Here is a 111,745-nt window from a genome sequence, read left to right as displayed (position 1 = left end):
GCGCTAGCCTTGGCCGCTGGTTTTCAGCTGTAGAGACCCATGGGTTTGTTCCGCATCACGCTTATCCCTCCCGTATTGATCGTCCTTGGTTGGACCAACCTGGCACAGGCAATGGACCTGAGCACCCAGAGCTCGGTCATCACCGCCTACGCTACTAGCCAGGTGACCTCCGCGCCCTTCGACCATAAACTTGTACTTGCCGCCCAGGATGACGCCGCTGCCTTCGTTGCAACGGACGGTCGACTGCTTGGTGCGCGCCTGGAGTCAGCGCTGAAATATCTGCGCCACGCCCCGGCAAAACTTCATGCCAGCGACCTTGAACTGGCGCAGGCAATTCTCGTCCAATAGCCACCCCTGTTATTCCGGAGTCGTTCCATGCGTAGCCCACTGATTGCCGCCACCCTCGGCCTGTTGTTGTTGGCCGACGTGGCCCAGGCACATACCCTGGTGGCCACCAGTAACATCATCGTTCGCGCCTTCGGCCGCACGATCGATTTCACCTCGGACACCACTACATCCATCCGTGACTCCAAGATCGTTCGCGAAGCCCACGACGACGCCGCCAGCTTCGTCGCCAGCAACGGCGATATCCGTGGTGCCCAGCTGGAGGCCGCCTTCGGCACCCTGCGCTCTCGCGTACCGGAAGCTCGTGACGCGAGCGACCAGGTGCTCGCCGAAGCCATCCTCGCCCTGTGAAACCACTCTTCGCCTGGATGCTCGCGACAGCCCTGGGGTTGTCCTGTGCCAGCGCCCAAGCCGAGTTGAAGCTGCGCCTGAAGACCGACGGCCTGAACCCGCAGCAACAACAAGCCAGCCAGGCGCTGCTGGATGAAGCGATGCAGGCTTTGCCGCCACGCTTCATCCAGCAACTGGACCGCACCATCGACGTCGGCTGGACCGACCGCATGCCGGACAACGCCTATGGCGAGGCCTCCCTGGTCGCGGAGCTGGACCTGAACCGCGCACTGCTACCCAGCCTCGCCGATGGTTCTGCCGCCACCCAGAAGACCCATCGCCCCCATGGCACCGTGCGCCGGGAAATGCTCGCCACCGTGCTCCATGAGCTGACCCATATCTATGATCGTGCGCGCCTCTGGCCCAGCGCCGAGCGCAGCCTGATCCAACGCTGCACCCGCAACAACGGCACCACAGGCCTGGTGGGCCTGCCAGACGCCTGTCGCGGCCAGAACGATCGCCGCTTCACCCTGAGCGACGACCCGCGCCTGCTGGACCTGGCCGGCTGGCCGCAGTACGTCGGCCGCCGCGGGGAGCGTGAGCAGCACAACCGCCAGGTTGCCCGCAGCCCCGACCTCTACGAGACGACCAATCCCAAAGAGTTCGTCGCGGTGAACATGGAGTACTTCCTCCTCGACCCGAGCTACGCCTGCCGGCGTCCGGCGCTATATCGCTACTACCAGGAGCACTTCGGTTGGGCACCAGCCGCCAAGGACACCTGCGCCAAGTCCTTTGCGTTCCTCAATGCCGGCAACGACTTTGCCAAGACGCCCCTGGGGAAGGTCGACCCGGAGCGGGTCTACGCGGTGGACTACCTGCTGGCCGAAGCCAACCAGAACTGGGTCAGTCGCTGGGGCCACAGCATGCTGCGCCTGGTGATCTGCGCGCCGGGCCGGCCTCGTGGGCCGGATTGCCGGCTGGACCTGGACCAGCACCTGGTTCTGTCCTATCGCGCTTTCGTCGGTGACGTGCAGCTCTCCAGCTGGGACGGCCTGGTGGGCAAGTACCCGTCACGCCTGTTCATCCTGCCGCTGTCCCAGGTGATCGACGAGTACACCAAGACCGAGCTGCGCAGCCTGGCCTCGGTGCCCCTGAACCTCTCGCGCAGCGAGATCGAGGAAGTGGTGGAGCACGCCGCCGAAATGCACTGGAGCTACGACGGCAACTATTACTTCCTGTCCAACAACTGCGCCGTGGAAAGCCTCAAGCTGCTGCGTAGCGGCAGCAACAACCAGCAACTGGTTGGCCTGGACAGCATCATGCCCAACGGTCTCCTGGAGGTGCTCAAGGGCAGGGGACTGGCCGATACCAGCGTGCTCGACGATCCTCGCGAGGCCCTGCGCCTGGGCTATCGCTTCGACTCCTTTCGCGATCGCTACCAGGCGATGTTCGAAGTCATCAAGAAGCACCTGCCGATCAAGGAAACCAGTGTCGAAGACTGGCTGTCCCTGAGCGCCGAACAGCGCCGCCAATGGTTCGACCAGGCGGACTTGCGCACCAGCGCTGCGTTGCTACTGCTGGAGCAAGCCAGTTTTCGCCGGCAGTTGCTGTTGGCCCAGGACGAGGTCAAGCAACGCTACCTGGGTGCCCGCGAGCTGAAGAACGGCGGCATGGAACAGGCCAACAAGACCTTGCAGGAAATTCTCGCCAACAGCGGCTTCCTCAGTCGCCCGGCGGAACTGCTGGGCAGCAGTGGCTATGGCCTGCCACAGCCCAGCGAATGGCAGCGCCTGGAGTCGGAAAGCAGCACGCGGCAAAAGCAACTGCAATCCTTGACCGGCGACCTGGACAAGGAAGTGCGAGCCTTGCTGGAACCGGCCCGGGCAGCCGAAATTGCCGCCAACGAAGCCAACCTCAAGCAGGTGGGTGAACACCTGCGGGCGCTGCACAAGGCCGCCGGCGGCCTGGAACTGCCATAACCGCAGCCGAACCCGCGAGGTTGCAAAAAGAACCGCAGGCCTTGCTTGGCGTTCTTGAGCGCCTCGCGACCGCGGCTACAGGGTTTCTTGCGGTTCTTGCGGCAGTTCTTCGTCAAGGTGCAGCCAGGGCAGGCGACTGTCGGTCCAGATATGCCGCTGCGCCGGGGCCTGCTCCGGGTGGTCCAGGGTGGCGATAGTGACGTCGATGCTGTCCGGGCTCAGCTGGGTGATGAGCGCCAGGTGCGCCCCGCAATCAGCGCAGAAATACCGGGCGCAACTGGCGGACGAGTCATAGCGGGCTGGGTTGGCCGCCAGCCACCTGAATGCCGAGGCGGGCAGGGTGATCCAGGTCGTGACCAAGCCGCCGCTGACCCGACGACAGATCGAACAATGGCAGTGGGCGATATCCTGCAACGGCCCACTGAATTGATAACGCACCCGGCCGCAATGGCAGCCCCCGCTGTGCAATGGGTCCATGTCCCTGCCTCCTTTGCCTTGAAGTCCTTCACTGTATGCCGCCTGTCGGGCATTGCCACAGCCGCGACTTCCTTTCTGCGGCGAAAGCTGGCTGAAAGCTTGCGCCATTAGGATCGCCTCCCACCACCGGCGACAGACCGGTTGGCCAGAGCGAGCGCACGCGCGCTCCCGGCCCTATTAACAACAACAATGGTGATTCTGATGTCCGCTCGTACCCGCCTGTTCGCTGTCCCCACTCCCGTACGCCTCGTGCTTGCCGTCCTGCGCTGATCCTTCCCGATCGCCATTCCCTAGCCGCGCTACGCCTGGAGTATTCCCATGCTGACTTTCCTTGGCTTCGCCATGGTCATCACGTTCATGTTCCTGATCATGACCAAGCGCCTGTCGGCGCTGATCGCCCTGATCATCGTGCCCATCCTGTTCGCCCTGTTCGGTGGCTTCGCGCCGAAGATCGGCCCGATGATGCTCGAAGGCATCACCAAGCTGGCCCCCACCGGCGTGATGCTGATGTTCGCCATCCTGTATTTCGCCCTGATGATCGACTCCGGCCTGTTCGACCCGGCCGTGCGCAAGATCCTCAAGCTGGTCAAGGGTGATCCGCTGAAAGTCTCGGTGGGCACTGCGGTGCTGGCCCTGGTGGTATCGCTGGACGGTGACGGTGCCACCACCTACATGATCTGCGTGGCCGCCATGCTGCCGCTGTACAGCCGCATCGGCATGAGCCCGCGGATCATGGCCGGCCTGATCATCCTCGCCGGCGGGGTGATGAACATGACCCCATGGGGCGGCCCCACCGCCCGCGCCGCCAGCGCGCTGCACGTGGACCCATCGGACATTTTCGTGCCCATGATCCCGGCGATGCTGGCCGGCGTGGTGGCGATCCTGGCCATCGCCTACCTGTACGGCAAGCGCGAGCGCGCCCGCCTGGGTGAACTGCACCTGGTTGGCGAAGAGATCGATCACAGCGAGATCAGCGTGTCGCAATACCCTGACGCTCGTCGTCCCAAGATGATCTGGTTCAACGGCGCCCTGACCTTCGCCCTGATGTGTGCCCTGATCGCCGGCCTGCTGCCGCTGCCCGTGCTGTTCATGGTGGCGTTCAGCATCGCCATGATCGTCAACTACCCCTGCCTGCAACAGCAGAAGGACCGGGTCGCGGCCCATGCTGGCAGTGTCCTGGCGGTGGTCGGGTTGATCTTCGCCGCCGGTATCTTCACCGGCATCCTGTCCGGCACCGGCATGGTCGACGCCATGTCCAAGAGCCTGCTGGCCGTGATCCCCGAAGCCCTGGGCCCTTACCTCGCGGTGATCACCGCCCTGGTGAGCATGCCGTTTACCTTCTTCATGTCCAACGATGCCTTCTACTACGGAGTCCTGCCGGTACTGGCCGAGGCTGCCAGCCACTACGGCATCACCGCGGTGGAGATGGCTCGCGCGTCGATCGTCGGCCAGCCCGTACACCTGCTCAGCCCGCTGGTACCCTCGACCTACCTGCTGGTGGCCCTGGCCGGTATCGAATTCGGCGACCACCAGCGCTTCACCCTCAAGTGGGCAGTGCTGGTCTGCCTGTGCATAATGTTCGCCGCCTTGCTGATGGGAATATTTCCCCTGTTCAGCACTCTCTAAGGCCATAGATTCTTCGCCCTGGCCGATCACCGGACAGGGCCATAACACTCGCTCAAAGGAATACACATGGAATGGCTGACCAACCCGGAGATCTGGGTTGCCTTCTTCACCTTGACCGCCCTGGAGATCGTCCTGGGCATCGACAACATCATCATGATCTCGATCCTGGTCAGCCGCATGCCCAAGCACATGCAGGCCCGTACCCGGATCTTCGGCCTGGCCCTGGCCATGATCACGCGGATCCTGCTGCTGCTGTCGATCACCTGGGTCATGCGCCTGACCGACGACCTGTTCACCGTGCTCGGCCAGGGCATCTCCGGGCGCGACCTGATCCTGTTCTTCGGTGGCCTGTTCCTGTTGTGGAAGAGCTCCCAGGAGATGTACCACGCGCTGGAAGGCGAGGATGAGACCAACGACGAGCCCAAGGGCAAGGGCGGCAAGTTCATCTACACCATCATCCAGATCGCGATCATCGACATCGTGTTCTCCCTGGACTCGGTGATCACCGCAGTGGGCATGGTTTCCCACGTACCGGTGATGGTCGCGGCGATCGTCGTCGCGGTGCTGGTGATGATGCTGGCCTCGGGCACCATCAGCGAGTTCATCGACAAGCACCCATCGCTGAAGATGCTCGCGCTGTCGTTCCTGCTGGTGGTCGGTACCGTGCTGATCGCCGAAGCCTTCGACGTGCATGTACCCAAGGGCTATGTGTACTTCGCCATGGCCTTCTCCCTGGCGGTGGAAGTCATCAACATCAAGCTGCGGACCAACCTGGCGAAGAAAAAACAGCAAGAGCCTGTGAAACTGCGCAAGGACATTCCCGGTCAATAACCCGAATGCGCTGAAATCGTCGAAATGAAAAAGGGGCTTTCGGGCCCCTTTTGCTTGCCTGGAACATGACGTTTTCATAACAGTTATGTTTCAGTCGCAAGATTAGCTGTGCGATGCTGGCGCCTAGCGCGTTAGCCGACTAAAGCTTACTGACATAACCAAGAACCGCGCGCAGCAACGTCCACTGGCCCCGCTTGGGGCTCTTCACCCCAGGGGGCCCTCTCATGCTGACCCTGCTCAATCTGCTTTCCGCCGTGGCCCTGCTGGTCTGGGGCACCCATATCGTGCGCACCGGAATCCTGCGGGTCTATGGCTCCAACCTGCGCCACGTGATCGGCCAGAACATGGCCCGCCGGCCGCTGGCCTTCATCGCCGGGATCCTGGTAACCGCCATGGTCCAGAGCAGCAACGCCACGGCCATGCTGGTGACGTCCTTCGTCGGCCAGGGGCTGATGGGCCTGACTCCGGCCCTGGCCACCATGCTCGGCGCCGATGTCGGTACCGCCTTGATGGCCCGGGTGCTGACGTTCGACCTGTCCTGGCTGTCGCCCCTGCTGATCTTCATCGGGGTGATGTTCTTCCTCTCGCGCAAGCAGACCCGCGCCGGCCAACTGGGCCGGGTCGGCATCGGCCTGGGCCTGATCATCCTGGCCCTGCAACTGATCGTGGAGGCCGCAGCGCCCATCACCCACGCCCAGGGCGTGAAGGTGCTGTTCGCCTCGCTGACCGGCGACATCCTGCTGGATGCACTGATGGGCGCAGTGTTCGCCATGGTTTCCTACTCCAGCCTGGCTGCCGTGCTACTCACCGCGACCCTGGCTGGTGCCGGGGTCATCGGCCTGCCGGTGGCCATCGGCCTGGTGATCGGCGCCAACATCGGCAGTGGCGTGCTGGCATTCCTCAGCACCAGCATGCAGAACGCCGCCGGGCGCCAGGTGGCCCTGGGCAGCTTGCTGTACAAGCTGATCGGCCTGCTGTTGATCATCCCGGTGCTCAGCCCGCTGGCACACTGGATGGACAGCCTGGACTTCAGCCCCCAGGAGGTGGTGATCGGCTTCCACTTGCTCTACAACACCGCCCGCTGCCTGTTGCTGCTGCCCAGCGTCGGTCCCATGGCCAGGCTCTGTTCCTGGCTCTTGCCCGAGCGTCCCCAGGAAAATGGCCGGGCACGGCCCCGCCACCTCGATCCGACCGCCCTGGATACACCCAGCCTGGCCCTGGCCAACGCTGCCCGGGAAACCCTGCGTATCGGCGACCTGGTGGAGAACATGCTCGAAGCCATGGGCGACGTACTGCGGGGCAAGCAGACCTCCATCACCCAGGAACTGCGGGCCCTGAGCGACGACGTCGAAGTGCTCTACAGCGCCATCAAGCTGTACCTGGCACAAATGCCTCGCGAAGACCTCAGCGAACAGGACAGCCGGCGCTGGGCCGAGATCATCGAGCTGGCGATCAACCTCAAGCTGGCCAGCGACCTGATCGAACGCATGTTGCGCAAGGTCCAGCAGCAAAAGACCTCCCAGCGCCGCTCCTTTTCCGAGGTCGGCCTGGAGGAGCTGGCCGGACTGCACGCCCAACTGCTGGCCAACCTGCGCCTGGGACTGTCGGTATTCCTCAGCGCCGATCCGGAAAGCGCCCGCCAGCTACTGCGGGAGAAGCGCCGCTTCCGCGCCCAGGAACGGCGCCTGGCCCACGCCCACGTCAGCCGCTTGCAGCGCAAGATCGTCCAGAGCATCGAGACCAGTTCGCTGCACCTGGAGCTGATCGCCGACATGAAGCGCCTCAACTCGCTGTTCTGCAGCAGCGCCTATGTGGTCCTGGAAACCTCCGACACCGGTGCCCTGGAGGTCGAGGACATGAGCGACATCACCCATTCACCCTGAACGTCCAGGATGATGTGCAGTCTCTACAACTTACGCACGTCGTAAGGAAGTTCTTGTTATGCGTTGTCTGTTACTCGCCTGCCTGCTGCTGGGCAGCGCACAAGCTTGGGCCCTGGATCGCTTCCAGGTCGAAGGCTATACCCTGCCCAATGGCTTGCAGTTGCTGCTCAAGCCCGGCAGCGAGCGCGGCCACGTGGCGATTCGCCTGGTGGTGGGCGTGGGCCTGGACGATTTCCCGTGCCACGAAAAGGAGTTGCCGCACCTGCTCGAACACCTGCTGTTCAGCGGTATCGACGCCAGCGGCGAGGGCGGCCTGGAAGAACGCATGCAGGCCCTGGGCGGCGAGTGGAATGCCTACACTAGCAATGCCGACACCACTTTCGTGATCGAGGCCCCGGCCAAGAACCAGCGCAAGGTCCTCGACCTGTTGCTCTCGCTGCTGACCCATACCCGCCTGGACGACAATGCAGTGGCCGCCGCCAAGCGGGTGGTGGAGCGTGAGGACGGCGGCCACTATTCGCACCTGCAGCGCTGGCTCGACCGCCAGGACCTTGGCCACAAGGCCAGCAACCAATTGGCCGTGGAACTGGGCCTCAAGTGTGCCGAGCGGGCCGAGGTCGACCATCTGACCCTGGCCCAGCTGGAACAGGTGCGCAAGGATTGGTACGCCCCCAACAACATGACCCTGATCGTGGTCGGCGAACTGGATCGCCTGCTGCCGGCCTACCTTGAGCGCACCTACGGCGCCCTCGAACCGGTGGAGCCAAGGGAACATCTGGAGCTGCCCCAGCTCGAAGGCCACGCGGCCCCCGTACGCGACCTGATCCGTGGCTGGGTGGGGCAGAGCGCCCAACTGCACTGGCTGTTCCCCGAGCCGGTACTGGAGCAGCAGCACAGCGAGACCTTCGACCTGCTCAAGGACTACCTGGACTGGGCGCTGTATCGCCAGCTACGCCTGACACATGAACTGTCCTACGGCCCCTGGAGCGATCGGGAGGTATTCGGCGGCGTCGGCTTCCTCAGCCTCAACGCGGACCTCGAGCGCGAGAACCTGCCCCAGGCCCGGCAAGTCGTCGAACAGCTGCGCAGCCACCTGCTCAAGGACGGGCTCGACCCCGCCACCTTCGCCCGCTTGAAACAGGCCGCCATCGACCGCCAGGCCTGGGCAGTGCAGGGCAACAGCGCCCTGGCGGACTACTACTGGAGCGCCCTGGGCGACTTCGACGATGGCCGGTTCAACGATCCGGCCAAGGCTTTGCGGGCCGTGACCCTGGACCAGGCCAACCAGGCCCTGCACCAACTGCTGCAGCAGCCAGGCTACCTGCGGATCGAAAAACCCCTGCTGGGCGACGAGCAATTGCTCTGGCTGATGGGTGGGCTGCTAGCCCTGGTGCTCCTCGGTGGCCTGGGCGTGGGCTTGTGGCGCCGTCAATCCCGATAAGCCATGACGAGCAAACCGGCAAGCCTCGAAGAGCACGACCAGCTCCCCGGGCCGGACACCCTGTACAGCATGTCCGGACAACAGCCTGCTCCCTCGCCAGGGACCGCCGCCGACGTTATCCTGTCGCGCTTTTTCCTGCCATGACCGTGACTTGCACCCAATGCCCGACTGGAACCGACACATAAAGCGCCTGCTGCAACTGATAGAGCGCTATCCGGGGGTCATTGCACTGGGTGGCTTCATCTCTGGGGTCTGCAGCTTCATCCTGGTGGACCGGCAACAGAGCCTGGCGTCATGGATCGCCATCATCATGCTGGTGAGCTGGGTCTGGTTGATGCTGGAGAACAGCCTGACCCAGCTGTTCGCCCAGGTCTTCAAGCGCGAGATCCCCCAGCCGCTGCTGCGCTATGCCACGCAGATGATCCATCAGGAAAGCCTGTTCTTCGTCCTGCCATTCTTCTTCGTCACCACCAGCTGGACCAGCGGCCAGCTGGTGTTCACCGGACTATTGGGCGCCGCGGCGCTGATCTCCATCACCGACCCGCTGTACTACAAGTGGCTGGCCCCGCGCCGCTGGTTGTTCCTCGCGCTGCATACCCTGACGCTGTTCGCCGCACTGCTCACGGCCTTGCCGCTGATCCTGCACCTGACCACCGCCCAGAGCTTCAAGCTGGCCCTGGGCACAGCGATGCTGCTGTCCTTTCCGAGCCTGGCCTCGATCCTGCCGATCCGCAGTGCGCGCAGTGGCGTGGCCGTTCTGTGCATCACCCTGGCCATCGGCGGCACCGGCTGGCTGATGCGTTCCTGGGTGCCGCCGGCCACCCTGTGGCTGACCGAGCAAACCATCAGCACCCAGCTCCAGGACCGTACTCCCGGGGCCAGCCTGGAACGCCTGGACACCACCCAGGTGCGCAGCAATGGGTTGTACGCCTATACCGCGATCAATGCACCGCGCGGCCTGGACGAGCGCATCTACCATGTCTGGCAGTTCAACGGCAGCGAAGTGGATCGCATCGCACTGGATATCCATGGCGGACGCAAGGAAGGCTATCGGGCCTGGTCCCACAAGCAGAACTTCCCGGCCAACCCCACAGGCGACTGGCAAGTGCGGGTGGTCACCGAAGACGATCAGGTGATCGGCGTGCTGCGTTTTCGGATCGACGATCCAGATCAAGGCTCCGCCAAGACGGGCAAGGCAAATTAATCCGGATCGTGCTATTACGTAGCACTGCGAAATCGCCACACAAGCACGGAGCTTATGACTACCAGCGTGACGCCCGGCACCGCTCAACTGGATCTTGCCCAATCCCCGGCGCAATTGCGCATCCGTGGCGACTGGACGCTGGCGCACTACAGCGAGCTCAAGCGCCTGAGCCAAGCGCTGGATGGCCGCTACGACAGCAGCACCCATATCGACCTCAATGGCTTGGGTGCCCTGGACACCGCCGGCGCCTCGCTGCTGGTGGAATTGCTCGGGGCCGAGCGCCTGGGCCACAGCGCCGAACACCCCGACTGCACCCTCTCAGCCGCCGACCGCGCCCTGTTGCAAACCGTCTACAGCTCGCTGAACGACTTCTGCGTACCGGTCAAGCAACCGGAGATTCCGGTCGGCATACAGCTGCTCTCGCGCATCGGCGGATCGGTCTACACCGTCTGGCAGGACACCCTGAAAGTCCTGGGCTTCATCGGCCTGATCCTCGAGACCCTGGCCCGCGGCCTGCTACATCCCAAACGCTGGCGCATCACCCCGGTGGTGGCGCATATCGAGCAGACCGGCCTGGACGCCGCGCCCATCGTGGCCCTGCTGACCTTCCTGGTGGGGGCGGTGGTGGCCTTCCTCGGGGCCACGGTGCTGGCCGGATTCGGCGCCAGCATCTTCACCGTGGACCTGGTAGCGTTTTCCTTTCTGCGTGAATTCGGCGTACTGCTCACCGCCATCCTCATGGCCGGACGCACCGCCAGCGCCTTTACCGCACAGATCGGCTCGATGAAGGCCAACGAGGAGATCGACGCGATCCGCACCCTGGGCCTGGACCCCATGGAATTGCTGGTCCTGCCCCGGGTCCTGGCCCTGCTGGTGGCACTGCCGATGCTGACCTTCCTGGCCATGCTCTCGGGCATCATCGGCGGCGGGGTAGTCTGTGCGCTGTCGCTGGATATTTCGCCGGCGATGTTCCTTTCACTGCTGCATTCGGACATCGGCGTGAAGCACTTCCTGCTGGGCCTGGTGAAGGCCCCGATATTCGCCTTCCTGATCGCCGCCATCGGCTGCCTGGAGGGCTTCAAGGTCAGCGGCAGTTCCGAATCGGTAGGGGCCCACACCACCTCCGCCGTCGTGCAGTCGATCTTCGTGGTGATCGTCATCGACGCCGTGGCCGCACTGTTCTTCATGGAGATGGGCTGGTGAGCCGCCCGCCGCGCGCGCCCGCCGAGGCTGTGATCGAGGTTCGCGGGCTGTGCAACCGCTTCGGCCCACAGAGCGTGCACGAGAACCTCGACCTGGACGTGTACAAGGGCGAGATCCTCGGCGTGGTCGGTGGCTCGGGCAGCGGCAAGTCGGTACTGCTGCGCAGCATCGTCGGCCTGCGCCAGCCCAGCGAGGGCTCGGTGCGGGTATTCGGCCAGGACCTGCCAAGCCTGCCGGAGCAGCAGCGCTCGCTGGTGGAACGACGTTTCGGCGTGTTGTTCCAGAAGGGCGCGCTGTTCACCTCGCTGACGGTGACCGAGAACGTCGCCCTGCCACTGATCGAACACGCCGGCCTGTCGCGCGCCGACGCCGAGCACCTGGCGGCGGTGAAGCTGGCCCTGGCCGGCCTGCCGCTGTCGGCGGCGGACAAGTACCCGGCGTCGCTGTCCGGCGGCATGATCAAGCGCGCGGCCCTGGCCCGAGCCCTGGCCCTGGACCCGGACATCCTGTTTCTCGACGAGCCCACCGCCGGCCTGGACCCGGTGGGCGCAGCCGCCTTCGACCAACTGATCCTGACCCTGCGCGACGCCCTGGGCCTGAGCGTGTTCCTGGTCACCCACGACCTGGATACCCTCTACACCATCACCGACCGGGTGGCGGTATTGGCCCAGAAGAAGGTGCTGGTGGCCGATGCCATCGACATCGTCGCCGAGACCCCGGACGCCTGGATCCACGAATACTTCCACGGCCCTCGCGGCCGCGCGGCGTACCAGGCCGCGACACCGACCAACGAGGGATGACATGGAAACCCGAGCCCATCACGTACTGATCGGCCTGTTCACGGTGATTCTGGTGGCCGGCGCCTTGCTGTTCGGCCTGTGGCTGGCCAAGTCCAGCGTCGACAGCGCCTTCCAGGACTACGAGATCGTCTTCAACGAGGCTGTCAGCGGCCTGTCCCGGGGCAGCTCGGTGCAGTACAGCGGGATCAAGGTCGGCGACGTGGTCAACCTGCGCCTGGACCCCAAGGACCCGCGCCGGGTACTGGCGCAGATTCGCCTGGGCGGCGACACGCCGATCAAGGAAGACACCCAGGCCAAGCTGGCCCTGACCGGCATCACCGGCACCTCGATCATCCAGCTCAGTGGCGGCACCCCGCAAAGCCAGCCCCTCAAGGGCAAGAACGGCCAGTTGCCGACCATCATCGCCTCGCCATCGCCCATCGCCCGCCTGCTGAACAACAGCGACGACCTGATGACCGGGGTCAACCTGCTGCTGCATAACGCCAACCGGCTGTTTTCCCCGGAGAACGTGGGCCGGGTCAGCAATACCCTGGATAACCTGCAGAAGACCACCGCCAGCATCGCCGAGCAACGTAACGACCTGCGCCAGCTGATGCAGCAACTGGGAACCATCACCAAGCAGACCAGCGCCATGCTGGAACAGACCACGGCACTGATGCGCAACGCCAACGGCCTGCTCAACGACCAGGGCCGGCAGATGTTCGGCAGCGCCGAGCAGGCCATGCGCTCGCTGGAGCAAAGCAGTGCCACCCTGAACACACTGTTGACCGACAACCAGGATTCGCTGAGCAACGGCATGCAGGGCCTCAATGGCCTGGCGCCGGCCGTGCGCGAACTGCGCGAGACCATGAGCTCGCTGCGGGCCATCACCCGCCGCCTGGAAGCCAACCCCGGCGGTTACCTGCTGGGTAACGAGAAGAACAAGGAGTTCACGCCATGATGCGTGCCTGTCGCCTGTTTGCCCCCCTGGCCCTGGGAGCCGCCCTGGTCCTGGGCGGCTGCTCGATCCTGCCCAAGAGCGAGCCGCTGGATATCTACCGCTTGCCGGTGAACCAACCCAGCACCCCGGGCAAGGCCTTGCCGTGGTCGCTGCAACTGCTCAAGCCCCAGGCCAGCGATGCCCTGAACAGTGCCAGGATCGCAGTGATCCCCCAGGGCGACTTGATCAGCAGCTACAAGGCTTCGCGCTGGACCGACCCGGCACCGATCCTGCTGCGCAACCGCCTGCTGGATGGATTCCAGCGCGACGGCCGGGTCCAGCTGCTGAGCACCGACGACAGCAACCTGCAGACCGACCTGGCCCTGGGCGGCGACCTGCAGGCCTTCCAGACCGAATACCAGGACAAGGCCGCCCAGGTGGTGATACGCCTGGATGCACGGCTGATTCGGGGTGCTGACCAGAAGATCCTCGCCAGCCGGCGCTTCGAGGTACGCCAGCCGCTGGCCGAGACCCGGGTGCCGGCGGTCGTGGCCGGGTTCGGCCAAGCCAGCGATGTGCTGGCCCGCCAGGTGGTGGACTGGGCCGTAGGGCAGGGCAACCAGGTGGGGCAACGCTGAGCTCCAGCGCGCCGGCAGGCCGGCGCAGGATCAGCCGAAGAACCAGTAGCAGACGGCGATCGCCGCGACCACGCCGGCAAACTCCGCCAACAGGGCGCAGCCCACGGCGTGCCGTACCCGCTGGATGCCCACCGCACCGAAATACACAGCCAGCACATAGAAGGTGGTTTCGGTGCTGCCCTGGATGGTCGCCGCCGCCAGCGCCGGGAAGCTGTCCACACCCTGGCTCTTCATGGTCTCGATCAACATCGCCCGGGCGGCACTGCCCGAGAACGGCTTGACCATGGCTGTGGGCAGGGCATCGACGAAGCGCGTATCCCATCCGGCCCAGGCCACCAGGTGGCGGATTGCGTCGAGGCCGAAATCCAGTGCCCCGGAAGCCCGCAGCACGCCGATGGCGCACAGCATGGCCACCAGGTACGGAAGCAGGTTCTTGGCGACGTCGAACCCTTCCTTGGCGCCCTCGACGAAAGCCTCGTAGACCTTGACCTTGCGCAGCGCGCCGATCACCAGGAACAGCATGATCAGGCCGAACAGCGTCAGGTTGCCGAGGATCGAGGAAAGTGACGCCAGGGCCGCCGCCGACAGGCTCGCCAGCAGCGCCATGAAAGCCCCCAGGGCCAGGGCACCGGGAATCAGGTAGGCCAGCACCACCGGGTCCCACAGCCGCAGGCGCTGCATCACCGCCACCGACAGCAGGCCTACCAGGGTCGAGGCGCTGGTGGCCAGCAGGATCGGCAGGAACACCAGGGTCGGGTCCGCCGCACCTTGCTGGGCGCGGTACATGAAGATGGTCACCGGCAACAGGGTCAGGGACGAAGCGTTGAGCACCAGGAACAGGATCTGCGCGTTGCTCGCGGTGGTGGCACTGGGGTTGAGCTCCTGCAGGGCGCGCATGGCCTTAAGGCCGATGGGCGTGGCGGCATTGTCCAGGCCCAGGCCGTTGGCGGCGAAGTTCAGGGTGATCAGGCCCAGGGCCGGATGGCCCGGTGGCACTTCCGGCATCAGGCGCTTGAACAGCGGGCCGAGGACCTTGGCCAGCCATTCGACGATGCCGGCCTTCTCGGCGATCCGCAGGAACCCCAGCCACAGGGTCAGGGTGCCGAACAGCAACACCATGACCTCCACCGACAGCTTGGCCATGGCGAAGATGCTTTCCACCATGGCGGCGAAGATCCCGGCGTTGCCTCCCACCAGCCACTGCGCCAGGGCGGAAACGGTTGCAACGATAAAGAAGCCAAGCCACAGGCCATTGAGCATCGGTCATATCCCTCGGAAGATGCGGCGAATGATAGCGGGGGTTGCAGAAACGACAAACCCCGGATCGACCGGGGTTTGTCTGTTGCGCGGGCCCGCCGGGGTGGCGGGCGGGCGTCAGGCGTCTCAGCCCTTGGAGATCTCGCCGGCTGGCAGCTTCTCCTTGCTGCGCCAGTGCGGCAGGGAGTTCCAGTAGCGCTGGCCCTTGGCTTCGTCGTACATGCCTTCCCAACGAGCGATCACCAGCACCGCCAGGGCGTTGCCGATCACGTTCAGGGCGGTACGCGCCATGTCCATCACGCGGTCGACACCGGCGATGAAGGCCAGGCCTTCCAGCGGGATGCCAACGCTGCCCAGGGTGGCCAGCAGGACCACGAAGGACACGCCCGGAACCCCGGCGATCCCCTTGGAAGTGACCATCAGGGTCAGGACCAGCAGCAGCTGCTGGCTGATGGACAGGTCGATGCCGTACAGCTGGGCGATGAAGATCGCCGCGATGCTCTGGTACAGGGTCGAACCGTCGAGGTTGAAGGAGTAGCCGGTAGGCACCACGAAGCTGCAGATCGCCTTCGGCGCGCCGTAGGCTTCCATCTTCTCGATCACTCGCGGCAGCACGGTTTCCGAGCTGGCGGTGGAGTAGGCGAGCACCAGCTCATCCTTGAAGATGCGCATCAGCTTGATCACCGAGAAACCGAACAGGCGTGCGATCAGGCCCAGGACCACAAAGGCGAAGAAAGCGATGGCCACGTAGACCAGGATCACCAGCTTGGCCAAAGGCAGCAGCGAAGCGAAACCGAAGTTGGCGACGGTCACCGCGATCAGGGCAAATACACCGATAGGGGCGTAGTTCATGATCATGTGGGTGACCTTGAACATGGTTTCCGAAACGCCCTGGAACATCTTCACCAGCGGCTCGCGCAGGTCGGCCTGCAGGCTCGACAGGCCCAGGCCGAACAGCACCGAGAAGAAAATGATCGGCAGCATCTCGCCACGGGCCATGGCCGCGAAGATGTTCGACGGAATCAGGTTGAGGATGGTCTCGATGAAGGCGTGTTCATGTTGCACTTCGGCCGCGGTGGCCTGGTACTTGGAGATGTCCACGGTGCCCAGGGTGCTCATGTCGATGCCTGCGCCCGGATGGAACAGGTTGGCCAGCAGCAGGCCGACGACGATGGCGATGGTGGTCACGATCTCGAAGTAGATGATGGTCTTGAGGCCGATGCGGCCCAGCTTCTTGGCGTCGCCAACACCGGCGATGCCGACCACCAGCGAGGAGATGACGATCGGGATCACGATCATCTTGATCAAGCGGATAAAGATATCGCCCGCAGGTTGCAGGACGTTGCTAATCCACCAGGCTTTTTCAGCGCTGAAATGATTGAGCAGTGCGCCGATCGCAATACCCAGGACCAGACCGATGAGGATCTGCCAGGCGAGGCTTAATTTGGCCTTCTTCATATCATTACCCTTACTTCAGTTGGACTCGGGCTGATGCGCGAACTGCAACGCTCAATGGCGGAAAAGTCTGTGCATCAGCCCCCGTATAAGGTCATCCCGAGCGAGCATTTACGGCTCTCTGCAGGCGAAAAAAGGCGCAACTATTCCGATGCAAGGGTGGCGCGTCTAATGCCGTAAACGCCTACCCTATGCCGAATCGGCATGAGTTTTTCGAAACAAAACGAGCGTCCCAACCGGTTCGAATACGACATTTCGGCAGGCCAGAATGCCGTGAAACGGCCATTTCAGGCGGCGTGCAGGCTTGTCGGAAGGGTCAGGAAAAGGTCTAAAAAACTTTAGGAATGTTCTGTTTCGGGTGCCCTGGAACCTTCCGGATTTTCCGGAAAGTTTCTCGATATACGGTCGCAGAGAAACACCAGGAAACGTTTGACCGGAGTCAAAGGAAGATTTTTCAGTTCAGACATCGGTGGCATCAGGCCAATGGCTCTAGAACGGGGATCTGACCGTTCACGCACGCCGCAAGCTCGTCGGGTCGACACCGACCCGGGAGCTTGCGCCGCCGCTTTTTCCTGACCCGGCCCTTGCGGAGGCACTCCCTGTACCCCTAGGTCACTCCGATCTCTGGCGGATCAGAACGTCCCGGCCCCCTGGTCATGCACGTGCCCTCCTCGGGTCGTGCAACAGCCGAAAGCGCACCAGGCCCTTTCGTCTATTCGACTGACCCGGACTCAATACCAGTTCGGGTCTTTTCTCAGCTGCTCTTTAAGCAATTCCTGCATACCGGGCTCGGGCTTGCCGAGAAACCGGTAGTTGGCATGCCGGGTCGGCGACTTGTCGGCGGGCAACCCCGCAGGCACTTCCACCAGCAATGCATAGGCATGCTTCTTGTCGAAAGCGAAGGCCACGATCAGCCGCTGGCTGCGGCAACTCTGGGCGGTCTCGCACAACGGTCCCACCAGGTACTTGTCGCCATCCTCCTCCACGGCATTCATTTGTTCGGCATCGCCCGACAGGTTCATGACCCACTCGGGCAATCGCTCTTCCTTTTGCACGACCTTCTGCCAGGTCTCGCGAAACTGCGGATCTGCATTGAGCAGTTGGCTGGCCCGTGCCTGGCCATCGTTGGCAGCCGACGCCAGGGCACTGGCGCTCGACAGCAATACGAAGGCCAGGGTCTTGAAGGAGATCCCCATGATCAACCCCGACCGCGACGGCCAAAGAAGAAGGAAGCGATGAACATCACCAGGAACACCACGAAAAGAATCTTGGCGATCCCGGTAGCGGTGCCAGCGATACCACCGAAGCCCAGGACGGCAGCGACGATGGCGATGATCAGGAATGTGATTGCCCAACTCAGCATGATGATTCTCCTTACTCTTCTCTATTAGGAAAGCTGCCGGCATGGTTGGCCCGCTACCGCCAAGGGCGGCCCCGGCCATGGTGCCTAGAACACCCAGCGCTCCTGGCGTGGCGACTCAAGCACGGGCTGCGCCTGGTCAACGGTCATCAGTTGTAGGGGTGCGGTGTCGGCGAACGAACTGCTCACCGGACGAAAATGGGTCTGGATGGGGTGTTGATGGGCCGGCACCTGGGGAATAGGGGCCTGGCGATCCTGCCAGCGCTGGAACTGCTGCCCGGCGATTAGAGTGACCAGCAATGCAAGGCAAGCAAACAGCCCTTGCTGGAGGTGCAGCGGCGCGATGCGCAATTGGGCAAGACGTTGGCGATTCATCCTGAAAATCCTCCCACACCGATGGTGATGTTGTTATGGAAGCCGTTGCCTGGGCCCCTCGATGGGAAAGGAAGTTGCAGACTGCATGCCAGCTTTTATCGAGCAATAAATATCAATAAAATCAATAACTTATATAAAGACCAGAAAAAACCCATGGACGCATCCTGCACGATGCTCACTTGGCTGACCGTGCGAAATGCACGATCTTCAACTCAGGGGTTTCTCCTGCTTTCTGATTTTCGGTGGGAACTTTGCCGAGCAGCGAGCAGCCTGATACAGACCTGTACCTGCACAACCTTCAGCCACCGCTGAAAACATCAGTTATTTCAGTTAGTTAGCTATTTCGACCGGAGATATCTAACCTGCAACCGGTGGAATGGATCAGAATCAATCTTGCAACTTGCCCGATTTTTCCGGGACTAAATCAGATCGTTCATTAAAGGAGCCTGGGAAAAATGGAGCCAGCGCCGGAGAATCAGGGCCGCATCCTTCTGGTAGATGACGAGTCCGCCATCCTTCGCACCTTCCGTTATTGCCTGGAAGACGAGGGCTACATCGTCGCTACCGCCAACAGTGCGGCCCAGGCAGACACGTTGCTGCAACGCCAGGTGTTCGACCTGTGCTTCCTCGACCTGCGCCTGGGAGAAGACAACGGCCTGGATGTATTGGCCCAGATGCGTATCCAGGCGCCCTGGATGCGGGTAGTGATCGTCACCGCCCATTCCGCCGTCGATACCGCCGTGGATGCCATCCAGGCCGGTGCCGCCGATTACCTGGTCAAGCCGTGCAGCCCCGATCAATTGCGCCTGGCCACCGCCAAGCAGTTGGAAGTGCGCCAGCTGTCAGCACGCCTGGAGGCCCTGGAGGGCGAGGTCCGCAAGCCCAGCGATGGCCTGGACTCCCACAGCCCGGCCATGAAGGTGGTGCTGGAGACCGCCCGCCAGGTAGCCAGCACCGATGCCAACATCCTGATTCTCGGTGAGTCTGGAACCGGCAAGGGCGAGCTGGCCCGGGCCATCCATGGCTGGAGCAAGCGCGCGAAGAAGTCCTGCGTGACCATCAACTGCCCGTCGCTGACTGCCGAGCTGATGGAGAGCGAGCTCTTCGGCCACAGCCGCGGGGCCTTTACCGGCGCCAGCGAAAGCACCCTGGGCCGGGTCAACCAGGCCGACGGGGGCACGCTGTTTCTCGACGAGATCGGCGACTTCCCGCTGACCCTGCAGCCCAAACTGCTGCGCTTTATCCAGGACAAGGAATATGAACGTGTCGGCGATCCGGTGACCCGGCGCGCCGACGTACGCATCCTCGCCGCCACCAACCTCAATCTGGAAGACATGGTGCGCGACGGGCGTTTTCGCGAGGACCTGCTGTACCGCCTGAACGTGATTACCCTGCACCTGCCGCCTTTGCGCGAGCGCAGCGAAGATATCCTGACCCTGGCCGACCGTTTCCTCGCGCGCTTCGTCAAGGAGTACTCGCGACCGGCACGGGGCTTCAGCGACGAGGCCCGGGAGGCCCTGTTGAACTACCGCTGGCCAGGCAACATTCGCGAGCTGCGCAATGTGGTGGAGCGGGCGAGCATCATCTGTCCCCAGGAACGAGTCGAGATCAGCCACCTGGGCATGGCCGAGCAGCCCACCAGCAATGCGCCGCGAATCGGCGCGGCCTTGAGCCTGGACGAGTTGGAGAAAGCCCATATCGGTGCGGTACTGGCCACCAGCGACACCCTGGACCAGGCCGCCAAGACACTGGGCATCGATGCTTCGACGCTGTATCGCAAGCGCAAACAGTACAACCTGTGAACGATATCCCATGAAGCTAGCGATGAAACTGCGGACCCGGCTGTTTCTGAGCATCTCGGCCCTGATCACCGTGGCGATGCTGGGCCTGGTGCTCGGGCTGGTCAGCGTGATGCAGATGGCCAGTACCCAGGAGTCGCTGATCCGCAACAACTTCATCACCCTGGACCTGGGGCTCAAGCTGCGCCAGACCCTGGGCGACCAGTTGATCCTCATGCTCAGCAACAAGCCCGACCCAAAGGCCCTGGAAGCATCCAGGAAACGTTACCTGGACCTGCTCGACCAAGGCATTGCCCATGAGCAGCAGAACCACAATCAAAGCGGCTTCCAGCAAGCCCGCAGCGACTATCAGAGCTTCTTCCAGGCCTTCGAACACAGCAACGCCCCCAGCACCGGATTGAGTAGCGACAACCAACTGACCGAGCGTTTCAACACCCTGCGCTCAGGCCTGATCAATGAGCACAAGCGCGCCCTGGACAACATCAGCGCAGTGGAGCGCCAGACCCGCGGCCGCGCCCTGCTGGTGGCCGGCCTGCTGGGCCTGGTTGGCCTGGCGGTGCTGATCATCGGTTTCATTACCGCGCATTCCATCGCCCAACGCTTTGGCGGTCCCATCGAGGCCCTGGCCAAGGCGGCGGACAAGATCGGCCAGGGTAACTTCGACGTTACCCTGCCGATTTCAGGCGCCGCGGAAATGAATCTGCTGACCCGGCGCTTCGGCATCATGGCTGAGGCGCTGCGCCAACATCAGGCAACCAACGTCGATGAACTGCTGGCCGGCCAGCAACGCCTGCAAGCGGTGCTCGACAGCATCGACGACGGCCTGCTGATGATCGACCGCCAGGGCCGCCTGGAGCACTTGAACCCGGTGGCCCAGCGGCAACTGGGCTGGGACCAGGATCGCCTTGGCCAAGGCCTGGGCAGTGCCCTGCAAAGACCGGAGCTGGACGAACAACTGCAACTGGTACTGCGGGGCGGCAGCCTGGAGCGGGCCCCGGAAGACCTGGATATCGAAGTCGACGGCGAGGCACGCCTGTTGACCTATAGCCTGACCCCGGTATGCCACACCCAAGGGCACATCCTTGGCGCAGTGATGGTGCTGCATGACGTCACCGAGCAGCGGGCCTTCGAGCGCGTGCGCAGTGAGTTCGTGCTGCGCGCCTCCCATGAGCTGCGCACCCCGGTCACCGGCATGCACATGGCCTTCGGGCTGCTCCAGGAACGCCTGCACTTCGCCGAGGAGTCGCGGGAAACCGACCTGCTCAATACCGTCAATGAAGAAATGCAGCGCCTGATGCAGTTGATCAACGATCTGTTGAACTTCTCCCGCTACCAGAACGGCCTGCAGAAGCTCACTCTCGCCCCCTGCTCATTGGAGGATCTGCTGGAGCAGACCCGGGAACGCTTCATCGAACAGGCGCGAAACCGGGACATAGCGCTGCTGCTGGACATGCAGGCGCCACTGCCACGACTGCATGCCGACCAGCCACAGCTGGAGCGGGTCCTGGACAACCTGGTAGGCAACGCCCTGCGCCACACCGCCAAGGGAGGCCAGATCCGACTGCAGGCCAGGCGTCATGGCGAGCGGGTGATCGTCAGTGTCGAGGACAATGGCGAAGGGATCGCCTATGGCCAGCAGGGGCGGATCTTCGAACCTTTCGTCCAGGTGGGGCGCAAGAAGGGTGGCGCCGGGCTCGGGCTGGCACTGTGCAAGGAAATCGTCCAGCTCCATGGCGGACGCATGGGGGTGTACTCAAGACCGGGGCAGGGTACCCAGTTCTACCTGGCGCTGCCGCTGTAGGGCATCACGCTTCATCATCCAAGCGCCTGGCCATCAGGCGCCGTCCCCGCGTGATCAATTCGGTGAACTGCAAGGCGCTCAGGGCCTGGGCGAACAGCCAGCCCTGGCCGAAGCTGACCCCTTCGCTGCTCAACAGCAAGGCCTGGTCCTCGAACTCGATGCCTTCGGCGATCACCTTGAGCTTCAGGGCGTGGGCCATGCGGATGATGTGCGGGGCCACGCCGCTGCTGGCGGCATCGTGGCCCAGGGCGTCGACGAACGCCTTGTCGATCTTCAGGCAGTCCACCGGCAGGTTCTGCAAGTAGGCCAGGCTGCAATAGCCGGTGCCGAAATCGTCGATCAACACTTGATGCCCGACATCCCTCAGGGCTTGCAGGTTGTTGCGTGCCACCACCACGTCGATCAGTCCGCGCTCGGTCACTTCGAAGGCGATCTGCCGCGCCGCCACCCTGTGCAACGCCAGCAGGCGCGCCATGACCCGGCCGATACGCGGCACCATGACATCGCAAGCGGCCAGGTTGACCGAGATGTACAGCTGCGGATTGGCTCGCAACACATGGCCCAACTGTTCCAGCAGGCGCTGCAGGACGAAGTCGGTGATCTGGCGGATCTGCCCGGTGTTCTCCGCCAGCGGGATGAACAGCTCGGGGCTGGTCAGGGTGCCGTCCGGGCGCCGCCAGCGCAGCAAGGCCTCGGCTCCCACGCAGAGCCGGCTGTTGAGATCGAAGATCGGTTGGTACAGCACCTGCAGTTCCTTACGACGCAAGGCACCTTGCAGTTCCGCCCCCAGGGACTGCCGCTGCCGCGCCAGCTGATACACCAATGCGCAGATGAACAGCGCCAACAACAGGCTCACCGGCAGCAACCACCACCAGCCATCGAGCATTTCCGCCTGCATGCTGGCCCTTGGAGTGATCAGCACCAGTTGGTACTCGGGGTTCTGGGTCGGCATGCGGTAGATCAGCAGGTCCCGGGTCACCTGCAGTGGCTGGCCTCGACTGGGATGCCAGGGCTGCACCGGCGGCCAGGGGCGCGCCAGGCCCAGTACCGGAATGGCCCGGGCACCATGATCGACCACCACCATCAGGCTGCCCCCGGGCGGCAGGTCGACCACGTCCGTCAGGTGCCCACGGGAAGTGGCAACGCGAAAGTTGCCACGGCCGAGCATGAGCGCCGCGAGGTTTTCATTGGGTTCGGTGGAGGTATTGAGCCAGTAGCTATAGGTGGGGCCCCGGATATCCGCCGGCCTGGGGGATGGCGTCAGGTTCTGCTGCGGCCAGTTGGAGCAGGTCTGGTCGGCGTCCATGTAGACCGCCTCGTAGATGAAGCGATAGCTGTAGCTGACCTGCTGCAACGCCGTGATCATGTCCGCGCTGCACTCGCGTAGCGGTTGCGCCTCCAAGGCATCCAGGCCCTCGCGCAGCTGTCCGAACAACTGCTCCAGGCGCTCCAGGAATCGCTGGCCCTGGGCATTCATCTGCTCGCTTTCCTGCTGCTGGACCTGATGCATCGCCACGCCAACGCTGCCCAGCATCAGCACCGCCGCACTCAAGGCAGCCGCCAGCATCGCCAACACCCATGGGCGATGAAACCAACTGCGCACGGGCTCGCCGGAGGCCTGCATCTTGGAAGATCCGAAGGATTACCAATGAGTTATAGCAACTGATTGGGCAATCGGCGCGGACCGTCCGGCGGCGTCATTATTTTGTCTGGTTGAGGACCTGCAGGATCGCTGCGCTTTCAGCGTCCGGGGTGCCATCGAAACGGCCGGGCCGGTAGTGCATCTGGAAGGCTGCCAGCACATGCCGGGTGGCCACATCCAACTCGCCGGTCTGCGGGGTGGCGTAGCCCAGGTGGGCCAACTGCTGCTGGAACCAGCTGATGCTCGGCAGGTTCGCTGCATAGAACGCCTGCTGGCGAGCCACTGCCTGGGCATTGGGCCACAGGCCCAGGCCCGCCTCGGCCAGGCGCTTCCAGGGGAACAGCGGGCCTGGATCGAGCTTGCGCAGCGGGGCGATGTCACTGTGGCCGATGATGTGCCGAGGGGAAATGTTGTTGCGCTTGCTGATGTCCTTGAGCAGCACGATCAGGTTCTGGATCTGCGCTTCGCTGTAGGGGTACCAGAGCCGCCCGTTGGGGCCGTCGCGAAACCCCGGGTTAACGATCTCGATACCGATGGAGCTGGAGTTGAGCCAGGTTCGTCCCTGCCATTGGCTCTCGCCGGCATGCCACGCACGGTACTGTTCATCCACCAGTTTGTAGATGGTGGCGGACTTGTCATCGCCGATCAGGTAATGGCTGCTGACCTGGCCATGGGTCAGCAGGGCCAGGGAACGCTCCATGGACGCCGAGGTGTAATGGACGATGATGAACTGGGCACGCTGGTCGTAGTTGACCGAGGGGTGGCTGGTATCGATGCGCGGGCCGCTGGCGCAGCCAGCAAGCAGCAACAGGGAGAAGGCAAGGGCAAACAGTTTCATGGCAGGGCAGCACGTTGCGACATTAATGCAACAGTGTAACGTACTGCTCCCCGATCCATGGGCAAAACTGCGCTACCCGGCTCGGTTCAGCCGGCCTCGACCCGGTTTCGTCCGGCATCTTTTGCTCGATATAGCGCCTGATCGGCTCTTTTTATCACCATATCGCTGCGATCTCCCGACTTGAACGCACTCATGCCCACAGACACAGTGATGGTCACCGGTTCGCCCTTGAAATGGAACGGACAGGCCTCGATCGCCGCACGCAGGGTTTCCACCAACCGTACGCCCACCGGCCACGGTGTATTGGGCAACAGCAGGACAAACTCCTCACCACCGAAGCGGGCGATGAAATCGCTACCCCGCAAGCGCTTGCTCAGCACGCTGGCAATGATCTTCAGCACCTTGTCGCCAGCCAGGTGCCCATAGTTATCGTTGATCCGCTTGAAGTGGTCGAGATCGAGCATGGCCAGCAACAGGCTGTTGCCATGGCGTTGCCACTGTTCGATCTCATGCTCCAGGCGCTCGCTCCAGGCCGCACGGTTGGGCAGCCCGGTCAGCGGGTCGATCAATGCCTTCTGCCGCTGCTCCTCCAAGTGCTCGCGATAGCCCTGGGCCTCCTGCTCCATGCTCGAGACCCGGGCCGCCAGGCTTTGCAAGCGTGTGGCCATGTCCTTCTCGCGCTCGTCGCGCTGTCGCTGATGCTGGTCCATGGTGCCCAGCAGGCCTTCCAGATGGCTTTCCAGTACCTGTTTGAGGTCGTCCAGGTCCGCTGCTTCCTGCACGCTGCTCTGCAGACCATCGACCTGCTCGCGGATCTGCGTATCCATGGCGCGCGCGGCCGAGCTGATATCGGCATGACCGTCACTGGCTGCCTGCAGATTGCTCTGGAAGGCTTCCAGGCGCTCGTTAAGCTGCTTGAGGTAATTCTCGAACTCATGCTGGCCAGAGTCGGTGATCGCCAGCATCAACACGGCAAGATCATCGAGGATCGGCAGCAACTCATACCAGTTCAGGCCATGTTGCAGACGATCACGCATTGCCTCTGCTTGAGGGCGATGCCGCTCAGGCAGGCTCAGGTCATCGAGCAGGCCCAGGAGGGTGTGCTCGATGTGCTTGGCCACCGAACTGTAGGAAGGCTCGGGCGAGTCCGGCAACGCATAGAGCACGTCCTGATCCGGCTGCTCCGGGTCGATGGCCGCCAACGCCTCGGCCATCACCTGGGGCAGGGGCAGGCTGTCGAGCAAGGCGGCAGAGGAAATGGGCAGCAGCTCGTCAGGATTGCCGCCCTTCGGCTCAGGGGCGATCAGGGGATCGGGTGCAGGTGCAGGTGCAGGTGCAGGTGCAGGTGCAGGTGCAGGTGCAGGTGCAGGTGCCAGGGTCGGCCCGGGCCTCTCGGTTCGCAATACTTCAACGGGCTCCTGCAACCCTGCCGGAACCTCGGAAGGGCGCTCCAGCTCGAGCGCAGGAGTTTCCGGCACCAGGACCTGGGGTATGAAGGCGACAGCCTCTGCCGGGCCGGGTTCGGGTTCTGGCTCGGTTTCGAGCTTGGGGGCAACGGCAGCAGAGGGCTCGAAGGCGGGCCGGGGCAAGGGTTCCGCCTCTGCCGACAACGGTGCGACACCAGGTGCCGGCGCTACCGCGCCAGCTTGGGACACAACGCTATCGGGCACCTCGTCGTGCTCGCGAGCCGCTTCATCCGGGGCCGTTGGCTCCTCAGGCTGTGGATGATTGTCTACAGCCTGGGCCGAAGGGGCGAGCGCCTCGGGTCCCGGCGCGGCTTGCGCAGGATCACGGGAGCCGAACAGCCGTTGCAACAGGCCAGGGCGACCGGGTTCGGCCGGACCGTCCAACTGGTTCAAGGCCTTGCCTTGCAGGGCGCTCAGCTCCCCCAATAGCAAGGGAATCTCCCGGGCCTGACCGACCCGACCATCCAGCTGCTTGGCGAACGCCTTGAGCGGGCGGCTGACTTCCCTGGGCAGGGGCAGGGACTGCAATTGGGTGACCAGCGCCGTCAATGCGCTGCTCATCTGGTCGATACGGGTTTCCCGACGCTGTTCGGAGTCCAGCACGGCCTTTTCCAGGCGCGGAATCAAGGCAGCCAGTCCGGCGTCCATATCGTCGGTACGCACGACCTCGCGCATTTCCTTCATGCATTGGTCAACCGCGCGGTCGGTGCCCTCCGCGGCCAGGGTGCTGCGCACCAGGCCCCGGCGCAACAAGTCCAGTCGTGCAGCCCAGCGGCGCTCGAGCTTTTCCTGTTGTTCGATGCTTTTTAAGTACTTCTCTTTCCAACGTTGGGCGTCGTCGCTCATTCATCGATTCCGCGAGGGGCAGGACTCAACGCGGGCAATGCATCGGCCGTGAGCGAACCCGGCAGACGAATCTCTACCGCGACCGGCAAGTGATCGGATATGGGTTGGGCCAGGACTTCGACTCGCTCCAGGGTCAGACTGGGGCTGAGCAGGATGTGATCCAGGCAGCGTTGTGGGCGCCAGCTGGGGAAGGTCGCCTGCAGTTGCGGCGCCAGCAGGCTCAAGTCGCGCAAGGGGGAATGCTCCAACAGGTCGCTGGCATGGGTATTCATATCCCCCATCAGCACCTGATGCTTGTAGCCGCCGATCAACTCGCGAATGTAGGCCAGTTGCCGGGTTCGCGCCCGAGCGCCAAGGGCCAGGTGCATCATCACCACGACCAGGGCCTCCGGCCCCTCGCCGAAACGCAGCAGGATCGCCCCACGCCCCTTGGGGCCGGGCAGGGGATGATCCTCGATCGCCCAGGGCCGCAAGCGGCTGAGCACGCCATTGCTGTGCTGGGCCAGGCGTCCGAGGTTGCGATTGAGCTGCTGGTACCAGTAGGGAAAGGCACCCAGTTGGGCCAGGTGCTCCACCTGGTTGACGTAGCCCGAACGCAGGCTGCCGCCATCGGCTTCCTGCAGGGCTACCAGGTCGAAGTCCCCCAGCAGGTTGCCTATTTTCTGCAGGTTGTCCGCCCGACCGTTATGGGGCAACAGGTGCTGCCAGCCGCGGGTCAGGTAGTGACGATAACGCTCGGTGCTGATGCCGACCTGGATGTTGAAGCTGAGTAGTCGCAGGCGACTGTCTGCCGGCAGGCCGGTCGACGCTAAATGATGTTCGTTGACCTGCGGATCATGCAGGCCAACGATGCGTTCCGAGCTCCAGCGCGGCATGGCGGCGGCGCTTACTTGGCCGCGCGCTCTTTGGCGATCAGCTGGTCGGCCACGCTCAGCGCACCTTCAGGACCGCCAGCGGTGCCCAGGTCGAAACGATACTTGCCGTTGACCACCATGGTAGGTACGCCAGAGATCTGATAGGCCTGGGCTTTCTTCTTGGCATCTTCGACCTTGCCTTTGACGGCGAAGGAATTGTAGGTGCTCAGGAACTTGTCCTTGTCGACACCCTCGCCAGCCAGGAAGTCGGCCATTTCCTCAGGAGTAGCGAGTTTCTTGCCGCTGTGGATGGCCTCGAACACGGCCTTGTGCACCTTGTGCTCGACCCCCATGGCTTCCAGGGTGATGAACAGCTGGCCATGGACATTCCAGATGCCACCGAACATGGCTGGGATACGTACGAAGTTGACGTCGGCAGGGAGTTTCTCGACCCAAGGGTTGATGGTGGGTTCGAAGGCATAGCAATGAGGGCAGCCATACCAGAACAGCTCCACCACTTCGATCTTGCCAGGCACCGCAACCGGAACGGCGCTGCTCAACTCGACATATTGTTTACCGGCTTCAAGCGGTTCGGCGGCTTGAGCGGTCACGCCAAACAGGCTGGCGGTGACGAGAGCGGCGCTGAGAATCAGATTACGCATGCTTTACTCCTGGACGATTTAGGCGCCTCGCGCGACCTGAATTCAGACAGATCATGGCGGGCTTGAGTTCGCTAGTGTAGCGGCTGGCGCCATAAAAAAGGGCGGCCTGAGCCACCCTTTATGCTTGCACCGTCAGATTAATCGATCATTAACGTCGCCGTGGCTATGCACCTTCCGGCAACTGATCGCGGCGGCCTCAGTGCAGGCCTTGAATATAGCTGGACACTGCTTCGATGTCCTTGTTGCTCAGCTTGCTGGCAATGCTGCGCATGACCATGGTGTCGCCATCGTTGGTACGCGCACCTTCGCGGAAGTCGGTCAGCTGCTTGGCCACATATTGAGCGTGCTGGCCACCCAGGTGAGGGAAACCTGCCGCTGCGTTACCCGCGCCGTTCGGCGAATGGCAGCCGGTACAGGCTGGCATGCCCTGGTCCAGCTTGCCGCCACGGAACAGTTCTTCGCCACGGGCCACAACTTTTGGATCAGCCGCGCCGACGCTGCCTTTCTGGCTGGCGAAATAGGCGGCGATGTCAGCCAGGTCCTGATCGCTCAGGTTGGTCAGCAGGCCGGTCATTTCCAGCACTTGACGCTTACCGGACTTGATATCGTGCAGCTGCTTGTCCAGGTACCTCTCCCCCTGGCCTGCCAGTTTGGGAAAGTTTGGCGCCATGCTGTTCCCATCAGGGCCGTGGCAAGCGCCACAGACTGCGGCTTTCGCCTGACCGGCAGCAGCGTCGCCTGCGGCATGGGCAACACCGGTGATGCCCAAGGTCAACAGCAGACTCACGAGTAATTTGTTCATCAGCTAATCCAACTACGGCTAAGGGTTAAGAGTTATGGACCGGGATCACTCGCTCATCCAGTGGATGATGGCTCGGTAATCCTCGGCACTGCAGTCCATGCACAAACCACGCGGCGGCATCGCCTTGAAACCCTGGGTCACGTGTTGCACCAGCGTCTCCATACCTTGCGCCAACCTCGGCGCCCAAGCTTCCTGGTCGCCCTTGCGGGGCGCCGTCGGTAGTTGGCCGGAATGACAAGCCCCACAAACACGGTTGTACACAGCTTCCGGATCCTGTGTAGCCTGCGCGCTGTAAAGCGGCATCAAGAGCCCGGTAGCCAGCAGCCATTTCGTCATAAAACGACCTTTTCAGGGTTGAGAGCGTGCTGCGTTCTAATGCGCATACAAGGTTTATCGCTCTCGTGAACTTCATCCTACGCTGGGACAAAGCGCACACAAAATCTGCGGCATTATATACTGGCGCTACTGAAACGGAAACGACACCGCTCGCCGCACCCATCCTCGGCACCGCCCCTATTTCGGAAATCCCATGCAACTGAAGAACCCCATCCTCGGTCTGTGCCAACAGGCTACTTTCATGCTCAGCGCCGCCAAGGTCGATCAATGCCCTGACGACGCCGGCTTCGAAGTTGCCTTCGCCGGGCGTTCCAACGCCGGTAAATCCAGCGCCTTGAACACCCTGACCCACGCCAGCCTGGCACGCACCTCGAAGACCCCGGGCCGCACGCAATTGTTGAACTTCTTCAAGCTAGACGACGATCGCCGTCTGGTCGACCTGCCGGGCTACGGCTACGCCAAGGTACCGATCCCCTTGAAGCAGCACTGGCAGCGCCACCTGGAGGCCTACCTGGGCAGCCGGGAGAGCCTCAAGGGTCTGATCCTGATGATGGATATCCGTCATCCAATGACCGATTTCGACACCCTGATGCTGGACTGGGCCGTGGCCAGCGGCATGCCAATGCACATCCTGCTGACCAAGGCCGACAAACTGACCTATGGCGCAGCCAAGAACACCCTGCTCAAGGTCCAGTCGCAAATTCGCAAGGGCTGGGGCGAAGCCATCACTATCCAGCTGTTCTCCGCACCCAAGCGCATGGGCCTGGAAGAAGCCTACACCGTGCTGGCGGGCTGGCTGGAACTGGCCGACAAAGGCGCCGAGATCGAGGCCTGAGAGAGATAAAAATTGTCTGCACGGTGATCAGGCAAGGCAAAAAGCGGCGGGAAAGCGGAGTTTAGGGGCCTAAATGAGCATTTCCCGCCGCTTTTTAACGCAGCATGGTCGCCACGCAGGCAATTTTCAGGCAAAAAAAACCCCGGACTTCATATGGGGAGGGGGAAGTTCGGGGTTCAAGTTCTAGACCGCTAGGGCGGGGTCCAGATATCTGCCAACACTTAACACAACATAGGAGCATTGAAGGGCTTCACCAGCCATTCAGTAACTCTGAGTGGGCGTTTCTCGATTTAGTTCCGGCCGAGCGCAAAAACTATTAGCGATAACCCCTGAAATTTTTCGCGCTAATGGTTCTCCAGGCTTTTGCCGCGACACTATGTCGCGGCAAAAGTCGGCGAAAAGTCCCCTTAATGGGCCTCATCCCAGTTATTTCCCACCCCGACTTCCACCAATAGCGGCACATCCAGGGTCGCGGCACCGCTCATGTAACCGCGAATTTCTTCGCGCACCTGGTCCACCAGGTCCTCGCGAACCTCCAATACCAGTTCGTCGTGCACCTGGAGAATGACCCTGGCGTCCAGCCCCGAGCCCTGCAGCCAGTTGTCCACCGCCACCATGGCTTTCTTGATGATGTCCGCGGCAGTGCCTTGCATTGGCGCGTTGATCGCCGTGCGTTCGGCACCGGCCCGCTCCTGGGGCTTGTTGGAGTTGATCTCGGGCAGGTACAGGCGGCGACCGAAGATGGTCTCCACATACCCTTGGTCGGCCGCCTGGGCACGGGTGCGGTCCATGTACTCGCGCACCCCCGGATAGCGGGCGAAGTAGGTGTCGATATAAGCCTTGGCCTGCTTGGTATCGACGCCGATATCCTTGCCCAGCTTCTGCGCCCCCATGCCATAGATCAGGCCGAAGTTGATGGCCTTGGCACTGCGGCGCTGCTCGGAGGTAACGTCCCCGAGATCGACCTTGAACACTTCCGCCGCCGTGGCCGTGTGCACGTCCTGATTGTTGCGAAAAGCATTGAGCAAGCCTTCGTCCTGGGACAGATGCGCCATGATCCGCAGCTCGATCTGCGAGTAGTCCGCCGCCAGCAGCTTGTAGCCGGCCGGAGCGACGAAGGCCTGGCGAATGCGCCGCCCCTCTGCCGTGCGCACCGGGATGTTCTGCAGGTTCGGATCACTGGAAGACAGGCGCCCGGTAGACGCTACTGCCTGGTGATACGAGGTGTGGATCCGTCCGGTGCGCGGGTTGATCTGCTCCGGCAGGCGGTCGGTATAAGTACTCTTGAGCTTGCTCATGGAGCGGTACTGCATCAGCACCCGGGGCAGCGGGTAGTCGTCCTCGGCCAGCTTGGCCAGCACCTCTTCGGCGGTGGACGGCTGGCCCTTGGCAGTCTTCTTCAGCACTGGCAGGCCAAGCTTGTCATAGAGGATGCTGCCCAACTGCTTCGGCGATCCCAGGTTGAATTCCTCGCCGGCGATTTCGAAAGCCTCACGCTCCAGGGCCTCCATCTTGTCGCCCAGCTCGATGCTCTGCACGCCCAGCAGCTTGTCGTCCACCAGCGCGCCCTGGCGCTCGATGCGAGCCAGTACCGGTACCAGAGGCATCTCGATATCGGTCAGCACGCTGGCCAGGCTCGGGATGGCAGTCAGCTTCTCGAACAAGGCCTGGTGCAGGCGTAGGGTCACGTCCGCGTCCTCGGCTGCGTAGGGACCTGCCTGCTCCAGCGGAATCTGGTCGAAGGTCAGCTGCTTGGCGCCCTTGCCGGCGATGTCCTGGAAACTCACGGTGCTGTGGTCCAGGTACTTCTGCGCCAGGCTGTCCATGTCATGGCGGGTGGCGGTGGAATTGAGCACATAGGACTCGAGCATGGTGTCGAAGGCCACGCCACGCATGGTGATGCCATTGGCCTGATCACCACCGATGGCGCAGTTGGCCAGGATGTTCATGTCGAACTTGGCATGCTGGCCCACCTTCAGCAGTTGCGGATCTTCGAGCAACGGCTTCAGTGCCAGCAGCACGGTATCGCGATCCAACTGCGCGGGCGCCCCCATGTAGCTGTGTGTCAGCGGAACGTAGGCCGCCTCACCCGCGGTGACCGCGAAGGACAGGCCCACCAGTTGGGCTTGCTGGGCATCGATACCCGTGGTTTCGGTATCGAAGGCCATCAGCTTGGCCCCCTTGAGCTTTTGCAGCCAGAAGTCGAAACGCGCCGGGTCGAGGATGGTTTCGTACTGCAGTTCCAGCGGAGACTCCTCCGCCGGCGCTTGCTGTTCAGCGGCGGCCGGGGCAGCGCTGGTATCGAGCTCGACACGCTTGGCATCGCGCTGCAGATCGTCGAGCCAGCTCTTGAACTCCATCAGGCTGTAGAGCTCTGCGAGCTTTTCGCGATCCGGCTCGCGCAGGTGCAGGTCGTCCAGGCCCACATCCAGGGCAACGTCGACCTTGATGGTCGCCAGTTGATAGGACAGGAAAGCCATTTCCTTATGTTCTTCAAGCTTGGCCGGCAGCGTCTTGGCCCCGCGAATCGGCAGGGTCGGCACGATATCGAGCTGCTCGTAGAGCTCCTTGAGGCCGCCGTTGACCCCCACCAACAAGCCCGAGGCGGTCTTCGGACCGATGCCCGGAACGCCAGGGATGTTGTCGGAGGAGTCGCCCATCAGCGCCAGGTAATCGATGATCTGCTCGGGAGCGACACCGAATTTCTCCTTCACGCCCTCCACGTCCATGCTGCTACCGGACATGGTGTTGACCAGGGTAATGTGCCCATCCACCAGCTGCGCCATGTCCTTGTCGCCGGTGGAGATGACCACAGGCCGGGACGCCGCGGAGCTGCTGCGGGCCAGGGTTCCGATCACGTCGTCGGCCTCGACGCCCTCGACGCACAGCAACGGGAAGCCCAGGGCGATCACGCTGGCATGCAGCGGCTCGATCTGCACCCGCATGTCATCGGGCATGCTGGGGCGATTGGCCTTGTAGTCAGCATACATTTCGTCGCGAAAGGTCCCGCCCTTGGCGTCGAACACCACGGCGAACGGGCTTTGCGGGTACTGCTTGCGCAGGCTCTTGAGCATGTTCAGCACGCCCTTGACCGCGCCGGTCGGCATGCCTTTGGAGGTAGTCAGCGGTGGCAGCGCGTGAAAAGCGCGGTACAGGTAGGACGAACCGTCCACCAGGACGAGGGGGGCTTGGCTCATGAGCGGAATCAACCTTTTGGACGGGTCCGGCGCTAGAATAGCGGGACCGTTGACGACAAAGGGACAAGGTTATCATGCGCACAATAAATCGCTTGCTGCTGGCCGGCTTGATTGCAGTTTCCTCCATGGCAGCGATCGCCGCGGAAGATGCACCTTCGGCCGACCCGGAAGTCACCATTCGCACGGAAGGCGACAAGACCATCCAGGAATACCGGCAAAATGGCTTCCTGTATGCGATCAAGGTCACGCCAAAAGGTGGCAAGCCCTATTTCCTGGTGCGCGCCGATGGCTCCGACGGCAACTTCATCCGTTCGGATCAGCCCGATATGCTGATCCCTTCGTGGAAAATCTTCGAGTGGTAAGCCACTCCGACTTCAACTCAATGGCGCCGGCCCGATAGCGGCGCCCGTACTGGCAGTTCTTAACCATGTCTGTGTTCACCCCCCTGGCTCGGCCCGAGCTGGAAACCTTTCTCGCCCCATATGGGCTCGGCCGCCTGCTTGATTTCCAGGGGATTGCCGCTGGTAGCGAAAACACCAATTTCTTCATCAGCCTGGAACAGGGCGAGTTCGTCTTGACGCTGGTCGAGCGCGGGCCTGTCCAGGAAATGCCGTTCTTCATCGAGTTGCTGGACGTCCTGCACGAGGCGGACCTGCCGGTTCCCTACGCGCTGCGTACCACCGACGGCGTCGCCCTGCGGGAACTGGCGGGCAAGCCAGCGCTGCTGCAACCGCGCCTGGCCGGCAAGCACATCAAGCAAGCCAACGCCCAGCACTGCGTCCAGGTTGGCGAGCTGCTGGGCCACCTGCACGTGGCCACCAAGGACAACATGATCAAGCGCAAGACCGATCGTGGCCTGGACTGGATGCAGGAAGAGGGCGCCAAGCTGCTGCCACACCTGGACAGCACCGCCAAGGACCTGCTGCAACGTGCGCTGCAAGAGATCGTCGAACAGAGGACCAGGATCCTCGCCCTGCCACGGGCCAACATCCATGCCGACCTGTTCCGCGACAACGCGATGTTCGAAGGTACCCACCTGACCGGCCTGATCGATTTCTATAACGCCTGCTCGGGGCCGATGCTGTATGACGTGGCCATTGCCCTGAACGACTGGTGTTCCGACGCCGAAGGGATGCTCGACGGCCAACGCGCACGGGCCTTGCTCGGTGCCTACGCGACCTTGCGGCCATTCACCGCCGCCGAGGCCGAACTGTGGCCAACCATCCTGCGGGTGGCCTGCGTGCGTTTCTGGCTGTCACGCCTGATCGCTGCCGAGACCTTTGCCGGCCAGGACGTACTGATCCACGACCCGATGGAGTTCCAGCGCTACCTGGCCCAGCGCCAGCAGGTCAGCGTGGCCCTGCCGTTCGCCCTCTGAAACGCTTCGCGGGCCAGCCGCCCCTGCCGTAAACGAGCAGGAGCGGCTGGCCCGCGAAGGATGAAGCCTGTACTGGAAACCCGCTTATAGCTGCTCCAGGCAGCCGGCCAGATCGTTGCCGAGCTTCTCCAGCACCTGCTCGTAGCCCGTGGCGGACGCCGGGGTGTAGCCGCCCAATGCATCCAGTTCGGCCAGCTTTACCGGCAGGCCGGCCACCAGGGTTTCCGCCAGCCGCGGACGCAGCGGCGGCTCGCTGAACACACACGTCTTGCCCACCTGCTGCAGGCGCGCGCGCATGGCCGCTACATGCTGGGCCCCAGGCTGCACCTCGGCAGCGACGCTGAACACCCCGGTGTGCTTGAGACCATAGGCGTCCTCGAAATAGTCGAAGGCTTCATGGAAGACGAAATAGGGCTTGCCGGCGATCCCCGCCAGGCGAGCCTTCAGGCGGGTGTCCAGGGCATCCAGGCGCTCGCTGAAAGCCTTCAGGTTGTCCTGATAACGCGTGGCATTGGCCGGATCGGCGGCGCTCAAGTCGGCCGCCATGCGAGTGGCGATCACCCGGGCATTGACCGGCGACAGCCAAAGGTGGGCATCCAGGCTGCCGGGACGGTGATCGTGATCATGTTCGTCGGCATCTTCAGCGTGGGAGTGGCTATCTTCGGCAAAACGGCGAAGCTTCATGCCTGGCAGGTCCTGTACCGCCACCGAGGGCAGGCTGCGCCCCTTCAGGACACGCGGCAGGAACCCTTCCATGTCCGGGCCGATCCAGTACAGAAGATCCACGCTCTGCACCTTGCGCACATCGGAGGGGCGCAACGCATAGTTGTGCGGCGAAGCGCCCGGCGGCAGCAGCACCTCGGGAATCGCCACGCCGTCCTGCACCGCCGCGGCAATCAACTGCAGGGGCTTGATACTGGTCAGCACCCGGACTTCAGCCTGGGCCGAGCCGATCGCGAACAAGCTGAAGGTAAAAGCGACAAAAAGACGAAAAAGTCGGGGCACGATGGACACTCGAAGAGGCGATAGCGGGTAACATAATAACGTCTCTCACCAACCTCGTCGCCGCTCATGCCTAAAACACCTCTTGCCAGCCGACCACACGACCACTCTCACTGCGTGCACAACGCACTGTCTGAGGCCGATGCCCTGTGCACCCGGCAGGGCCTGCGCCTGACCGCACTGCGCCGGCGGGTGCTGGAGCTGGTGTGGCAAAGCCACAAGCCCCTGGGCGCCTACGACATCCTGGCGGTGCTCAGCGAGCAGGATGGGCGCCGCGCCGCACCGCCAACGGTGTACCGGGCCCTGGACTTCCTCCTGGACAACGGCCTGGTGCACCGCATCGCCTCGCTCAACGCCTTCGTCGGTTGCAACCATCCGGAACACGCGCACCAGGGCCAGTTCCTGATCTGCCGCGAGTGCCACGCGGCCATCGAACTCGAACAGAAATCCATCAGCGACGCGATCATCAACAGCGCCCGCGACGTCGGCTTCGTGGTCGAGGGCCAGACCGTCGAAGTGATCGGGCTCTGCTCCGGCTGCCAGGGGGCGTGATGAGCACTGCGTTGATCCGCCTCGAGCAAGTCGGGGTGACCTTTGCCGGGCAGAACGTGCTGGACAACATCCAGCTCAGTGTCGAACCCGGGCAGATCGTCACCCTGATCGGCCCCAACGGTGCCGGCAAGACCACCCTGGTGCGCGCCGTGCTCGGCCTGCTCAAGCCCGATACCGGCAGCGTCTGGCGCAAGCCTCGGTTGCGGGTGGGCTACATGCCGCAAAAACTCCATGTCGACCCGACCCTGCCGCTCTCGGTGCTGCGCTTCCTGCGCCTGGTGCCGGGGGTGGACCGCCCGGCGGCCCTGGCGGCACTCAAGGAGGTCGGAGCGGAACAGGTGATCGACAGCCCGGTGCAGAGTATTTCCGGTGGTGAGATGCAGCGCGTGCTGCTGGCCCGGGCGCTGCTGCGCGAGCCTGAGCTACTGGTCCTCGACGAGCCGGTGCAGGGTGTCGACGTGGCCGGCCAGGCCGAGCTGTACAGCCTCATCACCCGCCTGCGCGACCGCCACGGCTGTGGTGTGCTGATGGTTTCCCACGACCTGCACCTGGTGATGAGCACCACCGACCAGGTGGTCTGTCTCAACCGCCACGTCTGCTGCTCCGGGCACCCCGAGCAGGTCAGTGGCGACCCGGCCTTCGTCGAGCTGTTCGGCAAGAACGCGCCAAGCCTGGCGATCTACCACCACCATCATGACCACGCCCACGACCTGCATGGCTCGGTGGTGGTCCAGCCCCATGTCCACGGAGAAAACTGCAAGCATGGCTGATTTCCTGCTGTACGCCCTGCTCGCAGGTTTGTCCCTGGCGCTGGTCGCCGGCCCCCTGGGCTCCTTCGTGGTCTGGCGGCGCATGGCCTATTTCGGCGATACCCTGTCCCACGCCGCGCTGCTGGGCGTCGCCCTGGGTTTCCTGCTGGATGTCAGCCCAGCGGTGGCGGTGACCGTCGGCTGCCTGTTACTGGCGGTACTGCTGGTCACCCTGCAACAGCGCCAACCCCTGGCATCCGACACGCTGCTGGGGATTCTTGCACCCAGCACCCTGTCCCTGGGCCTGGTGGTACTAAGCTTCATGCATGAAGTGCGGATCGACCTGATGGCCTATCTGTTCGGCGACCTGCTGGCGATCAGCCCCGGCGACCTGGCGTGGATCCTCGGCGGCAGCGCCGCTGTACTGTTGCTGCTGGTAGCGCTGTGGCGGCCATTGCTGGCCATCACCGTGCACGAGGAGCTGGCCAAGGTCGAAGGCCTGCCCGTGGCCTCGCTGCGCATGACGCTGATGCTGTTGATCGCGGTGGTGATCGCCGTCGCCATGAAGATCGTCGGGGTGCTGCTGATCACCTCCCTGTTGATCATCCCCGCCGCTGCGGCACAGCGTCACGCCCGCTCGCCGGAGCAGATGGCCCTGGGCGCCAGCCTGCTGGGCATGCTGGCAGTGGGCGGCGGGCTGGCGCTGTCCTGGTTCAAGGACACCCCGGCCGGGCCGTCGATCGTGGTCACGGCGGCCGCCCTGTTTCTGCTGAGTTTTGTTCTGCCCCGTCGAGGGGTGTAGACTTGCTCGCTTTTTGCGCAATTAGAGAGTCGCAGGAATGAAGCCGTTCGCCTCCCGTTATCTGCTCCTTGTCGCATTCTCCCTGCTACTGGGGGCCTGCCAAAGCACGCCGCCGGTGGCCACCGAGGTCCCCGATGCGCGGGCCACGGCCGTCGCACAACTGCAGCAAAGCATCGCCAGCAGCGAACTGGCGACCGCCGAGGACCAGTTGAGCGCCTTGCAGGCACAGACCCCTGACGACCCACAATTGGTCCAGTACCAGCGACAGCTGGCCGAGGCCTACCTACAGCGCAGCCAGATCGTCCTGCAAAAGGGCGACGTGAACGCTGCCGCCACGGCCTTGAGCCGTGCCCGGGCGCTGATGCCCAAGGCGCCGGCCCTGACTGGCGGGGTCAACAATGCCATCGCCCACGCCCGCAAGGCCGAGCTGGACAAGGCCGAAGCCGCACTGAAGGCCGCCGAGGCGCGCCCTGCAGCCAAGCTGATCGACCCCACCGCCCCCAGCAGCACCATCGCCCTGAATGTCACCGACATCCGCCAGCTGCGCCGCCAGCTCGATGCCCTGGCCGCGGACGTGGTGAACTACCAGTGCGACGTCACCCTCCAGGTCCCACGTCGCGAAGACTACCCGTGGCTCTCGACCCTGCTGCACAAGCGGGTGAAGAAGCTGGCTCCCGACTTCCAGCAGAAGATCGACCGGCAGATCGTGCGCCATGTGCCGGCGCAGATGGTCCTGACCCCACGCCAGGCGCAATGACAGTGGCCGGCAGCCCGCAGGCTGCCGGCAACCACCTCAGGCCGGAACCGCCCTGGCCCTGGCCTCGCGACTCCACACCCGATGCTGGGCCATGGCCGCGAAGAACGCTTTCAGGGCCTTGGCATCGCCACCGACGATCACGCCTTCATCCGCCTCCAGCCCAAGTACCTTCAAGAGCTCCCGGGCTTCGCCGTGCAAGGCGATGGCCTTCAGGTGCCGATAGGCCTCGAGCAGGTAGTGCAGGGCGACGCCATCGCCCGCCAGGGCCTTGATCGACTGGGCGCCACCCGGCACGAACACGGCGTCAAACGCCACCGACGGCAAACCCTCCATCGAGGCATCCACCGCCAATGCCTTGCCTTGGGCGCTCGTCACCGCCGCCGAGGTCGGCCCCAGCAGCTTGGCATGAGCCCCTTCGGCCTTGAGCGCCTTCTGCAACGCAGCGATCGCCGCGCCGTCCACGCCATTGGCCACCAGCACCGCCACCTTGCGGGTCTTGATATCCCCGGACAACAGGTTGGCCTGGCTCAGGGCAGGCGAGCGCGACAGCGACACCTTGCGCTCGGCCACAGTGCCCTTGGCCGGAGCCTTCAAGCCGAGGTTCTCGGCCACGCGCTTGGCCAACTGCAAATCGATATTGGCCAGGATCTGCTGCACCTGCCGCTCGCGGATCTGCGGCCGATCGACCTTGCCCAGCTCGAAGCTGTAGGCGGCGATGATGTGCTCCTGCTCATGCTTGCTCATGCTGTTGTAGAACAGCCGCGCCTGGGAGAAATGGTCGCTGAAGGACTCGCTGCGCTGGCGGATCTTATGCGCATCGATACGCTCGTTGTAGCTCTCGAAACCGCCGTTCTCGGCGGCCGGCGGGGTCTCCCTGGGCCAGCCGCCGTCGATCGAGTTGGGCTCGTAGGAAGCCCGTCCCTTGTCGATGGTGGAGCGATGCATGGCGTCGCGCTGGCTGTTGTGGAACGGCGCCACCGGCCGATTGATCGGCAATTCATGGAAGTTGGGCCCGCCCAGGCGGCTGATCTGGGTATCGGTGTAGGAAAACAACCGGCCCTGCAGCAATGGATCATTGGAAAAATCGATGCCGGGCACGATATGCCCCGGACAGAACGCCACCTGCTCGGTTTCGGCGAAGAAGTTGTCCGGGTTGCGATTGAGCACCATCTTGCCCAGCGGCGTGACGGGCACCAGCTCTTCGGGAATCAGCTTGGTCGGGTCGAGAATGTCGAACTCGAACTGGTGTTCGTCTTCCTCGGCGATGATCTGCACACCCAGTTCCCATTCCGGGTAATCACCGATCTCGATGGCCTCCCAGAGATCACGGCGGTGGAAATCCGTGTCCTTGCCCGCCAGCTTCTGCGCTTCGTCCCATAGCAGCGAGCAAGTGCCCACCGACGGATGCCAGTGGAACTTGACGAAGTGCGAGCGCCCCTCGGCGTTGATCAAGCGGAAACTGTGCACGCCAAAACCCTGCATGCTGCGCAGGCTCTTGGGAATCGCCCGATCGGACATGGCCCAGATGACCATGTGCGCCGACTCCGGTACCAGCGAGACGAAGTCCCAGAAGGTGTCGTGGGCCGAACCGCCGGTGGGCATCTCGTTGTGCGGCTCGGGCTTCACCGCATGCACGAAGTCGGGGAACTTGATCGCGTCCTGGATGAAGAACACCGGCATGTTGTTGCCCACCAGGTCGAAGTTGCCCTCGTCGGTGAAGAACTTCACCGCAAAGCCGCGCACGTCACGCACGGTATCGCCAGAGCCCCTTGGCCCCTGGACCGTGGAAAAACGCACGAACACGGGTGTTTTTTTCCCCGGATCATGCAGGAACCCAGCCTTGGTCAACGCCGAATGGTCGGCATAACTCTGGAAGTAACCATGGGCGCCAGTGCCTCGGGCATGGACGATGCGCTCGGGAATCCGCTCATGGTCGAAGTGGGTGATCTTCTCCCGCATGATGAAGTCTTCGAGCAGCGAAGGGCCGCGGGTGCCGGCTTTCAAGGTGTTCTGGTTATCGGCGATCTTCACTCCCTGGTTGGTCCGCAGGGCCTGCCCGGTGGCGTCGCTGCGGAACCGCTCCAGGCTTTCGAGCTTGGCGTTGCTGTTGCCCCGGTCCAGGGTGTCGGTCCCCGCGGCCTGGCTGTTCGGGCTGGTGGTTTTCTGGGTACTCATCAGACACATACTCCTCGTTGGCGAAATCCCTGGCATGCCGGGGCTTCGCGGGCGGATGCGCCGAGGCACGGCACCTGGGCGCTTTCGAGTGGCTTGAGTAGTGACTGGGGAGTCGCCGCAGGCGTTCCTTTTTTATGACCTTTGATCGCGTTATTGCCAAATGGCAGGATGATTGCGAAATAAATACTAAGAACCTCTATACGGACAGGCTAAAATGCGCGCCCGGCCAACCGCTGCCCCTTTTCTAACGCGCCTCACAAGGTTCGCTACGTGATCGAGTTTCAAAACGTCCATAAAACCTACCGGGTCGCCGGTAGGGATATCCCTGCCCTGCACCCGACCAGTCTTCGGGTCGAGAATGGCCAGGTGTTCGGCCTGATCGGCCACTCCGGTGCGGGCAAAAGCACCCTGCTACGCCTGATCAACCGCCTGGAAAACCCCAGCGGCGGCAAGATCATCGTCGACAACGAGGAAATCACCGCGCTGGACGCCGGCGGCCTGCGCCGCTTCCGCCAGCAGGTCGGGATGATCTTCCAGCACTTCAACCTGCTGGCTTCCAAGACGGTGGCCGACAACGTGGCCCTGCCACTGCAGCTCTCCGGCGAACTGTCGCGGACCGAGATCGACAAGCGCGTCACTGAACTGCTGGCCCGCGTGGGCCTGGCCGACCATGCCCGCAAGTACCCGGCGCAGTTGTCCGGCGGCCAGAAGCAGCGCGTCGGCATCGCCCGTGCCCTGGCCACCAAGCCCAAGATCCTGCTGTGCGATGAAGCCACCAGCGCCCTGGACCCGCAGACCACTGCGTCGGTCCTGCAATTGCTGGCCGAGATCAACCGTGAGCTGAAGCTGACCATCGTCCTGATCACCCATGAAATGGACGTGATCCGCCGCGTCTGCGACCAGGTGGCGGTGATGGACGCCGGTACGATCGTCGAGCAAGGCGATGTGGCCCAGGTGTTCCTGCATCCCAAGCACCCGACCACCAAGCGCTTCGTCCAGGAAGACGAACAGATCGACGAGAACGAACAGCGCGATGACTTCGCCCATGTACCGGGACGTATCGTGCGCCTGACCTTCCAGGGCGAATCCACCTATGCACCGCTGCTGGGCACCGTGGCCCGGGAGACGGGAGTCGACTACAGCATCCTCGCCGGACGCATCGACCGCATCAAAGACACCCCTTACGGGCAATTGACCCTGGCCATCTCCGGCGGCGACATGGAAGCGGCCTTTGCTCGCTTCGCCGCGGCGGACGTCCACATGGAGGTGCTGCGCTAATGGAAGGACTACTGAGTTACTTCAACAATATCGACTGGGTCGACATCGGCATCGCCACCAGCGACACCATGATCATGCTCAGCACATCCCTGTTTTTCACCGTACTGGTGGGCTTGCCACTGGGCGTCTTGCTGTTCCTGTGCAGCCCCAAGCAGCTACTGGAGCAGAAAGGCGTCTATTCGGTGCTGGGCTTCGTGGTCAACGCCATACGCTCGTTGCCATTCATCATCCTGCTGATTGTGATGATCCCCACCACCGTGTTCATCACAGGTACTTCTCTTGGAGTCGCAGGGGCCATTCCGCCGCTGGTGGTGGGGGCCTCGACCTTCTTCGCCCGCCTGGTGGAAACCGCGCTGCGTGAAGTGGACCGGGGCATCATCGAAGCGACCCAGGCCATGGGCGCCACGACCCGCCAGATCATCATGAACGCCCTGCTGCCAGAAGCCCGTCCGGGCATCATCGCGGCCATCACTGTCACCGCCATCGCCCTGGTCGGCTATACCGCCATGGCCGGCGTGGTGGGTGCGGGGGGCCTGGGCGACCTGGCCATTCGTTATGGCTACCAGCGTTTCCAGGATGACGTGATGTCGGTCACCGTGGTGCTGCTGATCGTGCTGGTTCAGGTTCTGCAGATCATCGGCGATAAACTGGTAGTGCACTTTTCCCGTAAATAAACGCAATCGCCGGCTGGCCGGCAGGCGCCCGGGGTCGGGCGACTTACAAGGAGCTTGTTCGATGAAAAAACTACTCGTCGCTTTCGCAGCCGTGGCCGCGTTCTCCGCGCATGCTGCCGAAACCCTGACCGTGGCCGCTACGCCGGTGCCCCACGCCGAGATCCTGGAGTTCGTCAAACCGGCCCTGGCCAAGGAAGGTGTAGACCTGAAGGTCAAGGTTTTCACCGACTACGTGCAACCCAACGTGCAAGTGGCCGAGAAGCGCCTGGACGCCAACTTCTTCCAGCACCAGCCGTACCTGGATGAGTTCAACAAGGCCAAGGGCACCCAGCTGGTGAGTGTCGCCGGCGTGCACGTGGAGCCCCTGGGCGCCTACTCGAACAAGTACAAGCAGTTGTCGGAACTGCCCAACGGCGCCACCGTGGTCGTGCCCAACGACGCCACCAACGGCGGCCGCGCCCTGTTGCTGCTGGACAAGGCCGGCGTGATCAAGCTCAAGGACTCCAACAACATCCTGGCCACCGTCAAGGACATCAGCGAGAACACCAAGGGCCTGAAGTTCCGCGAGCTGGAAGCCGCCACCATCCCGCGCGTGCTGACCCAGGTCGACCTGGCTCTGATCAACACCAACTACGCCCTGGAAGCCAAGCTGGATCCGGCCAAGGACGCCCTGGTGATCGAAGGCAAGGACTCGCCTTACGTGAACATCCTGGTGGCCCGTGCTGACGACAAGGACTCGGACGCCATGAAGAAGCTGGTTGCCGCCCTGCACAGCCCTGAGGTGAAGAAGTTCATCGAAGAGAAGTACAAGGGCGCGATCGTGCCGGCGTTCTGATCGACTCGCAGAAACAACAACGGGGCGCCTTGGGGCGCCCCGTTGCGTTTCAGGCATTGCACCGGCGGCGTGTAGCCGCACCCTGAAGTCCCGACACGTTTCGTGTAGCCGCGGATGCGACCTGGCGATCCTGAAGGCGCTGCCTGCGGCAGCGGCTACAGGGCAAGCATTACTTGCGTTGCACCATCGCCGGTAGTTGGGCCACCAGTTTCTGGTTGTTCAACGGCGCGCGGATGAAGCCACGCTGGTTGCCATCCGGGCCGATCACCGCCAGGTTGCCGCTGTGGTCCACGGTGTAGTTGGCCTTGCTGGTGTCGGCCGGGATGAAGGGAATGCTCACGGCATTGGCAAGCTTTTGCAGGTCTTCCACCGAAGAGGCGGTCAGGCCCTTGAAGTCCTTGTCGAAGTAGCCCAGGTACTGCTTGAGCTGCTGCGGGGTATCGCGGTTGGGATCGACGCTGACCAGCACGATCTGCAACTGGTCCACCACCTCCTTGGGCAGCTCGCTCTTGATCTGGCGTAGCTGGGCCAGGGTAGTGGGGCAGATGTCCGGGCAGAAGGTATAGCCGAAGAACAGCAGCGACCACTTGCCCTTGAGCTCGTCCACCACCACTGGCTGGCCATCCTGGTCGAGCATCTTCACCGCGGGCAGGGTACGGCTCTGGGGCAGCATGATGATACCGGCGTCGATCAGCGCGGTAGGGTCGCCCTGGCCTTTGCCGGACAGGACTTTGTTAACGGTCAGGCCCAGGATCAGGGCTACCACGGCAACGAGGATGAAGACGGTTTTCTGGGTTCTGGTCATAGGTTCAACAGTAGGTAGTGGTCTACGAGCAAGGCGATGAACAGCAGGAACAAGTAGTAGATAGAGTACTTGAAGGTATCGATCGCCGCGTGTGGTCGAGTGCCACGGTACAGCACCCATGCCCATTGCAGGAAGCGCCCGCCCAGGATCAGGGCGCAGGCCAGGTACAGCACGCCGCTCATGTGGATCACGAAGGGCAGCAGGCTCACCGCCAGCAGGGCGCAGGTGTAGAGCAGGATATGCACCTTGGTGTACTGCTCGCCGTGGGTCACCGGCAGCATCGGGATATCGGCCTTGGCGTACTCCTCCTTGCGGTGGATGGCCAGGGCCCAGAAGTGCGGTGGGGTCCAGGCGAAGATGACCAGCACCAGCAGCAGCGGCTCGGCGCTCAGGTGGCCAGTGGCGGCGACCCAGCCCAGCAGCGGCGGGGCGGCGCCCGCCAAACCGCCGATGACGATGTTCTGCGGCGTCGCGCGCTTGAGAAAGCCGGTGTAGACCACCGCATAACCCAACAGCGAAGCCAGGGTCAGCCAGGCCGTCAATGGATTGGTGAAGGCCAGCAGCAACGCCTGCCCGGCCAGGGCCAAAAGCAGGGCGAAGGCCAGGGCGGCCCGGGGCGAAACCCGGCCCTCGGCCAGTGGACGCTTGTGGGTGCGGGCCATCTGCGCATCGATGCGCCGGTCCACCACATGGTTGACGGCCGCCGCGCCTCCCGCACACAGACCGATGCCCAGGTTGCCGAACACCAGCACGGTCCAGGGTACGCCGGCCCGGGTGGCGAGGAACATGCCCACCAGGGAGGTGATCAGCATCAGCACCACCACCTTGGGCTTGGTCAGTTCCAGGTAATCGCGCCAGAGCGCCTGGGGGTGCTGACGGGTACCGATCAGAGTCGCCATGGCATCTCTCCTTTGATGGTGATGAGACTCGCCACGTGCTTGCGTGGACTGAGCCGCCAGCCCGGCAGGCGGCGGTCCCGGACCGGCACCAGGCTGGTCCGGGCGTGATAGTTGACCAGCACCAGGGTCAGCAACAGCGCCGCACCGCCGGCGTTATGGGCGACAGCCACGGGCAGCGGCAGGTGGAACAGAACGTTGCTCAGGCCCAGGCTGACCTGCGCGGCCAGCGCCACCAGCACCAGCGCGGCCAGGCGGGTCATGCCCACCTGGCGCAACTGCCAGGCCAGTCCCAGCAGCACCAGGCTCACCAGCAGCGCGCCCAGGCGGTGGGTCATGTGGATCGCGGTGCGGGCATCGCTATCCAACTGCCCCCCCAGGTAGTTGGGGCCGATGTGCTGGGTCAGGTGGAAGCCATTGGCAAAATCCATCTGCGGCCACCACTGCCCATGGCAGGTGGGCAGGTCGATACAGGCCACCGCCGCGTAATTGGAGCTGACCCAGCCGCCCAGGGCGATCTGCCCAATCACCAGCACCAGGGCAGCCGTGGCCCAATACTGCAGGCGCCGCGGCACGATCAGCGCCGGCAGCACGCCGGACAGGCGCAAGGTCAACAGGAACAACAAGCTCAAGGTGGCGAAGCCGCCCAGCAAATGAGCGGTCACCACCTGGGGCCAGAGCTTGAGGGTCACGGTCCACATGCCAAAGGCGGCCTGGGCGAAGACCACCGCCAGGATGAACAGCGGCAGTTTCAGGGGCTGTCCGGGGTAACGCCGATGGGTCCAGGAACGCGCGGCCAGGAGCGCAATCAGCAGCCCCAGGGTGCCGGCGAAATAACGGTGGATCATCTCGTTCCAGCCCTTGTGCTCCTCCACTGGCGACTCGGGGAAATGCAGCTCGGCATGGGCCAGCTGGGCTTCGCTTTGCGGCACGCTGATAAAGCCGTAGCAACCGGGCCAGTCGGGGCAACCGAGACCGGCATGGGTCAGCCGGGTATAGGCCCCCAGCAGCACCACCAGTAACGCCAGCAGGGTGGCGAACAAGGCAAGGCGAAATCCAGGTTTGGCCATGTCGATGCCCTCATCCGATGTTCGACAGTTTCAGCAGGTGGCGCAGGTCGTCGAGCAGGTCCTTGCCCTTGACCCGGGCGTCGTAGCGCAACACCAGGTTGCTGTGGGGATCGACGATCCACAGTTGCGGCGCCTGCTGGTCCCTGGTGCCCTTGGCGAAGCTCGCCGGGTCCAGGGGGTAGCGCTGCAGTTGTGGATATTCCCGCTGCAACCGGGCCTCATAGTCGGCATCCAGGGGTTGGGCAACGGCCAGCGCGTGGCTGGCCCGCGAGGCATCACGTCCCAGCGCCACCTGGACCTGCCGCGCCAGGTACACCAACTGCTGGCAATCCACCGCGCAGCCCTTGGGTGCGGTTACCAGGATCTGCCAGCGATCGTCCTCGGACTGCACGCCGATCTCGGCACGGGTCTGGCCATTACCGATCAGCTCGCCGTGATAACTGCGGCTGTCCGGCACCCAGAACTGCAGTTTGTACATGCTGGTAGCGAGGATCATCGGACCGATCACCATCAGCACGATGAGCACCAGTTGCCAGCGACCACGCCGCCGGTTGGGTTCCCGGGTTTCAGAGATGTTGGGTGGATTCATGGCCGTTCCCATGGCGTTTCTCCCTTGCGTTGTGCCAGCCGAAGTAGCCGTAGAGAAGCAGCAGCGCCACGGCCATGGCGAACCACTGCGCGGCATAGGCCTGGTGCTTTTCCGGGCCCATGGCGACCACGGGCCACTGTGTGAGATAGGCGCCGGGGCCGGATTCCTGGCGTACCTCATGGGCAAAACCTGTGCGACCCAGCTCAGCCCACAGCTTGTCCGGCGCCACCGCCGTCACCAGCCGGGGCCAACTGGCCCCCGCCGGATCGGCATGCAGTTGGAACGCCGCCCCCGGCACGACATAGACCCAGGCCTCCAGGTCCAGGCTCTGCGCCGGCGTCTCGAAACGCGGTGGCGTACGCCGGTCGGGCCAGGGCAGCCAGCCACGGTTGACCAGCAGCCAGCGGCCGCTGGCCTGGTCCAGGAAGGGCTGCAGCAGCTCGACCCCGACCTTGCCGTCATGCATGCGGTTATCCAGCAACAGGCTGTGCTCGCCATCGAAATGCCCGTGCAGGCGCACGCGCAAGAAGGCCGGGTCCGGCGCTTCCAGCAGCTCGAACAACGGCACCGGCGCGCCAGCGCGACGCTCGGCGTAGCTGGCCAGCAACTGGCGCTTCTGCTCGCCACGCCCCAGCTGCCAGAACCCCAGCCAGACCAGCACCGGCAGCAACGCAAGCACCACCAGCGTCGGCACCAGGCCCGGGCGAAAGCCTTTCATGGCCGCGCCGCAAAGCTGATAAATCCACTCGCTATACTGACTTGCATCGCGCTTCCCCCCGGAGTCCACCATGCTCAAAGCAGCCATCGTCCTGATGCTGATTGCCACGGTTATCAGCCTGTTCAGCGGCCTGTTCTTTCTGGTCAAGGACGACAGCCAATCCAAGCGCCTGCTGACGTCGCTGAGTATTCGGGTGTGCCTGGCCGTGATCACCGTCGGCTTGATCGCCTGGGGGTTCTTCAGCGGCCAGCTGGTGTCCCATTCCCCCTGGTAAGGCTGTTCAGAGCACGTAGACGAAAACGAACAAGCCGATCCACACCACATCGACGAAGTGCCAATACCAGCTGGCGGCCTCGAAGCCGAACTGGTGCTCGGCATCGAAATGCCCACGCATCACCCGCATCAGCATCACGAACAGGATCAGCGTGCCGATGGTCACGTGGGCCCCGTGAAAGCCGGTGAGCATGAAGAACGTCGCGCCGTAGATCCCCGAGCCCAGGGTCAGGCCCAGCTCGTGGTAGGCATGGATGTACTCCTGGGCCTGGAAGCCCAGGAAGGCGCAGCCCAGCAGCACGGTCAGCGCCAGCCACAGCTTCAGCGCCCCGCGATGGCCCTTCTTCAGGGCGTGGTGGGCGATGGTCACGGTGACGCTGGAACTCACCAGCAGCACGGTATTGAGTAGTGGCAGGCCCCAGGGGCTGATGGTCCCCTTGGGCGATGGGAACAGCTTCGGATCGGGGTTTTCGAGCAGCGGCCAGACGAACTGGAAGTTCGGCCACAAGGTGTGGGCGATGCCTTTGTGCCCCTCACCGCCAAGCCAGGGGCCGGACAGGTGCCGCACATAGAACAAGGCGCCGAAGAAGGCCAGGAAGAACATCACCTCCGAGAAGATGAACCAGCTCATGCCCCAGCGGAACGAGCGATCGAGCTGGGCGCTATACAGGCCTGCGCGGCTTTCCTTGATCACCGCGCCGAACCAGCCGAACAGCATGTAGGCCAGCAGCAGGCCGCCGACGAAGAAGATCAGCGGGCCGTGGGATTCCGGGCGTGCCGCCTTGAGGTCGTTGAACCAGGTCGCAAGGCCGGCCACGGTGACGAACATGCCCAGCGTGGCGATGATCGGCCACTTGCTCTGGGCGGGAACGTAATAGTGCTCATGAGTCGCCATTGATTGTTCTCCTTATCGGGCACGCCAGGGCGCCTAGCCGCCAGTCTTGGTGGCGGCCGCCACCGGTGGATGACGCGCGGTGATATCGAACAGCGTGTAAGCCAGCGTCAGGTGCTTCACATCCTTGGGCATGTCGCGATCGACGATGAAACGCACGGGCATCTCGATCTGCTCACCGGGTTGCAGCACCTGCTGGGTAAAGCAGAAGCACTCGGTCTTGTGGAAATACATCGCCGCACTGCTGGGCGAGATGCTCGGGATCGCCTGGGCACTCATCGGGTGGTCGCTGGGGTTGCGGGCAATGAAGATCATTTCGTTCACCGCCCCCGGGTGGACCACGATGTCATCGGACTTGGGGTAGAAGTCCCAGACCATGTCGATGGCATTGGTCGACAAGAACTGCACCCGCACCTGGCGCGAGGCATCGACCTGCTGCCGTTGCGCATCCTGGTACTGCCCGCCGGTCTTGCCGTTGATTCCCAGGGCCTTGCACATCACGTCGTAGATCGGCACCAGGGCAAAACCGAAGACGAACATCGCCACGACCACCAGCAGCAGCCGCGTGACCAGCTTCTTCAACGAGACTTCAGCCATCCCGATACCCTCCTGCAACAAACCGGGCGACGCCCCGCGCCGCCCTCATGAACAGGTCCGCTCCTGCACAGTCGGCCAGGGGTTCACTTCACTTCCGGTGGCGTGACGAAGGTGTGGTAGGGCGCTGGCGAAGGAATGCTCCACTCCAGCCCCTCGGCCCCTTCCCATGGCTTGGCCGGAGCCGGCGCGCCGCCGCGAATGCACTTGATGACGATGAACAGGAAGAAGACCTGCGTCGCGCCGAAGGTGAAGGCCCCGATGGACGACACCATGTTGAAATCGGCGAACTGCAGGTTGTAGTCCGGGATCCGCCGCGGCATGCCGGCCAGGCCGACGAAGTGCATGGGGAAGAACGCCATGTTCATGCCGATGAAGGACAGCCAGAAGTGCAACTTGCCCAGGGTCTCGTCGTACATGTGCCCGGTCCACTTGGGCAGCCAGTAGTAGGCCGAGGCGAAGATGCCGAAGATCGCCCCGGGCACCAGCACGTAGTGGAAGTGCGCCACCACGAAGTAGGTGTCCTGGTACTGGAAGTCCGCCGGGGCGATGGCCAGCATCAACCCGGAGAAACCGCCGATGGTGAACAGGATGACGAAGGCCACGGCGAACAGCATCGGCGTCTCGAAGGTCAGCGCGCCCTGCCACATGGTGCTCACCCAGTTGAACACCTTGACCCCCGTGGGCACGGCGATCAGCAAGGTGGCGTACATGAAGAACAGCTCGCCCACCAGCGGGATGCCCACCACGAACATGTGGTGTGCCCAGACGATGAACGACAGGAAGGCGATGGCCCCGGTGGCGTAGACCATCGAGGTGTAGCCGAACAGCGGCTTGCGGCTGAAGGTGGGGATGATCGAACTGACGGCGCCGAAGGCCGGCAGGATCATGATGTACACCTCGGGATGGCCGAAGAACCAGAACACGTGCTGGAACAACACGGGGTCGCCACCGCCGGCGGCGCTGAAGAAGCTGGTGCCGAAATGGATGTCCATCAGCATCATGGTCACCACGCCCGCCAGCACCGGCATCACCGCGATCAGCAGGAACGCGGTGATCAGCCAGGTCCAGACGAACAGCGGCATTTTCATCAGGGTCATGCCCGGAGCGCGCAGGTTGAGGATGGTGGCGATCACGTTGATCGCCCCCATGATCGAGCTGACGCCCATCAGGTGGATGGCGAAGATGAAGAAGGTCACGCTTTCCGGCGCATAGGTGGTCGACAGTGGCGCGTAGAAGGTCCAGCCGAAGTTCGGTCCGCCGCCGGGCATGAACAGGGTCGAGAGCAGCAGCAGGAAGGCCGCGGGCAGCAACCAGAAGCTGAAGTTGTTCATCCGCGGCAGGGCCATGTCCGGCGCGCCGATCATCAACGGGATCATCCAGTTGGCCAGGCCGACGAAGGCCGGCATCACCGCACCGAAGACCATCACCAGGCCGTGCATGGTGGTCATCTGGTTGAAGAACGCCGGTTCGACGATCTGCAGCCCGGGCTGGAACAGCTCGGCACGAATCACCATGGCGAAGGTGCCGCCCACCAGGAACATGGTGAAGCTGAACCACAGGTACAAGGTGCCGATGTCCTTGTGGTTGGTGGTCAGCACCCAGCGCATCAGGCCCTTGGCCGGCCCGTGGGCATGGTCATCATGGCCGGCATGGCCGTGGTCATCGATCACAGCACTCATGTCCTGTCTCCTGCACGCGAATGGACGGGACGATCGGCGGCACGCCGCGACCGCTTGCGCAGACTTCCAATAGGGCGGTTCATTTGCTTTCCGCCTGTTTCAGTGCCAGGACATCCTTGGGCGTCACCATGTCGCCCTTGTTATTGCCCCAGGCGTTGCGTTCGTAGGTCACCACGGCGGCGATATCGACTTCCGACAGCTGCTTGCCGAAGGCGGCCATGGCGGTGCCCGGCTTGCCGTGGAACACCAGGCTCAGGTGGGCCTCCTTGGGTCCGGTGGCGATCTTCGAGCCCTTGAGCGCCGGGAACATCGGCGGCAGGCCCTGGCCCTCGGCCTGGTGACAGGCCACGCAGGTGGTGTGGTAGATCTTGTCGCCGCGGGCCACCAGTTCGTCGAGGGTCCATTCCTTGCTGGTCAGCTCCTTGAGCTTGGCGGCCTCGGCCTTGCGCTCGCCCATCCAGGTGTCGTAGTCGGCCTGGCTCTTGACCTCCACCACGATCGGCATGAAGCCGTGGTCCTTGCCGCACAGCTCGGCGCACTGGCCACGGTAGATGCCGGGCTTGTCGACCCGGGTCCAGGCTTCGTTGACGAAGCCGGGGATGGCATCGCGCTTGACCGCGAAGGCCGGCACCCACCAGGAGTGGATGACGTCGGCGGCGGTCACCAGGAAACGCACCTTGGCGCCCACTGGCAGCACCAGCGGCTGATCGACCTCCAGCAGGTAGTGCTCGCCCTTGGCGCTCTTGTTGTGGATCTGCTCGGCGGGGGTGGCCAGGTTGCTGAAGAACTCCACGTCCTGGCCCAGGTATTTGTAGTGCCACTTCCACTGGTAGCCGGTGATCTGCACGTCCACGTCCGGCTCGCTGGTGTCGTACATCTTGATCAGGGTCGCGGTGGCCGGCACGGCCATGGCCACCAGGATCAGGAAAGGGATGATGGTCCAGAGGATTTCCACCGTGGTGCTTTCGTGGAACCTGGCCGGGACCTGGCCGGTAGAGCGACGGTGAACGATCATCGACCAGAACATCGCGCCGAAGACGATGACGCCGATCACCACACAGATCCAGAAGATGGTCATGTGCAGGTCGAATACCGCGTGGCTTATCTCGGTAGCCCCAGGCGCCATATTCACCGTCCAGGCAGCTTGCGCCTGGCTGAATATCGTCCACAACAGGAGGCCCATCCAGACTTGTGGATGTCGCTTCATTGCGGGTTCCCCTTATCGTTCTTGTTATCCCGCCGGCTATACACCTGCGGCAAGGGAGCGACTGCCTAGACTACGAACTTAGACCATCGAGCCTCGCTGCAATTGCAGTCGGGCATCATCAGCTAACTTCATACCTTGGCGAGTATAGCCAGCGACTCTCACCTCGCAACGCAATGGCGTAAACCTGCTGAAACACCCCAAGGAGGCTTTGCAGGCCACGGGAATCAAGGGATTGGAGAAAAAGATGGGGTGCGACGATATAACGCACCCGACTAAGTAATAAGTGAATATTACAAATATGTCTTAAACACTTTCATGAGCAGGCTAACTTATGTTCTCCCCCGAGGGATGGTCGCTAATGGGCGGCAGGCCGTCATCCCACCTCGGTTGTCCCGATCGACCGCCCTTGTCCCTGGAGCTTTCATGAACACCGCCGCATTACGCGAGCAGATCCTATTGGCTCAACAGCACGAAGCCAGCACGGGCCTTCTGGCCCGTCAATTGGAAGTACAACTGCCTCACCTGCACCCTGCCATCCAGCTGCCCGAAGTCGACGCACAAGGCGTCATGACCCGTTTTGTCAGCGCATACATCGATCAGGTGCCAGACCTTCTGGACGCCGCCAACGCCGTTGCCCGTGAAGCGGGCATCGAGCCGCAAATCAAGCCGGTGCTGAAAATCGCCGAGCAATTCTTCCTCCAGCCGCCGGCCATCATGGACGGCCATGTGGGCCTCGACAGCCTGCTGGACGAAGCCTACCTGGCCCTGCGCCTGGTAGAGGAAGTCAACGACCTGTACATCAAGCACTTCGGCCGCCCACTGATCCCCCTGGACATGACGGTCGCCAATCTCATCGCCCATCAACTGATCGGCGAGACCTTTGCCAACCAACTGGACGAAGCCGTGCACCACGCGGTCGACGCCATGCTCGACGAAGACAGCTTCGCCCTGGAATCGGTGGAAGCCTACCGCGACAAACTCAGCAGCCCGGACACCGAGGCCGCCTGGAAACGCTGGCCGTGCCTGTCGCGCCAGCTGGGCGTGGAACTGGAGCTCGACCAGCCCGCCGCCTGACCCATTCCTCGCCAGCAAGGCCCGCAGCGGGCCTTGTGGCGAAGGGCCTGGCCCGCTTCAACCGCGTACTGCAGCTGCCCCATCCCCGCAACATCGTTCAAGCGCCCCTCAAGACAACGCCCCAGGCCCCGAGCCTCGATCACCAGACGCGAACCCTTGGTGGCATTGGCCCTCCCCAGCCCTTCAATCGCTCCAGGCCAGTTCACAGCAACGACAGTTGCCTGCCTGGTGGGCAGAAAGCCGAACAGTCGAGATCGAAACCCGCGCGCCGCTCCAACCCCAGGCGCTTGAGTGCCTTGGCGAAACGCTGGGCCAACAGGTCGGCAAAAGGCCCCTCGCCACGCATGCGGCTGCCGAAGCGGCTGTCGTAGAGTTCGCCGCCGCGGCTCTGGCGGATCAGGCTCAGGACATGGGCCGCCCGCTGCGGGTAATGCGCCGCCAGCCATTCCTCGAACAGCGGCGCCACCTCCAGGGGCAGGCGCAGCATCATGTAGGCCGCACTCTGCGCCCCGGCGGCCTGGGCTTCGGTCAGCAGGGCCTCCAGCTCGCTGTCGTTGATCATCGGGATCATCGGTGAACACAACACCCCCACCGGCACACCCACCCCACGCAGTACCCGGATCGCCCGCAGGCGGGCCTTGGGCGCTGCGGCCCGGGGCTCGAGGATGCGCTTGAGTTCATCGTCCAGGGTGGTGAGGCTGATCATCACCGCCACCAGCCGCTGACGTGCCAGCTCGGCCAACAGGTCAAGGTCGCGCAGGATCAACGACCCCTTGGTGACGATGGTCACCGGGTGCCGGTAGCGCAGCAGCACCTCCAGGGTGCTCCGGGTCAGCCGTTGTTCACGCTCGATGGGTTGGTAGGGATCGGTATTGGAACCCAGGTTGATCGGCGCGCACTGGTAGCCGGGTTTGGACAGCTGCTGCTCCAGCAGGGTGGCGGTATTGCTCTTGGCGATCAGCCGGGTTTCGAAGTCCAGCCCCGGCGACATATCCCAGTAGGCATGGCTGGGCCGCGCATAGCAGTAGATGCAGCCGTGCTCGCAACCGCGATAGGGATTGATCGAGCGATCGAAGGGCAGGTCCGGCGAATGGTTGCGGGTGATGATCGACTTGGCGGTTTCCAAGCGCACCTCGGTGCCCTGGGTCAAAGGCACTTCCTGGTGCCAGCCGTCATCCTCGGCCACCGAGCGGCTGGGAGCGAAACGGTTGTGCGGGTTGCTCGCGGTGCCGCGACCGCGGGGCGGCAGGGGGCTGGACATGGGGGCACTCCATAACTGTATGCACATACAGTAATTGAGCTGCGGCAAGCTGCCTAGCGCCGTCGAGCAGAACGCTCGCAAGCTTGGTCAGCGAACGGGTCAGTAGCGCCCATCCATCCCTGATGGTTTCCAGCTCCTGGCAACTCCCGCCAAAGCTCAACATCACCTTCGAATCGAGATCAGGGCCGGCCTGGTCCTTGAGCTCGCAGAAGGTCGACAGGCGCAAAGGCCTGCGAAGGATTCGCGGCAACGACGCTGCCTGCGCTATAACGCGGGCGACCACCAAAGGAGCACGACAATGCCCAGGACACCCGGCACACTGGAAAAGATCTTCTATGCAGCGCACGCCTACCTGCCGAGCTACGAGCAAGGCGCCGACCTGATCATCGTCAGGGCCGCAGATGGCCAGCTCTGGGGCCTGGCCTGCGAGTTCGACCTGTGCACCCAGGACATCCGGCAAGCCGCGGTGAGCGGCCCGCAGCCCTTCGATGCAGCCGATCCGAAGTTCGCCGAGGCGCACTGGCGCCCTCACCACGACGACATCGGCCTGCTGCCGGCGAGCTGGGAAGACTTGATGAACGCCGGATTGGCGGACTGCATCGCCGGCTACCAGCTACAAAGCCAGCTGGGGATCCAGCCCTTCCCCCGGGGTTGAAGGGCTGCATCCAACCGGCGCCCGTTGCGGGCGCCGCTCCTGCCATTAGTGACGTGGAATCACGTTGCCCAGGTCATCGTTGGAGGTGCTCTGCAGGCGCCCGTCACGCAGCCCGGCCACATCCGCGGCCTTCACCGGCGCCCCCTGGTTGCCCCAGCTGCTGCGGATGAAGCTGACCACGTCGGCCACCTCCTGGTCCGACAGCCGCCAGGCGAAGGGCGGCATGGTGAGGGTCGACGGCGCGCTGCGGGTGGCGGGCAGGGTACCGCCCTTGAGCACGATGTTGATCAGCGAGGTGGCGTCCTCCGATTGCAGCACCGGGTTGCCGGCCAGCGCCGGGAACACCCGGGTGTAGCCATGGCCATCGGTACGGTGGCAGGCGGCGCAGTTGTCGATGTACACCGAGGCGCCCGGCTTGCTGTCGTCGCCTTTCCACAGGGCATCGGCCACTTGCTTGTCGTACTGGTGCGGCTGGTCGGCCGGATCGTTGGCCGGCAGCGACTTGAGGTAGCGAGCGATGGCCGTCAGGTCCTGGTCATTCATGTACTGCATGCTGTGGACCACCACGTCGCTCATGCCGCCGAACACCGCGCTGCGATCGCTGCGGCCGGTCTTGAGGAACTGCACCAGTTGCTCTTCGCTCCAACTGCCCAGGCCGTCCTTGTGATCGCCACGCAGGCTCTTGGCGATCCAGCCCTCCAGCGGTGCGCTGCCGGACAGGAAGGCACTGCCTTCACTGGCGCTCAGGGCCTTCTCCTGCATGGTCAGCGCCCGTGGCGTATGGCAGGCGCCACAGTGGCCCAGGCCTTCCACCAGGTAGGCGCCACGGCTGATCAACGGGTCGCTGTCGGCAGCCACGGCGGCTGGCGCCACGCTCGGGGCGAACATCCAGCGCCAGATCGACAACGGCCAGCGCATGCTCAGGGGCCAGGGAATGTCGCTGTCCTGGTTGTCCCGCACCACCGGCGCCACGCCGTGCATGAAGTAGGCGTAGAGCGCCTGCATGTCGGCGTCGTTGACCCGGGCGTAGGACGGGAAGGGCATGGCCGGGTACAACGTGCTGCCGTTCTTGGCCACGCCATGGCGCACGGCCTGGTCGAAGTCCTCGAAGCTGTAGTCGCCGATACCGGTCTTGTCCGGAGTGATGTTGGTGGAATAGATCACCCCGATCGGGGTTTCCATCGGCAAGCCGCCGGCGAACGGCTTGCCGTCCTTGGCGGTGTGGCAGGCGACGCAGTCACCGGCACGGGCCAGGTATTCGCCCTGCTTGACCAGGGCCTGGTCGACTTCGGCGGCCTGGAGAGAGGCGCTGCCCAACAGCGCCAGACTGGCGATAACGAGTGCTTTCATGGTCATCGCTCCTTATGCCTGGACCAGCGGGCCGGGGTTCTTCAGGTACTGCTCGCGGATCGCCCGCGCCGACCAGTAGGTCAGCGCCGCCACCAGCCCGGTGGGGTTGTAGCCCAGGCCCTGGGGAAAGGCCGAGGCTCCAGGCACGAACACGTTGTGTACGTCCCAGCTCTGCAAGTAGCGGTTCAGGGCGCTGGTCTTGGGGTCGGTGCCCATGATCGCGCCACCGTTCAGGTGAGTGGTCTGGTAGGAGGCGGTGTTGAAGTGCTCACCGACCTGCTTGCCCAGCAGGGCGATGGCCTTGGGGTTCATCGCCTGGGCGATCTTGCCCATCTTCTCGACCATGAAGCGGTTCATCTTGATGTCGTTTTCCTGCCAGTCGAAGGTCATCCGCAGCAGGGGCAAGCCGTAGGCATCGCGGTAGACCGGGTCCAGGTCGAGGTAGTTGCCCCGGTAGGACTGGTGCGCGCCGTGGGCGTCCATGGACACCTGGTGGGTGTAGTAGTCGGCCGTGGCCTTCTTCCAGGCGCTGCCCCAGGCCGGGGTGCCTGGCGGGTTGGACGTCCCGGCGATCGGCCGGCTGCCGGCCTGGTTGACCCAGAATGGCGAACCACCGACGAAACCATGGGGGCCGTGGTCGAAGTTGTCGGCGTTGAAGTCGTCCACCGCCACGCCGTTGCCACCGGCGCCGATGAAGTTGTTGGTGTGCACGTCCTTGTCGAAGTAGGCCTTGATGGTGGCCATGTTCTGGTAGGCGAAGTTCTTGCCCACCACGCCTTCGCCGGTGATCGGGTCGTAGGGCTTGCCGATGCCCGAGAGCAGCATCAGGCGCACGTTGTGGAACTGGAAGGCGCCGAGGATCACCAGGTCTGCCGGTTGCTCGATCTCGCGCCCCTGGGCGTCGACGTAGGTGACGCCGGTGGCCAGGGTCTTGCTGCTGTCCAGGTTGACCTTGAGCACATGGGAATTGGCCCGCAACTCGAAATTCGGCAGCGGCTTGAGGGCCGGCAGGATGTTCACGTTGGGCGAGGCCTTGGAATACATGTAGCAGACGTAGCCACTGCAGAAACCGCAGAAGTTGCACGGCCCCATCTGCGCGCCATAGGGGTTGGTGTAGGGCCCCGAGGTATTGGCCGACGGCAGGTTGTAGGGCTTGTAGCCCACTTCATTGGCGGCTTTCTGGAACAGCTGGGCGGAATAGGTGTTCTTCTGCGACTCCAGCGGGAAGTGATCCGAGCGATCCGGTGCATAGGGGTTGCCGCCCTTGCCTTCGCCCACCAGCTGGCCCTTCACGGTCCAGGCCTGGCCCGAGGTACCGAAGACCTTTTCCGCATAGTCGAAGAATGGCTCCAGCTCTTCGTAGGTGACTCCGAAGTCCTGGATGGTCATGTCCTTGGGGATGAAGTTCTTGCCGTAGCGTTCTTCATAGTGGCTGCGCATGCGCAACTCGATGGGATCGGCACGAAAATGCACGCCGGACCAGTGCAACCCGGCGCCGCCCACGCCATTGCCCGGCAGGAACGCGCCCAGTTGGCGGTTGGGCAGGGCCACGTCGTTGACGCTGTGGCGGATGGTCACCGTTTCCTTGGAAATGTCCTGGAAGAGCTTCTTGCGCACGCTGTAGGTGAGCTCGTCGATCACCTGGGGATAACTGCCGTCCGGGTAGGTGTCCTGCATCGGCCCGCGCTCCAGCGCCAGCACGTTGAGCCCCGCCTCGGTCAGCTCCTTGGCCATGATCGCGCCGGTCCAGCCAAACCCGACGATCACTGCGTCGACCTTCTTCATCACTGTCGCCATGCTCAAGCCCTCTCGCCGCGAATCGATACTGCCGGGAAGGGGTACTGCTCGTTACGCTCCACCCAATCCATGAAATCGGCGCGCGCGCCGGGGAAGCCGATCAGGGTCCAGCCCACCAGGCCCTTGTTGCCACCGTGGATCGGGTCGCTGAAGAAACCCTCCTTGGTGTTCTGCAACAGCAGGTTGAAGAACAGCTTGGCCGGAACCGTGTCGAACTGCGGCGTACCCGCCTCCAGTTGCTTGAGCAATTCGTCTCGGGTAGCGCTGTCTTGAGCAGCAAATGTTTGGCCCTTGAGGCCTTTGCACCAGGCGTCCGTGGCAGCGATACCCAGGCGATAGATCTCCTTGGGCACCAGCTTGCTCTGCCAGCCCATCTCTGGCGCAGCATCGGCCTTGAACGGGCCTTGCATGTACCACAGGGCACCGGCGGCGTAGGAGGTGTTCATCTGTCGGTCGATGTATTCCGGAACGCCGGCTTCCAACGCGCCAGGCCCCATGTCGTCCGCCGGGATCAGGCGCTCCACCGCTGCCTGGATAAAGGCCCACTCCTCGGCAGTGAAGTAGCTGGGTTCATAGTGGGTGCTGCTGGCCTGCTTGCTCGGCGCAGTGGGCTTTTCGGCTGCGACAGCCTCGGGAGCCACGGCCAGCATGCTGCTGCCCAGGCCGGTACTGGCCACGGTGACCACCGGGATCAAGGTCAGGGATTTGCGCAAGAACTCACGCCGCGGGTTGTCTCGATCTTGATCGGACATGGGTGCACCTCATCAGGCATTGATGGATTTCAGCCGCGTCATGGCGCGACTTTGTGTTTTGGCAACGCAAAAAGCCGGGCAGGGCCCAGGCTTATGAACACATCAGCAAACTTTAGTTACAAATGGTAGCAGCCTAAGCATCCTGATGAATCGTTTCAGTCGGAAAAAACACATCAGATACTGAAAAAAATAGCGGACCAGAAACAGGCTTCACGATTCTTTGACAGGAGGCTCACAGGGCTTTGACCGCCCATGGTCGACACTCCCTACCATTGCCCCTCATCAGTGACCCCTGTCCATGTCGAGAATTCATTTCGTTCCTGCGTTGTGCCTGGCGTTGCTGGCCCTGTTGGCAGGTCCACTGGCCCAGGCTGCCGATGTCCCCGCCAGCCGACCGGAACAATGGGCCCAGCCCGTGGCCAAGCAGTACAACCTGTACCAGATGTCGCCAACCCTGTACCGCAGCGCCCTGCCGGACAAAGACGCCGTGCCACTGCTGGAGCAACTCAAGGTCGGGACGGTGATCAACTTCCTGCCGGAATCGGACAGCAGTTGGCTGACGGCTCCAAACATCCATCAGGTCCAGCTGCCTTACCGCACCAACCACGTGGACGACGCCGATGTGCTCAAGGCCTTGCGCGCGATCCAGAGCGCCGAAGCCCAGGGCCCGGTGCTGATGCACTGCAAGCATGGCTCGGACCGCACCGGCCTGATGTCGGCGATGTACCGGGTGGTGATCCAGGGCTGGAGCAAAGAGGAAGCCTTGAGTGAAATGACCCAGGGCGGATTCGGCGACAGCGCCCACTTCAAGGACGGCATTCGCTACATGATGCAGGCCGATGTGGAGAAACTGCGTACCGCACTGGCCAATGGCGATTGCAGCACCAGCGTGTTCGCCACCTGTTCGGTGAAGAGCTGGTTCGAGACGGTCAGCGCCAGCAAGCCGGCGAACTGATTGCGAGGCGGGAGAGGGCTTTGCTGCAGGAGCCAAGCTTGCTGGCGATGAAGGCGCCGCGATGTGTCTGACACACCGCTATCGCGCGCAAGCTGCACTCCTACAGGGGGTCCCGGTTACTTGGGTTCGTCGGTTTTCTTCTTCAACTTGGGGTTGGGGAAGAACTGCACCGACTGCACCTTGGCATCCGCCACCTTGAGGGCCGCGGTGTTGACCCGCGTGCTCAATTCCTTGGGTACCGACAGTCCCTGCTCATTCAAGGTGTCGGCGTAGCCGCAGGCCACGCACTCGCGATGGGGCACGTCGTCTTCGCTCCACATCATCAGCTTGTCCTGCTCACTGCACGCCGGGCAAACCGCACCGGCGATAAAGCGTTTCTTGGTCTTCACGGGGGCTTCACTCATGCTGCCGCGTCCTCGCTGAGGCCGCTGTGGCGCAAGAGTGCGTCAATCGACGGGGCCCGTCCGCGGAAATCGACGAACAGCACCATCGGCTCCTGGGAACCGCCACGGGCCAGGATCGCCTCGCGGAAAGCACGACCGGTCGCGGCGTTGAGCACACCTTCTTCCTCGAAGCGCGAGAAGGCGTCGGCCGACAGCACTTCAGCCCACTTGTAGCTGTAGTAACCCGCGGCATAACCACCGGCGAAGATGTGGGCGAAGCTGTTAGGGAAGCGGTTATAGGCCGGTGGACGCATCACCGAGACTTCATCGCGCACGGTTTCCAGCACCTGCAACACATTGCGGCCATCGCCGTGGGTGGCGTGCAGTTCGAAGTCGAACAGCGAGAACTCCAGCTGGCGCACCATCATCATTCCGGACTGGAAGTTCTTGGCCGCCAGCATCTTGTCCAGCAGGTCCTGGGGCAGGGCGTCGCCGGTCTCGTGGTGACCGGAGATCAGCGCCAGGCCTTCGGGTTCCCAGCACCAGTTCTCCATGAACTGGCTCGGCAGCTCCACGGCATCCCAGGCCACGCCATTGATCCCGGAGACGCCGGCATGCTCGATGCGGGTCAGCAGGTGGTGCAGGCCGTGGCCGAATTCGTGGAACAAGGTGGTGACTTCATCGTGGGTCAGCAGCGCTGGCTTGCCGGATACGGCCGGAGTGAAATTGCACACCAGGTTGGCCACCGGGCTCTGCAGCGCGCCGCCAGCGGTACGCCGACGGTCGCGGGCACCGTCCATCCAGGCACCGCCACGCTTGTTGGCGCGGGCGTAGAGGTCGAAGAAGAAGCGGCCGACGTGCTGGCCGTTTTCCTTGATCTCGAACAGGCGGACATCCGGGTGCCAGGCGTCGAAGCCCTTCTGCTCGGCGATCTCGATGCCGTACAGGCGCTGGACGATAGTGAACAGGCCGGACAGCACCTTGTCGATCGGGAAGTAGGCGCGCAGGGCTTCCTGGGACACGCTGTAGCGCTGCTCGCGCAGCTTCTCGCCGTAGAAACCGCTGTCCCAGCTTTGCAGGTCAGGGCAGCCTTGCTCGGCGGCATAGGCCTTGAGCTGTGCCAGGTCCTGGGCGGCGAACGGCTTGCTGCGCTTGGCCAGGTCCCGCAGGAAACCCAGTACCTGGTCGCTGGACTCGGCCATCTTGGTGGCCAGGCTCAGCTCGGCAAAGTTGGCAAAGCCCAACAGCTTGGCCAGTTCCTGGCGCAGGTCGAGGATCTCCTGCATCACCGGGCCGTTGTCGTGCTGGCCGGCGTTGGGGCCCTGATCGGAAGCCCGGGTGCAGTAGGCCGCGTAGACCTCTTCACGCAGGGCACGGTCCTGGGCGTAGGTCATGACGGCGTAGTAGCTGGGGAACTCCAGGGTGATCAGCCAGCCGTCCAGGTCCTTGGCCTGGGCCGCGGCGGCCATCTGCGCCTTGGCCGAGTCGGTGAGGCCGGCCAGCGCCGCTTCGTCGGTGATGTGCTTGGTCCAGGCCTGGGTGGCATCGAGCAACTGGTTGGAGAAGCGACTGCCCAGCTCGGACAACTTGCTCTGAACTTGCGCGTAGCGCTTCTGCTGCTCCGGCGGCAGGTCGATACCCGACAGGCGGAAATCACGCAGGGAGTGTTCGAGGATGGTCTTTTGCGCCACATCGAAACCGGCCGCCTCCGGGCTCTTGGCCAGGGCGTCGAAGGCCTGGAACAGCTCGCGGTTCTGGCCCATCTCGGTGGAGTAGGCGCTCAATGCCGGCAGGCAGGCCTCATAGGCGTCGCGCAGTTCGGCGCTGTTGCACACGGCATTGAGATGGCTGACCGGGCTCCAGGCAGCGCCCAGGCGATCGTTGAGTTCGTCCATGGCCAGCACCAGGCCGGCCCAGGTCGGCGCAGTGGCCTGGGTCTTGAGGATCTCGGCGATGGCGGCGCGGTTGTCAGCCAGGATCTGTTCGATGGCCGGTTGTACGTGTTCGGCGCGGATCGCCGAGAACGGCGGCAGGTCATAGGGCTGCAGAAGAGGGTTGTTCACACTCACGGTGGGCACCTTGGCTGGAAGAAACATGCTTGGGAAACGTAGCACCATCTTAATTACAATCGACCGCCATGGCAGCTATAGACCCCATTAATAAATCTCAGGGAGGCACCCGCACTTGGCTATTCGCACCTATCAGGCCCACACGCCGAAACTCGGCGAGCGGGCCTTCGTCGACCACTCGGCGGTGGTCATCGGCGACGTCGAGATCGGCGCCGACAGCTCGGTCTGGCCCCTGACCGTGATCCGCGGCGACATGCACCGCATCCGCATCGGCGCCCGCACCAGCGTGCAGGATGCCAGCGTGCTGCACATCACCCACGCCGGCCCGTTCAACCCCGAGGGTTTCCCGCTGTTGATCGGCGATGACGTGACCATCGCCCACAAGGTCATGCTCCATGGCTGCAGCATCGGCAGCCGGGTGCTGATCGGCATGGGCAGCATCGTCATGGACGGTGCGGTAGTGGAGGATGACGTGATGGTCGGCGCCGGCAGCCTGGTCCCCCCCGGCAAGCGCCTGGCCAGCGGCTTCCTCTACGTCGGCAGCCCAGTGAAACAAGTGCGCGCCCTGACCGACAAGGAACGCGCGTTCTTCACCTACAGCGCCGGCAACTACGTGAAGCTCAAGGACCAGCACCTGACCGAAGGCTACGACCGGCCCTGATCAACCGTTGTACAGCCCAGGAATTCCCATGCACTACCAAACCGTATTGTTCGACCTCGATGGCACCCTCACCGACCCCCGCGAAGGCATCACCCGCTCGATCCAGTTCGCCCTGGGCAAGCTGGGCATCGACGAACCGGACCTCGCCAAGCTCGAACACTTCATCGGCCCGCCGTTGCTGCAGGCCTTCATGCAGTTCTATGGCTTCGACGAAGCCCGGGCCTGGGACGCGGTGAATTTCTATCGCGAGCGCTTCAAGGTCACCGGCCTGTACGAGAACCGTGTCTTCGACGGCGTCATGCCGCTGCTCGAGACCCTCGGCGGCCAGGGCCGGCAGCTGTACATCGCCACCTCCAAACCCTGGGTGTTCGCCCGGGAGATCGCCCGCCACTTCGACTTCGCCAAGCACTTCAAGGTGATCTACGGCAGCGAGCTGGACGGCACCCGCACCGACAAGGTGGAGCTGATCGCCCACCTGCTGGAGCAGGAACGCCTGGACCCGGCCGACACCCTGATGATCGGCGACCGCAAGCACGACCTGATCGGTGCGAAGCGCAACGGCCTGGACGCGGCAGCGGTGGGTTACGGCTTCGGCAGCCACGAGGAACTGAGCGCCGAGGCACCGGCCTATCACTTCCAGACCCTGGAGCAACTGCACCAGGCCTTCCTGCAACGCTGAACCGAGCGCATCGTGGGCCAGCACGCCAACCCGTGGCCAACCCGTTACGCGCGGGGCTGGTGAAACGGGTTGGCGACTCTGCGCTTTGGGATGCGATCTGGATTTGACGATCCGGCCTCATCGCGGGCAAGCCTGGCGCCTACGAAAGCAAACGTATTGCTTGGCGTGCTTCTAGAGGCCACCCATCAGGGCTTTGAGCGCCGCCTTGCGCTTATCGGCCGACTGGCGACCGAGCTTTTCAACCGCCGCGTAGAAGGCTGGCCAGTCGCCGTGCTCCTCCTTGAACAGTGCGGCGAACGCTGGCACCCACTGGTCGTACAGACCGAAAGGCAGGAGCCGGGCGTTGTTCATGGGGGCGTCGATCCAGGCGTCGTAGCGATTGGCGCCGGCCCATTGGCTGTCCCGTAGGTGGCGATAGTCCTGGCGCATCCGCTCGAACTCCAGGGCCTTGCGCTGGCGCATCTGCTCGGCGGGCAGGGGCAAGGCATAGAGCTGTTCCAGGCGCTTGCGGGTGTCGAGCACCAACTGGGTCAACTGGTCGCGCTGGCGCAATGCGTTATCGGTGGACGCAGGCAACCCGCGATAGGCGCGCCACTGCCGGGTGCCTTCCTGCTCGACGAAAGTGGCGAAGGACTCGTTGAACTCGGTGTCGTCCTTCACATAGAAGCGCTGATGGGCCAGTTCGTGAAAGATCAGGGTGGCCAGGCGCTCGTCGCCCCAATGGGTCATCGAGCTGATGATCGGATCGTCGAACCAGCCCAGGGTGGAATAGGCTTCGACCCCACCGATGGTCACGTCCATGCCCTTTTGCTGCAACAGCGCCGCCTCGCCCCGGGCCGCTCCCTGGCTGTAGTAGCCGCGATAGGCCACGCAACCGGCGATGGGGAAACAATGGGTTTGCGGGGCCAGGGAAAACTCCGGCGTGGCGAACACATTCCACACCACGTATTGCCGGCCGATATCGACGTACAGCCGATAGCTGCGGTTGTCCGGCAGGTGCAAGTGCTCGCTGGCGAACGTGCGGGCCCGCTGCGACTGGGCCAGGTGGGCACGCAGGGTAGCATCGCGGGATGGATCGGCCAGCACCTGGGCCACAGGTACGCGCGAGCGCAGCAACTGCCATTGGCCACTGGCCAGCTGGCTGTAGTAGCCAGCACTGCTGCAACCGTTGAGCAGTAAAAGCACCAGGGGCGGAAACCAAAAGCGCAAAACGCGATCAAGTACCCCATGGCTTGGACACGGCCTATTCAAATCGAATCATCCAGAGAGAGTCTGCCCGCAAGACTATCTCGCCTGCCTGGAGTTTCGCCATGCGCGTGTTGCTGCTGACCACCGGTTTACTGGCCCTCAACGGTTGCGCGGGCCTGCCCGACCCTGACCCCACGCAAGCCTGGATCGACCTCGCCCCACCCCGGGACACCCAGTTGCAAGCCCTGAAAGTGGATGCCAAAGGCGCCGAGGATCCACGTTACTTCCAGGTCCAGCCGGGCAGCCATGAGCTGATCCTGCGCTACCAGTTCGCCGTGGCGCCCGGCAACATCGGCGGCGATGCCGAGGAACCGTTGTGGCGCGACTGTCGGTTGAACGTGAAATTCGCCGGATTCAACGCTGGCCAGCGTTATCAGGTGCGCGCCGGCAATATCGGCTTCCATCCCTGGGCCAGGCTCTACGACGAGCAGCACACCCTGCTGGGCAAGGCGCAACCGGCAGGCTGCCAGCGCAGCTGATCGGCGTTATGCTGGAAGCCCCCTCTCCGACCTGGCTTCCTTACGTCATGCGCCTGCCCCTGCTGGTCCTTGCCTTTGCCACCCTCACCGCCTGCAGCACGCCGCTGCCCAGCGTCGACCCGCAACAGGCCTGGATCGACCTGGCCACCCCGGTGCCCGGTGGCAAGCTGATCATGGCCGAACGCCTGGATAACCAACGCCTGAGCGATGGCCGGTTCTTCCAGGTCACTCCCGGCAGCCACGAACTGATGGTGCGTTTCGATTTCGAGGTGTTCGCCGGCGGCATGGGCATGACCACCGACCCACAAGAGCGGCTGTGCTACCTGAGCCTGCGCTATGACCACTTCCAGGCCGGCCAGCGCTACCGGCTGGAAGCCCGCAACCTGGCGTTCACCCCCAGCGCCCGGCTGTACAACGCCCAGCGCGAGATCGTCGCCGAGGAGCGGATGGTCAATTGCGTGCCGTGAGCCGCTTCAGCGATCGTTCTTCTGGTAGATGATCTTCTTGGTGCCGTTCTCACAGCTGCCGACCACCATGTTGTCGTCGTGGACCTCGTCGTTGGTGACGATTTCCAGGGTGTAGGAGGAGACGCCCCGGGCCTGGATCTTGGCTTCGATCTCGGCCTTGAGTTCCTCGCAGGGCTTGGGCGCGGCCAGGGCCGATGTGGCCAGCGCACAACTTGCTACCGCCAAGGCAAAACGTTTCATGATTGCAAACTCCCTTGATGCGGCGCGTGCGAACGCACACTCAAGCCGCAGTCCGGTATTCGACCACATTTTCCATGACCCGGTTCTGAACTGGCGCACAGCCTGGGCGTGCCGGTTCCCGATGCAGGAACCGGCGACCACGGTCAGCCGAGCAGGGTCGCGTCCAGCGTGATGCTGGCCTTGAGCACCTTGGATACCGGGCAACCGTCCTTGGCCTTGCGGCTCAGCTCGTCGAACTGTTGCTGGCTGGCCCCCGGGATCCTGGCCTTGAGGACCAGGTGCACCGCAGTGATGGCAAAACCGCCATCGACCTGGTCCAGGGTCACCTCGGCCTGGGTATCGATACTCTCGGCCTTGAGCCCGGCCTCGCCGAGGATCATGGAAAACGCCATGGAGAAGCAGCCGGCATGGGCCGCGCCGATCAGTTCTTCCGGGTTGGTTCCCCTGCCGCCTTCGAAACGCGCCTTGAAGCCGTAGGGAGCCTCGCGCAGGACCCCGGTTTCAGTGGAGATCGAGCCGATCCCGGTTTTCAGGTCGCCTTCCCAATGGGCCGAAGCCTTTTTCTTGATAGCCATCTGTCTCTCCTCAACGCCGCGGCACGGGAGCGCACCGCCATGATTTCCCGCATCTCAAGGGTTGTGAGGATAGATGCCACGGTAAAGTTCAGCCGGTGTGAGCGGACCATTTACCCGACAAATTCACTCTGGCTATTGAAACTCGGGTATATGCCCACATTGCATAGGTCTGACTTACAAACTTCGGCAGGTTTTGGCCCATGACAAAAGCCTGCACATCCCAAGGAGACGCAGGCTTATGAAACCGCTGTCCGCTGTGAAGTTCTCGACCCTCGACCTGGTGCCCGTGCGTGAAGACGGCAGCCCGGCCCAATCCCTGCACAACTCCCTGGACCTGGCCCAGCATGTGGAGAAGTTCGGCTATACCCGGTTCTGGGTCGCCGAGCACCACAACATGGACGGCATCGCCAGCTCCGCCACTTCGGTGCTCATCGGCTACCTGGCCGGTGGCACCTCGACCATTCGCGTCGGCTCTGGCGGGGTCATGCTGCCCAACCATGCGCCGCTGGTGATCGCCGAACAGTTCGGCACCCTGGAAAGCCTGTACCCGGGCCGCATCGACCTGGGCCTGGGCCGTGCCCCGGGCTCGGACCAGATGACCGCGCGAGCCCTGCGCCGCGAACGTTCCGGCAGCGCCGACGACTTCCCCGAGGACGTAGCCGAGTTGATGGCCTACCTGGGCCCGCGCTCCCCGGAGCAGCGAGTGATCGCGATGCCCGGCACCGGCAGCAACGTGCCGGTATGGCTGCTGGGTTCCAGCCTGTTCAGCGCGCAGCTGGCCGGGGAGCGGGGCCTGCCCTACGCCTTCGCCTCGCACTTCGCACCGCGCTACATGCATGAGGCGATCCGCGTGTACCGCAATCACTTCAAGCCTTCGGCGGTACTCGACAAACCCTACGTGATGCTCGGGGTACCGCTGGTGGCCGCCGATACCGACGAGCAGGCCGACTACCTGGCGACCTCGGTGTACCAGCGGATCCTCGCCCTGATGCGCGGCCAGAGCCTGGTCCAGCGCAAGCCGGTCAAGAGCATGGACGGCCTGTGGCTGCCCCATGAGAAGGAAGCGGTGGGCAGTTTCCTCGGCCTGGCGATGATCGGCAGCCCGGCGAAGATCCGCGCCAAGCTAGAAGTACTGGTGGAGCAGACCGGTGCTGACGAGCTGATCTTCACTTGCGACCTCTACGAGCACGCCGACCGCCTGCACTCCTACGAGCTGCTGTCCCAGGTGATGAAGGGCTGAGCAGGCCTGGATCCCGGGCACAAAAAAGCCGACGCTTGGCGTCGGCTTGGTTTTTTCTGGAGGCTACAAGGGATCAACCGCGCTTGTAGACAATCTCCTTGGTACCGGCTTCGCAGGAGCCGACCACCTTGCCGTCCGCCGCAGCGCCCTTGTCGACCACTTCCAGCGAGTAGTGGGCGACGCCCTTGGCATCGAGCTTCGCGGCAATTTCGCCCTTGAGCTCCTCGCATGGCTTGCCGGCAGCAAGGGCAGTTCCCGCAAGACTGAACAAAGCAGCAGCTAAAACTAGTTTTTTCATCGGTCACATTCCCTGGTCGGATCAAAAGAGGCGGCGTGGACGCCAGCCTGACAGAGGCTCAAGACAGTTGTAGCGCTTTGCCATTTCCTATGGCACTCGGCCAGCGCACAAGTTCCAGAGCCTAGCTCAAGCCCTCAACTATTGGCAATGCGGAAGCCGACCTTGAGGGTGACCTGGAAATGCGCCGCCTTGCCGTCCTTGATATGGCCACGGGTCTCGGTGACTTCGAACCACTCCAGGTGCTTGATGCTCTTGTGCGCCTCGGCCAGCGCGTTATTGATCGCGTCTTCGATGCTGTTGGGCGAAGAACCGACCAGTTCGACCTTCTTGTAGGTGTGATGATCACTCATGGCACTCTCCTTTTCCGGTGATGAACTAAAGCCTAGCAGTGATTGCCTGGGGCACTTGTGACGCCTTGTCTCAGGGGCAATTCAGATTTTCTGCACTTTCCCAAGGCCGTGCAGTCGGAACCTACACACCTCATCACCCCGTTGCAGGAGAGCCCACATGGCCAATTCGTCGTCACGCAAAGCCTCGTTGGAAAGTATGGAAGCCGAGATCGAGAGCCTGCTCAAATCCCTGGAAAGCCTCAAGGATGATGCTTCCGAAGAGTCGCGCAAAACCCTCAAGACGCTCAAGAGCAATGCCGAAAGCGCGCTGAAACACTCGCGCAGCCTGCTCAGCGATGCCTATGAAGAGGTCAAGGTGAAAACCCGCGAGACCGGGATCGCCACCCGCGACTACGCCCAGGAACACCCCTGGACCACCGCCGGCGTCGCCGTCGGGGCCATTGGCCTGCTGGCCGCCTACCTGTTGTGCAAACGCAACAACTGAGTCCAGCTCCCCACAGCAGAACTCAAGCCGGCTGGCGCAGCTCGGTCTTCAACCACTGCGCCAGCTGCCGGGCGCGCCCGTCGGCGGCGCGCTTGGGCGACCATAGCGCCAGCTGTCCCGGGGTATCGCAAAAACCCCAGGGCGCCACTAGCCGACCCGCCAGCAAGTCCTCGGCCACCAAGGGTTCCGGGGCGATCGCCACCCCCAGCCCGGCCACCGCCGCCTCCAGCAAGTAATACAGATGCTCGAACCCCTGGCCGTATTTCAGTGCCTCGGGGGCAATGCCGTTGCGCCGTGCCCAACTGGGCCAGGCCTGGGGTCGGGAGGTGGTGTGCAACAGCGGCTCGGCCGCCAGGGCCGCCGCCGGGGCCTGGTGCAGGCGCGGATAACCGGCGTAGCGCGGGCTGAGCACCGGGCCGATGCGTTCGCTGGCCAGCTCATGCACCTGCATGTCCGCCGGCCAGGGCGGCTCGGCAAATACCAGCAGGGCATCCAGCCCTGGCCGCCGTGGGTCCAGATCGCCTTCGTCGGCGGACAGGTGCAGGCGCAGGTCCGGCAGGTCGGCATTCAGCCGGCCCAGGCGCGGAATCAACCAACGCGCCAACAGGCTGCCGGAACAACCGAGGACGAAAGGCGCATCGGCACTGCCTTGAGTGAGCTCGGCACAAACATCCCGCAACCGCTCGAAGGCCTCACTGCTGGCGTCCCGCAGGCGAACCCCGGCATCTGTGAGTTTAATGCCGCGTCCATCCTTGCTGAAAAGGCTCAGCCCCAAGTGTTCCTCAAGCACCTTCAATTGCCGGCTGACCGCACCGTGGGTGACATGCAGCTGCTCGGCGGCCTGGCTGACGCTGTTCAACCGGGCGGTGGCTTCGAAGGCCCGCAGGGCATTCAGGGGGGGCAGGTCGCGGCTCATTTGACTTGTGAGTTTTCCTGACAGGTTGTGGCGATCTTATCGGTTTTCAGGGCCCGGTGGCAGGGGTAGAGTGGGGTCCATTGTTTCCACGCTTTCTTCCACGAATCCATCCGGGAGCGCTCCAATGACCCAGTCCCAATTGCGTAATGGTCCTGACGAAAACGGCCTGTTCGGCGGGTTCGGCGGCCGTTATGTCGCAGAAACCCTGATGCCGCTGATCCTCGACCTGGCCCGTGAATACGAAAAGGCCAAGCAGGACCCCAAGTTCCTCGAAGAGCTGGCCTATTTCCAGCGCGACTACGTGGGCCGTCCCAGCCCGCTGTACTTCGCCGAGCGCCTGACCGAACACTGCGGCGGCGCCAAGATCTACCTCAAGCGTGAAGAGCTCAACCACACCGGCGCGCACAAGATCAACAACTGCATCGGCCAGATCCTCCTGGCCAAGCGCATGGGCAAGCAGCGCATCATCGCCGAGACCGGCGCCGGCATGCACGGCGTGGCCACCGCCACCGTGGCCGCGCGCTTCGGCCTGCAATGCGTGATCTACATGGGCACCACCGACATCGAGCGCCAGCAGGCCAACGTGTTCCGCATGAAGCTGCTGGGCGCCGAGGTGATCCCGGTCGTGGCCGGCACCGGCACCCTCAAGGATGCGATGAACGAAGCCCTGCGCGACTGGGTAACCAATGTCGACAACACCTTCTACCTGATCGGTACCGTGGCTGGCCCCCACCCGTATCCCGCCATGGTCCGCGACTTCCAGGCAGTGATCGGCAAGGAAACCCGCGAGCAGATGCAGGCCCACGAAGGTCGCCTGCCGGACAGCCTGGTGGCATGCATCGGCGGCGGCTCCAACGCCATGGGCCTGTTCCATCCGTTCCTCGATGACCAGGGCGTGCAGATCATCGGCGTCGAGGCCGCGGGCCACGGCATCGAGACCGGCAAGCACGCCGCCAGCCTCAACGGCGGGGTGCCTGGCGTACTGCACGGCAACCGCACCTTCCTGCTGCAGGACGACGATGGCCAGATCATCGACGCCCACTCGATTTCTGCCGGCCTGGACTATCCCGGCATCGGCCCGGAACACGCCTGGCTGCATGACATCGGCCGGGTCGAGTACACCTCGATCACCGATACCGAGGCCCTCGAGGCATTCCACCAGTGCTGCCGCCTGGAAGGCATCATCCCGGCGCTGGAGTCCTCCCACGCCCTGGCAGAAGTATTCAAGCGCGCACCCAACCTGCCCAAGGACCACCTGATGGTGGTCAACCTCTCGGGCCGTGGCGACAAAGACATGCAGACCGTGATGCACCACATGCAACAGTCCCAGCAGGAGAAACACTGATGAGCCGCCTGCAAACGCGCTTTGCCGAACTCAAGGAACAGAACCGCGCCGCCCTGGTGACCTTCATCACCGCCGGTGATCCGAACTACGACACGTCCCTGGCGATCCTCAAGGGCCTGCCGGCCGCTGGCGCCGACGTGATCGAACTGGGCATGCCCTTCACCGACCCCATGGCCGACGGCCCGGCGATTCAGCTCGCCAACATCCGAGCCCTGGGCGCCAAGCAAAACCTGGCGAAAACCCTGCAGATGGTCCGCGAGTTCCGCGTGGACAACAGCGACACGCCGCTGGTGCTGATGGGCTACTTCAACCCGATCCACCACTACGGCGTACCGCGCTTCATCGCCGATGCCAAGGCTGCCGGGGTCGATGGCCTGATCGTGGTGGACATTCCGCCGGAACATAACAGCGAGCTGTGCGACCCGGCCCAGGCCGCGGGCATCGATTTCATCCGCCTGACCACGCCGACCACCGACGACGCGCGCCTGCCCAAGGTGCTCGATGGCAGCTCGGGGTTCGTCTACTACGTGTCGGTGGCCGGGGTGACCGGCGCCGGTGCCGCGACCCTGGAACATGTGGAGCAGGCCGTGGCCCGCCTGCGCCGGCATACCGACCTGCCCATCAGCATCGGCTTCGGCATCCGCACCCCGGACCAGGCCGCGGCCATCGCCCGCCTCGCCGACGGCGTGGTAGTGGGCTCGGCGCTGATCGATCACATCGCCAGCGCCGAAACTCCCGCCCAGGCCGTGGACGGTGTACTGAGCCTGTGCTCGGCGCTGTCCGAGGGCGTGCGCAAGGCCCGCGCCAACTGAAGGTAAAGTTCCTGATACAGAGGAATCTCACCCTCTGGACGCAGACTAAACTGGCAAGACCGAGGGTTTCGGGACCACAGTCCTGAAACCCTTTTTGCTGTGTGTGCTGCGAGGAACACCTGATGAAAATCTCCAAGCGTCTGATTGCCGGCGCCGCGTTGCTGATGTTCAGCGCCGGCCCAATGCTGCAGGTCATGGCCGATGAACGCGATGGCCATGAGCGTGGCGGACCACAGCAGGAGCATTGGGACCACCGTGGCGAAGAGCACCGTGAGGGCCCGGGCTACGATCACCGTGGGGGCCCGCCCCGGGATTTCGGCCCGGTGCGCCAGACCATTCGCGACAACCGGGGCTACTTCGTGCGGGGCGCGCCACCACCGCGCGGGATCCACCTGGTACGCGGCGAACGCCTGCCCCGGGGCTACTACGGCGAACGCCTGGACAGTCGGGCACTGTCGCGCCTACCGGTCTACCCCGGTTATGAATGGCGACGCATGGGCGCCGATGTCTTCCTGATCGAGGTCGGCACCGGCATCGTCTATGACATCCTCGACGGCGTGCTCTACTGAACGTCCCATCACCGAGCCGGCTCCCTCGGGGCCGGGCCGGCTGCTCAGAACACCGTCAAGTCCAGAGGCCGCAGCGCGCCCATCCAGATCGCATGGTCGGTGTGATCCCGTAGCTCATCGCCGGTTTCCGGGTGCAGGAACACCACCAGACCCTGGCGATTGAGCGCCAACCAGGGCACCACCTGGCCGAACAGTTCCGGCCCGAAGGCCAGCTGGCAGCTCCAGTCCGGATGTGGCCCGACTTGCCGCTCGTGGACCCGGCCCATGCGCAGGTCGAACAAGTGCGCCGCCTGCTCGCACAAGGCCCGGGCCTGGTCGATGGTGCTGGCGTCAAAATAGACATGGGCGTGATAGCCCTTGATTCGTTGCATGCAAACCCTCGCGATAAAAGACGAACCCTCAGGACCCGCCACAGGTCACAAGCCTACCTGTAGTAAACAAGGAGGCCCGGCCATGAAAAATGCCGAAACCCCAGTGGTCAAGCTGGCGCTCTATGGTGCCATGAGCAGCCTGGGCAGTGCGCTGATGGCGGAGAGCCTGAGGCGCCAGCATGAAGTCATCGCCATACTCGACGATCTCACCGCCCTGGCCCCGCGCCCAGGCTTGCGCACCAAGGGCGGCAACCTGTTCGATGCCCACGGCGTGCAGCAGAGCGTAGCCGGCTGCTCGGCGGTGATCTGCCTGCTGGATGCTCCTGGCCTGCCGGGCAGTGCGATCCCGGGCAGGATCACCGATCCGCTGGCCCAGGTGCAGGCCGCCGATGCACTGGTTGCAGGCCTGCAGGCCGCCCAGGTGCAGCGGCTGGTGCTGGTGGGGAATTTCGCGATTCTCGACGATCCGCCCGCATACACCAGCCTGCCCCATCACGCCGCCGGGGAGATCCTCGAGGCCCTGCACAGCAGTCCCCTGGACTGGACCCTGGTCAACGCCCCGCGCTCCGTGGCCGGGCTGGGCATCGAACACTTCAACCAGGTAGGGGACAGCCTCGAACCCGGGCTCACCGAACTCCTGCGGCGGCTCAACGGCGTGGCCGTGGGCATCAATGACGAGCTGCATCTGAATCTGCACCTGCGTGAGCATGTGGAGTTCATCGGCATCCACGAAAACGCTTGATGCTCAGGACTGGTGGGCCAGGGTCGCCGCCACGTCCAGCAGCTGCCGGCGCAACCACAGATGGGCCGGATCGGCATCGTTGCGCCCATGCCAGATCGCCAACAGTGGCGAGGGTTCGACCGCCAGCGGCAACGGCCGTTGGCACAGGCCCAAGCGCTGCTCCAGGTCCCGGGCCAGGGGTTGCGGCACGATCGCCACCAGAGGCGACTGCTCCAGCAATTGCGGCAGCACCAGGGAGTGGGGCAGGGTGACCTTGTACCGGGGCCGGCGGTCGATCGCCGCCATGGCCTGCTCCAGTTGCTGGCGATGGAACATCTCCGACTGCCGGGCAATACCCCGCTCGAGGATGTAGCCGTTGACCGCGCCTTCCTCCTGGCCACCGACCGAGAGGATCACCAAGGGGCAGTCCGCCAGCGCCTGTAGCGTCACCTGCGGCGACTCGAGCAGCGGGTGATCGGGGCACATCAGCAACACATCCCGCTGCTCCCACAGGCAGGCGCTGTGCACCCGGCTCGGCAGCTCGGCGAACATGCCGATGGCCAGGTCGATGCGCCCGACATCGATCTGTTCGGCCAGGTCCAGGCGGGTCGAGGGCCGGACCACCAGATCCACCCCCGGCGCCTGCCGGGCCAGGCGCTGCAGCAATGGCGCCAGCAGCACCGAACTCAGGTAGTCGTTGCTCGCCAGGGTGAAGGTGCGCACGGCGCTGGCCGGGTCGAAGGCCTCCACGCCCACGGTGCGCTGGATGCTCAGCAGCGCCTCGCGCAAAGGGCCGGCAATCGCCTCGGCCCGGGCCGAGGGCTGCATGCCCCGGGCGGTGCGGATGAACAGCTCGTCCTGCAGGGATTCGCGCAGCCGGGTCAGGGCATGGCTGACCGCCGACTGGCTCAAGTGCAGGCGTTTGCTGGCCAGGAGGATGCTGCGGTCCTCATAGACGGCAGCGAAAACCCGCAGCAGGTTGAGGTCGAAACGGGGGAGGCCGGGCACTTCGTCACGGAGCATATTGCATATCCTGCAGGAGGCTATTGCGGATTGTTCGCTTGCCGCCAGGGGCGGGCGCGGGCAACTTTAGCAGCATCCGACAAGCAACCAGAGCGCCTCGAAAACCATCGCGGCGCTCACGCTGGCGGCTTGCCCGACGTTTGCTGCAAACCCTTTGGGAGCGATGGTTTCCAGGGCCTTGCAGCCGCCATGGAAGACCACCCTGGAACCGCACATGAGCCCACCCTGCAACCGACCGCTCGCGCCGCCCGACACCACCGATCTCAATGACATTCCTGCCAGGGACTGGGTCGCGACCCGGCTACCCCGCACCTGGCAACCCTATGCCCGGCTGATGCGCCTGGACCGCCCCATCGGCACCTGGCTGACCCTGCTGCCGGCCCTGGCCGCGCTGCTGCTGTCTGCCGGACGAGTCCCGGAGGTCCGCCTGGTGCTGGTATTTACCCTGGGCGCCCTGCTGATGCGCAGTGCCGGTTGCAGCATCAACGACATCCTCGACCGCCGCTTCGACGCCCAGGTCAACCGCACCCGCCAACGCCCACTGGCCAACGGCTCGTTGAGCCTGCATCAAGCGCTGGCCTGCCTGGGCATCCAGTTGCTGCTGGCGGCGGCCCTGCTGTTGACCCTGCAACCCCTCACGGTGCTATTGGCCCTGTGCTGCCTGCCCCTGACCCTGATCTATCCACTGCTCAAGCGCTTCACCCACTGGCCCCAAGCCTTCCTCGGCGCGGTGTTCAACTGGGGCGTGCTGATGGCCAGCGTAGAGACCACCGGCACCCTGCAACCCAGTGCCCTGGCGCTGTGGCTTGGCTGCCTGTTCTGGCAACTGGGCTACGACACCCTGTACGCCTACAGCGACCGCGAAGACGACCTGAGAATGGGCCTGCGCTCCACCGCCACGCTGTTCGCGGGGCACGGCAAGGCCTGGATCGCCAGCTTCTACGCCACGACCCTGGTGTGCTGGTGCATAGCGGGAGTCCTGGCCGGGGCCAGCCCCGGGTTCTTCATCCTGCTGTTGCCCATTGCCCTGTCCCTGGCCTACCAGCTCGGCCAGTTCAGCCCGGATGATCCCGGCCCCTGCAACCAGCTGTTTCGTAGCAACTGCCACATTGGCGTCCTGCTGCTGGCCGGGGCCTCGGTGGCCATCGTCTAGCCACGGCTTTGGCCATACCCGCAACAACCACGACCTCCAACCCCACAAGGACTTGTCATATGCCTGCCTGTTCGCTCGCCCCAAGAAACGCCTCGCCAGCCCCACGCCCCCTGCCGGACCAGTGGGCCGCACTGCTGCTACGCCTGGCCCTGGGCACCATGTACATCGCCCATGCCTTGTTCAAGATCCTGGTCCTGGGCTGGCCCGGGGTCATCAAGCTGTTCAGCCTCACCGGCATGCCCGAGTGGATGACCTACCCGGCCGTAGCCGCGGAACTGCTGGGCGGCTTGCTGCTGATCCTGGGGATCGGCGTGCGCTGGGTGGCCCTGGCGCTGTTGCCGATGCTGCTGGGGGCCATTGCTTTCGTCCATGGCGCCCACGGCTGGATCTACACCAGCCCGGGCGGTGGCTGGGAGTACCTGGCCTTCCTGGCAGTGGTATCGCTGGCGCTGGTATGCCTGGGCAATGGCGCGCTGTCCCTGGCAGAGCTGTTCAAGGCCCCGGCTAAAGGGCAATGGATGGCAACGCCAGCCCCTTGAGGGTCTGGGCGCTGGCGGCCTGCTCGGCCATCAACCAATCGACGAAGCGCTGGATCAACGGCCCCCGGCGCTTACGCTGGGGCAGCACCACGTAATAGCCGTAGCTGGAAATCACCGTCTCGGCGATAGGCCGGCACAACAGGCCCTGGGCCAGCAGGTCGTCCACCAGGTGGCGCCAGCCGATGGCCACGCCCTGGCCACCGATCGCCGCCTGGATCAACAGGGTGTAGTTATCGAAGCGCAACTGCCCCGGCGCTGGCGCGGAGGCGATACCCAGTTCGCGAAACACTCCGCTCCAGTCGAACCAGTGGCTGCTGGCCTCGCCGCGCAAGTGCAGCAATGGCAATTGCAAAAGCGCTTGGGCGGGCAGGGGCAAGGTGCGCTCCTTGAGCAATGCCGGGCTGCACACTGCGAACACTTCTTCGTTGAACAGCCAGCGGCTTTCCCCATGCTTGAAGCGCCCATCACCGAACAACACCGCCACGTCGATATCGCTGCGCAAGGTGGCGTGGCTGCGTTCGCTGGTCACCAGGCTGACATCCACCTGCGGGTTGGCGGCATGGAAGCGGTGCAGGCGCGGCATCAGCCAGTAGGCTGCGAAGGCAAAGTCCGTCGCCACTTGCAGCACCTCATGCTGGTGCTGCTGGCCGATGGCATTCAAGCCTGCCTCGATGCACTGCAGGCCGGCCTGTACGTGCTCCAGCAACAGGGAGCCCGCCTCGGTCAGTTCGATACCACGGTAGATCCGATCGAACAGGCGAACCTCCAGTTGCTCCTCCAGGCGCTTGATCTGCTGGCTGACGGCGGGCTGGGTGGTACCCAGCTCTACCGCTGCGGCAGTGAAGCTATGCAAGCGGGCCGCTGCTTCGAACACTCGCAGCAGGTCCAGGGACAGGTCACCCAGGGCTTCATGCATAAGCTGTGCTTATCCTAGTCATTGTCGTGCATGGGCTTTACCGCCATCGGTGGGGAAATCATCCTCGATCGCAGCAATCTCGCATAACCATCGACTATGGAATGCCGCGATCCCATGAAGCGCAAGAACATTCTTTTCATCATGGCCGACCAGATGGCCGCGCCCTTGCTGCCGTTCTACGGCCCGTCACCGATCCAGTTGCCCCACCTGAGCCGCCTGGCTGCGCAAGGCGTGGTGTTCGAGGCGGCCTACTGCAACAGCCCGTTGTGTGCACCCTCGCGTTTCACCCTGGTCAGCGGCCAATTGCCCAGCAAGATCGGCGCCTACGACAACGCCGCCGACTTTCCCGCCGATGTACCGACCTACGCCCACTACCTGCGGCGCCTGGGCTACCGCACGGCGCTGTCGGGCAAGATGCACTTTTGCGGCCCGGACCAGTTGCACGGCTATGAAGAGCGCCTGACCAGCGACATCTACCCCGCCGACTACGGCTGGGCGGTGAACTGGGACGAGCCCGACGTGCGCCCCAGTTGGTACCACAACATGTCCTCGGTGCTGCAGGCCGGGCCCTGCGTGCGCACCAACCAGCTGGACTTCGACGAGGAGGTGCTGTTCAAGGCCCGGCAATACCTGTTCGACCATGTCCGCGAGGCCGGCGACCGGCCGTTCTGCCTGACCGTGTCGATGACCCATCCCCACGATCCGTACACCATTGCCAAGGCCTACTGGGACCTGTATCGCGACGAGCAGATCCCCATGCCCCAGGCACTGCCCCAGGACCAGCAGGACCCGCATTCCCAACGCCTGCTCAAGGTCTACGACCTGTGGGACAAACCACTGCCCGAGAACAAGATCCGCGATGCCCGGCGAGCCTACTTCGGTGCCTGCAGCTACATCGACGACAACGTCGGCCAGCTGCTGCAGACCCTGGAGGAAACCGGCCTGGCGGACGACACCATCGTGGTGTTCTCCGGCGACCACGGCGACATGCTCGGCGAACGTGGCCTCTGGTACAAAATGCACTGGTTCGAAATGGCCGCCCGGGTGCCGCTGCTGATTCATGCCCCGGGGCAGTTCGCCGCCAGCCGGGTCAGCCAGGCGGTGTCCACCGCCGACCTGCTGCCGACCCTGGTCGAGTTGGCCGGCGGCGCCCTGGAACCTGACCTGCCCTTGGACGGCCGCTCCCTGCTGCCGCACCTGCGAGGGCGGGGCGGGCATGACGAGGTGTTCGGCGAATACATGGCCGAAGGCACCGTCGGCCCGTTGATGATGATCCGCCGCGGCGCCTACAAATTCATCTACAGCGAGGATGACCCGTGCCTGCTGTTCGATGTGGCCAACGACCCTCACGAACGCGAGGAACTGTCCCGCTCAGCGGCGCATCGCCAACTGTTCGCCGACTTTCTCCAGGAAGCCCGCAGCCGCTGGGACATGCCACGGATCCACCAACAAGCACTCGCCAGCCAGCGGCGCCGGCGCTTCGTCGCCACGGCCCTGGGCATCGGCAAGCTCAAGAGCTGGGACCACCAGCCGCTGGTGGACGCCAGTGCGCAGTACATGCGCAACCACATCGACCTCGATGACCTGGAGCGCAAGGCTCGTTATCCACAACCCTGCCAAGACCAATGACAAACAATCGAAGGGGAAGCGCATGCAGAAGTTATCCACAGCAGTGATCGCCACGCTGGTGCTCTTGGCCAACGCACCGGCCTGGGCCGAGCCTGGATGCGAGACGGTGAAGATGGCCGACCCGGGCTGGAGCGACATCGCCGCCACCAACGCCATCACCGGCTTGTTGCTCGAGGGCCTGGGCTACAAGCCCAAGGTCGATACCCTGGCGGTGCCGATCATTTTCGGCGGGCTCAAGGATGGCCGGGTGGACGTGTTCCTGGGCAACTGGATGCCGGCGCAGCAGGGCTTCCATGACAAGTTCGTGGCCAACGGCGATGTCACCCGGCTGGCACGGAACCTGGAGGGCACCCAGTTCACCCTGGCCGTGCCGGACTATGTATGGGACGCCGGGGTGCATGACTTCAACGACCTGAACAAATACGCCGAACAGCACCCCCAGGAGGTCGACAGGAAACTCTACGGCATCGGCTCCGGAGCTCCGGCCAACCTGTCGTTGCAGGAGATCATCAAGAACAACGACTTCGCCCTGGGCCAGTGGAAGCTGGTGGAATCCAGCGAGCAGGCGATGCTCGCCGAAGTGTCGCGGGCGGTGAAAAAACACAAGTTCGTCACCTTCCTCGGCTGGACCCCGCACCCGATGAACGTGCAACTGAACATGCGCTACCTCACGGGGGGTGAGAAATACTTCGGCGCCAGCGGCAGCGTCTACACCCTGACCCGCAAGGGTTATGCACAGGCCTGCCCGAATGTCGCCAGGCTGCTGGACAACCTGAGTTTCACCCAGGACATGGAGAACAGCATCATGGCCGAGGTGGTCAACCGCAAGATCAGCAACGCCGAGGCCGCCAAGGCCTGGATCAAGGCCAACCCGGCGGTGCTGGACCAATGGCTGGACGGGGTGAAGACCCTCGACGGCAAGGATGCGCTGCCAGCCGTGCAAGCCCGCCTCTAGCCCCCATCGTAGGAGCGAGTCTTGCCCGCGAGGGGCTACGCAGTAGCCCCAAGACCTGCGCACGCGTTGCCTCTGAAGGAACTCGTGGCCTGGGCTGGTCGCCCCCTTGCTCCTACAGGAGAGGGGTAAGCCCAGCGGCAATGCTTTACCCTGAAACCTCTGAACAAGCCGACCGCGAGGACCCATGGCCTGGCCCAACCGCCATTCACTGTTGCCTTTTCTCGGCTGGCTGCCGCGCCAGACCCGTGCCAGCGTCGGGCGCGACCTGCTGGTGGGGCTGAGCGGCGCGATCCTCGCCCTGCCGCAATCGATCGCCTACGCCCTGATCGCCGGCCTGCCACCGGAATACGGGCTGTACGCGGCCATCGTCCCGGTGCTGGTGGCCTGCCTGTGGGGTTCGTCCTGGCACCTGATCTGCGGCCCCACGGCGGCCATCTCCATTGTCCTCTACGCCAGCGTCAGCCCCCTGGCCGTACCGGCCTCCGAGGACTACATCACGCTGATCCTGCTCCTGACCCTGCTGGCCGGCGTCTTCCAGTGGCTGCTGGGGATGCTGCGCTTCGGCGCCCTGGTGAACTTCGTCTCGCATTCGGTGGTGCTGGGCTTCACCCTTGGTGCAGCGGTGGTCATTGCCCTGGGCCAGTTGCCCAGCCTGATGGGCCTGGACCTGCCGAACCAGGCCACCGCCCTCGCGAGCCTCGGCCAGCTGTTACAGCACCTGGACCACCTCGACCGCCCCTCCTTGCTGCTGGGGCTCGGCACCCTGGCACTGGGGGTCGGCTTCAAGCTGCTGGCCCCGCGCTGGCCGGGCCTGCTGCTGAGCCTGGTCATCAGCGCACTGGTGCCCTGGCTGCTGTCGGGGCTGTTTGCTCATGTGCAGTTGGTGAGTGCCTTCGCCGGCCGGCTACCGCCCCTGACCCTGCTGCCGCTGGACCTGGAACTGATCCTGCGGCTGCTGCCCAGTGCCGTGGCAGTCGGCATGCTGGGGCTGGTGACCAGCTTGTCGATCGCCCGCTCGCTGTCAGCCCGCTCGGAACAGCTGCTGGATGCCAACCAGGAGGTACGCGCCCAGGGCCTGTCGAACATCGTCGGGGCCTTCTTCTCCGGCTACCTGTCCTCCGGCTCCTTCACCCGCTCGGGGCTGAGCTACGAGGCCGGCGCCCGCTCGCCCCTGGCCGGGGTGTTCTCGGCACTGTGGGTGGCGTTGTTCGCGGTGGCCGGCGCCGGGCTGATCGCCCATATCCCGATCCCGGCCATGGCCGGCAGCATCCTGCTAATCTGCTGGGGGCTGGTGGATCACCGGGCCATCCGCGCCTTGTTCCGGGTCAGTCGCGCCGAATTCGTGGTGATGAGCCTCACCTTCGTCGCCACCTTGCTCCTGGAGTTGCAGACCGCGATCTATGCCGGGGTCCTGGCGTCGCTGTTCTTCTACCTCAAGCGCACCTCGCAGCCCCGGGTGCAGCACAGTCGCGAAGGCGATGAGGATATTTTGCGGGTCGGGGGCTCGATCTTCTTCGGGGCCAGTCACTACCTGCAGGTGCAGATGCAGCGCTGCCACGGGGCAAGACTGGTGATCGACGCGCGGCAGATCAACTTCATCGACTATTCGGGGGTCGAGATGCTGCACCAGGAAGCGCGCCGGCTCAGGCGCCAGGGCCGCAGCCTGACCCTGCGCCGGGCGCGGACCTCGGTGATCGAGGAATTGAGGAAGCTCGAAGGCGCGGAGCAGTGCCCGATCCACTTTGAGGATTGAGCACCGGTTGCTGCGGGGTCATAGCGGTGGCGCTATCGCGGGCAAGCCGGATCGCCGCCCGCTCGCTCCTACGGGGATTGGGTACTCTGCGTAGGAGCCAGGACTTGTCCGCGCTGAACGATGAGGCGATCGGTCAGAGCGCCAGCTGGCGCCGCAGCTCGGCCAGTACCGGAGCACTGTCGGGGCGCACGCCACGCCACAGGTAGAAGGCCTCGGCCGCCTGCTCGGCGAGCATGCCCAGGCCATCGAGCACCAGGGCCGCGCCCTGTTCGCTGGCCCAACGGCAGAAGGTGGTCGGCTCCTTGCCATACATCATGTCGTAACACACCGTCTTGCCCGGTTCGACCAGGCTGGCGGCGATCGGCGGCAGCTCGCCCGAGAGGCTGGCGGAAGTGGCATTGATGATCAGGTCCACCGACTCCTCCAACCAGTCGAAGCCACTGGCCGACACCGGTCCCAGGTCGGCGAACGCTGCGGCCAGTTGCTCGGCCTTCCCCACGGTGCGGTTAGCGATCACCACCGAAGCCGGCTGCTCGGCCAGCAAGGGTTCCAGGGCGCCGCGTACCGCACCGCCGGCCCCCAGCAACAGGATGCGCTTGCCCTTGAGGCTGACCCCGGCGTTGACCGTCAGGTCGCGCACCAGTCCGGCGCCATCGGTGTTGTCGCCCAGCAAGCGGCCATCGGCCTGCTTGCAGAGGGTGTTCACCGCCCCGGCTCGTTGCGCGCGTTCAGTGAGGCTATCGCACAGGCGATAGGCTTCTTCCTTGAACGGCACCGTGACGTTGGCCCCACGCCCATGGGCGAAGAAACCACGGGCGGCCCCGGCGAAATCGTCCAGGGGCGCCAGCAAGGTGCTGTATTGCAGATCCTGGCCGGTCTGTTCGGCGAACAGTCGATGGATCAGCGGCGACTTGCTGTGGCCGATCGGATTACCAAAGACAACGTACTGGTCCATCTCATCCCCCTTGTGCAGTAGCGGTTCGCCGGTGTCAGTGGCTGCCGGCCAGCCAGTCTCGATCCTTGAGGAAGTACTCGGTCAGGCGTGCCTCTTCGCTGCCTGGCTCGGCCTTCCAGTCATAGCCCCAACGTACTTGCGGCGGCAGCGACATGAGGATCGACTCGGTGCGGCCGCCCGATTGCAGGCCGAACAGGGTGCCACGGTCGTAGACCAGGTTGAACTCCACGTAGCGGCCCCGGCGGAACTCCTGGAACTCGCGCTGCTGCTCGGTGTAGGGAGTGGCCTTGCGACGCTGGACGATGGGCAGGTAAGCCTCGATGTAAGCGTCGCCGATGGCGCGCATGAAGGCGAAGCTGGTGTCGAAGTCCCACTCGTTCAGGTCGTCGAAGAACAGGCCACCGATGCCCCGTGGTTCGTTGCGATGCTTGAGATGGAAGTAGCTGTCGCACCAGGCCTTGTAGCGCGGGTAGACATCGGGGCCGAAGGGCGCGCAGGCACGCTCGGCGACCCGGTGCCAGTGCACGCAGTCTTCTTCATTGCCGTAGTAGGGCGTCAGGTCGAAGCCGCCACCGAACCACCAGACCGCTTCCTCGCCTTCCTTCTCGGCGATGAAGAAGCGCACGTTGGCGTGGGAAGTGGGTACATGGGGGTTATGCGGATGGATCACCAGGGACACGCCCAGGGCCTCGAAGCCGCGACCGGCCAATTCCGGTCGGTGGGCACTGGCGGACGGTGGCAGGCCGCTGCCGAACACATGGGAAAAGTTGACCCCGCCTTTTTCGATCACTGCACCATTGCCGATCACTCGGGTACGTCCGCCGCCGCCAGCGGGGCGGGTCCAGGCGTCCTCGATGAAACGGGCGCCACCGTCTTCGGTTTCCAATGCAGCGCAGATACGGTCTTGCAGGTCGAGCAGGTAGGCCTTCACGGCCTCGGTGCGGGTAGTCATGGCATCACCTTGGGTCGGGCAAAGCTACGCGGCGCTAGGGATGACGCGCAGGCCGGCGCAAATGGGCGCGTAGCATAACACCGCGCCGGGGCCCGCCGCAGTTGACGAAGGTCAAGCGGAGGAGTCCGATAGGGCACTTTCAGCATGCGACCCAGGAGAGTGGACAGATGGCCAGACGTATCCAGTTCCGTGCCCATGGCGGCCCCGAAGTACTTGAGTATGTGGATTACCAGCCAGCCGAGCCGGGCCCCCAGGAGGTGCGTGTCAGCAACCGGGCCATCGGCCTGAACTTCATCGATACCTACTACCGCAACGGCCTCTATGCACCGCCGGTACTGCCTTCGGGCCTGGGCTCGGAGGGCGCCGGGGTGGTCGAGGCCGTGGGCAGCGCGGTGACTCGCTTCAAGGTCGGCGACCGGGTGGCCTACGGCGGCGGCCCACTGGGGGCCTACAGCCAGGTCCATGTGCTGCCCGAAGCCAACCTGGTGTACCTGCCGGACGCCATCAGCTTCGAACAGGCCGCCGCGGTGATGCTCAAGGGGCTGACCGTGCAGTACCTGTTGCGCCAGACCTACGAGCTCAAGGGCGGCGAGACCGTGCTGTTCCATGCTGCGGCAGGTGGAGTCGGTTCCCTGGCCTGCCAATGGGCCAAGGCCCTCGGCGTGAAGCTGATCGGTACGGTCAGCTCGCCTGAGAAAGCCGCCGTCGCCAAGGCCCTCGGTGCCTGGGAAACCATCGACTACAGCCATGAGAACGTGGCCCAGCGGGTGCTGGAGCTGACCGGCGGACGCAAGTGCCCGGTGGTTTATGACGGTGTCGGCAAGGACACCTGGCTGACCTCCCTGGACTGCCTGGCACCACGCGGCCTGATGGTCAGCTTCGGCAATGCCTCTGGAGCGGTGGAAGGAGTGAACCTGGGCATCCTGGCGGCCAAGGGTTCGCTGTACGTGACCCGGCCGACCCTGGGCAGCTACGCCAACAATGCCGAAAACCTGCAGCACATGGCCGACGACCTGTTCCGCATGATCACCAGCGGCCAGATCACGGTGGAAATCAACCAGCGCTTCGCCCTGGCGGATGCGGCCAAGGCCCATGTCGAGCTGTCGGCGCGACGCACCACCGGCTCCACCGTATTGCTGCCGTAGAAGTTCATGGCTGTCGTGGCGAGGGCGCTTGCCTCTCGCCACGAGCCATTCAGGAAGGCCGTACCACCCGACCAGTGGCCAAATCGCGGATCAGGCTGGGGTTGCGGCGCCCACCCAGGCTGCCACCCAGGACCAGGTCCAGTTGGCCACGGAAATACTGCTCGATACGAATGCGCGTGCGCGCTGCAGGCCGCCCCTGGGGGTTGGCCGAGGTGGAGATCAGCGGCCCGACCAGGGCACAGAGCTCACGCACCAACGGGTGGTCGCTGACCCGCAAGGCCACGGTGTCATGGACCCCGGTGACCCATTCGGGCAGCAGGTTCTGGTGGGGCACCAGCCAGGTATTGGGGCCAGGCCAGGTGCTGGACATGCGTTCGATCCAGGCTTCGGGGAAATCCTCGAAAAGAAAGTCGAACTGGTGGATATTGTCGGCGATCAGGATCAAGCCCTTGTCCACCGAACGCGACTTGATCGCCAACAGGCGATCCACCGCCTCTTCATTCCACGGATCGCACCCCAGGCCCCAGACCGCTTCGGTTGGATAGGCAATCACCGCCCCTGCGCGAATCTCTCGTGCGGCTTGTTGCACACGCCAACTGCTGACCATTGCCGACTCTCCAGATAAAAGCTGTGCGCAGTTTACCGATCCTGCTTATAAAACCTAGCTCAGGCATGCAAACCAGCGCCCGTTTTCATTGACGGCCCGCCCATCGATCTCCAACTCGGTCAGGCTTGCCAAGACCCGGGGCAGGGGCCAGCCGCTGGCAAGCGCCAGGGCTTCGCTGGTGTGAGGTGCGATTTGCAGCAGGGCCAGCAACGGATGCTGGCTGCTGGCTACCGGCTCGACCGCAGGCGGCAGGCGCTGCCACCCCTGCAAGGTTTCGAGGATGTGCTGGACGCTTTCCACCAACACCGCCCCATCGCGGATCAACTGATGGCAGCCGCGGGCGCCGGGGTGATGGATCGAGCCGGGAATGGCATAGACCTCGCGGCCCTGTTCTGCCGCCAGCCGGGCGGTAATCAGCGAACCACTGGCCACGCTGGCCTCCACCACCAGCACCCCCAGGGACAGGCCACTGATGATCCGGTTGCGCCTGGGAAAGTGCTCCGGGCGTGGGCCCGCATCCAGGGAAAACTCCGAAACCACGGCACTTCCCTGGTCGATCATCGACCTCGCCAGGTTTCGGTGACGTTGTGGATAACAATTTTCCAGGCCCGTACCGAGCACCGCCACGGTGCGTCCGCCCACCTCCAGCGCCGCCTGGTGCGCCGCACCATCGATGCCCAGCGCCAGGCCGCTGGTGATGACGAAACCCGCCTCGGCCAGGCTCCGGGAAAACGCCATCGCGGTATCCAGCCCTGGCCGTGACGCACGACGGCTGCCCACCATTGCCAGTTGCGGTAGCTCCAGAATCGAGGGGTCGCCAGCGACGAACAGCAGGGGCGGGGCATCGTCCAACTGGGCCAGCAGGGCCGGGTAGTCTGGCTGGTCCCACATCAGTAAATGCTGGCCCTGGCCATCTATCCAGGCCAGGGCATGCCGCGCGCTTTCCCGGACTTGGGCAGTACGCCGGGCCTCGGCGCACACTGCGGGCAGCCCCAAGGCCTGCCAGGCACTGGCCGGGGCGCTGAGAGCCCTGGCTGCGCCATCGAAGGCCTGCAACAGGCGGCGAAAACGCATGGGGCCAAGGGCAGGCAGGCCATGCAAACGTAAACGAGCCTCCAGTTCCGCAGGGGAAATGGCGGCGGTAATCGGCTGCGACATGGATCATCCTTGATCGTCATCGGTCCGGCGAATACCGGAACAACCTGTGGATAAGTCTGTTGGTAACTTGTTGAGTAAAGAAACCGCCCCAGGAAGACAGGCGTTGTCGCAAACGCCGCCAGAAACGCTACAGCCCAGCGGCAGCAAGGCGAACAGAGATTTCCTCAGGGGCTGAATCCCTTTATCATGTGCGTTCGCGTAAAACGCCAGAGCCAGTACGGCTCGCTCACTCCCAGAGCTCGTTTTGCATCGGCGCCCCAGGTCCAGGACCTGCCTGCGCCCTCACTTCACACGTGTAGCAGTTACGCCTATGGCCATTTTAAACATCCTCGAATTCCCTGATTCGCGCCTGCGCACTATCGCCAAACCAGTGGCCGTAGTGGACGACGAAGTGCGTCAGTTGGTCGACGACATGTTTGAAACAATGTATGAGGCCCCGGGCATCGGCCTGGCGGCGACCCAGGTCAACGTGCACAAGCGCGTCGTGGTCATGGACCTGTCCGAAGACCGCAGCGAACCCCGGGTGTTCATCAACCCCGAGTTCGAATCCCTGACCGACGAGATGGACCAGTACCAGGAAGGTTGCCTGTCGGTACCGGGCTTCTATGAAAACGTCGACCGCCCGCAGCGGGTCAAGGTCAAGGCCCTGGACCGCGACGGCAAGCCCTACGAGTTGATCGCCGAAGGCTTGCTGGCTGTCTGCATCCAGCACGAGTGCGACCACCTCAACGGCAAGCTGTTCGTCGACTACCTGTCCACGCTCAAGCGCGACCGGATCAAGAAGAAGCTGGAAAAGCAGCATCGCCAGCAGGCTTGATGGCCATCTTGCAAAGGCTTGCCATGGCAAGCCTTTTTCTTTTTCGCATCTTCGCAAGCGAGACTCCCCATGACTGAGCCACTGCGCATCGTCTTTGCCGGCACCCCCGAATTCGCCGCCGAACACCTCAAGGCCCTGCTCGACAGCCCGTACGAGATCGTGGCCGTCTATACCCAGCCCGATCGCCCGGCCGGCCGCGGGCAGAAGCTGATGCCCAGCGCAGTCAAGGCACTGGCCATGGAACATGCTATCCCGGTCTACCAGCCACAGACCCTGCGCAACGCCGAGGCCCAGGCCGAACTGGCGGCACTCGAGCCGGACCTGATGGTAGTGGTGGCCTACGGCCTGATCCTGCCCCAGGCGGTACTGGATATCCCACGCCTGGGCTGCATCAACAGCCATGCCTCGCTGCTGCCACGCTGGCGCGGTGCGGCGCCGATCCAGCGCGCGGTACAGGCCGGCGACGCCGAGAGTGGCGTGACCGTGATGCGCATGGAGGCGGGCCTGGACACCGGGCCGATGCTGCTCAAGGTGGTCACCCCGATCAACGCCGAAGACACCGGCGGCACCCTGCACGACCGCCTGGCCGCCATGGGCCCGGGCGCCGTGGTGCAAGCCATCGCGGGCCTCGCTGCCGGCACCCTGCAAGGCGAAGTCCAGGACGATAGCCTGGCCACCTACGCCCACAAGCTGAACAAGGATGAAGCACGCATCGACTGGAGCCGTCCCGCCGTGGAACTGGAACGCCTGGTCCGCGCCTTCAACCCGTGGCCGGTGTGCCATAGCACGCTGGACGGTGAAAGCGTGAAGGTCCTGGCCGCCAAGGTATCCACAGGCCAGGGCACCCCCGGCGAAGTCCTATCCGCCAGCAAGGACGGCCTGGTCGTCGCCTGCGGTGACGGCGCCCTGAGCCTGACCCGCCTGCAATTGCCCGGCGGCAAGGCCCTGGCCTTCAGCGACCTGTTCAACAGCCGCCGCGAGAAGTTCGCCAGCGGCAAGGTGCTGGGCCAATGAATCCACGCCTGGCCGCCGCCCGCGCCCTGGCCGCCGTACTCAGCGGCAAGGCCTCGCTCAACAGCTCACTGCCAGCACAGCTGGACAAGGTCGAGGAGCGCGACCGCGGCCTGACCCAGGACCTGGCCTTCGGCACCGCCCGCTGGCAACCGCGTCTCGACCTGCTGGCCGCGCAATTGCTGCAGAAGCCGTTCAAGGCGGCCGACGCCGATGTCCAGGCACTGCTGCTGGTGGGCCTGTACCAACTGTTCTACAGCCGTATCCCGGCCCACGCTGCCATCGGCGAGACCGTCGGGTGTGCCGACAAGCTCAAGAAGCCCTGGGCCAAGGGCCTGCTCAATGCCGTGCTGCGCCGCGCCCAGCGTGAAGGCGAGGAACTGCTCGCCGGTATGGAGCGTGACCCGGTGGTGCGCACCGCCCACCCGCGCTGGCTGCAGAAATCGCTCAAGGCCTTCTGGCCCGAGCAGTGGGAAGCCATCTGCGCCGCCAACAACGCCCATCCGCCGATGATCCTTCGGGTCAACCGGCGCCACCACAGCCGTGATGCCTACCTGGCATTGCTGGCCGAGGCGGGCGTTGGCGCCAGCGCCTGCCAGTACAGCCGGGACGGTATCGTGCTGGCCGAGGCCAGTGACGTGCGCGGCCTGCCAGGCTTTGCCGAAGGTTGGGTGAGTGTGCAGGACGAAGCCGCGCAACTGGCCGCCGACCTGCTGGACCTGGCCCCCGGGCAACGGGTGCTGGATGCCTGCTGCGCTCCTGGTGGCAAGACTTGCCACATCCTCGAAGCCGAGCCGGCCCTGGCCGGCCTGGTGGCCGTGGACCTGGAGGCCAAGCGCCTGGTCCGCGTGCGGGAAAACCTCGACCGCCTGGGGCTGGACGCCCAACTGATCGCCGCCGATGGCCGCGATACCCAGGCCTGGTGGGACGGCAAGCCGTTCCAGCGCATCCTGCTGGATGCCCCCTGCTCGGCCACCGGGGTGATCCGCCGGCACCCGGACATCAAGCTGACCCGCCAGCCCGACGACATCGCGGCCCTGGCACAGTTGCAAGGCGAGTTGCTGGATACCCTGTGGCAAACCCTCGAGGTGGGCGGCATCCTGCTCTACGCCACCTGCTCGACCCTGCCCACCGAGAACACCGAGGTGATCGGCGCCTTCCTGGCCCGCACCCCCGGCGCCCGGGAGCTGGATCTGGCCACTGAAGCCGGCCTGCGCCAGCCCCACGGTCGCCAGCTGCTGGCCCAGGAAGGCGGCCACGACGGCTTCTACTATGCCAAGCTGATCAAGATCGCCGCCTCGCGCGGGTAAGCACAAGAATCTAGGGAGTAGTGGATGAAGATCATCATCCTCGGCGCTGGCCAAGTAGGCGGCACGCTGGCGGAACACCTGGCCAGCGAAGCCAACGACATCACCGTGGTCGATACCGATGGCGAACGCCTGCGCGACCTCGGTGACCGCCTGGACATCCGTACCGTGCAGGGCCGCGGCTCCTTTCCCACGGTGCTGCGCCAGGCCGGGGCGGACGATGCCGACATGCTGGTGGCGGTGACCAACAGCGACGAAACCAACATGGTGGCCTGCCAGGTCGCCCACACTCTGTTCCACACCCCGACCAAGATCGCCCGAGTGCGCGAGGCCGCCTACCTGACTCGCGCCGGCCTGTTCGACAACGACGCCATCCCGGTGGACGTGCTGATCAGCCCGGAACAGGTGGTGACCAACTACATCAAGCGCCTGATCGAGCATCCCGGCGCCCTGCAGGTCATCGACTTCTATGAAGGCAAGGCCCAGTTGGTGGCGGTCAAGGCCTACTACGGCGGTCCGCTGGTCGGCCAGCAACTGCGCCAGTTGCGCGAGCACATGCCCAATGTCGAGACCCGGGTGGCGGCGATCTTCCGCCGCGACCGGCCGATCATGCCTACCGGCGATACGGTGATCGAAGCCGACGACGAAGTGTTCTTCATCGCCGCCAAGGCCCATATCCGTGCAGTGATGAGCGAAATGCGCCGGCTCGAGGAATCCTACAAGCGCATTGTCATCGCTGGCGGCGGGCAGATCGGCGAGCGTCTGGCCGAGGCCATCGAGAGTCGCTACCAGGTCAAGATCATCGAGATGAACCCGGCCCGCTGCCGCTACCTCTCCGATACCCTGGACAGCACCGTGGTCCTGCAAGGCAGCGCCTCGGACCGCGACCTGCTGCTGGAAGAGAACATCGCCGACGCCGATATCTTCCTGGCCCTGACCAACGACGACGAAGCCAACATCATGTCCTCGCTGCTGGCCAAGCGCCTGGGGGCGAAGAAGGTCATGACCATCATCAACAACCCGGCCTACGTCGACCTGATCCAGGGTGGCGATATCGACATCGCCATCAGCCCGCAGCTGGCGACCATCGGTACCTTGCTGGCCCACGTGCGGCGCGGCGATATCGTCAGCGTGCATTCCCTGCGCCGGGGCGCGGCGGAAGCCATCGAGGCCATCGCCCATGGCGACGCCAAGTCGAGCAAGGTGATCGGTCGTACCATCGAGAACATCGGCCTGCCGCCGGGCACCACCATCGGCGCGATCATCCGTGACGAAGAAGTGCTGATCGCCCACGACGACACGGTGATCGAAGCCGGGGACCATGTGATCCTGTTCCTTGTGGATAAAAAACATATCCGCGATGTGGAGAAGCTGTTCCACGTGGGCCTGAGCTTCTTCTGATCGAACGCTGTCTTGTCCACAGGAGTGACGACAATGCTGGAATCGCTGGAAAAAATGCTCGCCAAGGGTGTGGATAACCCCCTGCTGCGCTTTGGCCTGGGCAAGGGCTACCTGGACCTGGGCGAACACGCCCGGGCCGCCACCCACCTGCAACAGTGCGTGACCCTGGACCCGAAGTACTCTGCGGCCTGGAAGCTGTTGGGCAAGGCCTTGCAAGGGCAGGGCGAGCTACAAGCGGCGCGCCAGGCCTGGGAACAGGGCCTGGAGGCGGCCCGGAGCCAGGGCGACAAACAGGCAGAAAAGGAAATGACCGTGTTCCTGAAAAAACTCGAGCGCCAGTCCCAGGGCTGACCATCACCCTGTAGCCGCTGCCACAGGCGGCGAACGAGCGGAATGTTCGCGGGGGCTCTCAAGATCACCAAAGGCTCAGCGAAAGACCGCCAAGCAAGGCCCTGCGGCCCTTTTCGCAGCCTCGCGGGCTCGGCAGCGGCTACAGGGCCGGGCTCAGAGATAGCGCAAGGCGATTCCTTCGGCGTCCACCTGCACCACTTCCATGCGTACCCGCGGTGCAGCCACCGGCAGTCCCTGCACCTGGCCGAAAACCACCGCGCCCTTGGACAGGCGGGCCAACTGCGGGCTTTGCACATAGACCCCGCTGGCCGACAGGTTGCGGGTCTGCCCCAGGCATTCGCCGATGCTTTCGTGGGAAATCTTGATACGAAACGACTTGCGGTGATCGGACATCTTCTGCGCCCTTCTCCAGTGTGCTGTGGATAACACCTGGAAGGGGGTTATCCACAGACCGTGCCAGCTCTGTCAGTACCAGCGCGCCTCTCCGGGCGGACGCTTCTTGAAACGCTTCATGCTCCACATGTACTGGCTCGGATAAGCCGCCACGTAGCGCTCGACCACTTTGCTCATGGCCGCACAGGACACCTCGGTGTCGGTGCTGTACATGTCTTCCGGGGCCGCTTCGAGGATCACCTTGTAGCCCGAGCCATCGGGCAGGCGCAGGGCGTGCAGGAACACGCCGACCGCCTTGCCGCCGGCCAGCATGTTGGGCACGAACTTGCTGGTCAGCGCCTGGGTGGCGAAGAAGGGCACGAAGATACCTGCGGATTCAGCCGGTTCCGGGTCGGCGGGAATGCCCACCGAGCCGCCCTTGCGTACTTCCTTGATGACGCTGAGGATGCCTTCCTTGGTAGAGGCCGCCACGCGATTGCCCAGCTGTACCCGCTGCTTGCGCAACAGCTCGTCCACGGCCTTGAGCTTGGGTGGACGGTAGAAAATGATCGGTTTGCACTGGCTGCAGTAGAAGTGGTTCAGCACTTCCCAGTTGCCCAGGTGGCTGGTGATGCCCACCACGCCCTTGCCCGAGGCCAGGGCCTCCTGGAGCACCTCCAGGCCCTCGACTTCACGCACCAGGGCAATGGAGCGCTCGGCCGGCCAGATCCAGGCACAGGCACTTTCGGTCAGGGATTTGCCGATGTCTTTCAGGCTCTGCCCGACCAAACGCTCGCGCTCGGCGGGGTCCATCTGGGGAAAACACTTGGCCAGGTTGATGCGCACCACCTCGCGGGAGCGGTTGGGCGTCTTCCACATGATCCAGCCGATGGCCGCGCCGACCGCCTGCACCGCGCGCCAGGGCAGCAGGGCAAACAACCGCAGGGCTCCCACCAGCAGGGCGCCTTTGAACTTATCCACAGATGACTCCTGATCTCTTGGTCATGGCCTAGTCGCAGCCGGCTATTCTAACCGGCCATCGGCGCCTGTGCGAAAGCGCCTGCCATGGCGCTCATGGCACCGGGGAGCTGAGGCTGGGGTAGCGATCGCAGTCGCGGGTGTGGTCCATGACCATGCCCGAGGCCTGCATCAGGGCGTAGCAGATGGTCGGGCCGACGAAGGTGAAACCGGCCTTGCGCAGGCCACGGCTCATGGCCTCGGCCTCGGGCGTCACCGCCGGGACCTCGCTGCGATCGGCGAAATGGTTGACCTTGGGCACACCACCGACGAAGGACCAGAGGAACGCCACCGGATCGTCCAGCTCCAGCCAGGCCTGGGCATTGCGCCGTGCGGCCTCGAGCTTGAGGCGGTTGCGGATGATGCCCGGATCCTGCATCAGGTCCTCGATCTCGGCATCGCTCATCTGCGCCACCCGCTGCACATCGAAGCCGAACAGCACTTGTCGATAATGCTCGCGCTTCTTCAGCACAGTGATCCATGACAACCCGGCCTGGAACCCTTCGAGCAATAACAACTCGAACAAGCGCTGCCCATCGCGCAGCGGCACGCCCCACTCCTGATCGTGATAAGCCATGTACAGCGGATCATCGGTACACCAAAAGCAGCGTGGCATAAGGCTCCAGGGGGCGTGCGCAGGACTGAATCGGGTATACTCCCGCTCCTTAAATCGCAGCCCAAGTAACAGGTGAATTTCGTGAGCCAGCCTACGCCAGCCGTGCGTACCTTCCAAGACTTGATCCTCGCCCTCCAGCAATACTGGGCCGAGCAAGGTTGTGTGGTACTTCAGCCCTACGATATGGAAGTAGGCGCCGGCACTTTCCACACCGCTACATTCCTGCGGGCCATCGGCCCGGAAACCTGGAATGCCGCCTACGTGCAGCCAAGCCGCCGCCCCACTGACGGCCGCTACGGCGAGAACCCCAACCGCCTGCAGCACTACTACCAGTTCCAGGTGGTCCTCAAGCCCAACCCCGAGAACTTCCAGGAGCTGTACCTGGGCTCGCTCAAGCACGTGGGCCTGGACCCGCTGGTGCATGACATCCGTTTCGTCGAGGACAACTGGGAATCGCCGACCCTGGGCGCCTGGGGCCTGGGTTGGGAAGTCTGGCTCAACGGCATGGAAGTGACCCAGTTCACCTACTTCCAGCAAGCTGGCGGCATCGAGTGCTACCCGGTGACCGGCGAAATCACCTACGGCCTGGAGCGCCTGGCCATGTACCTGCAGGGCGTGGATTCGGTCTACGACCTGGTCTGGGCTGACGGCCCATTCGGCAAGGTCACCTACGGCGACGTGTTCCACCAGAACGAAGTGGAACAGTCGACCTACAACTTCGAGCACGCCAACGTCGAGAAGCTGTTCGAACTGTTCGATTTCTACGAAAGCGAAGCCAAGCGCCTGATCGAACTGGACCAGCCGCTGCCGTTGCCGAGCTATGAAATGGTCCTCAAGGCCTCGCACACCTTCAACCTGCTGGATGCACGCCGGGCCATCTCGGTAACCGCGCGCCAGCAGTACATCCTGCGTGTGCGCACCCTGGCGCGTTCCGTCGCGCAAGCCTACCTGCTGGCCCGTGCCAAGCTGGGCTTCCCGATGGCGACCCCGGACCTGCGTGATGAAGTGTTGGCTAAGTTGGAGGCGGCACAATGAGTGCGCAAGATTTTCTGGTTGAACTGGGCACTGAAGAACTGCCACCCAAGGCCCTGGGCACCCTGGCCGAAGCCTTCCTGGCCGGCATCGAAAAAGGCCTGCAGAGCGCTGGCCTGAGCTTTGAAGCCAAGCACGTCTACGCCGCGCCACGGCGCCTGGCAGTGCTGATCACCCAACTGGCGACCCAACAGCCGGACCGCAGCGTCAACCTCGACGGTCCACCGCGCCAGGCCGCCTTCGATGCCGAGGGCAACCCGACCCAGGCGGCCCTGGGCTTTGCCAAGAAGTGCGGCGTGGACCTCAGCGAGATCGACCAGAGCGGCCCGAAGCTGCGCTACAGCCAGAGCATCAAGGGCAAGCCGACCGCCAGCCTGCTGCCGACCATCGTCGAGGACTCGCTCAACGACCTGCCGATTCCCAAGCGCATGCGCTGGGCTGCGCGCAAGGAAGAGTTCGTGCGTCCGACCCAGTGGCTGGTCATGCTCCTGGGCGATGAGGTCATCGACTGCACCATCCTGGCCCAGAAGGCCGGCCGTGACTCCCGTGGCCATCGCTTCCACCACCCAGAGAGCGTGCGCATCACCGCGCCGGCCAACTACCTGGCCGACCTGCGCGCCGCCTACGTGCTGGCCGACGCCAACGAGCGCCGCGAGCTGATCAGCAAGCGCACCGAGGAACTGGCGCGCATGCAGGAAGGCACCGCCATCGTCCCGGCCGACCTGCTGGACGAAGTCACCGCCCTGGTGGAGTGGCCGGTACCGCTGGTGTGCTCGTTCGAGGAGCGGTTCCTGGAAGTGCCCCAGGAAGCCCTGATCACCACCATGCAGGACAACCAGAAGTACTTCTGCCTGCTGGACGTGGACGGCAAGCTGCTGCCGCGCTTCATCACCGTGGCCAACATCGAGAGCAAGGACCCGCGCCAGATCATCGAGGGCAACGAGAAAGTCGTGCGCCCACGCCTGACCGACGCCGAGTTCTTCTTCAAGCAAGACAAGAAGCAGAAACTCGAGGACTTCAACCAGCGCCTGCAGAACGTGGTTTTCCAGGAGAAGCTGGGCAGCGTCTACGACAAGGCCGAGCGTGTTTCCAAGCTGGCCGCCTTCATTGCCCCGCGTATCGGTGGCGACGCCCAGCGCGCAGCCCGTGCCGGTATCCTCTCCAAGTGCGACCTGGCCACCGAGATGGTCGGCGAGTTCCCCGAGATGCAAGGCATCGCCGGCTACTACTACGCCCTCAATGATGGCGAGCCGCAAGACGTGGCCCTGGCCCTGAACGAGCAGTACATGCCCCGTGGCGCCGGCGCCGAGCTGCCAAGCACCGTGACCGGTGCCGCCGTGGCCATCGCCGACAAGCTCGATACCCTGGTGGGCATCTTCGGCATCGGCATGCTGCCGACCGGTAGCAAGGACCCCTACGCCTTGCGCCGTGCGGCCCTGGGTGTGTTGCGGATCCTGATCGAGAAGAAGTTCGACCTCGACCTGAACGAAGCGGTGACCTTCGCCGTCGGTGCCTTCGGCAGCAAGGTCAAGGCTGCCGGCCTGGCCGAGCAGGTACTGGAGTTCATCTTCGACCGCCTGCGTGCACGCTACGAAGACGAAGGCGTGGACGTGGCCACCTACCTGTCGGTCCGCGCCCTGAAGCCGGGTTCGGCCCTGGACTTCGACCAGCGCGTACAGGCCGTGCAGGCCTTCCGCAAGCTGCCGGAAGCCGCTGCCCTGGCCGCGGTGAACAAGCGTGTGTCGAACCTGCTGAGCAAGATCGAAGGCAATGTACCGACCACCGTCGAGGCCAAGTACTTCGACAACGCCAACGAGTTCTCCCTGTACTCGGCGATCCAGCAAGCGGACCAGGCTGTCCAGCCCATGGCCGCAGCCCGCCAGTACAGCGAGACCCTGGCTCGCCTGGCCGCCCTGCGCGAGCCGGTGGATGCCTTCTTCGAGGCGGTGATGGTCAATGCCGAAGATGCCAATGTACGGGCCAACCGCTATGCACTGCTGGCACGGCTGCGCGGCCTGTTCCTGGGCGTGGCCGATATTTCGGTACTGAGCTGATCAGGTAAGGAATTGCTGTGAAACTGCTGATACTCGATCGGGACGGCGTGATCAATCATGACTCCGATGCCTACATCAAATCGGTAGCGGAGTGGATTCCACTCCCCGGCTCGATCGAAGCCATTGCACAGCTGAGCAAGGCCGGCTGGACGGTAGCGGTAGCTACCAACCAGTCCGGCATTGCCCGCGGCTACTACGACCTGGCCACCCTCGATGCCATGCACGCACGCCTGCGCGAGCTGGTAGCGCAGCAGGGTGGGGAGGTCGGGCTGATCGTCTACTGTCCCCACGGGCCGGATGAGGGCTGCGATTGCCGCAAACCCAAGCCTGGCATGCTGCGAACCATTGCCGAACACTACGGGACCGGCCTGAACGGTCTATGGTTTGTCGGTGACAGTCTCAGTGACCTGGAGGCGGCAAAAGCCGTCGATTGTCAGCCCATATTGGTAAAGACCGGAAAAGGCGAAAAGACCCTGGGCAAAACCCTGCCGGTAGGCACCTTGATTTTTGACGACCTGGCGGCCATTGCCGCTGAACTTATCCACAATTAGGCCCCTTCTGGCATCCTGACCAAGGACTGTTCGGGAGAGCGCTTTTTAACAGGCGGGCATGCCCGCAATGGTAAATGCCGCTATGTCGATCCTGCAGGCCATCAGAACCTTTTTCTTTTACCTGCTGCTGGGCACCAGCGCCTTGCTGTGGTGCTCCCTGAGCTTTTTCATCGCGCCGTTCCTGCCTTTCAAGAGGCGCTATCGCTTCATCAACGTCTACTGGTGCCGCTGCGCCCTGTGGTTGACCAAGGTCTTCCTGGATATTCGCGTGGAAGTGAAGGGCGCCCAGAACATTCCTGAGCGACCTTGCGTGATCGTCTCGAACCACCAGAGCACCTGGGAGACCTTCTTTCTCTCGGCTTATTTCGAGCCGCTGAGCCAGGTACTCAAGCGCGAGCTGCTGTATGTACCGTTCTTCGGCTGGGCCATGGCCATGCTGCGCCCGATCGCCATCGACCGGGACAATCCCAAGGCGGCACTCAAGCAAGTAGCGAGCAAGGGCGATGAGTTGCTCAAGGACAATGTCTGGGTACTGATCTTTCCCGAAGGTACCCGTGTGCCGTACGGCCAGGTGGGCAAATTCTCCCGCAGCGGCAGCGCCCTGGCGGTGAACGCCGACCTGCCGGTACTGCCGATTGCCCACAACGCAGGCAAGTTCTGGCCCAAGACGGGCTGGAGCAAGCGAGCCGGGACCATCACCGTGACCATTGGCGCGCCCATGTACGCCGAAGGCAACGGTCCTCGGGCCATCGCCGAGCTCAACGACCGGGTGGCGGCCTGGAACGAACAGGCCCAGCGCGACATGGGCTCATTGCCACCATTGGACGCTGCCGCGGATAAGGTTGCTGTATGAACTTCTGTGGATAACCTGTGCACGATTTTTCGTATAGCGATCCATATCAAGATATAAATCACTGATTTATATGCATATTTCCTAAGCTAATAAAATACGGAAAAACGTGCATAAGTTTTACACCCAAGAAAAAGCCGGCCTCGAGGCCGGCTTTTTCATTTGGATACTCGCCTCGGCCCTTATTCCTCCAGCAAGGGCAACTCAAGAACGAAACATGAACCTTGCCCCACCACGCTGCGGCAGCTGATATGCCCCTGGTGGCGGTCCATCACCGCCTTGACCATCGACAGGCCCAGTCCCAGGCCCTCGATGCCCTTGGCCGAGGCAAAGCGCTGGTACTGGCCGAACAACTGGGGCAGGTCATCGGCAGCAATGCCCCGGCCTTCATCACAGACTTCGCAGCGCAACCAGCCATCGGCGCAGCTGACCTGCACGCTCACGGTGGAACCTTCCGGGCTGTACTTGATGGCGTTCTCCAGCAGGTTGAACAGTGCCCGAGTCAGCAGAGACTGGTCTGCCAGGACCAGGCTCTCGGCCTGCTCGTCCAGGCTGTGGCGCAGATGAATGTGCTTGAGCTGGGCCAAGGTCGTGGCCTGGTCGAAGGCATCCAGCACCAGCATGGCGAACATGCTCGGCTCGAACTGATAAGCCTCCGACTCGGCCTTGGCCAATTGCACGAAAGCCTCGGTCAAGGTCAGCGCCCGGCGGACCTGTTGTTCGATCTGCCCGTAGACCTGCTTGGGCAGCGATGGCTGGCGCTGCTGCACATCCAGCAAGGCGAGGATCGCCGAGTGGGGGGCACGCAGGTCGTGGGATAAAAACCGCAACAAGACTCCACGCTGCTGCTCGGCATCACGCTCGACACTCAGGTCGGTCAGGCTCAGCAACCAGCCAATGGGGGTTTCGCTGTCCACCGGCAGCAACGGCGCCAGCTCCACTCGCAGGCTGCGTTGCTGGGTATCGCGAAACTCCACCCCTGGCAATTGCGCGAGGGCAGGGTAGAGAGACGAATCAGCCAGGCCCGGATACCCCAGGGCAGCCAGTTGCGGCAACAGCGCTTGCCCCACCAGCGAATGAGCGAAGACTTCCCGGGCATTGCGGTTGGCCAGCAGGATCTTGCCATCCGGATCAGCGATCAGGGTCGCTACCGGCAGGCACTCCAGGCCGTCGGCAATGAAACGCCGGGTGTCCCGGGTTCGGCTCAAGGCCTGCTCCAGGGCAATGATCTGCCCTTGCAGCACATCCCCGGTGGCCGGCTGGTTGCGTCGACGCTCCGGCAGTACCTTGGGCTCGCTGTCCAGGCGTTCCAGCTCCCAGCCGAAATAAGCCAGGATCACCCGCAGCCGACGCCAGTTCCAGATCAGGTACGCCAACAGCATGCCCAGGAGGCTAGCCACCGGCGACCACCAGTACCCCAGCCGTAGCATCAATACCGACCCAGCCAATGCCAGGCCCATGCAACCCAGGGTTATCCACAAGGCATGGCGTGGACGCCACAGCAACAGCCCAAGGAGGGCAGCGGTCAGGGCCATGGATAACAACACGCCCGGCCACGCACCCAACGCGACCAGGCTGCGATGCTGCAGCAAGCCATTGAGCAGGTTGGCCTGGATCTCAACCCCCGGAGTCGTACCCTGGCTGCCGGATTGCGCAGTCACGTAGCGATCCCCCAATCCAGGGGCCGTGGACCCCACCAATACCAACCGGTCATGCAGCAGCTCCGGAGGGACTTCACCGCGCAATACGCTGACGTAAGGCACGCTTGGAAAACCAGCAGCCTTGCTGATGAAGGGGATTCGCACCGGGTTGCTGCGCAGCCAGCCCTGGGTGACCTCCGGCAGGGCCGAGCCCGGCATGAGCGGGGACAGAGGCTCGGCTTCGGTGAGCTGGTACAGGAGCCAGGTCAGTTGTGCCCGGGGCGCCTGTTGCGGGCCTTCGCGCAGGTAGACGCTGCGTACCGTGCCGTCCGCATCGGCCTCGGCATTGATATGACCCAGGCCACGGGCACAGTTGCGCAACAACGGTACCGGCAACAGTTCGCCCAGGTCCTGGCCATAACGGGCCACGCCTTCGCGCAGTACCGGCAGGAACACATTGCCAGCACGACAGAGCGCAGCGGCCAGGCGAGTGTCGTTTTCCACCGTGCTGCCGGGCTCGCTGAGAATCACATCGAACAGCACGCCCTTGGCCCCGGCACTGCTGAGACGGTCCAGCAATTGGCCATGGACCGCCCTCGGCCAGGGCCAGCGGCCCAGTTGCTGGAGGCTGTAGTCATCGATGGTCACCACCAGGATCCGCGGGTCCACCGGCAGTGGAGTGAAGCGCCGCAGCTGGTCATAGAACAAGTTGTTCAGGGCCAGCCCATGGCTCAGGGACAAGGCCGCCGTCAGCGGCAGCAGAAACAGGCTGACCCACAACCATTCCCGTACCAGTCGACGAAACAGCTGCTGGGCCTGGGTGGACTCTCGGTCCCCGGCCCGATGGTTCGACCCGCTCATCGATACCTCGTCGGCGGGTTACTGGACACGGGTGCTTCTGGGGTAATAGAAAATGTCATAGACCCCGGTTTCTCCTTCCAGGCCGTGCTCGTCGAATGCCGACAGACGCACATGATAGAAAAACGCCTGTAACCCAGTGAAGTTGACTTGTGGGGTGCTGGAGAACTGTTCCTGCTTGATGTTCAGGAAATCCTTGTCGGTCGCCACCTGGGCGCGATAACGACGCGCTCCAGGCAGGGGTTCGAGGATCAGCTGCCAAACGGGCAGGACGCCGGTTTGACCTGCCTGCCCCAGCAGCCGGGGCGCGGCCAGCAGGTCCACCGGCTTGAGCTCGCCCTCCTTGCGCACCCGCATGCCCTGGCGCGCCATCACTTGAACTTCTCCCGGCCGCGGTCCGGCCGGTTTATCCACAGCCCGCTTGCGCGAGCGCGGGGGAGTCTGGTCGAGGGGGTCCTCGTCCCGGTTTACCGCCACCTGGCCATTGAGTACCTCGACCAGCGACTGCTCGTCATCATTACGCACCCGGAAGTGGGTGCCGCGCACGCCCAGAACCCCCACCGGGGTCACGATCTGGAAGCGGTCGTGATCGCTGGTGCGCTTGATCACGTAAGACTCGACCTGGCCCTGTTCCAGCACCAGTTGGGGGATGCTGTACTGTTCGTTCAGCCGCAGGGTGACCTGGGAGCTGGATGGCAGCACCACCCGCGAACCGTCGCCCAGGGACAGGCTGACGAAGGCCGAGGGTGAGGTCTTCACACCTTCTTTCTCGTCGATGTCCATACCTTCTTCCAGGGCGATCTCACGCCCCTTGGCGTCCAGCTTCCAGGCTTCGCCCGTCAGGTGTTCGACTGTCGCCGGTAACGGTTGGCCGCGACAGAGCTGGTTGTCATCGATGTAGGGCAGGCGCTTGGCGGGAGCGATGGCGGCGCTGGCCATCGAATTGGACAAGGCCAGCACCACACCAAGCAGGAGCGGAGCAAACTGGGCCCGGGGGCGAATAGACAAATAGGTCATGAGATCATCGGATCCGTGGTCGTGCTCTTCTGAAGTCCGTGACATTAGAACTAGATTGGGGGCGTGCTGGCCATCACTCTCTACCGAGATCGGCCATAACCTTTCATCCCTGCTGGAACAGCACAACCGCTCTCGAGCGGTTGTGTGTGCACAGGGCGATGTACCGGTAGGGGCCACCCCCACCGGTACTGCTGGTCAATCCCGGTCTGTAGCGACCAGGCGATACGCCAGGGCGCCAAGGCATGCACCCAGCAGCGGGGCGACCCAGAACAGCCACAGCTGGGACACGGCCCACTCTCCGGCAAAAAATGCCACAGCGGTACTGCGGGCCGGGTTCACCGAGGTGTTGGTGACCGGAATGCTGATCAGGTGGATCAGCGTCAGGGTCAGGCCAATGGCAATCGGGGCAAACCCGGGAGCAGCGCGCTTGGATGTGGCGCCCAGGATAATCAGGAGGAACATCGCCGTCAGCACCACTTCACTCAACAGGGCAGCGAGCATCGAGTAGCCACCCGGGGAGTGCTCGCCATAACCGTTGGCGGCAAAACCGGCCGAAGCGTCAAAACCCGTCTTGCCCGAGGCGATCAGGAACAGCACGGCACCGGCTGCCAGGCCGCCAAGCACCTGGGCGACGATGTAAGGCAACACACGGTTGCCCGAGAAGCGTCCGCCCAGCCACAGGCCAACCGAGACCGCCGGGTTGAGGTGCGCGCCGGAAATCGGCCCCAGGGCATAAGCCATGGTCAGCACGCTGAGACCGAAGGCCAGGGCGACGCCCAGGTAACCAATGCCAAATTGTGGAACGCCGGCGGCCAGTACGGCACTGCCGCAGCCGCCCAGCACCAACCAGAACGTACCAAAGAATTCCGCGCCGAGTGTTTTCATCAGAGGCCTTCACAGATATTCGAAATGAGAGGGAGGGTATTGAAGTCGCCGAAAATCAGCGGGGGAGGGAGACACATCCTTGTGTCGAGCATTACGTCCTGAGGAGGCACTCCCTGTTTTCCCCTGTACGGTAAATCGAAGCTCGCTTCGACCCGCAACCGCCAAACCGGCGGATGACACTCCCTGTGTCGGAGCACTTCCGATTGCCCCCGTGTGCCACTCAGCGAGTGCGAATTTACCGGGAGCGGACAGCCCGGTGTCGCTTTGCAATATTTCTTCAGAATGTTCAGGCCCATGGCTAGAACACCCACCGCTGCTGGTCCTGGTACACCACCGAGGGTGTCGACAGTGGAGCAGTCGCGGGAGCGAATCCCCGGGAGTCGCTAAAGCCCACCTGGTTCACCGAGGGACTGAAGTAACGCTGGACCGGAAGCTCATAGTGAGGAGCTACCGGGACAGCAGTGGCCTTAGAGGACGCTTCAACACTCAAGAACGCAGCAAGAGACAAGGCGACGAGTTTCGCCAGATCCGCTCTTTCGGAAAATTTCTTCCACCCCATATCCATCGCCCCCGACATGTTGCCCATTGCCCTTTTCCTTGCTCGTTCGAGCCGGTATCGTCCTTCAAGGAATTCGGTGCTGAAGGGTGCTCCCAACAGCTACCGGCTATTTGATATCAGCGTACCGAGGGAGCAGCGCCCCTAGAGCAATTCGCCACAATTGTTCAGATTCATCCCTGGCGCCTAAACTTCTCCCCAGCCCGAGACGCATGCCGCCATGCCTCGGACAGCCTCTCGACCCCTAAGGACCTGCCTCGCATGCGTGTCGCAATACTGGATGACGAACCCGCAGAACTGGCGCGGGTGGAACAGACACTGCGAGATATTCCCGGCCCGGGTGAACAACCCTGGACCCTGCACCGTTTCGAGCGCGGCGAAGATTTGCTGCGCCAATTGCGGCGGGAAACCTTCGACCTGATGATCCTCGACTGGCAGGTGCCGGACCTCAGTGGGCTGGCGCTACTGCGCTGGAGTCGGGAGCACATGGACTCGCCACCGGCCGCCATCATGCTCACCAGCCGCGATGCCGAGAGCGATATCGTCCAGGCCTTGAACACCGGCGCCGACGACTACTTGAGCAAGCCATTCCGCCCCAACGAGCTCAAGGCCCGGGTCAACGCAGTGCTACGCCGCCATGGCCTGCAGCGTACCCAGAGCGAGGAAGTGCTGAACTTCAATGACCTGGCCTTCGACGATGCCGAGTTGACGGTGACCCGGGCTGGAGCGCCCATCAGCCTCACCGAGCGTGAGTACCGCCTGGCACGCTGCCTGTTCGCCAACCTGGGCCGGCCGTTGTCCCGAGAATACTTGTACGAGCGCTTCTGGACCCACGAGGAAATTCTTTCCTCCAGGCCCCTGGATACCCACATCTACCGGCTGCGCAACAAGTTGGGGCTGACGGCGGAACGGGGCTGGCAGTTGCTGACCATCTACGGCTATGGCTACCGCCTGGAAAGCGTCACGTCGCCTGGCGAGCAGGACAACTGACGGCGTGCCGCCAAAAGCGGCTCGATGTCACTCAGGGTCTTGCCAGACATCTTCATAACCGGCGCGGTCGATGATGAAACACGTCCCGCTCGGCAGATACAGATAATCGATCACCTCCGGCAACAGCTCGACCAGGTGCTCGGCACACAAGGGTTGGTAGAAATCCACAGCGGTGGAATGTTCGCCGCAGTGGATAAACCAGCTGACCGTACCGTTCTGTGGCAACTCGATCCTTGTGCCATAGATGGGCGAGTGCGCAAGGGAGCCGGTGGCCAGTGCAATCATCGGCTCCGGCGCCTGGGGAGCGAGGTCGTAGCGTTCACAGATAAGCTGCTGTCTTTCGTTCATTGGCCCAGCCATCAAGGGGAAATAGGGGAGGTCCTGCCCAGCGCAAAGACCTGTTCGAGTGCTACCTCGTCGTCGCTGTCACCGTCCTCGAAACACCTGAAACGGTGCCCCTGCAGTGCCCGATCCAGACACTGGTGCAATGGTGCGGTTCGGAACAGCAGCTCCATCCAGAGCGCCTGGTCGCTCTCGAAGGTCAGGCGCAGATCATAGTCGGCGCTGCTGCCCAGGCCAGGGTCCTTGAACTCGACTACCTGCTCTGCCGCCTGTACAAAGTCCGCACTGCGGCGCAGCTTATCCATGACCTGCCGCGCGCCCAGCGGCTCCTCAAACACCAACCGATACTCGTAGCTCATGCTCGTCTGCACTCCGTTCGCGGTCAGCTATCCAGCCACCAATTGAGCAAGGTTTCGTCATCGCTGTCATCGAGGTTTTTATAGATGTTGGCGTAGTACCACTCGATGCCCGTGGTCTGGCGGAAGCGGTTGAAGAACAGGGCGATTTTATCCATGCCGTTTCGAGCTGGCACCGACAACGTCAGATTGCCCTTATAGCGCCCGTCGAGCATGCCGCCCAATTCGGTCGCCACGTCTGCCTCCAGGGCACTGATGTGTTCTTCCGGAATGTAATCCGAGTAAATGTGGATGCAGAAGTTGCCGCCACGCTTGAGTACCACTGCCGGGGCCTGCGGGTCCTTGATCGAAATAATGTCGCCCTTGGCCAGGTTGAGCGTGAGCCCCGGTGAGTAGAGAATCTCGTAACTGTGCTCATCAATCCGCCGTACATGCAGCGGTTCATAGACCGGGCCGCGGTTGTTCTGCCCCGCGACAACCCGAATCGACATTTCCTGGCTTTGATCATCCATAACAAATTTCCGAGCGATTACTGTTTTAAAAAGGGTGACAAGGGCTGAGGCAGTACCTGCCAGGTCCACGTCCTTATTGTTCAATTAATCTTCCACTTCCCAGGCCAGATCGGGATCAGTCGCGCCATACGCCGAGAAGTTGAGCATTCGCCATGCCTGCCTTGGCTGGATAAATGGGTAAAGGGATTGAACAATCTGCCAATAAAAAAGGCCAACGCAAGCGTCGGCCTTTTTATTTTCAGCTGTGTACCCTGATCAGAAGTCCAGGTTGGACACTGCCAGGGCGTTGCTTTCGATGAAGTCGCGACGAGGTTCGACCGCATCACCCATCAGGGTGTTGAAGATCTGGTCGGCGGCGATGGCATCTTCCACGGTGACCTTGAGCATGCGACGCATGGTCGGGTCCATGGTGGTTTCCCACAGCTGGTCAGGGTTCATCTCGCCCAGACCTTTGTATCGCTGGATGGTGTGACGCTTGGTGCTTTCCGCCATCAGCCAGTCCAGGGCTTCCTTGAACTCGGTCACCGCTTTCTTGCGCTCGCCACGCTGGACGTAGGCACCTTCATCCAACAGGGTGCTCAGCTGGGCGCCAAGGGATACAACGGTCTTGTAGTCGTTGCTGCCAAAGAAGTCGCGGTTGAAGGTGACGTAGTTCGACAGGCCGTGGGAGATCAGCTCGACCTCTGGCAGCCAGACATTACGCTCACGATCTTCACGCAGGCTGGCCTTGTAGACCAGGCCAGACTTCTCGGAGTTACGCAGGCGGGCATCGTACTTGGCCAGCCATTCCTGCATGGCGGTGTGGTCGGACAGTTGCTCGATGCTGACCGGTGGCAGGTAGATGAAGTGCTCGGTCAGTTCCTGTGGATACAGGCGCGACAGGCGCTTGAGGGTCTTCATGACCATGCGGAAGTCGTTGACCAGGCGCTCCAGGGCTTCGCCGGAAATACCAGGGGCGTCTTCGTTCAAGTGCAGGCTGGCATCTTCCAGAGCCGACTGGGTCATGTAGTCTTCCATGGCGTCGTCGTCTTTGATGTATTGCTCTTGCTTGCCTTTCTTGACCTTGTACAGCGGTGGCTGGGCGATGTAGATGTAGCCGCGCTCGATCAGTTCCGGCAACTGGCGGAAGAAGAAGGTCAGCAACAGGGTACGAATGTGCGAACCGTCGACGTCAGCATCGGTCATGATGATGATGTTGTGATAGCGCAGCTTCTCGATGTTGTACTCTTCGCGACCAATGCCACAACCCAGGGCGGTGATCAGGGTGCCAACCTCTTGCGAGGAGATCATCTTGTCGAAGCGTGCTTTCTCGACGTTGAGGATCTTGCCCTTGAGCGGAAGGATTGCCTGGGTCCTGCGGTTACGGCCCTGCTTGGCAGAACCACCCGCGGAGTCACCCTCCACCAGGTAGAGTTCGGAAAGGGCAGGGTCTTTCTCCTGGCAGTCCGCCAGCTTGCCAGGCAGGCCGGCGATATCCAGGGCGCCTTTGCGGCGGGTCATCTCACGGGCCTTGCGCGCGGCTTCACGAGCACGGGCGGCGTCAAGCATCTTGCCGACCACCAGCTTGGCTTCGTTGGGGTTCTCCAGCAGGAAGTCGGAGAAGTACTTGCCCATCTCCTGCTCGACGGCGGTCTTCACTTCGGAAGACACCAGCTTGTCCTTGGTCTGGGAACTGAACTTCGGATCCGGCACCTTCACCGAGATGATTGCGGTCAGGCCTTCACGGGCGTCGTCACCGGTGGTGGCGACCTTGTGCTTCTTGGCCAGGCCTTCCTGCTCGATGTAGTTGTTCAGGTTACGGGTCAGTGCCGAACGGAAGCCCACCAGGTGGGTACCGCCGTCGCGCTGGGGAATATTGTTGGTGAAGCACAGCAGGCTTTCGTTGAAGCTGTCGTTCCACTGCAGGGCGACTTCCACGCCGATGCCATCGTCACGCTGGACGTTGAAGTGGAACACCTGGTTGACCGCCGTCTTGTTGGTGTTCAGGTACTCGACGAAGGCACGCAGGCCACCTTCGTACTTGAACAGTTCTTCCTTGCCGGAGCGCTCGTCCTTGAGGACGATGCCGACGCCGGAGTTGAGGAAGGACAGTTCGCGAATCCGCTTGGCCAGGACGTCCCAGCTGAAGTGGATATTCTTGAAGGTTTCAGCCGATGGCTTGAAGTGGATCTGGGTACCGGTGGTTTCGCTGTCGCCAACGATCTTCATCCGTTCCTGTGGAACACCGTGGACATACGTCTGTTCCCAGATCTTGCCGCTACGGCGCACAGTCAGGACCAGTTCCTCGGACAGTGCGTTCACTACCGATACACCCACGCCGTGCAGGCCGCCGGAAACCTTATAGGAGTTATCGTCGAACTTACCGCCGGCGTGTAGCACGGTCATGATGACCTCTGCCGCGGAAACGCCTTCCTCTTTATGCACATCGACCGGAATACCGCGACCGTTGTCGCGTACGGTGATGGATTCGTCCGGGTGGATGATGACGCTGATGTCGTCGCAATGGCCCGCCAAAGCTTCGTCGATCGAGTTGTCGACCACCTCGAACACCATGTGGTGCAGACCGCTACCATCATCGGTGTCACCAATGTACATACCGGGACGTTTGCGTACGGCATCCAAACCTTTCAGCACCTTGATGCTGTTCGAGTCGTACGTATTTTCTTCGCTCATGCCTTCACTCCCGATGGTCGTGGGTCTGGGTGATACGGCCTTGTTCCACGTGGAACAAAGCAACTGGCGTTTCCGTCTGCCAGCCTTCCCTCAGTAATTCGTGGTCTACACAGGTGATGAACACCTGGCAGCGTAAGTCTTCCAGCAAGCGACAAAGTGCGCGACGGTGTTGCTCGTCCAGTTCGGACGGCAGGTCATCCACCAGATAAATACACTGACCGCGGCGGGCCTGGCTAACCAGATGCCCCTGGGCAATGCGCAATGCACAGACCACCAGCTTTTGCTGGCCACGGGACAGGATGTCCGCAGCGTTGTGTCCGCCTAAGCGCAGACGTAAATCAGCACGTTGCGGGCCGGCCTGGGTATGACCCATTTGCTGATCACGGTGCAGGGCGCTCGCGAGGACTTCACTAAGCTCGCGTTCCTTGTCCCAACCACGGTAATAGCTAAGTGTCAGGCCCTCGAGCTCCAGCAACTCGCCCAAGGTCCGCTCAAAGACTGGTTTCAAGGCTTTGATGTATGCGCGGCGGTATTCATCGATTTCAGCGCTGGCCTGGCACAGTTCCCGGTCCCAGGCCGCTTGCGAAGCGGCGTCAAGTGTACCATGCCGCAGCCATGAGTTTCGCTGCCGCAGGGCCTTCTGCAAGCGCTGCCAGGTGGACATGAAGCGAGGTTCCACATGGAACACTCCCCAGTCCAGGAACTGCCGACGGATCTTCGGAGCTCCTTCCAACAGGCGAAAACTGTCTGGATTGATCAACTGTAGCGGCAGTATTTCTGCCAGCTGCGCCGCACTGCGAGCGTTCTGACCGTCGATACGGATCTGGAATTCGCCCTGGCGGTCTCGGGATATCCCCAGGTTGCTGTGCCCTCCCTCGGACAATTCGACCTGGCCAAACACCGTGCAAGCCAACTGCTCATACTGAATCACCGGTAATAACCGGGCACTGCGAAACGAGCGGGCGAGCCCCAGCAGATGAATGGCTTCCAGCACGCTGGTCTTGCCACTGCCGTTGGCGCCGTAGAGGAGGTTGATGCGAGGGGAAGGGGAGAAGGTCACCGGGTGCAGGTTACGCACCGCGGTGACCGAGACACGACTGAGGGACATCTAGCTGATTACAGGCGCATCGGCATGACAACGTAAGCCGAGTCGTCGTTGTCGGATTCCTGGACCAGCGCACTGCTGTTGGAGTCGGACAGGATCAGACGGACTTGCTCGGTGGTCATCACGCCCAGCACATCCAGCAGGTAGCTGACGTTGAAGCCGATTTCCAACGAACCGCCGTTGTACTCCACGCCTACTTCTTCTTCGGCTTCTTCCTGCTCCGGGTTGTTGGCCTGGATCTTCAGCTGGCCGTTGGCAAGCTGCAGGCGGATGCCGCGGTACTTTTCGTTGGACAGGATCGCGGTACGGCTGAAGGCCTCGCGCAGGGCCTGGCGGTCGCCCAGCACCAGCTTGTCACCGCCTTTAGGCAGTACACGCTCGTAGTCCGGGAACTTGCCGTCCACCAGCTTGGAGGTGAAGGTGAATTCACCGGTGGTGGCACGGATGTGATGCTGGCCCAGGACGATGCTGACGTTACCATCCGGCTCGGTGAGCAGACGGGCCAGTTCAAGGATACCTTTGCGCGGCACGATCACCTGGTGGCGATCCTGCTGGCCAATGTCGGCCTGCATCGAGCACATGGCCAGACGGTGACCATCGGTGGCCACGGCGCGGATGATGCCAGCGGAAACCTCCAGCAGCATGCCATTGAGGTAGTAGCGCACATCCTGCTGGGCCATGGCGAAGCTGGTGCGTTCGATCAGGCGACGCAGCTTGCTCTGCTCCAACTGGCAAGTCAGGGAGCCCGGGCCTTCTTCCACCGTCGGGAAATCGTTGGCTGGCAAGGTCGACAGGGTGAAGCGGCTACGGCCGGCCTTCACCACCAGCTTCTGCTCATCGACCTTGATGTCGATCAGGACGTCGTTGGGCAGGCTCTTGCAGATGTCCATCAGCTTGCGAGCCGGGACGGTGATTTCCCCAGGCTCGGCCGGTTCTTCAAGTTGTACGCGACCGACCAGTTCGACTTCCAGGTCGGTACCGGTCAGCGACAATTGCTGGCCTTCGACAACCAGCAGCACGTTGGAAAGCACCGGCAAGGTCTGGCGGCGTTCGACGACGCCGGCGACCAGTTGCAGGGGTTTCAACAGGGCTTCGCGTTGAATGGTGAAATGCATGGTCTAGTCCCTTGCCTTAATAAGCTGCGTTGGAATCATCAAGTGGTCAGGGTACGCAGCAGGTTCTTGTAGTCCTCGCGGATGTCCGCGTCGGATTCCTTAAGTTCATTGATCTTGCGACAAGCGTGCAGCACCGTGGTGTGGTCGCGACCGCCGAACACATCGCCGATTTCCGGCAGGCTGTGGTTGGTCAGTTCCTTGGACAAGGCCATGGCCACCTGGCGTGGGCGGGCAACGGAACGCGAACGTCGCTTGGACAACAGATCGGAGATCTTGATCTTGTAGTACTCGGCAACGGTGCGCTGGATGTTATCCACAGACACCAGTTTGTCCTGCAGTGCCAACAGGTCCTTCAGGGATTCGCGGATCAACTCGATGGTGATATCGCGTCCCATGAAGTGCGAGTGGGCGATGACACGCTTGAGCGCGCCTTCCAGTTCACGGACGTTGGAACGGATCCGCTGGGCGATGAAGAACGCCGCATCGTGAGGCAACTCGACCTTGGCCTGGTCGGCCTTCTTCATCAGGATCGCCACCCGGGTTTCCAGTTCCGGCGGTTCTACCGCTACCGTCAGGCCCCAGCCGAAGCGGGACTTGAGGCGTTCTTCCAGGCCCTCGATCTCCTTCGGATAACGGTCGCTGGTGAGAATCACCTGCTGGCCGCCTTCGAGGAGGGCGTTGAAGGTGTGGAAAAACTCTTCCTGGGAACGCTCCTTGCGGGCGAAGAACTGGATATCGTCGATCAGCAGTGCGTCCACCGAACGGTAGAAGCGCTTGAATTCGTTGATGGCATTGAGCTGCAACGCCTTGACCATGTCTGCCACGAAGCGCTCGGAATGCAGGTACACGACCTTGGCATTCGGGTTCTTCTTGAGCAGGTGGTTACCCACGGCATGCATCAAGTGGGTCTTACCCAGGCCGACGCCCCCATAAAGGAAGAGCGGGTTGTAGCCGTGCTTGGGGTTGTCCGCTACTTGCCAGGCCGCAGCACGGGCCAGCTGGTTGGACTTACCCTCGACAAAGTTCTCGAAAGTGAAGGTACGGTTCAGGTAGCTGGTGTGCTTGAGCGCGCCCTCTACCTGGACGGTGCGCTGTTCGGTGCGTACCGGGGCCTGTTGCGAGCTGGCGCCCGCCATGGGGTCGAAGCTGTCACGAGAGGGCTCTTCGCTGGTCTGATCGGCTTTCTGCTCGGCGGCCTTCTTGGCCGGAGCAGGAACCGGAGCCGGCGCAGCAGGTTCTGCTGCAGCCTTGGCCGCGGCAGCCGCCTGCAATGCCTGGGAAGCGGCTGCGGCCAGCGGTGCGTTAGGCGCGGCACGAGGAGCCGAGCTGCGCTTGCTGCCTATTAATAAGGAAAGAACGGGCGCCACGCCATTGCCATGTTCATCCAGCAGCTCGAGCACGCGGCCCAGGTACTTTTCATTGACCCAATCGAGAACGAAACGATTTGGTGCGTAGACACGCAACTCGTCGCCTTCGGCTTCGACCTGTAGCGGACGGATCCAAGTGTTGAATTGTTGGGCAGGCAGCTCATCACGCAGAAGCTCCACGCACTGCTGCCAAAGTTCCACTGACACGGATATCCCCTGAAGTTGAAAGCCGGTGAGGCAAAAACAAGCAGCCATTGTAACGGTCGGCCGTCCACTTATCCACAT

111 protein-coding genes and 1 pseudogene are annotated in these 111,745 nt (G+C 63.4%); 55 read left to right on the top strand and 57 right to left on the bottom strand.

The features are described from left to right. Positions 1-39: 39 nt before the first annotated feature. From C4K39_RS00570 to C4K39_RS00560, 3 genes are read left to right on the top strand one after another with little or no spacing between them, the layout of a single operon-like run. Positions 40-348 (top strand): DUF2388 domain-containing protein, encoded by a 309-nt coding sequence (locus C4K39_RS00570; RefSeq protein ID WP_124345423.1) that lies wholly within the window; start codon positions 40-42, stop codon positions 346-348. 27 nt (positions 349-375) lie between these two features. Next, positions 376-696, top strand: a complete 321-nt coding sequence (locus C4K39_RS00565) for a DUF2388 domain-containing protein (RefSeq protein WP_068575367.1) — start codon at positions 376-378, stop codon at positions 694-696. 17 nt (positions 697-713) lie between these two features. Then, a complete protein-coding gene (locus tag C4K39_RS00560) occupies positions 714-2,654 on the top strand; it encodes a DUF7844 domain-containing protein (RefSeq protein WP_437179394.1) in 1,941 nt (646 codons plus the stop codon). Between the two features lie 75 nt (positions 2,655-2,729). Here the strand turns inward: C4K39_RS00560 and C4K39_RS00555 are convergent, their stop codons facing one another. After that, positions 2,730-3,131 (bottom strand): GFA family protein, encoded by a 402-nt coding sequence (locus C4K39_RS00555; RefSeq protein ID WP_124345421.1) that lies wholly within the window; start codon positions 3,129-3,131, stop codon positions 2,730-2,732. Positions 3,132-3,449: 318 nt separating this feature from the next. Between C4K39_RS00555 and C4K39_RS00550 the strand changes: the two genes are divergently transcribed. From C4K39_RS00550 to C4K39_RS00510, 9 genes are all read left to right on the top strand, one after another. Then, positions 3,450-4,757, top strand: a complete 1,308-nt coding sequence (locus tag C4K39_RS00550; protein ID WP_068575370.1) for a CitMHS family transporter — start codon at positions 3,450-3,452, stop codon at positions 4,755-4,757. Between the two features lie 66 nt (positions 4,758-4,823). Further along, on the top strand, positions 4,824-5,588 hold the full coding sequence (locus tag C4K39_RS00545; protein ID WP_068575371.1) for a TerC family protein: 765 nt from the start codon (positions 4,824-4,826) through the stop codon (positions 5,586-5,588). Positions 5,589-5,812: 224 nt separating this feature from the next. Next, the gene (locus tag C4K39_RS00540) at positions 5,813-7,471 is read left to right on the top strand and encodes a Na/Pi cotransporter family protein (RefSeq protein WP_068575372.1); all 1,659 of its coding nucleotides are present in this window, start codon (positions 5,813-5,815) and stop codon (positions 7,469-7,471) included. A 58-nt stretch (positions 7,472-7,529) separates the two neighbouring features. After that, positions 7,530-8,912, top strand: coding sequence for a M16 family metallopeptidase (locus C4K39_RS00535; RefSeq protein ID WP_124345420.1), 1,383 nt, complete (start codon positions 7,530-7,532; stop codon positions 8,910-8,912). 160 nt (positions 8,913-9,072) lie between these two features. Continuing rightward, positions 9,073-10,116 (top strand): DUF5924 family protein, encoded by a 1,044-nt coding sequence (locus tag C4K39_RS00530; RefSeq protein WP_124345419.1) that lies wholly within the window; start codon positions 9,073-9,075, stop codon positions 10,114-10,116. 54 nt (positions 10,117-10,170) lie between these two features. Then, the gene (locus C4K39_RS00525) at positions 10,171-11,319 is read left to right on the top strand and encodes an ABC transporter permease (RefSeq protein WP_124345418.1); all 1,149 of its coding nucleotides are present in this window, start codon (positions 10,171-10,173) and stop codon (positions 11,317-11,319) included. Continuing rightward, entirely contained in the window at positions 11,316-12,119 is an 804-nt protein-coding gene (locus tag C4K39_RS00520; RefSeq protein WP_068575376.1) for an ABC transporter ATP-binding protein, read from the top strand. The genes C4K39_RS00525 and C4K39_RS00520 overlap by 4 nt, the downstream gene beginning before the upstream one ends. 1 nt (position 12,120) lies before the next feature. Next, positions 12,121-13,059 carry an MlaD family protein gene (locus tag C4K39_RS00515; protein ID WP_068575377.1) on the top strand — a complete coding sequence of 313 codons (939 nt, stop codon included), beginning with the start codon at positions 12,121-12,123 and terminating at the stop codon, positions 13,057-13,059. After that, on the top strand, positions 13,056-13,676 hold the full coding sequence (locus tag C4K39_RS00510) for an ABC-type transport auxiliary lipoprotein family protein (protein ID WP_124345417.1): 621 nt from the start codon (positions 13,056-13,058) through the stop codon (positions 13,674-13,676). Before C4K39_RS00515 ends, C4K39_RS00510 begins: the two co-directional genes overlap by 4 nt. Positions 13,677-13,706: 30 nt before the next feature. Here C4K39_RS00510 and C4K39_RS00505 read toward each other — a convergent pair whose 3' ends face one another. The 5 genes from C4K39_RS00505 to C4K39_RS00485 form a co-directional block, all read right to left on the bottom strand. After that, positions 13,707-14,936 (bottom strand): nucleoside recognition domain-containing protein, encoded by a 1,230-nt coding sequence (locus C4K39_RS00505; protein ID WP_068575379.1) that lies wholly within the window; start codon positions 14,934-14,936, stop codon positions 13,707-13,709. Positions 14,937-15,059: 123 nt separating this feature from the next. Then, the gene (gene gltP, locus C4K39_RS00500) at positions 15,060-16,391 is read right to left on the bottom strand and encodes a glutamate/aspartate:proton symporter GltP (RefSeq protein ID WP_068575380.1); all 1,332 of its coding nucleotides are present in this window, start codon (positions 16,389-16,391) and stop codon (positions 15,060-15,062) included. Positions 16,392-17,119: 728 nt separating this feature from the next. Further along, positions 17,120-17,584 (bottom strand): inhibitor of vertebrate lysozyme family protein, encoded by a 465-nt coding sequence (locus C4K39_RS00495; RefSeq protein WP_068575381.1) that lies wholly within the window; start codon positions 17,582-17,584, stop codon positions 17,120-17,122. 2 nt (positions 17,585-17,586) lie between these two features. Further along, entirely contained in the window at positions 17,587-17,751 is a 165-nt protein-coding gene (locus C4K39_RS00490) for a DUF1328 domain-containing protein (RefSeq protein WP_003170804.1), read from the bottom strand. 84 nt (positions 17,752-17,835) lie between these two features. Continuing rightward, complete coding sequence (locus C4K39_RS00485) at positions 17,836-18,123, bottom strand: hypothetical protein (protein ID WP_068575382.1); 288 nt, start codon at positions 18,121-18,123, stop codon at positions 17,836-17,838. Between the two features lie 455 nt (positions 18,124-18,578). Here C4K39_RS00485 and algB point away from each other — a divergent pair, with 455 nt between their 5' ends. After that, entirely contained in the window at positions 18,579-19,925 is a 1,347-nt protein-coding gene (gene algB, locus C4K39_RS00480) for a sigma-54-dependent response regulator transcription factor AlgB (RefSeq protein WP_068575383.1), read from the top strand. A gap of 10 nt (positions 19,926-19,935) precedes the next feature. Continuing rightward, entirely contained in the window at positions 19,936-21,723 is a 1,788-nt protein-coding gene (locus tag C4K39_RS00475) for a KinB sensor domain-containing domain (RefSeq protein ID WP_124345416.1), read from the top strand. 4 nt (positions 21,724-21,727) lie between these two features. On the opposite strand, the gene C4K39_RS00470 is transcribed toward C4K39_RS00475, so the two are convergent. The 7 genes from C4K39_RS00470 to C4K39_RS00440 form a co-directional block, all read right to left on the bottom strand. Further along, positions 21,728-23,347 carry an EAL domain-containing protein gene (locus tag C4K39_RS00470; RefSeq protein WP_124345415.1) on the bottom strand — a complete coding sequence of 540 codons (1,620 nt, stop codon included), beginning with the start codon at positions 23,345-23,347 and terminating at the stop codon, positions 21,728-21,730. Between the two features lie 76 nt (positions 23,348-23,423). Then, positions 23,424-24,203 (bottom strand): N-acetylmuramoyl-L-alanine amidase, encoded by a 780-nt coding sequence (locus C4K39_RS00465; RefSeq protein ID WP_068575386.1) that lies wholly within the window; start codon positions 24,201-24,203, stop codon positions 23,424-23,426. Between the two features lie 86 nt (positions 24,204-24,289). Beyond that, entirely contained in the window at positions 24,290-26,515 is a 2,226-nt protein-coding gene (locus C4K39_RS00460) for a diguanylate cyclase (protein ID WP_124345414.1), read from the bottom strand. Then, the gene (locus C4K39_RS00455; protein ID WP_124345413.1) at positions 26,512-27,390 is read right to left on the bottom strand and encodes an endonuclease/exonuclease/phosphatase family protein; all 879 of its coding nucleotides are present in this window, start codon (positions 27,388-27,390) and stop codon (positions 26,512-26,514) included. The genes C4K39_RS00460 and C4K39_RS00455 overlap by 4 nt, the downstream gene beginning before the upstream one ends. 11 nt (positions 27,391-27,401) lie before the next feature. Next, entirely contained in the window at positions 27,402-28,031 is a 630-nt protein-coding gene (locus C4K39_RS00450; RefSeq protein ID WP_068575389.1) for a thiol:disulfide interchange protein DsbA/DsbL, read from the bottom strand. A 196-nt stretch (positions 28,032-28,227) separates the two neighbouring features. Further along, positions 28,228-28,833: a c-type cytochrome gene (locus C4K39_RS00445; RefSeq protein WP_068575390.1), complete on the bottom strand. Its 606-nt coding sequence runs from the start codon at positions 28,831-28,833 to the stop codon at positions 28,228-28,230. Positions 28,834-28,878: 45 nt separating this feature from the next. Beyond that, positions 28,879-29,169 carry a c-type cytochrome gene (locus C4K39_RS00440; protein ID WP_068575391.1) on the bottom strand — a complete coding sequence of 97 codons (291 nt, stop codon included), beginning with the start codon at positions 29,167-29,169 and terminating at the stop codon, positions 28,879-28,881. 193 nt (positions 29,170-29,362) lie between these two features. Here C4K39_RS00440 and yihA point away from each other — a divergent pair, with 193 nt between their 5' ends. Then, the gene (gene yihA / locus C4K39_RS00435) at positions 29,363-30,004 is read left to right on the top strand and encodes a ribosome biogenesis GTP-binding protein YihA/YsxC (RefSeq protein ID WP_068575392.1); all 642 of its coding nucleotides are present in this window, start codon (positions 29,363-29,365) and stop codon (positions 30,002-30,004) included. 407 nt (positions 30,005-30,411) lie between these two features. On the opposite strand, the gene polA is transcribed toward yihA, so the two are convergent. Then, on the bottom strand, positions 30,412-33,201 hold the full coding sequence (gene polA / locus C4K39_RS00430) for a DNA polymerase I (protein ID WP_068575393.1): 2,790 nt from the start codon (positions 33,199-33,201) through the stop codon (positions 30,412-30,414). Positions 33,202-33,275: 74 nt separating this feature from the next. On the opposite strand from polA, the gene C4K39_RS00425 reads away from it, so the two are divergent. Both C4K39_RS00425 and C4K39_RS00420 read left to right on the top strand, forming a co-directional pair. Further along, positions 33,276-33,563 carry a DUF2782 domain-containing protein gene (locus tag C4K39_RS00425; protein WP_068575394.1) on the top strand — a complete coding sequence of 96 codons (288 nt, stop codon included), beginning with the start codon at positions 33,276-33,278 and terminating at the stop codon, positions 33,561-33,563. A 65-nt stretch (positions 33,564-33,628) separates the two neighbouring features. Further along, on the top strand, positions 33,629-34,579 hold the full coding sequence (locus C4K39_RS00420; protein WP_068575395.1) for a homoserine kinase: 951 nt from the start codon (positions 33,629-33,631) through the stop codon (positions 34,577-34,579). 84 nt (positions 34,580-34,663) lie between these two features. On the opposite strand, the gene C4K39_RS00415 is transcribed toward C4K39_RS00420, so the two are convergent. Beyond that, positions 34,664-35,593, bottom strand: coding sequence for a zinc ABC transporter substrate-binding protein (locus C4K39_RS00415; RefSeq protein WP_124345412.1), 930 nt, complete (start codon positions 35,591-35,593; stop codon positions 34,664-34,666). A 57-nt stretch (positions 35,594-35,650) separates the two neighbouring features. Here C4K39_RS00415 and zur point away from each other — a divergent pair, with 57 nt between their 5' ends. Genes zur through C4K39_RS00395 form a run of 4 tightly spaced genes read left to right on the top strand, consistent with a single transcriptional unit; the run spans position 35,651 to position 38,441 of the window. Then, positions 35,651-36,133: a zinc uptake transcriptional repressor Zur gene (gene zur, locus C4K39_RS00410; RefSeq protein ID WP_068577342.1), complete on the top strand. Its 483-nt coding sequence runs from the start codon at positions 35,651-35,653 to the stop codon at positions 36,131-36,133. Next, positions 36,133-36,903 (top strand): zinc ABC transporter ATP-binding protein ZnuC, encoded by a 771-nt coding sequence (gene znuC, locus C4K39_RS00405; RefSeq protein ID WP_068577344.1) that lies wholly within the window; start codon positions 36,133-36,135, stop codon positions 36,901-36,903. Before zur ends, znuC begins: the two co-directional genes overlap by 1 nt. Beyond that, positions 36,896-37,684 carry a zinc ABC transporter permease subunit ZnuB gene (znuB, locus tag C4K39_RS00400; protein WP_022642273.1) on the top strand — a complete coding sequence of 263 codons (789 nt, stop codon included), beginning with the start codon at positions 36,896-36,898 and terminating at the stop codon, positions 37,682-37,684. The genes znuC and znuB overlap by 8 nt, the downstream gene beginning before the upstream one ends. Before the next feature lie 37 nt (positions 37,685-37,721). Further along, positions 37,722-38,441, top strand: coding sequence for a PA5502 family lipoprotein (locus tag C4K39_RS00395; protein WP_068577346.1), 720 nt, complete (start codon positions 37,722-37,724; stop codon positions 38,439-38,441). Positions 38,442-38,477: 36 nt separating this feature from the next. Here the strand turns inward: C4K39_RS00395 and katE are convergent, their stop codons facing one another. Next, positions 38,478-40,652 (bottom strand): catalase HPII, encoded by a 2,175-nt coding sequence (katE, locus tag C4K39_RS00390; RefSeq protein ID WP_124345411.1) that lies wholly within the window; start codon positions 40,650-40,652, stop codon positions 38,478-38,480. 234 nt (positions 40,653-40,886) lie between these two features. Here katE and C4K39_RS00385 point away from each other — a divergent pair, with 234 nt between their 5' ends. The 3 genes from C4K39_RS00385 (at position 40,887) to C4K39_RS00375 (ending at position 43,403) form a co-directional block, all read left to right on the top strand. Continuing rightward, positions 40,887-41,894, top strand: coding sequence for a methionine ABC transporter ATP-binding protein (locus tag C4K39_RS00385; RefSeq protein WP_124345410.1), 1,008 nt, complete (start codon positions 40,887-40,889; stop codon positions 41,892-41,894). Then, positions 41,894-42,568: a methionine ABC transporter permease gene (locus C4K39_RS00380; RefSeq protein WP_068577351.1), complete on the top strand. Its 675-nt coding sequence runs from the start codon at positions 41,894-41,896 to the stop codon at positions 42,566-42,568. The genes C4K39_RS00385 and C4K39_RS00380 overlap by 1 nt, the downstream gene beginning before the upstream one ends. Before the next feature lie 61 nt (positions 42,569-42,629). Further along, complete coding sequence (locus tag C4K39_RS00375; protein WP_068577353.1) at positions 42,630-43,403, top strand: MetQ/NlpA family ABC transporter substrate-binding protein; 774 nt, start codon at positions 42,630-42,632, stop codon at positions 43,401-43,403. Positions 43,404-43,572: 169 nt separating this feature from the next. Here C4K39_RS00375 and C4K39_RS00370 read toward each other — a convergent pair whose 3' ends face one another. From C4K39_RS00370 to C4K39_RS00350, 5 genes are read right to left on the bottom strand one after another with little or no spacing between them, the layout of a single operon-like run. After that, positions 43,573-44,208: an SCO family protein gene (locus C4K39_RS00370; protein ID WP_068577355.1), complete on the bottom strand. Its 636-nt coding sequence runs from the start codon at positions 44,206-44,208 to the stop codon at positions 43,573-43,575. After that, the gene (cyoE, locus tag C4K39_RS00365) at positions 44,205-45,107 is read right to left on the bottom strand and encodes a heme o synthase (protein ID WP_124345409.1); all 903 of its coding nucleotides are present in this window, start codon (positions 45,105-45,107) and stop codon (positions 44,205-44,207) included. Before cyoE ends, C4K39_RS00370 begins: the two co-directional genes overlap by 4 nt. Beyond that, a complete protein-coding gene (locus C4K39_RS00360) occupies positions 45,095-46,174 on the bottom strand; it encodes a COX15/CtaA family protein (protein ID WP_068578103.1) in 1,080 nt (359 codons plus the stop codon). Before C4K39_RS00360 ends, cyoE begins: the two co-directional genes overlap by 13 nt. Before the next feature lie 10 nt (positions 46,175-46,184). Next, positions 46,185-46,775, bottom strand: a complete 591-nt coding sequence (locus tag C4K39_RS00355; protein WP_068578107.1) for a PA_0111/PP_0108 family redox-active disulfide protein — start codon at positions 46,773-46,775, stop codon at positions 46,185-46,187. Further along, on the bottom strand, positions 46,741-47,481 hold the full coding sequence (locus C4K39_RS00350; protein ID WP_068578101.1) for an SURF1 family protein: 741 nt from the start codon (positions 47,479-47,481) through the stop codon (positions 46,741-46,743). The genes C4K39_RS00355 and C4K39_RS00350 overlap by 35 nt, the downstream gene beginning before the upstream one ends. 70 nt (positions 47,482-47,551) lie before the next feature. On the opposite strand from C4K39_RS00350, the gene C4K39_RS00345 reads away from it, so the two are divergent. Further along, entirely contained in the window at positions 47,552-47,755 is a 204-nt protein-coding gene (locus C4K39_RS00345; protein WP_022642262.1) for a twin transmembrane helix small protein, read from the top strand. Positions 47,756-47,761: 6 nt separating this feature from the next. On the opposite strand, the gene C4K39_RS00340 is transcribed toward C4K39_RS00345, so the two are convergent. The 4 genes from C4K39_RS00340 to coxB all read right to left on the bottom strand — a co-directional run bounded on the left by C4K39_RS00340 (position 47,762) and on the right by coxB (position 52,129). Beyond that, the gene (locus C4K39_RS00340; protein ID WP_068578099.1) at positions 47,762-48,649 is read right to left on the bottom strand and encodes a cytochrome c oxidase subunit 3; all 888 of its coding nucleotides are present in this window, start codon (positions 48,647-48,649) and stop codon (positions 47,762-47,764) included. 33 nt (positions 48,650-48,682) lie between these two features. Next, positions 48,683-49,243 carry a cytochrome c oxidase assembly protein gene (locus C4K39_RS00335; protein ID WP_068578097.1) on the bottom strand — a complete coding sequence of 187 codons (561 nt, stop codon included), beginning with the start codon at positions 49,241-49,243 and terminating at the stop codon, positions 48,683-48,685. An 83-nt stretch (positions 49,244-49,326) separates the two neighbouring features. Further along, the gene (ctaD, locus tag C4K39_RS00330; RefSeq protein ID WP_068578094.1) at positions 49,327-50,922 is read right to left on the bottom strand and encodes a cytochrome c oxidase subunit I; all 1,596 of its coding nucleotides are present in this window, start codon (positions 50,920-50,922) and stop codon (positions 49,327-49,329) included. 79 nt (positions 50,923-51,001) lie between these two features. Next, a complete protein-coding gene (coxB, locus tag C4K39_RS00325) occupies positions 51,002-52,129 on the bottom strand; it encodes a cytochrome c oxidase subunit II (protein WP_068578092.1) in 1,128 nt (375 codons plus the stop codon). A 423-nt stretch (positions 52,130-52,552) separates the two neighbouring features. On the opposite strand from coxB, the gene C4K39_RS00320 reads away from it, so the two are divergent. Continuing rightward, complete coding sequence (locus C4K39_RS00320; RefSeq protein WP_068578090.1) at positions 52,553-53,203, top strand: hypothetical protein; 651 nt, start codon at positions 52,553-52,555, stop codon at positions 53,201-53,203. A gap of 202 nt (positions 53,204-53,405) precedes the next feature. Here C4K39_RS00320 and C4K39_RS00310 read toward each other — a convergent pair whose 3' ends face one another. Then, positions 53,406-54,464 (bottom strand): PA0069 family radical SAM protein, encoded by a 1,059-nt coding sequence (locus C4K39_RS00310; protein WP_124345407.1) that lies wholly within the window; start codon positions 54,462-54,464, stop codon positions 53,406-53,408. A 298-nt stretch (positions 54,465-54,762) separates the two neighbouring features. Here C4K39_RS00310 and C4K39_RS00305 point away from each other — a divergent pair, with 298 nt between their 5' ends. Further along, complete coding sequence (locus tag C4K39_RS00305; protein ID WP_068578086.1) at positions 54,763-55,119, top strand: hypothetical protein; 357 nt, start codon at positions 54,763-54,765, stop codon at positions 55,117-55,119. 45 nt (positions 55,120-55,164) lie between these two features. Here C4K39_RS00305 and C4K39_RS00300 read toward each other — a convergent pair whose 3' ends face one another. From C4K39_RS00300 to C4K39_RS00290, 3 genes are read right to left on the bottom strand one after another with little or no spacing between them, the layout of a single operon-like run. Then, complete coding sequence (locus tag C4K39_RS00300) at positions 55,165-56,469, bottom strand: c-type cytochrome (protein ID WP_124345406.1); 1,305 nt, start codon at positions 56,467-56,469, stop codon at positions 55,165-55,167. A gap of 12 nt (positions 56,470-56,481) precedes the next feature. Further along, positions 56,482-58,266, bottom strand: a complete 1,785-nt coding sequence (locus tag C4K39_RS00295; RefSeq protein ID WP_031320868.1) for a GMC family oxidoreductase — start codon at positions 58,264-58,266, stop codon at positions 56,482-56,484. 2 nt (positions 58,267-58,268) lie between these two features. Further along, entirely contained in the window at positions 58,269-59,018 is a 750-nt protein-coding gene (locus C4K39_RS00290) for a gluconate 2-dehydrogenase subunit 3 family protein (protein ID WP_068578081.1), read from the bottom strand. 298 nt (positions 59,019-59,316) lie between these two features. On the opposite strand from C4K39_RS00290, the gene C4K39_RS00285 reads away from it, so the two are divergent. Further along, positions 59,317-59,973: a phosphatase domain-containing protein gene (locus tag C4K39_RS00285; RefSeq protein WP_124345405.1), complete on the top strand. Its 657-nt coding sequence runs from the start codon at positions 59,317-59,319 to the stop codon at positions 59,971-59,973. Positions 59,974-60,089: 116 nt separating this feature from the next. On the opposite strand, the gene C4K39_RS00280 is transcribed toward C4K39_RS00285, so the two are convergent. Both C4K39_RS00280 and prlC read right to left on the bottom strand, forming a co-directional pair. Beyond that, positions 60,090-60,377, bottom strand: coding sequence for a YheV family putative zinc ribbon protein (locus tag C4K39_RS00280; RefSeq protein ID WP_068578077.1), 288 nt, complete (start codon positions 60,375-60,377; stop codon positions 60,090-60,092). Then, positions 60,374-62,452: an oligopeptidase A gene (gene prlC, locus C4K39_RS00275; RefSeq protein ID WP_164487259.1), complete on the bottom strand. Its 2,079-nt coding sequence runs from the start codon at positions 62,450-62,452 to the stop codon at positions 60,374-60,376. The genes C4K39_RS00280 and prlC overlap by 4 nt, the downstream gene beginning before the upstream one ends. 88 nt (positions 62,453-62,540) lie before the next feature. Between prlC and C4K39_RS00270 the strand changes: the two genes are divergently transcribed. The 3 genes and pseudogenes from C4K39_RS00270 to C4K39_RS31735 all read left to right on the top strand — a co-directional run. Beyond that, positions 62,541-63,086 carry a gamma carbonic anhydrase family protein gene (locus tag C4K39_RS00270; protein WP_124345403.1) on the top strand — a complete coding sequence of 182 codons (546 nt, stop codon included), beginning with the start codon at positions 62,541-62,543 and terminating at the stop codon, positions 63,084-63,086. A gap of 28 nt (positions 63,087-63,114) precedes the next feature. Next, positions 63,115-63,765 (top strand): HAD family hydrolase, encoded by a 651-nt coding sequence (locus C4K39_RS00265; protein WP_124345402.1) that lies wholly within the window; start codon positions 63,115-63,117, stop codon positions 63,763-63,765. Between the two features lie 20 nt (positions 63,766-63,785). After that, a pseudogene (locus C4K39_RS31735) lies at positions 63,786-63,872 on the top strand (REP-associated tyrosine transposase); the annotation flags it as partial. Positions 63,873-63,936: 64 nt separating this feature from the next. Here the strand turns inward: C4K39_RS31735 and C4K39_RS00255 are convergent. Beyond that, positions 63,937-65,016, bottom strand: coding sequence for an aminopeptidase (locus C4K39_RS00255; RefSeq protein WP_124345401.1), 1,080 nt, complete (start codon positions 65,014-65,016; stop codon positions 63,937-63,939). A gap of 59 nt (positions 65,017-65,075) precedes the next feature. On the opposite strand from C4K39_RS00255, the gene C4K39_RS00250 reads away from it, so the two are divergent. Beyond that, complete coding sequence (locus tag C4K39_RS00250) at positions 65,076-65,492, top strand: PA0061/PA0062 family lipoprotein (RefSeq protein WP_068578069.1); 417 nt, start codon at positions 65,076-65,078, stop codon at positions 65,490-65,492. A gap of 47 nt (positions 65,493-65,539) precedes the next feature. Further along, positions 65,540-65,959, top strand: a complete 420-nt coding sequence (locus C4K39_RS00245; protein WP_124345400.1) for a PA0061/PA0062 family lipoprotein — start codon at positions 65,540-65,542, stop codon at positions 65,957-65,959. 6 nt (positions 65,960-65,965) lie between these two features. Here C4K39_RS00245 and C4K39_RS00240 read toward each other — a convergent pair whose 3' ends face one another. Together C4K39_RS00240 and C4K39_RS00235 are read right to left on the bottom strand one after the other, a co-directional pair. After that, on the bottom strand, positions 65,966-66,199 hold the full coding sequence (locus C4K39_RS00240) for a DUF1161 domain-containing protein (RefSeq protein ID WP_022642240.1): 234 nt from the start codon (positions 66,197-66,199) through the stop codon (positions 65,966-65,968). 143 nt (positions 66,200-66,342) lie between these two features. Then, complete coding sequence (locus tag C4K39_RS00235) at positions 66,343-66,774, bottom strand: OsmC family protein (RefSeq protein WP_068578065.1); 432 nt, start codon at positions 66,772-66,774, stop codon at positions 66,343-66,345. 238 nt (positions 66,775-67,012) lie between these two features. Between C4K39_RS00235 and C4K39_RS00230 the strand changes: the two genes are divergently transcribed. Then, the gene (locus C4K39_RS00230) at positions 67,013-68,014 is read left to right on the top strand and encodes an LLM class flavin-dependent oxidoreductase (RefSeq protein ID WP_068578063.1); all 1,002 of its coding nucleotides are present in this window, start codon (positions 67,013-67,015) and stop codon (positions 68,012-68,014) included. Between the two features lie 73 nt (positions 68,015-68,087). On the opposite strand, the gene C4K39_RS00225 is transcribed toward C4K39_RS00230, so the two are convergent. Together C4K39_RS00225 and C4K39_RS00220 are read right to left on the bottom strand one after the other, a co-directional pair. Beyond that, positions 68,088-68,312, bottom strand: a complete 225-nt coding sequence (locus C4K39_RS00225; RefSeq protein WP_068578061.1) for a DUF1161 domain-containing protein — start codon at positions 68,310-68,312, stop codon at positions 68,088-68,090. A 134-nt stretch (positions 68,313-68,446) separates the two neighbouring features. Continuing rightward, positions 68,447-68,662, bottom strand: coding sequence for a dodecin (locus C4K39_RS00220; RefSeq protein ID WP_022642236.1), 216 nt, complete (start codon positions 68,660-68,662; stop codon positions 68,447-68,449). Positions 68,663-68,819: 157 nt separating this feature from the next. Here C4K39_RS00220 and C4K39_RS00215 point away from each other — a divergent pair, with 157 nt between their 5' ends. Next, positions 68,820-69,146: an ElaB/YgaM/YqjD family protein gene (locus C4K39_RS00215; RefSeq protein WP_068578059.1), complete on the top strand. Its 327-nt coding sequence runs from the start codon at positions 68,820-68,822 to the stop codon at positions 69,144-69,146. A 22-nt stretch (positions 69,147-69,168) separates the two neighbouring features. Here the strand turns inward: C4K39_RS00215 and C4K39_RS00210 are convergent, their stop codons facing one another. Further along, complete coding sequence (locus C4K39_RS00210; RefSeq protein ID WP_124345399.1) at positions 69,169-70,062, bottom strand: LysR family transcriptional regulator; 894 nt, start codon at positions 70,060-70,062, stop codon at positions 69,169-69,171. Between the two features lie 124 nt (positions 70,063-70,186). Between C4K39_RS00210 and trpB the strand changes: the two genes are divergently transcribed. The 3 genes from trpB to C4K39_RS00195 all read left to right on the top strand — a co-directional run bounded on the left by trpB (position 70,187) and on the right by C4K39_RS00195 (position 72,788). After that, a complete protein-coding gene (gene trpB / locus C4K39_RS00205; RefSeq protein ID WP_022642233.1) occupies positions 70,187-71,407 on the top strand; it encodes a tryptophan synthase subunit beta in 1,221 nt (406 codons plus the stop codon). Then, a complete protein-coding gene (gene trpA, locus C4K39_RS00200; protein ID WP_124345398.1) occupies positions 71,407-72,219 on the top strand; it encodes a tryptophan synthase subunit alpha in 813 nt (270 codons plus the stop codon). The genes trpB and trpA overlap by 1 nt, the downstream gene beginning before the upstream one ends. Before the next feature lie 122 nt (positions 72,220-72,341). Further along, the gene (locus tag C4K39_RS00195) at positions 72,342-72,788 is read left to right on the top strand and encodes an RcnB family protein (RefSeq protein ID WP_068578053.1); all 447 of its coding nucleotides are present in this window, start codon (positions 72,342-72,344) and stop codon (positions 72,786-72,788) included. Between the two features lie 44 nt (positions 72,789-72,832). On the opposite strand, the gene C4K39_RS00190 is transcribed toward C4K39_RS00195, so the two are convergent. Next, entirely contained in the window at positions 72,833-73,159 is a 327-nt protein-coding gene (locus C4K39_RS00190) for a DOPA 4,5-dioxygenase family protein (RefSeq protein ID WP_068578051.1), read from the bottom strand. An 82-nt stretch (positions 73,160-73,241) separates the two neighbouring features. On the opposite strand from C4K39_RS00190, the gene C4K39_RS00185 reads away from it, so the two are divergent. After that, on the top strand, positions 73,242-73,901 hold the full coding sequence (locus C4K39_RS00185) for an NAD(P)-dependent oxidoreductase (RefSeq protein ID WP_124345397.1): 660 nt from the start codon (positions 73,242-73,244) through the stop codon (positions 73,899-73,901). A 3-nt stretch (positions 73,902-73,904) separates the two neighbouring features. On the opposite strand, the gene C4K39_RS00180 is transcribed toward C4K39_RS00185, so the two are convergent. Beyond that, positions 73,905-74,903: a LysR family transcriptional regulator gene (locus C4K39_RS00180; RefSeq protein ID WP_124345396.1), complete on the bottom strand. Its 999-nt coding sequence runs from the start codon at positions 74,901-74,903 to the stop codon at positions 73,905-73,907. 214 nt (positions 74,904-75,117) lie between these two features. Between C4K39_RS00180 and ubiA the strand changes: the two genes are divergently transcribed. Continuing rightward, the gene (gene ubiA / locus C4K39_RS00175) at positions 75,118-76,056 is read left to right on the top strand and encodes a 4-hydroxybenzoate octaprenyltransferase (protein WP_124345395.1); all 939 of its coding nucleotides are present in this window, start codon (positions 75,118-75,120) and stop codon (positions 76,054-76,056) included. 59 nt (positions 76,057-76,115) lie between these two features. Then, the gene (locus C4K39_RS00170; RefSeq protein ID WP_124345394.1) at positions 76,116-76,595 is read left to right on the top strand and encodes a DoxX family protein; all 480 of its coding nucleotides are present in this window, start codon (positions 76,116-76,118) and stop codon (positions 76,593-76,595) included. On the opposite strand, the gene C4K39_RS00165 is transcribed toward C4K39_RS00170, so the two are convergent. Next, complete coding sequence (locus tag C4K39_RS00165; RefSeq protein WP_068578039.1) at positions 76,561-77,511, bottom strand: choline sulfate utilization transcriptional regulator; 951 nt, start codon at positions 77,509-77,511, stop codon at positions 76,561-76,563. The two genes, C4K39_RS00170 and C4K39_RS00165, sit on opposite strands and share 35 nt — an antisense overlap. A 114-nt stretch (positions 77,512-77,625) precedes the next feature. Here C4K39_RS00165 and betC point away from each other — a divergent pair, with 114 nt between their 5' ends. From betC to C4K39_RS00150, 3 genes are all read left to right on the top strand, one after another. Then, complete coding sequence (gene betC / locus C4K39_RS00160; protein ID WP_124345393.1) at positions 77,626-79,140, top strand: choline-sulfatase; 1,515 nt, start codon at positions 77,626-77,628, stop codon at positions 79,138-79,140. A 22-nt stretch (positions 79,141-79,162) separates the two neighbouring features. Next, entirely contained in the window at positions 79,163-80,095 is a 933-nt protein-coding gene (gene choX, locus C4K39_RS00155; protein WP_068578036.1) for a choline ABC transporter substrate-binding protein, read from the top strand. Positions 80,096-80,279: 184 nt separating this feature from the next. Further along, positions 80,280-81,848 carry a SulP family inorganic anion transporter gene (locus C4K39_RS00150; RefSeq protein ID WP_124345392.1) on the top strand — a complete coding sequence of 523 codons (1,569 nt, stop codon included), beginning with the start codon at positions 80,280-80,282 and terminating at the stop codon, positions 81,846-81,848. A 133-nt stretch (positions 81,849-81,981) separates the two neighbouring features. Here the strand turns inward: C4K39_RS00150 and aroE are convergent, their stop codons facing one another. Both aroE and hemF read right to left on the bottom strand, forming a co-directional pair. After that, positions 81,982-82,803, bottom strand: coding sequence for a shikimate dehydrogenase (gene aroE, locus C4K39_RS00145; RefSeq protein ID WP_124345391.1), 822 nt, complete (start codon positions 82,801-82,803; stop codon positions 81,982-81,984). Positions 82,804-82,837: 34 nt separating this feature from the next. Further along, positions 82,838-83,755 (bottom strand): oxygen-dependent coproporphyrinogen oxidase, encoded by a 918-nt coding sequence (gene hemF, locus C4K39_RS00140; protein ID WP_124345390.1) that lies wholly within the window; start codon positions 83,753-83,755, stop codon positions 82,838-82,840. Between the two features lie 167 nt (positions 83,756-83,922). Here hemF and C4K39_RS00135 point away from each other — a divergent pair, with 167 nt between their 5' ends. Further along, positions 83,923-84,900 (top strand): NADPH:quinone reductase, encoded by a 978-nt coding sequence (locus C4K39_RS00135; RefSeq protein WP_068578028.1) that lies wholly within the window; start codon positions 83,923-83,925, stop codon positions 84,898-84,900. A 49-nt stretch (positions 84,901-84,949) separates the two neighbouring features. Here C4K39_RS00135 and tsaC read toward each other — a convergent pair whose 3' ends face one another. Together tsaC and dprA are read right to left on the bottom strand one after the other, a co-directional pair. After that, entirely contained in the window at positions 84,950-85,507 is a 558-nt protein-coding gene (tsaC, locus tag C4K39_RS00130) for an L-threonylcarbamoyladenylate synthase type 1 TsaC (protein ID WP_068576641.1), read from the bottom strand. Positions 85,508-85,561: 54 nt separating this feature from the next. Continuing rightward, on the bottom strand, positions 85,562-86,665 hold the full coding sequence (gene dprA / locus C4K39_RS00125; protein WP_068576639.1) for a DNA-processing protein DprA: 1,104 nt from the start codon (positions 86,663-86,665) through the stop codon (positions 85,562-85,564). Between the two features lie 310 nt (positions 86,666-86,975). On the opposite strand from dprA, the gene def reads away from it, so the two are divergent. The 5 genes from def to C4K39_RS00100 all read left to right on the top strand — a co-directional run bounded on the left by def (position 86,976) and on the right by C4K39_RS00100 (position 91,552). Continuing rightward, a complete protein-coding gene (gene def, locus C4K39_RS00120) occupies positions 86,976-87,482 on the top strand; it encodes a peptide deformylase (protein ID WP_068576636.1) in 507 nt (168 codons plus the stop codon). Positions 87,483-87,551: 69 nt separating this feature from the next. Further along, positions 87,552-88,496 (top strand): methionyl-tRNA formyltransferase, encoded by a 945-nt coding sequence (fmt, locus tag C4K39_RS00115; protein WP_124345389.1) that lies wholly within the window; start codon positions 87,552-87,554, stop codon positions 88,494-88,496. After that, entirely contained in the window at positions 88,493-89,803 is a 1,311-nt protein-coding gene (rsmB, locus tag C4K39_RS00110) for a 16S rRNA (cytosine(967)-C(5))-methyltransferase RsmB (RefSeq protein WP_124345388.1), read from the top strand. Before fmt ends, rsmB begins: the two co-directional genes overlap by 4 nt. 24 nt (positions 89,804-89,827) lie before the next feature. Beyond that, positions 89,828-91,201, top strand: coding sequence for a Trk system potassium transporter TrkA (gene trkA, locus C4K39_RS00105; protein WP_068576629.1), 1,374 nt, complete (start codon positions 89,828-89,830; stop codon positions 91,199-91,201). 33 nt (positions 91,202-91,234) lie between these two features. Next, positions 91,235-91,552 (top strand): tetratricopeptide repeat protein, encoded by a 318-nt coding sequence (locus C4K39_RS00100; protein ID WP_068576627.1) that lies wholly within the window; start codon positions 91,235-91,237, stop codon positions 91,550-91,552. A gap of 153 nt (positions 91,553-91,705) precedes the next feature. Here C4K39_RS00100 and C4K39_RS00095 read toward each other — a convergent pair whose 3' ends face one another. From C4K39_RS00095 to C4K39_RS00085, 3 genes are all read right to left on the bottom strand, one after another. Continuing rightward, positions 91,706-91,945: a PilZ domain-containing protein gene (locus C4K39_RS00095; protein WP_124345387.1), complete on the bottom strand. Its 240-nt coding sequence runs from the start codon at positions 91,943-91,945 to the stop codon at positions 91,706-91,708. 72 nt (positions 91,946-92,017) lie between these two features. After that, complete coding sequence (locus C4K39_RS00090) at positions 92,018-92,905, bottom strand: lysophospholipid acyltransferase (protein WP_068576623.1); 888 nt, start codon at positions 92,903-92,905, stop codon at positions 92,018-92,020. A gap of 91 nt (positions 92,906-92,996) precedes the next feature. Further along, complete coding sequence (locus C4K39_RS00085; RefSeq protein WP_124345386.1) at positions 92,997-93,557, bottom strand: DNA-3-methyladenine glycosylase I; 561 nt, start codon at positions 93,555-93,557, stop codon at positions 92,997-92,999. 81 nt (positions 93,558-93,638) lie between these two features. Here C4K39_RS00085 and glyQ point away from each other — a divergent pair, with 81 nt between their 5' ends. The 4 genes from glyQ (at position 93,639) to C4K39_RS00065 (ending at position 98,047) form a co-directional block, all read left to right on the top strand. After that, the gene (gene glyQ / locus C4K39_RS00080) at positions 93,639-94,592 is read left to right on the top strand and encodes a glycine--tRNA ligase subunit alpha (protein ID WP_003177094.1); all 954 of its coding nucleotides are present in this window, start codon (positions 93,639-93,641) and stop codon (positions 94,590-94,592) included. After that, complete coding sequence (glyS, locus tag C4K39_RS00075; protein WP_124345385.1) at positions 94,589-96,643, top strand: glycine--tRNA ligase subunit beta; 2,055 nt, start codon at positions 94,589-94,591, stop codon at positions 96,641-96,643. Before glyQ ends, glyS begins: the two co-directional genes overlap by 4 nt. Positions 96,644-96,654: 11 nt before the next feature. Then, entirely contained in the window at positions 96,655-97,194 is a 540-nt protein-coding gene (gene gmhB / locus C4K39_RS00070; RefSeq protein ID WP_164487343.1) for a D-glycero-beta-D-manno-heptose 1,7-bisphosphate 7-phosphatase, read from the top strand. An 82-nt stretch (positions 97,195-97,276) separates the two neighbouring features. Further along, on the top strand, positions 97,277-98,047 hold the full coding sequence (locus tag C4K39_RS00065) for a lysophospholipid acyltransferase family protein (RefSeq protein ID WP_068576611.1): 771 nt from the start codon (positions 97,277-97,279) through the stop codon (positions 98,045-98,047). A gap of 179 nt (positions 98,048-98,226) precedes the next feature. Here the strand turns inward: C4K39_RS00065 and C4K39_RS00060 are convergent, their stop codons facing one another. The 3 genes from C4K39_RS00060 to aqpZ form a co-directional block, all read right to left on the bottom strand. Then, entirely contained in the window at positions 98,227-100,545 is a 2,319-nt protein-coding gene (locus tag C4K39_RS00060; RefSeq protein WP_124345383.1) for a CHASE2 domain-containing protein, read from the bottom strand. A gap of 18 nt (positions 100,546-100,563) precedes the next feature. Continuing rightward, positions 100,564-101,559, bottom strand: a complete 996-nt coding sequence (locus C4K39_RS00055) for a FecR family protein (RefSeq protein WP_124345382.1) — start codon at positions 101,557-101,559, stop codon at positions 100,564-100,566. Positions 101,560-101,754: 195 nt separating this feature from the next. Further along, a complete protein-coding gene (aqpZ, locus tag C4K39_RS00050) occupies positions 101,755-102,444 on the bottom strand; it encodes an aquaporin Z (RefSeq protein WP_068576605.1) in 690 nt (229 codons plus the stop codon). Positions 102,445-103,261: 817 nt separating this feature from the next. Between aqpZ and C4K39_RS00040 the strand changes: the two genes are divergently transcribed. Then, on the top strand, positions 103,262-103,990 hold the full coding sequence (locus tag C4K39_RS00040) for a response regulator transcription factor (protein WP_124345381.1): 729 nt from the start codon (positions 103,262-103,264) through the stop codon (positions 103,988-103,990). A 27-nt stretch (positions 103,991-104,017) separates the two neighbouring features. Here the strand turns inward: C4K39_RS00040 and C4K39_RS00035 are convergent, their stop codons facing one another. From C4K39_RS00035 to dnaA, 7 genes are all read right to left on the bottom strand, one after another. Further along, on the bottom strand, positions 104,018-104,338 hold the full coding sequence (locus tag C4K39_RS00035) for an immunity protein Imm33 domain-containing protein (protein WP_178083945.1): 321 nt from the start codon (positions 104,336-104,338) through the stop codon (positions 104,018-104,020). 11 nt (positions 104,339-104,349) lie between these two features. Beyond that, complete coding sequence (locus C4K39_RS00030) at positions 104,350-104,691, bottom strand: hypothetical protein (RefSeq protein ID WP_068576598.1); 342 nt, start codon at positions 104,689-104,691, stop codon at positions 104,350-104,352. Positions 104,692-104,714: 23 nt separating this feature from the next. Next, on the bottom strand, positions 104,715-105,200 hold the full coding sequence (locus tag C4K39_RS00025; RefSeq protein ID WP_068576596.1) for a DUF4265 domain-containing protein: 486 nt from the start codon (positions 105,198-105,200) through the stop codon (positions 104,715-104,717). Positions 105,201-105,455: 255 nt separating this feature from the next. After that, the gene (gene gyrB / locus C4K39_RS00020) at positions 105,456-107,873 is read right to left on the bottom strand and encodes a DNA topoisomerase (ATP-hydrolyzing) subunit B (protein ID WP_068576594.1); all 2,418 of its coding nucleotides are present in this window, start codon (positions 107,871-107,873) and stop codon (positions 105,456-105,458) included. 4 nt (positions 107,874-107,877) lie between these two features. Then, positions 107,878-108,981, bottom strand: a complete 1,104-nt coding sequence (recF, locus tag C4K39_RS00015) for a DNA replication/repair protein RecF (RefSeq protein WP_068576592.1) — start codon at positions 108,979-108,981, stop codon at positions 107,878-107,880. Between the two features lie 8 nt (positions 108,982-108,989). Then, entirely contained in the window at positions 108,990-110,093 is a 1,104-nt protein-coding gene (gene dnaN, locus C4K39_RS00010) for a DNA polymerase III subunit beta (protein ID WP_068576591.1), read from the bottom strand. A gap of 38 nt (positions 110,094-110,131) precedes the next feature. Beyond that, positions 110,132-111,667, bottom strand: coding sequence for a chromosomal replication initiator protein DnaA (dnaA, locus tag C4K39_RS00005; protein ID WP_068576588.1), 1,536 nt, complete (start codon positions 111,665-111,667; stop codon positions 110,132-110,134). Positions 111,668-111,745 lie beyond the last annotated feature (78 nt).

Source organism: Pseudomonas sessilinigenes, from assembly GCF_003850565.1.
Lineage (GTDB): Bacteria > Pseudomonadota > Gammaproteobacteria > Pseudomonadales > Pseudomonadaceae > Aquipseudomonas > Aquipseudomonas sessilinigenes.
This window is presented reverse-complemented; position numbering and strand designations above follow the sequence as displayed.

Excerpts from the sequence above, each read along its gene's own strand:
- algB (WP_068575383.1), top strand. The coding sequence starts at position 18,579 with ATGGAGCCAGCGCCGGAGAATCAGGGCCGCATCCTTCTGGTAGATGAC.
- C4K39_RS00180 (WP_124345396.1), bottom strand. The coding sequence starts at position 74,903 with ATGCTCCGTGACGAAGTGCCCGGCCTCCCCCGTTTCGACCTCAACCTG.
- C4K39_RS00065 (WP_068576611.1), top strand. The coding sequence starts at position 97,277 with ATGTCGATCCTGCAGGCCATCAGAACCTTTTTCTTTTACCTGCTGCTG.
- C4K39_RS00085 (WP_124345386.1), bottom strand. The coding sequence starts at position 93,557 with ATGCCACGCTGCTTTTGGTGTACCGATGATCCGCTGTACATGGCTTAT.
- C4K39_RS00440 (WP_068575391.1), bottom strand. The coding sequence starts at position 29,169 with ATGACGAAATGGCTGCTGGCTACCGGGCTCTTGATGCCGCTTTACAGC.
- gyrB (WP_068576594.1), bottom strand. The coding sequence starts at position 107,873 with ATGAGCGAAGAAAATACGTACGACTCGAACAGCATCAAGGTGCTGAAA.
- C4K39_RS00380 (WP_068577351.1), top strand. The coding sequence starts at position 41,894 with ATGGAAGGACTACTGAGTTACTTCAACAATATCGACTGGGTCGACATC.
- C4K39_RS00510 (WP_124345417.1), top strand. The coding sequence starts at position 13,056 with ATGATGCGTGCCTGTCGCCTGTTTGCCCCCCTGGCCCTGGGAGCCGCC.
- C4K39_RS00220 (WP_022642236.1), bottom strand. The coding sequence starts at position 68,662 with ATGAGTGATCATCACACCTACAAGAAGGTCGAACTGGTCGGTTCTTCG.
- C4K39_RS00545 (WP_068575371.1), top strand. The coding sequence starts at position 4,824 with ATGGAATGGCTGACCAACCCGGAGATCTGGGTTGCCTTCTTCACCTTG.
- C4K39_RS00095 (WP_124345387.1), bottom strand. The coding sequence starts at position 91,945 with ATGTCCGATCACCGCAAGTCGTTTCGTATCAAGATTTCCCACGAAAGC.
- C4K39_RS00470 (WP_124345415.1), bottom strand. The coding sequence starts at position 23,347 with ATGCAGGCCTCCGGCGAGCCCGTGCGCAGTTGGTTTCATCGCCCATGG.
- C4K39_RS00370 (WP_068577355.1), bottom strand. The coding sequence starts at position 44,208 with ATGACCAGAACCCAGAAAACCGTCTTCATCCTCGTTGCCGTGGTAGCC.
- znuC (WP_068577344.1), top strand. The coding sequence starts at position 36,133 with ATGAGCACTGCGTTGATCCGCCTCGAGCAAGTCGGGGTGACCTTTGCC.
- ctaD (WP_068578094.1), bottom strand. The coding sequence starts at position 50,922 with ATGAGTGCTGTGATCGATGACCACGGCCATGCCGGCCATGATGACCAT.
- C4K39_RS00055 (WP_124345382.1), bottom strand. The coding sequence starts at position 101,559 with ATGACCTATTTGTCTATTCGCCCCCGGGCCCAGTTTGCTCCGCTCCTG.
- C4K39_RS00495 (WP_068575381.1), bottom strand. The coding sequence starts at position 17,584 with ATGGGGATCTCCTTCAAGACCCTGGCCTTCGTATTGCTGTCGAGCGCC.
- aroE (WP_124345391.1), bottom strand. The coding sequence starts at position 82,803 with ATGGACCAGTACGTTGTCTTTGGTAATCCGATCGGCCACAGCAAGTCG.
- C4K39_RS00475 (WP_124345416.1), top strand. The coding sequence starts at position 19,936 with ATGAAGCTAGCGATGAAACTGCGGACCCGGCTGTTTCTGAGCATCTCG.
- ubiA (WP_124345395.1), top strand. The coding sequence starts at position 75,118 with ATGAGCCCACCCTGCAACCGACCGCTCGCGCCGCCCGACACCACCGAT.
- hemF (WP_124345390.1), bottom strand. The coding sequence starts at position 83,755 with ATGACTACCCGCACCGAGGCCGTGAAGGCCTACCTGCTCGACCTGCAA.
- C4K39_RS00395 (WP_068577346.1), top strand. The coding sequence starts at position 37,722 with ATGAAGCCGTTCGCCTCCCGTTATCTGCTCCTTGTCGCATTCTCCCTG.
- gltP (WP_068575380.1), bottom strand. The coding sequence starts at position 16,391 with ATGAAGAAGGCCAAATTAAGCCTCGCCTGGCAGATCCTCATCGGTCTG.
- betC (WP_124345393.1), top strand. The coding sequence starts at position 77,626 with ATGAAGCGCAAGAACATTCTTTTCATCATGGCCGACCAGATGGCCGCG.
- C4K39_RS00150 (WP_124345392.1), top strand. The coding sequence starts at position 80,280 with ATGGCCTGGCCCAACCGCCATTCACTGTTGCCTTTTCTCGGCTGGCTG.
- C4K39_RS00345 (WP_022642262.1), top strand. The coding sequence starts at position 47,552 with ATGCTCAAAGCAGCCATCGTCCTGATGCTGATTGCCACGGTTATCAGC.
- C4K39_RS00250 (WP_068578069.1), top strand. The coding sequence starts at position 65,076 with ATGCGCGTGTTGCTGCTGACCACCGGTTTACTGGCCCTCAACGGTTGC.
- C4K39_RS00515 (WP_068575377.1), top strand. The coding sequence starts at position 12,121 with ATGGAAACCCGAGCCCATCACGTACTGATCGGCCTGTTCACGGTGATT.
- yihA (WP_068575392.1), top strand. The coding sequence starts at position 29,363 with ATGCAACTGAAGAACCCCATCCTCGGTCTGTGCCAACAGGCTACTTTC.
- C4K39_RS00425 (WP_068575394.1), top strand. The coding sequence starts at position 33,276 with ATGCGCACAATAAATCGCTTGCTGCTGGCCGGCTTGATTGCAGTTTCC.
- katE (WP_124345411.1), bottom strand. The coding sequence starts at position 40,652 with ATGCCAGGGATTTCGCCAACGAGGAGTATGTGTCTGATGAGTACCCAG.
- C4K39_RS00455 (WP_124345413.1), bottom strand. The coding sequence starts at position 27,390 with ATGCCGCGCTGGAGCTCGGAACGCATCGTTGGCCTGCATGATCCGCAG.
- C4K39_RS00040 (WP_124345381.1), top strand. The coding sequence starts at position 103,262 with ATGCGTGTCGCAATACTGGATGACGAACCCGCAGAACTGGCGCGGGTG.
- prlC (WP_164487259.1), bottom strand. The coding sequence starts at position 62,452 with ATGTTTCTTCCAGCCAAGGTGCCCACCGTGAGTGTGAACAACCCTCTT.
- C4K39_RS00100 (WP_068576627.1), top strand. The coding sequence starts at position 91,235 with ATGCTGGAATCGCTGGAAAAAATGCTCGCCAAGGGTGTGGATAACCCC.
- C4K39_RS00550 (WP_068575370.1), top strand. The coding sequence starts at position 3,450 with ATGCTGACTTTCCTTGGCTTCGCCATGGTCATCACGTTCATGTTCCTG.
- C4K39_RS00355 (WP_068578107.1), bottom strand. The coding sequence starts at position 46,775 with ATGGGAACGGCCATGAATCCACCCAACATCTCTGAAACCCGGGAACCC.
- C4K39_RS00360 (WP_068578103.1), bottom strand. The coding sequence starts at position 46,174 with ATGGCCAAACCTGGATTTCGCCTTGCCTTGTTCGCCACCCTGCTGGCG.
- C4K39_RS00460 (WP_124345414.1), bottom strand. The coding sequence starts at position 26,515 with ATGAGCGACGACGCCCAACGTTGGAAAGAGAAGTACTTAAAAAGCATC.
- C4K39_RS00285 (WP_124345405.1), top strand. The coding sequence starts at position 59,317 with ATGTCGAGAATTCATTTCGTTCCTGCGTTGTGCCTGGCGTTGCTGGCC.
- aqpZ (WP_068576605.1), bottom strand. The coding sequence starts at position 102,444 with ATGAAAACACTCGGCGCGGAATTCTTTGGTACGTTCTGGTTGGTGCTG.
- C4K39_RS00450 (WP_068575389.1), bottom strand. The coding sequence starts at position 28,031 with ATGCGTAATCTGATTCTCAGCGCCGCTCTCGTCACCGCCAGCCTGTTT.
- def (WP_068576636.1), top strand. The coding sequence starts at position 86,976 with ATGGCCATTTTAAACATCCTCGAATTCCCTGATTCGCGCCTGCGCACT.
- C4K39_RS00335 (WP_068578097.1), bottom strand. The coding sequence starts at position 49,243 with ATGGCTGAAGTCTCGTTGAAGAAGCTGGTCACGCGGCTGCTGCTGGTG.
- C4K39_RS00185 (WP_124345397.1), top strand. The coding sequence starts at position 73,242 with ATGAAAAATGCCGAAACCCCAGTGGTCAAGCTGGCGCTCTATGGTGCC.
- dprA (WP_068576639.1), bottom strand. The coding sequence starts at position 86,665 with ATGTCGCAGCCGATTACCGCCGCCATTTCCCCTGCGGAACTGGAGGCT.
- znuB (WP_022642273.1), top strand. The coding sequence starts at position 36,896 with ATGGCTGATTTCCTGCTGTACGCCCTGCTCGCAGGTTTGTCCCTGGCG.
- C4K39_RS00135 (WP_068578028.1), top strand. The coding sequence starts at position 83,923 with ATGGCCAGACGTATCCAGTTCCGTGCCCATGGCGGCCCCGAAGTACTT.
- C4K39_RS00265 (WP_124345402.1), top strand. The coding sequence starts at position 63,115 with ATGCACTACCAAACCGTATTGTTCGACCTCGATGGCACCCTCACCGAC.
- polA (WP_068575393.1), bottom strand. The coding sequence starts at position 33,201 with ATGAGCCAAGCCCCCCTCGTCCTGGTGGACGGTTCGTCCTACCTGTAC.
- trpB (WP_022642233.1), top strand. The coding sequence starts at position 70,187 with ATGACCCAGTCCCAATTGCGTAATGGTCCTGACGAAAACGGCCTGTTC.
- C4K39_RS00505 (WP_068575379.1), bottom strand. The coding sequence starts at position 14,936 with ATGCTCAATGGCCTGTGGCTTGGCTTCTTTATCGTTGCAACCGTTTCC.
- C4K39_RS00170 (WP_124345394.1), top strand. The coding sequence starts at position 76,116 with ATGCCTGCCTGTTCGCTCGCCCCAAGAAACGCCTCGCCAGCCCCACGC.
- C4K39_RS00540 (WP_068575372.1), top strand. The coding sequence starts at position 5,813 with ATGCTGACCCTGCTCAATCTGCTTTCCGCCGTGGCCCTGCTGGTCTGG.
- C4K39_RS00465 (WP_068575386.1), bottom strand. The coding sequence starts at position 24,203 with ATGAAACTGTTTGCCCTTGCCTTCTCCCTGTTGCTGCTTGCTGGCTGC.
- C4K39_RS00235 (WP_068578065.1), bottom strand. The coding sequence starts at position 66,774 with ATGGCTATCAAGAAAAAGGCTTCGGCCCATTGGGAAGGCGACCTGAAA.
- C4K39_RS00310 (WP_124345407.1), bottom strand. The coding sequence starts at position 54,464 with ATGTCCAGCCCCCTGCCGCCCCGCGGTCGCGGCACCGCGAGCAACCCG.
- coxB (WP_068578092.1), bottom strand. The coding sequence starts at position 52,129 with ATGAAGCGACATCCACAAGTCTGGATGGGCCTCCTGTTGTGGACGATA.
- C4K39_RS00350 (WP_068578101.1), bottom strand. The coding sequence starts at position 47,481 with ATGAAAGGCTTTCGCCCGGGCCTGGTGCCGACGCTGGTGGTGCTTGCG.
- C4K39_RS00295 (WP_031320868.1), bottom strand. The coding sequence starts at position 58,266 with ATGGCGACAGTGATGAAGAAGGTCGACGCAGTGATCGTCGGGTTTGGC.
- fmt (WP_124345389.1), top strand. The coding sequence starts at position 87,552 with ATGACTGAGCCACTGCGCATCGTCTTTGCCGGCACCCCCGAATTCGCC.
- C4K39_RS00445 (WP_068575390.1), bottom strand. The coding sequence starts at position 28,833 with ATGAACAAATTACTCGTGAGTCTGCTGTTGACCTTGGGCATCACCGGT.
- C4K39_RS00485 (WP_068575382.1), bottom strand. The coding sequence starts at position 18,123 with ATGAATCGCCAACGTCTTGCCCAATTGCGCATCGCGCCGCTGCACCTC.
- C4K39_RS00240 (WP_022642240.1), bottom strand. The coding sequence starts at position 66,199 with ATGAAACGTTTTGCCTTGGCGGTAGCAAGTTGTGCGCTGGCCACATCG.
- dnaN (WP_068576591.1), bottom strand. The coding sequence starts at position 110,093 with ATGCATTTCACCATTCAACGCGAAGCCCTGTTGAAACCCCTGCAACTG.
- C4K39_RS00210 (WP_124345399.1), bottom strand. The coding sequence starts at position 70,062 with ATGAGCCGCGACCTGCCCCCCCTGAATGCCCTGCGGGCCTTCGAAGCC.
- C4K39_RS00035 (WP_178083945.1), bottom strand. The coding sequence starts at position 104,338 with ATGAACGAAAGACAGCAGCTTATCTGTGAACGCTACGACCTCGCTCCC.
- C4K39_RS00420 (WP_068575395.1), top strand. The coding sequence starts at position 33,629 with ATGTCTGTGTTCACCCCCCTGGCTCGGCCCGAGCTGGAAACCTTTCTC.
- C4K39_RS00530 (WP_124345419.1), top strand. The coding sequence starts at position 9,073 with ATGCCCGACTGGAACCGACACATAAAGCGCCTGCTGCAACTGATAGAG.
- cyoE (WP_124345409.1), bottom strand. The coding sequence starts at position 45,107 with ATGGCGACTCTGATCGGTACCCGTCAGCACCCCCAGGCGCTCTGGCGC.
- C4K39_RS00030 (WP_068576598.1), bottom strand. The coding sequence starts at position 104,691 with ATGAGCTACGAGTATCGGTTGGTGTTTGAGGAGCCGCTGGGCGCGCGG.
- trpA (WP_124345398.1), top strand. The coding sequence starts at position 71,407 with ATGAGCCGCCTGCAAACGCGCTTTGCCGAACTCAAGGAACAGAACCGC.
- C4K39_RS00230 (WP_068578063.1), top strand. The coding sequence starts at position 67,013 with ATGAAACCGCTGTCCGCTGTGAAGTTCTCGACCCTCGACCTGGTGCCC.
- C4K39_RS00375 (WP_068577353.1), top strand. The coding sequence starts at position 42,630 with ATGAAAAAACTACTCGTCGCTTTCGCAGCCGTGGCCGCGTTCTCCGCG.
- C4K39_RS00025 (WP_068576596.1), bottom strand. The coding sequence starts at position 105,200 with ATGGATGATCAAAGCCAGGAAATGTCGATTCGGGTTGTCGCGGGGCAG.
- choX (WP_068578036.1), top strand. The coding sequence starts at position 79,163 with ATGCAGAAGTTATCCACAGCAGTGATCGCCACGCTGGTGCTCTTGGCC.
- tsaC (WP_068576641.1), bottom strand. The coding sequence starts at position 85,507 with ATGGTCAGCAGTTGGCGTGTGCAACAAGCCGCACGAGAGATTCGCGCA.
- recF (WP_068576592.1), bottom strand. The coding sequence starts at position 108,981 with ATGTCCCTCAGTCGTGTCTCGGTCACCGCGGTGCGTAACCTGCACCCG.
- C4K39_RS00565 (WP_068575367.1), top strand. The coding sequence starts at position 376 with ATGCGTAGCCCACTGATTGCCGCCACCCTCGGCCTGTTGTTGTTGGCC.
- C4K39_RS00490 (WP_003170804.1), bottom strand. The coding sequence starts at position 17,751 with ATGCTGAGTTGGGCAATCACATTCCTGATCATCGCCATCGTCGCTGCC.
- C4K39_RS00340 (WP_068578099.1), bottom strand. The coding sequence starts at position 48,649 with ATGGCGACTCATGAGCACTATTACGTTCCCGCCCAGAGCAAGTGGCCG.
- zur (WP_068577342.1), top strand. The coding sequence starts at position 35,651 with ATGCCTAAAACACCTCTTGCCAGCCGACCACACGACCACTCTCACTGC.
- rsmB (WP_124345388.1), top strand. The coding sequence starts at position 88,493 with ATGAATCCACGCCTGGCCGCCGCCCGCGCCCTGGCCGCCGTACTCAGC.
- C4K39_RS00305 (WP_068578086.1), top strand. The coding sequence starts at position 54,763 with ATGCCCAGGACACCCGGCACACTGGAAAAGATCTTCTATGCAGCGCAC.
- C4K39_RS00555 (WP_124345421.1), bottom strand. The coding sequence starts at position 3,131 with ATGGACCCATTGCACAGCGGGGGCTGCCATTGCGGCCGGGTGCGTTAT.
- C4K39_RS00300 (WP_124345406.1), bottom strand. The coding sequence starts at position 56,469 with ATGAAAGCACTCGTTATCGCCAGTCTGGCGCTGTTGGGCAGCGCCTCT.
- C4K39_RS00195 (WP_068578053.1), top strand. The coding sequence starts at position 72,342 with ATGAAAATCTCCAAGCGTCTGATTGCCGGCGCCGCGTTGCTGATGTTC.
- C4K39_RS00245 (WP_124345400.1), top strand. The coding sequence starts at position 65,540 with ATGCGCCTGCCCCTGCTGGTCCTTGCCTTTGCCACCCTCACCGCCTGC.
- trkA (WP_068576629.1), top strand. The coding sequence starts at position 89,828 with ATGAAGATCATCATCCTCGGCGCTGGCCAAGTAGGCGGCACGCTGGCG.
- C4K39_RS00060 (WP_124345383.1), bottom strand. The coding sequence starts at position 100,545 with ATGAGCGGGTCGAACCATCGGGCCGGGGACCGAGAGTCCACCCAGGCC.
- C4K39_RS00215 (WP_068578059.1), top strand. The coding sequence starts at position 68,820 with ATGGCCAATTCGTCGTCACGCAAAGCCTCGTTGGAAAGTATGGAAGCC.
- C4K39_RS00165 (WP_068578039.1), bottom strand. The coding sequence starts at position 77,511 with ATGCATGAAGCCCTGGGTGACCTGTCCCTGGACCTGCTGCGAGTGTTC.
- C4K39_RS00570 (WP_124345423.1), top strand. The coding sequence starts at position 40 with ATGGGTTTGTTCCGCATCACGCTTATCCCTCCCGTATTGATCGTCCTT.
- C4K39_RS00280 (WP_068578077.1), bottom strand. The coding sequence starts at position 60,377 with ATGAGTGAAGCCCCCGTGAAGACCAAGAAACGCTTTATCGCCGGTGCG.
- C4K39_RS00535 (WP_124345420.1), top strand. The coding sequence starts at position 7,530 with ATGCGTTGTCTGTTACTCGCCTGCCTGCTGCTGGGCAGCGCACAAGCT.
- C4K39_RS00560 (WP_437179394.1), top strand. The coding sequence starts at position 714 with ATGCTCGCGACAGCCCTGGGGTTGTCCTGTGCCAGCGCCCAAGCCGAG.
- C4K39_RS00320 (WP_068578090.1), top strand. The coding sequence starts at position 52,553 with ATGAACACCGCCGCATTACGCGAGCAGATCCTATTGGCTCAACAGCAC.
- C4K39_RS00190 (WP_068578051.1), bottom strand. The coding sequence starts at position 73,159 with ATGCAACGAATCAAGGGCTATCACGCCCATGTCTATTTTGACGCCAGC.
- C4K39_RS00525 (WP_124345418.1), top strand. The coding sequence starts at position 10,171 with ATGACTACCAGCGTGACGCCCGGCACCGCTCAACTGGATCTTGCCCAA.
- glyS (WP_124345385.1), top strand. The coding sequence starts at position 94,589 with ATGAGTGCGCAAGATTTTCTGGTTGAACTGGGCACTGAAGAACTGCCA.
- C4K39_RS00225 (WP_068578061.1), bottom strand. The coding sequence starts at position 68,312 with ATGAAAAAACTAGTTTTAGCTGCTGCTTTGTTCAGTCTTGCGGGAACT.
- C4K39_RS00290 (WP_068578081.1), bottom strand. The coding sequence starts at position 59,018 with ATGTCCGATCAAGATCGAGACAACCCGCGGCGTGAGTTCTTGCGCAAA.